Source organism: Flavobacterium melibiosi, assembly GCF_048158545.1.
In the GTDB taxonomy this organism is placed as follows: Bacteria; Bacteroidota; Bacteroidia; order Flavobacteriales; family Flavobacteriaceae; genus Flavobacterium; species Flavobacterium melibiosi.
Window position 1 is genome coordinate 1 of the sequence record NZ_JBLNKU010000012.1, and the last position, 115,343, is coordinate 115,343.

The following is a 115,343-nucleotide window of genomic DNA, read 5'->3' on the forward strand; positions in this document are numbered from 1 at the left end:
ACGAACTTCCCCCTTGCGCCTCAGTTGGTGTCCAGCTGAAAGCACCTGCAGTTGTGATACTCATTCCTGCGGCAATTGATGTTGCATCTAATGTATAGGTCAATGTTTGGGAGGGAACATCCTGATCGGTAGCCGTAGCTGTGAAAGCCAAATTAACCTGTTCGTTCACGTTTTGGCCTCCAATTGCTGTAAGTACAGGAGCTACGTTTACTTCATTAACCACAATACTGAACGTTTCGGTATCGGTAAGATTCGGTAGGTTTGCACCGTCGTCTGTAACAGTAACAGTTACCGGATACGAGCTTCCGCCTTGCGCCTCAGTTGGTGTCCAGCTGAAAGCACCTGCAGTTGTGATACTCATTCCTGCGGCAATTGATGTTGCATCTAATGTATAGGTCAGTGTTTGGGATGGAATATCCTGATCACTGGCCGTAGCGGTGAAGGCTAAATTAGCCTGTTCGTTCACGTTTTGGTCTCCGATTGCTGTAAGTACCGGAGCCACGTTTACCTCTGCAACCGCAATACTGAACGTTTCGGTATCGGTAAGGTTCGGTACTCCGCTGTCTGTAACAGTAACAGTTACCGGATACGAACTTCCCCCTTGCGCCTCAGTTGGTGTCCAGCTGAAAGCCCCTGCAGTTGTGATACTCATTCCTGCGGCAATTGATGTTGCATCTAATGTATAGGTCAGTGTTTGGGATGGAATATCCTGATCACTGGCCGTAGCGGTGAAGGCTAAATTAGCCTGTTCGTTCACGTTTTGGTCTCCGATTGCTGTAAGTACCGGAGCCACGTTTACCTCTGCAACCGCAATACTGAACGTTTCGGTATCGGTAAAACCACATGTTCCATTTTCTGTTACAGTAACGGTTACCGGATACGAACTTCCCCCTTGTGCCTCAGTTGATGTCCAGCTGAAAGCACCTGCAGTTGTGATACTCATTCCTGCAGCAATCGATGTGGCATCTAATGTATAGGTCAGTGTTTGGGATGGAATATCCTGATCACTGGCCGTAGCTGTGAAGGCTAAATTAGCCTGTTCGTTTACGTTTTGGTCTCCAATTGCTCCTAATACAGGAGCAGTACCCACAGTTAGCACTGCCGTAGTGGATGTTGAAGAAGAACATCCTCCATTAACAATTACATCATAGTTCCCTGCATCTCCAGCTACTAGTGATGCTATAGAATAAGTAGTAGTTGTTGCCCCAATTATATTAACATTATTTTTACGCCATTGATATGTTAATCCTGTCCCAGGTGCAACCACAGAAAATGTAACCGATTGTCCTACACACTTTGAACTACTCGTTGGCTGACTAGTTATTGGTGGCGCGGAAATTAATCGAATATCATCAATCCTAAAATCCGGGTTAGAACCACCATTTGAAGCAGTATTCCTGAACCTGATTCTTAAATTGGCCGCTGCTGGTAATGATTCTGTAGCCACCCGATAATACCAACCGGTAGTCCCCGATCCTGTAGGCAAAGACGTAAAAAATAATGGACTATAGATGCTTCCATTAGTACTATATTCAACTATTAATTCAGAACCATTCGACCCGGTAACACTTTTAAAGATGGCAAATGCCAATTGCACATTACTTAATCCAGCTGAACTAATATCTGCAATTTGGAAAACACTTCCACCTGATGTACCTTTCGGTAAAAAAATATTCGCATTACCTGATGCCCAAGGGTAGTCAGTACTTGTAGAAGAAGAAGAAGCATTACTTATGTTGCCACTTCCAGACATACTATAGGCGTCATTATCAAATCCATCAGCAGATTCATGTGATGCAATAGTGGTAGTGTTCGAAACATTTCCTATCGATTCATTGAAAATAATATTTGACGGGGTTCTACATACATACGTAAATCCATTTGTCAATACCGTAGAGGAAGAAGCGTTGGGACCATTCACCAGAACCGTTACAGTTCCTACAGCATGAGCTGGGATTGTAATAGTGTTTAATGTAGTGCTATTTGCTCTATTTGCGCTTACTGGAGTAGCAGTTCCAAAAGTTATGGTGTATGCACCTGAATCGAATGAAGATCCAGATCCAGCAATAGTTGCTACTGTACCACCAAGAATCGTATCTGCGTTTGGACTTACTTTATTTGCTGCATCCGTAAAGTTCACAAAAGCTTGCATAGCGCTAGTCTGCCCAGTTGCTGTTAGTAAAAAAGCAACTCCAATATGGCTTATTCTTATTAAGAACTTGTCATTATAGATATTACCATTAGAGTCGGCCACAGTAATCAAGTCATGCGGTAGTAAACAGGTCGCGGGCTTAGGAGTTTCATCAAGATGTAAGTTTACGGTTTCTCCAGGTGTCCATCCACTACCAGAAATAATCACATACTCACCAGGCGCATAATCATCTTTATCCGTGATTACAGTCGCCTGCCCAAAAGCCGCACTTGCAAAAAACAAATTTGCAATTAAAAAAACAATAGTTAAAAATCCAGATTTGCGTAGAAATGTTTTCATATTTATTGAATTAAAATAATAAAATAACGAATACTATATGCCTAACTATAAAATGTAAACCAATAGAATGAAGTTTCTATTTTTTTGATTTATCTCAATTGGAATCTTTAGAAAAAAAGTTTTTTTTAAACAAAAAAATCTTACATAACCTCTTAAAATTCATTAACTTAAATACTAAATTATACAATTAAGAATACATTAATCCAATTTTTAATACATTTCCGATTAAAGGAATAAAAAAAACTGTGAACTACATATTTTGTAATTTTCAGAGGAAATAAAAAAATTTAATTAGGAAATTTGTTGCCTTTTGAATCCCATTTTCAATTTGAATCGATGAAAATTTGGCTTAAACAGACTCCTTTTTTTTCTTTAGGAAGAAGAAGACTACCAACAAATAAATTGTAAGCATATATCACAAGAAGTGCACTTTGTTTTAAAAATATTTAGAGGAAGTCCAACCGTGCATAAGAATTCCTAAGCGGCTTATATTTCCTTGAAGTACAGAAATCCCCAGTAAACACTACCTTTACAAGTCATTTTTAAAGAGGTGACTGCTTCTCTCTACCTCTTTTATGCTAAGATAGGCCTAAAAAAAACCTGCCCAATTTAAATGGACAGGTCTACTATTTGTGAAAAAAAAAGGGATTTATTTTTTGAATTTGGAGATTCCGGTTTTTAACCAACTTTCATATTCTTCAACTCCGACATAACTTATGGTTGGTGAAGTCTCGTTTAAATTATTTCCTTCCATATCTGTTAAGACATACAACGGTTGAGTATTGGTTTTGTATTTCGAAATCATAAAATCAGTCCACTTATCACCTATGGTTTCGATTTCGGCTCCAGTAGTTTTAGAAATATGGTGTTCGCTTTTAGGTAATTCGCGTTTATCGTCTACATACAAAGAAATTAAAACAACATCATTATTCAAAATGGAAAAAATACGCTCATCAGACCAAACATTATTTTCCATTTTTCGGCAATTCACACAAGCATAACCTGTGAAATCAAGCATGATCGGTTTATTCACCGATTTAGCATAAACCAGACCTTTTTCATAATCATCGAAAACCACTAGTCCGTGTGGCCCGCTTTTGGCGCCTTCAGGTAAAATGGCCGTTTCAGCTTTACCTGAGCCTCCAAAACCCATTGGACTTTCACTATATTCCATTGGAGGAGGAAAAGCATTAATTAATTTTAATGGCGCTCCCCAAAGTCCTGGAATTAAATAAATGGTAAACGTCAAAACCAACAATCCCATCAACAATCTTCCTACTGAAATATGAGTAATAGGACTATCATGTGGTAATGTGATTTTTCCAAATAAATACAATGCCAATGTTCCAAAAACAGCAATCCAAATCGCTAAGAATACTTCTCTTTCCAATAAATGCAATTGCAAAACCAAATCAGCATTCGATAAAAATTTGAAAGCCAGGGCCAATTCCAGAAAACCCAAAACTACTTTTACGGTATTTAGCCATCCACCAGATCTTGGTAGCGAATGCAACCAGCCTGGAAACATCGCAAATAACATAAATGGTAAGGCTAAAGCCAAAGAAAATCCCAGCATTCCAATTATTGGAGCGATTCCTCCCTTAGAAGCCGCCTCAACCAGAAGTGTCCCCACAATTGGACCGGTACAGGAAAACGAGACAATTGCCAACGCCAATGCCATAAACAATATTCCTACTATTCCTCCTCTATCAGCTTGGCTGTCTACTTTATTTGCCCAGGAATTTGGCAACATAATCTCGAATGCTCCAAGAAATGAAGCAGCAAAAACAATCAATAAAACAAAGAATAGTATATTAAACCAGACATTGGTGGACAATGCATTCAGGGCATCTGCACCAAAAATCCATGTCACTAAGAATCCCAATACCACATAAATAAATATTATTGAAATACCGTAGATAATGGCATTTCTAATTCCTTTTGCTTTTGATTTACTTTGTTTGGTAAAGAAGCTTACCGTCATCGGAATCATCGGAAAAACACAAGGCGTTAGCAAAGCGGCAAATCCTGATAAAAAAGCAATGAAGAAAATAGACCATAATCCTCTTTGAGAAGCGGGCTTCGGTATTGAAATTTCTGATTTTATAGGAATAACAGTTTCTTTAACCTCCTCTTTTGATACTATTGTATCGGTTATTACAGTAGGTGTCTCTGCAACTGCAATCTTAGTTTCTGAGTTTAAAGGAATAACGAAAGTAAATTTTTTCTCCAGATTAATACATACCTCTTTACAAACCTGGTAATTCAATTCGGTTTCTATTTTTGCAATATTCGGGTTTATTATCGTAATTTCTTGTTGAATTTGCGCTTTTTTCTCAAAAAATGTTTCATTAACCTCAAAAACATCGTTGAAAGCAGTCCTCGTTTTACTTTCCTTAGCTTTGCCAACTAAGTTAAAATTTCCTTTTTGATTTTTAAAAATGATTTCCAAAGGCAATGGCCCACCATCCGGTGTAAACTGTGAGTACAAATGCCAATCATTTTCTATGACAGCATTAAAAGTAAGGATATAATTATTCTCGGATTTTTTTTCAATTTTGGTTGTCCATTTTGCAGGATCAAGAATTTGGGCATTTACGTTGGCCAAAGCCAAAAAAGCAAAAAGTATAAATAGTAATTTTCTCATTATTCTAATTGTATTTTAAGTATGTTTTGTGTTTCGTTTTCTATTCTAAAACGATTATCCTGACGAATGCCAACTATCCAAACAATTTCAGTTTTGGAACATAAAAGCCAAGTATTTTCTTTATCAATCAACGATAATTTTTCATCCTTAAATAATTTACTCACTTTTTTAGATTTACCGTCCATCCCAAAAGGATGAAAAACATCTCCTTCATTCCAATGGCGTAAAACCAAAGGAAACTGTAATTTATTGGCGTCAACAAAGATAGTTTTATTTGAAACGATACTAATGTCGGCTACTTTACAAAACGAAAGATTTAAGGGAATCTTAACTTTTTTCTGATTTTCTTCAATTAAATATTCTTTGTTTTCATCTACGAAATTTATCGGGCTTAGGATTAAGGAATCTCTGTCTTTCAACAGTCGAAACTCGGAAGAAAAAACCTGCTTACCCGATTGACTTTCTACCAAATCATAAATATCTTCCCAGGCCGAAAACTGAAACTCTTTCAACCATTGGTACAAATACGATTTATAATTGGGCAATTTTTTCAATTGGTTCAAATCAAAATAAATATTGCCTTCTTGCTTCTTGGCCACTTGCTGGTATACAATAATGGCCGCATCCTCAACCATAGCTTCCGCTTCCTGCAAATAGGTTTGCGTTTTATGAAAAGACGAAAGGAAATTTGGATTTAATTCCTTCATCATCGGAACTACATGATGCCGAATTTTATTCCGAAGATATTTATCGGATACATTACTACTGTCCTCTCGCCACTGAATAGTATTTTCTTTGGCATACGTTTCAATTTCTTGTCTGGAAAATAGTAAAAAAGGTCGAATTACTTTTTCATTTTGTTCCGGAATACCTGTTAAACCTTCTAATCCTGTTCCTCGTGTAAGATTAATAAGAAAGGTTTCTATGTTATCATCAGCATGATGCGCAGTGAGAATATAGTCGAATTTTTCCGTTTCCAATAATTCATAAAACCAATTGTAACGTAACTCTCGAGCTGCAACTTGAGTGGATAGCTTATAATCTTCCGCAAATGCTTTGGTGTCAAATTGTGTTATAAATACCTGAATATCATTTGCGACAGCATATTCCTGAACAAAATCCTGATCTCCAAAACTTTCCATACCACGAAGTTGAAAATTGCAATGTGCTATTCCTATTTTGTATTCTAATTGTTGAAATAAATGTACCATTACCATACTGTCAATTCCTCCACTTGTAGCAAGAAGTAGTTTTTTTCCGTTCAAAAATTGGAAATTATGAAGAAGATGATTTTGGAATTTCTGTAGCATTTTCAAATTTAATTAATTCATTTTTGATTTAGCTTAAAACGTCTCGCATGGCTTTGGCTTTAAGCAAACATTCCTCATACTCCTTTTCAGTAATTGACTGAGCGGTTATGGCACTTCCCACTGAAAAAGAAACGTATTGCTTTTCCTGATTGTACAAAATACTTCGGATAACCACATTGAAATCGAAATCCCCATTTGGTGTAAAATAACCGACTGCCCCACTGTACAAACCACGCTTTGTTTCTTCCTGCTCTTCGATAATTTTCATTACTGAAATTTTGGGTGCTCCAGTCATGCTTCCCATCGGAAAAGTAGTTTTAAGAACATCCACAACGGAGTACTTGCTATCCAATTTTGACGTTACCGTAGAAATCATTTGGTGCACCTGCATAAACGAATAAATTCCACATAATTCTGTTACTTCAACCGTTCCTTTTTGTGCGGTTCGAGACAAATCATTTCGGACTAAATCCGTAATCATAATATTTTCAGCTCTTTCTTTTGGATCTATAGCCAATTGCATTCTAGATTTTTCATCTTCAATTGGTTCAGAAAATCGTTTCGAAGTTCCTTTAATGGGCTGCGAAATAATTAATTTTCCTTCCTTTTTCAAATAGCGTTCCGGCGTTGCCGAAAGTAAAAAATGTTTGTTATTCTTAAAAAAAACCGCAAATGGCGGTTGAGAAATTTCGTTTAGTTTTATAAATTTTTCGATTGGATCTATAATTGCATTTTCAGCAAAAAACTCCATACAAAAATTAGCTTCGTAAATATCACCTTGATGAATGTGTTCTACTATTTTGGCCGCTTTTTCAAGATAACTTTCTCTTGAAATTCGCTGCTCAATTTTTATTTGTAAGCCCTGAATACTGAAATCTGAATACGGAGTATTTATTTCTTCAAAATCTCCCTCAACTTCATCATCACACATATTGAGATATTGAATTTCGAGCTCATTTCCTTTTAATAAAAAAAGTTTTTTAGGTTGAAAGAAAAATAAATCCGGAAAATTCAGTCCGTCAAAATTATTCGATTGTAAATCTTCTATATCATTTTTTAAATCATATGATAAATAGCCAAAAAGCCAATCTTTTGTAATTTGCTGGTATTGTTTTAAATCCTCAAAAGCATTATGATAGTCCGTTTTAATGGAAGTAAAAGCATCAACTGCAAGTATACAATCATAACTGGAATAATCTTGCGGGTAATCATTGCTATCCATAAAAATGACTTCACGGAATTGTTGGGACCAAAATAAAAGTTGCTTTTTGAACAGCTTTTGATTCGAAATTTGCTTATAAATTGAGGTTCTCAATAATTAGATATTTGTAAAATTCAAAATTACAATAAAAAATTTCCTTCAATAAGAGATTACTGTAAAAATTAACCTCTTTTTTTGTAAATTTGTAATAGTATGATGACTTATTTTTTTAATCTTTATAAATCATTCCCATCATGGCTTCAAAAATCTTCGTCAATTTAGCGGTCAAAGACCTTAAAAAATCAATTGTTTTTTTTACAAAATTAGGTTTTACTTTCAATCCGCAATTTACCGACGAGTCTGCTACTTGTATGATAATAGCAGAAAATATTTTTGCTATGTTACTTACGGAGGAACGTTTTAAAGACTTTACAAAAAAGGAAATCTGTAATGCCCACAAAAATACTGAAGTTTTACTTGCAATAGATACCGAAACTAAAGAAAAAGTAGATGAAATGGTTAAAAATGCGGTTGATGCCGGCGGCTCAATTTATATGGAGCCACAAGATGATGGGTGGATGTACGGACATAGTTTTGCCGATTTAGATGGGCATCAATGGGAAATCTTCTACATGGATGAAAGTGCTGTCCCCCAATAATAATTCTCTAATGTGTAACCAATAAAACCATATATCATGAAAATTGCAATCATTATTATTCGATCTTTACTTGGACTTCTTTTCCTTTACACCTCAATTAGCTTTTTTTTACATTTATCTCCTGAGCCGGAAACGACCGGAAACTTCAAAGCATTTAATGTAGGTTTAATGGCATCTACCTATTTGATCCCTTTAGCTAAATCCTTGGAATTTCTTTGTGGATTGTCATTTATTACTGGCCGGTATGTAACACTATCTAATCTTATCATTTTACCAGTTACTTTAAATATCTTATTGATTAATTTTTTCCTGACCCCAGAAAACATGCCAATTGCTTTGTTTGTATTTTTAGGAAACATATTTTTAATTTACAGTCATTGGGAAAACTATAAAGGTTTATTTGTGGCTAAAGGCTAAATAAACTTACCTCTTTGAAATAAAGAAACCCGCTCAATTGAACGGGTTTCTTTATTTTTAACACGAAATTTAATTATCTAATTTCAGATTCTTTAATTACACATGCAGAGCTCTATTGTCTGTAGCGGCTAATGCAGCTTCTTTTATTGCTTCTGCAAATGTTGGATGTGCGTGAGACATTCTTGAAATATCTTCAGCAGATGCTTTGAATTCCATTGCAGTCACCGCTTCAGCAATTAAATCAGCACAACGAGCTCCAATCATATGAACTCCCAACACTTCATCCGTTTTTGCATCAGCAAGAATTTTTACAAATCCATCTAAATCTCCACCAGCACGAGCACGACCTAAAGCTTTGAAAGGAAAACTTCCTGATTTAAAATCTACTCCAGCTGCTTTCAATTGCTCCTCAGTTTGTCCTACAGCAGCCACTTCTGGCCAAGTATAAACAACTCCCGGAATCAAGTTATAATCAATATGTGGTTTTTGACCTGCTAAAATTTCAGCAACCATTGCTCCTTCTTCTTCTGCTTTGTGTGCTAACATTGCTCCACGAACAACATCACCAATAGCATAGATATTAGGAACTGAAGTTTGCAAATGATCATTTACTTCAACCATTCCTCTATCCGAGATTTTCACTCCCGCTTTATCTGCATTCAATCCATCAGTATATGGACGACGTCCAACAGACACTAATGAATAATCTCCTTCAAGAGTTATCGTTTCTCCTTTTGCATTTTCAGCTTGAACTACAACACCCTCACCATTTCTTTCTACAGATTTCACTTTATGAGAAACGTAGAATTTCATACCTTGTTTCTTCAATACTTTAGTCAATTCTTTAGACAATGAAGCGTCCATTCCTGGAATAATTCTATCCAAATATTCTACAACAGAAACTTGCGCTCCTAATCGCAAATACACTTGCCCTAATTCAATCCCAATTACTCCACCACCAATAATAACTAAGTGTTTTGGAACCTCTTTAAGTTTCAACGCCTCTGTAGAAGTGATGATTCTTTCTTTATCAATTTTGATAAATGGCAAAGAAGATGGTTTTGAACCTGTAGCTATAATAATATTCTTAGCTTCGATAGTTTCAGATGTTCCATCTGCTTTTGCAACAGCAACATGTGTAGCATCAACAAACGAACCCAATCCTTCCAGAACTGTAATTTTATTTTTGTCCATTAAAAATTTCACACCACCCGAAGTTTGATCTACAACAGCTTGTTTGCGCGCAATCATTTTTTCAAGGTTCACTTTTACTTCACCAGAAACTTCAATTCCGTGATCTGCAAAATGAGCAATTTCACTATAATGATGAGAAGAAGCAAGCAATGCTTTTGAAGGAATACAACCTACATTCAGGCAAGTTCCTCCAAGAGTGGAATATTTTTCGATAATTGCTGTTTTGAAACCCAGTTGTGCACAACGAATTGCTGATACATATCCGCCTGGCCCAGAACCTATAATGACTACGTCAAATGAACTCATAGTATATTTTTTTTATTGTGTTTTTATAAAATGTCGCACAAAATTAAGGAATTAAGTTTTGTTTAAAGTTTAATTTACAAGGTTTTTTGTTATGAATTTTTAGCAATTACTATTTACATACCGTTGAATACCTACTTAAATTGGCATATATACTAAATATCAACAACGGTCGTGCTTTTCACTTCACTAATCATAAATGTACTGTGTGTACTTCCTATATGTTGTAATGTGGTGAGTTTTGTAACTAAAAATTCCCGATACGCTTCCATATCTTTTACCACTATTTTCAGGATATAATCATAATCACCACTTACATGATGGCATTCTAAAACTTCTTTGAGTTTCACCACTTCACTTTCGAACTTCGTAAGAAACTCCTTGGTATGCTGTATCAATTTGAGATGACAAAAAACAACAAATCCTTTTTCAATTTTAGAACGATTCACTAACACTACATATTTATCAATAATCCCTTCTCTTTCCAGTTTTTTGATACGCTCATAAACGGCTGTAACAGAAAGATTTAGTTTTAAAGAAAGTTCTTTGGTTGTTTTTTTACTATCCGTTTGTAATAAAAAAAGCAGTTTTTTATCGATGGCGTCTAATGTCATTTTAGATGTTTATTTGGTGAAAGGGTGTAATTTTAATTAAAAATAGAAAAAAAATCTATATAAATACTATTATTTAGATAAAAAAACCAATTTATTAGAGCATCATTGACAATAAAATCTATATAAACTTATTTTACATAAAATTATCACTTTTAGCAATGAATGATTCATTTACTTTCGGACTTTTATGTCTAACCTCTTTTTTCACTTTAATCAATCCGTTGGGTACTATGCCTATTTTCTTGACAATGACCACCGATTTGACAGAAAAAGACCGAGCCAAAACTGCAAAAAAAGCCTCATTAGTTTCTTTTATCATCATTATTTGTTTTGCATTTTCCGGACAACTTCTCTTTAAATTTTTTGGGATTTCAGTAAATAGCTTTCGAATAGTTGGTGGTGTTATCTTTTTTATGATGGGTATGGACATGCTACAGGCAAGATTAGGTTCCGTGAAAATAAAAAAAAATGAAGTTCTAAATTACGTAAACGACATATCCATAACACCACTTGCAATTCCTATGATTTGTGGTCCTGGCGCCATTACTAACGCAATTGTTTTAATGGAAGATGCTACTTCAATTTCTAAAATTTTAATTCTTTTTTCTGCCATTGCAATAGTTGTATTCATTACTTATTTGATTTTATTAAGTTCTTCGAAAATCATTAAAGTATTAGGACAAACTGGTATTAATGTAATGATGCGATTAATGGGATTAATTGTTATGGTTATTGCTGTAGAGTTTTTCTTTAGTGGATTAAAGCCAATTATAAAAGATATGTTTCAAAAATAAAAAAATAAATATTAATAATTATGAAAAATTTTAATCCCGCAGACAACATTCAGGATTTACAGTACTTTGGTGAATTTGGCGGTGTAAATCCATCGATTTCTGATTCCTCAACCTATACTTTCTTATCGGCAAAAACGATGTTCGATACTTTTGAAGGCAATATGGAAGGCTGTTATTTGTACTCGCGTCACTCCTCTCCGAGCAATTTGTACTTAGACAAAGCATTGGCAGCGATGGAAGGAACGGAAACAGCAAACGTTTCAGCATCAGGAATGGGAGCGATTACACCTACGCTATTGCAATTGTGCGGCTCGGGAGATCACATCGTTTCGAGCAGAACTATTTATGGTGGTACCTATGCTTTCTTGAAGAATTTCACACCGAGATTAGGCATTAAAACTACTTTTGTTGACATCACAAAATTAGATGTTGTAGAAGCTACCATTACTCCCGAAACCAAAGTTTTGTACTGCGAGACGGTGAGCAATCCTTTACTGGAAGTGGCTGATATTACAGGTTTGGCAAAAATTGCAAAAAAACACAATTTGAAATTAGTGGTCGATAATACTTTTTCGCCATTATCCGTCTCTCCTGCAAAATTAGGGGCAGATATTGTGATTCACAGTTTAACGAAATACATCAACGGAAGCAGCGATACGGTGGGCGGCGTAACGTGTGCTTCTCAGGAATTTATTGACAGCTTAAAAAATGTAAATAGTGGTGCCAGCATGTTATTGGGACCAACAATGGATAGTTTACGTTCTGCCAGTGTGATGAAAAACTTGCGCACACTACATATCAGAATGAAACAACACAGTCATAATGCGATGTATCTGGCGGAACGTTTCGAAAAAGACGGATTAAAAACAGTGTATCCAGGATTAGAAAGTCATCCGAGTCATGAGTTATACAAAACCATGATTAATCCAGAATATGGTTTTGGAGGAATGATGACATTGGATGTTGGAACTTTGGCGAAAGCCAACGAACTAATGGAATTAATGCAAGCAAGAAATCTGGGATATTTGGCAGTGAGTTTAGGATTTTACAAAACTCTATTTAGTGCTCCTGGAACTTCAACATCAAGTGAAATTCCTATGGAAGAACAAATAGAAATGGGATTGACGGACGGTTTAATTCGGTTTTCTATAGGTCTTGATAACGATATTGAAAGAACGTATCAAATGATGAAGAAATGTATGATAGAATTGAATGTTCTAACATCAGAATCCGTTTTAATGGAATAATTTTTTTTAGTTTTTGTTGTTTGTTAAATCCGTTTGAAAGCATATTTCGAACGGATTTTTTTTAGTTTAAAGCAAAAAAACGTCTTGATTGAACAAGACGCTTTCCTTTATAAATCTTTAAAATTAAGCTTCTTTGCTATTCAACTTACTATTGTTTCTGCTAAAGCTAAAATAAATCACCAAACCAATAAGCAACCAAATTCCAAAATAAATCCAGTTCCAAACACTTAATTCCGCCATCATGTACAAACAACAGATTAAACCTAAAAGTGGAATTAATGATAAGTTTTCTTTGAAAGACCAAACAGATAATCCTACCAAAACAATTAGAAAAATCCACATCGGAATTTTGTGTTTGAACAAATCAAAACCACTTTCGTATTTAATGGAATCTGCAATTGGTAAACCAGCTATAACATTTGAATATTTTGCATCATCTTGTTGATATTGACTCAATAAATGTTCTAAATCAGGTGTGTCAGTCGTACTGTTTTTAGCATCTATACTTACTAAATAATCATATACTTTTTGAGTTTCTTCTTTGTTTAAAGATGTAATTATATCCGCAGAATTATTGATTTGAGTTTCATTGGTAATAAAATCCATGGTCGCTTTTTTGTTATAACCAAAAGCAAACACCAATCCGATAATAATCAATACAGGCATAATAAATTTTGAATTCACATACGGTGTTTTGAACTTTCCTCTTGGAATATCTGTTTTATTTTGCAAAGCCAAAACTCCTGCACAAACCAATACAAAAGCAAATAAAGTGCCTATACTACACAAATCCGTAACCATTGTCAGATTCAAGAACAAAGCTGGAACCGCTACCACAAAACCGGTAACAATGGTAGCGTAAGAAGGTGTTTTGTATTTTGGGTGTACTTTAGAAAACCGTTTTGGCAACAATCCATCGCGACTCATACTCATCCAGATACGAGGTTGCCCCATTTGGAAAACCAACAAAACACTGGCCATAGCCACTACAGCACTTACAGCAATAATTCCCGACATCCATTTCAGGTCTAATTTTTCAAATACAAAAGCTAATGGATCTCCTACATTCAATTGGTCATAACGCACCATTCCGGTTAATACCAATGCAATGGCGATATATAAAAGTGTACATATTATAATAGCCCACATCATTCCTTTTGGTAGATCCCGTTGCGGATCTTTACATTCTTCGGCTGTAGTTGAAATAGCATCAAACCCAATATAGGCAAAAAACACAGCTGAAACTCCTTTCAAAACACCTGTTACTCCATTGGGTGCAAAAGGATCCCAATTGGCCGTATCTACATAAAACACACCAACTGCAATTACTAAAAGAACGATACATAATTTGACAACAACCATTATGTTACTGGCATTTCGGGATTCTTTCATCCCGCGATAAATCAATGCAGTAATTAAAACGATAATCAATAAAGCCGGAAGATCTGCTACAAAATGAAAGGAACCTATTACAGGTGAAGTAGTCCAGGCCAAATAGGCATCTTGAATAGCAGGACTCAAATTCTCGTATGTTTTCCCACCTTGCATTAAAGCCGTGGCATCATCAAATCCTTTTGAAGCGGTTAAATAATCCATTTGGACCCAATGCGGCAAATGAAGACCTCCACTTTCTAGTAAACCCGTAAAATAATCACTCCACGATATCGCGACCGTTATATTTCCCACCGAATACTCCATTATCAACGCCCAACCAATAATCCAAGCTATAATTTCACCAAAGGCAACATACGAATACGTATATGCACTTCCGGAAACAGGAACCATCGATGCAAATTCAGCATACGCAAAAGCTGCAAAACTACACGCTATAGCAGTAAACAAGAAAAGAAAGATTACTGCCGGGCCTCCATCAGAACTGGCTTTCCCAATCGTACTAAAAATACCTGCTCCGACAATTGCCGCGATTCCAAAAGCTGTTAAATCACGAGCCGTTAAATGTTTTCCTAAGGCATTATGTCCATCTGCATTATTTTTTTCAACCTGTTTTAAAATATCTTGTACTGTCTTCTTTCTAAATAAACTTGAAAATGCCATATTGTAGATTTTATTATTTAAAATTAATAAATTGTAATTTATAAGCCTTTATTTTACAAATAATGCAATATTTTAAAAATTCAAAAGTATAAAACAAATTGAACTAATGGGGTTTCTATAACTATTTTTTTATTTTTTTTCTAAAAAAAGTCAATATTAAATTATTAATTGTTAAAAAAGTTAAATTCATTTTTAAACGAATTAAAATAAAAAATACCAGTTTTCTAAACACTCCTATTGAATTTCATTCTACGGAATTGAATGTTATCTCAAACAACTCCTTAAAATTGTAACCGGATGAAGGGCTTTTCTATTTGTTCCATCAAAAATCTGATGACGACAACTCGTTCCCGCTGCGGCAATGACCGTTGTTGGTTCTGTTGCTCTAATTTTAGGAAACAACGTATCTTCTCCCATTTGCATACTAATTTCATAATGCTCTTTTTCATATCCAAAAGAACCTGCCATACCGCAACAACCCGAATTATAAATGGTAACCGAACTGTTTTTTGGTACATTCAACATCGCAAAAGTCGCTTCCATAGTACTCAATGACTTTTGATGACAATGTCCGTGAATTTTTATTGTTTTTTCCTCCTCAGAAAATTGCTCCGAATGAATTTTCCCCGAAGTAATCTCATTTTTGAAAAACTCTTCAATCGTAAATACATTTTTGGCTAATTTTTCAGCATTTTCTTTATCGTCAGCCAATCGAATGTATTCGTCTCTAAATGTCAATATCGCCGAAGGTTCGATTCCTATCAAGGGACAATCAGCAGTAATATAATTCGCAAAAACGGCAACATTTATATTTGCAATTGCTTTTGCTTCTTCGAGAAACCCTTTAGAAATAAAAGCTCTCCCACTTTCTTCATGATCCACCAGAATCACTTCATATCCTAATGCTGTCAATAGCTCATACGCATCGATTCCAACCGAAACATCATAGAAATTAGTAAATTCATCACAAAACAAACATACTTTTCCGTTTACAAAAGAATCACTTGGCGCTTGATTCCAATTTTTTTCGTACCATTTTCTAAACGTCTTTGGAGCTAAAAGCGGCACTTCTCTTTTTGGAGCAATTCCCATGCTTTTTTTCACCAAAGGTAAATTCACCATGAAATTAGTGAACTTCGGAGTAATACTCCCCAGACCATTCAGTTTAGCATTAAAGGCAAACACTTTATTTCGCCATGAAAATCCATTTGCTTTTTGATATTGATACAAAAACTCCGATTTTAAAGCTGCTACATCCACATTACTGGGACATTCGCTTGCACAGGCTTTGCAACTCACACACAATTCAAATACCTTATACAATTCTTCGTGATTGAACTTATTGTCTTTCTCCGAATGTGTCAAATATTCTCTCAACGCATTGGCTCTGGCACGAGTCGTATCTTTTTCATTTCGGGTAGCACGGTAACTTGGACATAAAGTCCCGCCCGCCGAAGGTAATTTTCTGCAATCGCCGGAACCATTGCATTTTTCCGCTGCACGCAAAATCCCCATACTATCCGAAAAATCCTGAATCGTTTGTATATCCGGTTCTACTCTTCCAGCCTCCACCCGAAGGTTTTCGTCCATTTTGAAAGCGTTTACAATTTTTCCCACATTCAAAATCGTATTGGGATCAAAAGCATGTTTGATTCTTTTCAACAATTCATAATTCTGGTCTCCAATCATAAAAGGCAAAAACTCGCCTCTAACAATTCCGTCTCCATGTTCCCCACTCAATGAGCCTCTATATTTTTTCACCAAAATAGCCACTTCGGTTGCAATGTTTCTAAATTGGTGCAATCCTTCTTTTGTTTTCAAATTTAAAACTGGTCGCAAGTGAATTTCTCCAGCACCGGCATGAGCATAATAAATAGCACTCTGTCCGTGACGTTCCATCATGGCGGAGAATTCGGCAATATAATTGGGCAAATCACTCAACTCAACAGCGGTATCTTCAATGGAATCGGCCGCTTTATCATCACCGACAATACTTCCTAAAAGTCCGAGACCCGCTTTTCGCAACTCATTTATTTTATCAATATCAGCTCCGTAAATTTTTGGCAAAGCATACCCGAAATTATTTCTTTCCAAATCTGCAATCAAATCATCAGCTTGTCTTTCGGCATCTTCCATACTGTTATGCGACGCCACTTCGAGCATGATAACCGCTTTTGGTTCTCCTTGAATGAAAAATCTATTTTTGGCTTGTTCTCTGTTGGTTTTGGTACAATCCAATATCGTGTCATCCATCATTTCACAGGTATACAAATGATGTTTCATAGCAGTAACTACAGCTTCTAAACTTTCCTTAATGGTATGAAAATGGGCCACTACCATAACATTATACGTTGGTGGTACATGATCCACTTTCAACGTGATTTCGGTTGTAAAAGCAAGCGTTCCTTCGCTTCCGCAAAGGAGTTTTCCTAAATTTATCGTATTTTCTGTTCCTCCAAAAAGTTCTGATTTTAATAATAAATCTATTGCGTAACCCGTATTTCGTCTGTGGATTTCAGGTTTCGGAAATTCCTTTACAATCTCTTTTTGGTTTTCTGTATTCGAAAGTTCCTCATATATAGTCTTATAAATCGAACTTTCGAGCGTGTTCCCTTTTGTTTTTTCAATGAATTCAGCAGAAGTTATTTCTTTAAATACTGCCGAAGTCCCATCACTCAAAACCGCTTTGACTTCCACTATTTTATCTCGGGTAACTCCATAGCGTATCGATGTGGTTCCCGATGAATTATTTCCCACCATTCCTCCTATCATACATCGATTTGAGGTCGAAGTATTGGGTCCAAAAAACAATCCGTGTGGTTTTAAGTACAAATTCAGTTCATCCCGAATCACTCCTGGCTGAACCGTGACCGTTTTTATTATGGAATCAAAAGCGACAATCTTGGTGAAATGTTTCGAAACATCCACAATTATTCCATTACCTACTGTTTGTCCTGCCAATGAAGTTCCGGCAGTTCTGGGCGTAATTGAAATCTTATTTTTTGCTGCAAAGCGAATAATTTTTACAATATCTTCTTCTGATTTTGGAATAGCTACAGCAAGTGGCATAATTCGATACGCTGAAGCATCTGTGGCATACACTATTTTATGGAGATCATCATATAAAAGTGTTCCTTCTAATGATTGAGATAATTGCTGTAATTGAGGCGTGATTGACATTTAGTGGAGTAAATTGCTATTATTTTCACAAATATAAATATATACCTTATTATAAATTGAAAAATCAAATAAGAAAAATTCAAAATATTCAAATCCTTTTATTGTTTGTCAGAAAGTGCACTCAAACCGATTTAGAAAAAATTGGCAAAGAAATTGCGCTAGTAAAATAAGTCAAATTTTAAAACCATTTTAACTGGTAAATTTCACTAAAAAAACTATTTTTGAATACTTTATAAACAAGACTCTAATGAAAAATTACAAGCACACCCTTTTGCTTATTACGTTCCTTTTATTTTCTTTTTGGAATGGTAACGCACAAGCATTAGCAACAAATCCAAAAAATGAATTTAGAGCCGTTTGGATTGCTACCGTGGTAAATATTGACTGGCCAAAAACCAGTACCGATAATGTTGCAAAACAAAAAGCGGATTATATTGAGATTTTAGACACCTATAAAAAACTAAACTATAATGCCGTAATTGTTCAGATTCGAAGCGTTGGTGATGCTTTTTATCCAACAAAATTGGCACCTTGGTCTCGTTTTTTAACTGGAAAAGAAGGACAAGCCCCAAAACCTTATTTTGATACACTAGCTTGGATGATTGCTGAGACTCATGCCCGTGGATTTGAGTTTCATGCCTGGTTAAATCCATATCGTGCTACAATGGATTACAATACCGCACTTTTAAGTCCGGAACATGACTATTTTAAACATCCGGACTGGATGATTAAATACGGTGGAAAATATTATTATAATCCCGCATTACCCGAAGTTCAAAAACATTTATTGACCGTTGTCGAAGAAGTAGTTCAAAATTATGACATTGATGCCATACATTTTGACGACTATTTTTATCCGTACAGAATAAAAGGAGAAGTATTTAACGATACGGATTCTTTCAAAAAATATGGAAACGGAATGAGTATAGAGGATTGGAGACGTTCGAATGTGAACACTTTTGTGAAAGATGTTTCGGTTTCGATTAAAAACATCAAACCTTGGGTACAATTTGGTATCAGCCCGTTTGGGGTTTGGAGAAATAAATCTGTGGATCCAAAAGGTTCAGAAACAGAAGCGGGACAAACTAATTATGATGATTTATTCGCTGATCCGTTAGCGTGGATGGAAAACAAATGGATTGATTACCTCGTTCCACAATTGTACTGGAGCATGGATCATCCTAAAGCTTCCTATTCAAAACTATTGCGTTGGTGGTCTGAAAATTCAACGAATACCGCAATCTACATTGGAAACGGAACTTATAAAATCAACACCGATTCTGATAAAAGATGGAATAATCCAAATGAAATCCCGAATCAAATAGACATTACAAGGTCCTACAAAAACATTCAGGGAAATGCTTTTTTTAGTGCCAAATCATTTTTAAATAAAAATCAAAGTGTAACTAAATTACTAACAGAAAACCAATACAAATACCCTGCTCTTCCTACTGTAGTGCCTAGTTCCGTAAAAAAAATGGCTATCGTACCCACCGCGAATAACATTTTATTAAACCCTATTTCATCAAGATTTAATGTCACTTATCCTTTATACAGCAAAGTGCGTTATGTTATGGTTTATGGTGCAAAATTCAATTCAAAAATTGATGTCAACGATCCTAGCCAAATTATTGATAAAATAGCATTCAAAGACAATATTGATACTGTTGAAGTTGTGATACCAACTTATAAATTAGATAAAAATACAACCTGCGCCATTACATTCATTGATTTTTATGGTAATGAAAGTGAAGCAACTTTAGTAAACTTTACGCTATAAAATTTAATCGAATATAATACGCTAAAAATGAAAACAGACAATAGACCTTGGTATTGGATTCCCGTTTTAAACTTTGCTTCCGGCTTGCCTTATGCCATAATTATTTCGGTATCGGTAATCATGTATAAAAATCTTGGAATCAACAATGAGGACATTGGAATTTATACCAGTTTACTCTATTTACCGTGGGTAATTAAACCGTTGTGGAGTCCATTTATTGATCTCTATTCGACTAAAAGAAAATGGTTTTTAAGCATGCAACTGCTGATTTCCCTTGCTTTTTTAATTGTAGGCTTAACGATTCCTTTGAGTAATTTTTTCGTTATCAGCTTAGCTATTTTTTGGGTTGCCGCATTTGCTTCAGCTTCTAATGATGTGGCCAGTGATGGATTCTATATGTTGGCTTTAGAGAAAGAGCAACAATCCTTCTTCCTTGGAATCAGAAGTACTTTTTATAGACTTTCCATGCTTACCGGAAACGGATTAATCGTAGTAATTGCCGGTTATCTGGAACAAGAATATGGTGATAAACAAAAAGCATGGTCATATACGATGGTAGTTGTAGGATTAATTATGACTGTAATTACAATTTACAATTATTTTTCGACTCCAAAAATTGAAGCAAAAAACGTAGAAACAAAAACAGAATCAGTTCCAAGTAAGAGTTTCGGAGCCGTTTTCGCTACTTTTTTTCAAAAGAAACAAATTGGTTTAGTTTTGGCTTTCATTCTATTATTCAGATTAGGGGAATCGCAACTATTAAAAATGCTGACTCCTTTTTTAATAGATCCAATTGCTGCAGGCGGAATGGGTTTAACCACACAAGATGTAGGCGTTATTTATGGAACTTTTGGTGTAATTTCACTTACGGTTGGCGGAATTTTTGGTGGGATTGTCATTTCCAGAGATGGGTTAGGAAAATGGATGCTACCTATGATTTTAGCGATGCACTTGCCCATAATAGGATTCATTTTACTGTCTCATTTTCACCCTGGCTCCGTTTTCTATATTTATGCAACGGTAATGGCGGAACAATTTGGCTATGGATTTGGTTTTGCCGCTTTCATGATGTATTTAATTTATGTGGCCGATGGGGAATCTAAAACATCCCACTACTCTATTGCAACCGGATTTATGGCTTTAGGAATGATGCTTCCGGGAATGTTGAGCGGTTATATCCAAGAATATTTGGGGTATGGAAATTTCTTTATTTGGGTGTTTTTGGCAACCATTCCAGGATTAATACTTTCCAGATTTTTAATTTTCCCAGCTACTTTTGGTAAAAAAACTGAACAAGTATAGAAGTATATAAACTTCAACCATATAAAAAAAGTAAGTTCATTTAAGTTAGTATTTTTTAGCCTTTTATATGAACTTACATTTCTTATATGGTTAAAAATTATTCTTAAACTATTTCAAAATGACATTAAAACAAAAAATAGGACAATTTTTCTTTCCTGCCGTTTTCATTAATGATACCGAAGAAAACATTCAGGCTACCGAACGATTAATTAGAGAGAACAATATAGGCGGACTTACTTTTTTTCACAGCCGAGCTAGTGCTGCGACGAATTATGAAACTAAGAAAAAAGTAGTTTTAAATGATGATAGTTTTATACGTTTAAAGGAACTCATCGTCAGGTATCAAAACTGTGCTTCCACTCCTTTATTAATGAGTATTGATGCCGAATGGGGATTAGCCATGCGCGTCGAAAAAACACCACAATATCCATATGCAATAACACTTGGCGCTTTGCCTGATAGTGAAAAACATTTGGTTTATGAAGTTGGAAAACAAATAGGTTTAGACTTAAAATCAGTTGGGATTCATTATAATTTAGCGCCGTTGGCGGACATCAATAATAATCCAAATAATCCTGTAATTGGATACCGTTCTTTTGGTCAAAACAAAGAAAAAGTAGCTGATTTTGCTCTTGAATATCTCAGAGGAATGAATGATGTCGGTATTTTAGGTTGTCTCAAACATTTTCCAGGACACGGAAATACCAATGTTGATTCGCATTTAGGATTACCAGTTTTAGAAGAAACTCTGGAAGAATTATTAGCCAATGAATTAGTCCCTTTTATAAAAGGAATCGAGAATAATGTCGATTCAATTATGATTGGCCATTTGGCAGTTCCCGCTTTGAATGATGGAAAAGACACTTCGGCAACGTTATCAAAATCCGTTATAGAAACGCTTTTGCGAAAGCAATTGGGCTATGATGGTTTAGTGATTTCGGATGCGTTGAATATGCACAGCGTTTCCAAATTATATGATAAAAAAGGACAACTGGAATGGGAAGCTTTCAATGCCGGAAATGATGTGTTATGCTTCGCCGAAAATGTTACTGAAGGCATCCAGGAGATCTTAAAAAATGCAACTCCTGAGCGAATTGAAGCCAGTTTTCAACGCATTTGGAAATGCAAACAAAAAGCAGGAATTGTGGATGGAAATCTTAGTTTACCAAACCTTTCAGGGAATGACTTCGATTTTGAAACTACTTCGAAATTAAACTTAAAAATTGCCCAAAACTGCATTACAAAAATAAAAGACAATCACAATACCGTGACCGTTTTTGATGCAAAAAACAGAGAAGATCTCGCCAAAATTAGCATTTACAAAAATACCAATAATTCATTTTTTATGAACTTATCTGCTGCCTTACCTTCACCTGAATTTAGTTATGAAACTGGAGGTGAATCCGTTCTGAATAAGTTAGAAAAAGAACTAAATAAATTCGATACGCTAGTCATTTCTTTATTTGTTCCAAAGGCAAAACCTTTAAATAATTTTGACATTGAAGATTCTGTACTTCAATTTTTAGGCAACTTATTTACCACCAAAAAATGTGTTTTGTATGTTTTTGGGAATCCTTATGCACTTCAAGTGATACCAAATCTGGAACATGCTTTAGGAATTGTAGAAATGTATCAAGATTTTACAGAATTTCAAGAAACCGCTGCCGAACAACTTTTGGAAAACACAAAATGCAAAGGAACTCTTCCTGTGGAGGTTAACTTCTTATAAGTAATAGTTTAAATCTTTTAAAAATAACATTATAGTAATTCCCTATTTTGAAATAAATATTTATAATCAAAAACTATTTCAATAGACCTTTTGTATAGACTACTTTTGCAGCATCAAAAAAATAACTAAAAAAGTAAATAATATGTCATTAGTAGGAAAAAAATTCCCAAGTATTTCAGTTGACGCCATCTCAGAAATGGGCGATAATTTAAAAATCAACATTTTTGAAGAAGCTACAAAAAACAACAAAAAAGTACTTTTGTTTTGGTATCCAAAAGATTTCACATTCGTTTGTCCAACTGAATTACATGCTTTTCAAGCCGCTTTACCTGAATTCGAAAAAAGAAATACAATTGTTATAGGAGCATCTTGCGATACCAATGAAGTACATTTCGCTTGGTTAAATACCCCAAAAAATAATGGCGGAATTGAAGGAGTTACCTACCCAATTCTTGCTGATACTAACAGAAACTTATCAAACATCTTAGGAATTCTTGATATCGAAGAAACGGGTTATAGTGAAGAAACCGATTCTATCATTATTGAAGGATCTAATGTTACTTATAGAGCTACTTACCTTATCGATGAAACTGGAAAAATTTTCCACGAAAGTGTAAACGACATGCCATTAGGTCGTAATGTAAATGAATATTTACGTATGGTTGATGCATACACGCACATTCAAGAAAAAGGTGAAGTTTGTCCTGCAAACTGGGAAGCTGGAAAAGAAGCAATGAGTGCTGACAGAAAAAGTACTGCAGAATACTTAACTTTAAACTAATTCAATAACAATGTCAATTGCAATACCAAATTTCAATTAAAATATTGAACATTGCTATTGCAATTGCATTTTGAAATTTAAAAAATATGTTAATCGAATTAACCGAAGATACGTTACAGGATTTAATTGCAAAAAACGAAAAAGTTGTAGTTCAATTTTCGGCCTCATGGTGTGGAAATTGTCGTATTATGAAACCAAAATTCAAAAAATTGGCTTCAGAAAATGAAGCAATTACTTTTGCTCTTGTTGATGCTGAAAATTTTCCTGAATCAAGAAAATTAGCTAATGTTAGTAATTTACCAACTTTTGCCACTTTTGTAAATGGTAAATTAGTAAACGAAACACAAACTAATAAACAAGAAGTGTTGATTGAGTTAGTTAACGAAATTGTTTAATGATTTCTTAGTTTAAAGTTTAAAGTTGCCTGAATTTATAAATAAGTTTAATGTTAAACTTACAGAGTATAATGCAACAGTAGTTCAAAACCTTAAACTTTTAAAACCCTTAAACCTTAAACTTAAAAAATAAGATGAAATTACCTGTAATTAAGCATTTAACGCAGTTTATAGAAGAAAATGATGAGGATTATATCATAGAAACAATTGAAGTTTTGGAAGCAATGACTGAAATTTCTTCATTGAAAGATGAAGAATTAGATGTAATTGGTGAATTAATTTCAAATATGTATGGTGCTTTAGAAGTTAATAAACTGGTAAAAACCGGAACGGATAAAAAAGAAGCTTTAAACAGTTTTATGAAACGTGTTCTAGGTTCTATCGACAAATAAATAATATTTTTAAATTCATATTTTTAAAACGCACTCCAAAACGAGTGCGTTTTTTTATGACTTTTATAAAAAAGACATTGGGTTGTACGGGTTTACTTAATGCTCCAAAATCTTAAACTTTATACCGAAGTTTCATAACTAAATCTTAAATAATTTTCATACTTTTGAACCTCATTAAAAAACAAAAATTATGGCTTCAATAACATTAGGAGGAAATCCAATAAATACTTCAGGAGAATTACCAACAGTAGGCTCAAAAATGAGTGATTTCAAATTAGTTAAAAACGATTTGTCTATTGCTTCACTAAGTGATTTTGCAGGTAAAAAATTAGTTTTAAATATTTTTCCAAGTATTGATACTGGAACATGCGCTACATCTGTTAGAAAATTTAACGAAAGCGCCAGTAAATTGGAAAACACTAATGTATTATGTATCTCAAGAGATTTACCTTTTGCTCAAAAACGATTTTGTGGTGCTGAAGGACTTGAAAATGTTATTAATTTATCTGATTTCTCAGAAGGAAGTTTTGGTAAAACTAATGGTTTAGAAATTACAAATGGTCCTTTAGCAGGATTACACTCCAGAGCTGTTATTGTAGTTGATGAAAATGGAACAATTACCCATACGGAGCAAGTTCCTGAAATCGCAGATGAGCCAAATTACGAAGCTGCATTAGCGGTACTTTAATACACTCTATGGAATTTCAAAAAGATAATGCTTTCTTTACCGGAAGATTAAAAAGTGTTTCTTATGCTTTTAAGGGCGCTCTAAAATTGATTACCACTGAACACAGCGTTATGGTACAGTTTTCAATTGGAATATTGATTACCATTGCTGGGTTTTATTTTGGAATTTCTAAAACAGAATGGCTTTTTCAGACTCTAGCCATTGGCTTGGTTATGAGCATTGAAGGTTTAAATACGGCCATTGAAAAAATAGCCGATTTTATTCATCCTAATTATCATGAAAGAATTGGGTTCATCAAAGATATTGCCGCAGGAGCTGTCTTTTTTGCTGCTTTAACAGCAATAGCAATCGGTTTAATCATATATATACCACTATTTTTGTAGGTATTATCACAATTAAGAATGGCAAAAACAACAAAAACAGCACCTTTAGATAAAAAAAAAGATTCTAAAGCTGAGGAAAATAATCCATTAAAAATCACCAAACAACACAAAATTGTTTTTGGATCTCTTTTGGTATTGTTTTCAATAGCTTTACTATTTGCGTTTATTTCCTTTTTCATTTACGGGAAACAAGATCAAAGCGCTGTTAGAGAGTTAACTGACAGGGCTGAAATAGTTCAGAATTGGTTGGGAAAATTTGGTGCATTTTTAGCTGATTTACTTATTTATAGAGGTTTTGGAATTGCCGCATTTATATTCGTACGCTTATTTTTCCTTACCGGAATATACATGATTCTTGGTATTTCTTTAGGAAAACTCAAGAATATTTGGTTTTGGGATTTATTCGTGATTATTATCTTATCCGTTTTATTTGGATTTTTTGCCACTTCAGCACCTGAATTAGGAGGAACTATTGGATATGAATTGAATCTATTCCTGCAGGATTACATTGGAAAAACAGGGACATTATTGATTTTGTTATTCGGACTTATCATCTACATAATTTTCAAAATCAAACTTTCACCAGAAAGTATTCAGTCCTTTTTTGATACTACCAAAAAAGAAATGAAAGTAGTTCCAATCGCCAATCCGCTAAATAATGGGAAAAGTGGTTATAATTTGGAAGAATTTGCTCTTGTTGAGGAAGAACTGGACGGCATTCATTTAAAAACAAATGGATCACAATTCGAAATTAACAAAGAAGCGTTGAAACCTACCATCAGCAATTCATCTGATATCAATAGAGATCCGATTGTAAAACCTCTTGCTATGGAAGTTACGCCAGTTGCAACTCCAGAAGTTATTTCGAATGTTGACGAATCTTTTGTAATAGAAACGGCTCCGGAAGAAGATATTATCGAAGAAAATTTAGCGTCTCGATTGGTTGCTGATTTTGGATTATTCGACCCAACTTTGGATTTATCCAATTATAAATTCCCTACGATTGATTTATTAAAAGAATATTCAACTGGTGGAATTACCATCAACCAAGAAGAATTAGAAGAAAATAAAAACAGAATTGTAGATACACTTCGCAATTACAAAATAGAAATTGCACAGATAAAAGCGACCGTTGGACCATCGGTTACGTTATATGAAATTGTACCGGAAGCGGGAATTCGTATTTCTAAAATCAAGAGTTTAGAAGATGATATTGCGTTGTCACTTTCGGCATTAGGAATTCGTATCATTGCTCCTATTCCAGGAAAAGGAACCATAGGAATCGAGGTTCCCAATAAGAACCCAACAATGGTTTCAATGAAAAGTGTAATTGGCTCAGCCAAATTTCAGGAAGCCGAAATGGAATTACCAATCGCTCTTGGAAAAACAATTTCGAACGAAACTTTTGTGGTTGATTTAGCTAAAATGCCTCACTTATTGATGGCTGGTGCTACTGGACAAGGAAAGTCTGTTGGATTGAATGCTGTGCTGACTTCACTTTTGTACAAAAAACATCCAGCAGAAGTTAAATTTGTTTTGGTAGATCCTAAAAAAGTAGAGTTAACACTTTTTAATAAAATAGAAAGACATTATTTAGCCAAACTTCCAGACATGGATGATGCGATCATTACGGATAATGCAAAAGTAGTCAACACGTTGAATTCACTTTGTGTGGAAATGGACAACCGTTATTCTTTGTTGAAAGATGCAATGGTGCGTAACATCAAGGAATACAATGATAAATTTAAGGCTCGAAAACTTAATCCTGAAAACGGTCACCGATTTTTACCTTATATTGTTCTTGTTGTTGATGAGTTTGCCGATTTGATTATGACTGCCGGTAAAGAAGTCGAAGTTCCTATAGCCCGTTTAGCACAACTGGCGCGAGCCATTGGAATTCACTTAATTATAGCAACACAAAGACCATCTGTGAATGTAATTACAGGTTTGATAAAAGCCAATTTCCCTGCGAGAATAGCTTTTAGAGTTACCTCAAAAATTGATTCAAGAACTATTCTGGATACTCAGGGTGCGGATCAACTGATAGGACGCGGTGATATGCTTTATACCAATGGAAATGATGTGGTACGGGTACAATGTGCCTTTATCGACACTCCCGAAGTGGAGAAAATCACTGATTTTATAGGTTCACAAAAAGCATATGCAACGGCTTATTTACTTCCTGAGTTCGTTGGGGAGGAAAGTGGCATTAATCTTGATATGGATATCTCCGACAGAGATACTTTGTTTAGAGAAGCTGCTGAAATAATTGTAAATGCTCAACAAGGTTCGGCTTCATTGCTACAAAGAAAACTAAAATTGGGTTACAACAGAGCAGGTCGATTAATTGATCAACTCGAAGCAGCTGGTATTGTAGGTCCGTTTGAAGGAAGTAAAGCACGCAGTGTAAACATCCTGGACATGAGTTCTCTTGATCAATTTTTCAACAATGAACAAAACAATTAACATCATGAAATTAGAGATTCAAAAATTAAAGAAAAACAATATGGAAAGTATAGGAAAAAAGTTGGTTTTAATCACAACTTTATTACTTTTTAGTTTTTCAATACAGGCACAAGATAAGAAAGCTAAACTCCTTTTAGATCAAGTTACAGCAAAAGTTAAAAGTTATAATACTATTGTAATTGATTTTAAATATTCTTTAAATAACAGCAGAGAAAACATCAATCAGGATAGTAAAGGAAATGTAACCATGAAAGGAAATCAGTATGTTCTTAATTTTATGGGAGTTACCAAAATTTTTGACGGAAAAAAAACCTACACTATTGTTCCAGAAGACGAGGAAATTACGATTTCTACAGTTAATGAAAAAGACGATAACGCCATTACGCCTTCAAAAATGCTAACTTTTTTTAATTCTGGTTATAAATATTCCATGGATATTGTACAGGATATAAAAGGGCGAAAAATTCAATACATCAAGCTTGTCCCTACAAATGCAAAAGACCAAAGAAAAGAGGTATTATTGGGAATTGATGTACAAACCAAACATATCTATAATTTGATTGAAATGGGTAAAAAAGGTACAAAAACGACTTTAACCGTTAATTCTTTTAAAACCAACCAACCTTTGTCAAAAAATCAATTTACATTTGCGGAAAGTAAATATCCAAATTACTACATCAACAAATTAGATTAATCTATATAGGTGAAGATTCTTGACAAATACTTATTAAAAACATTTCTGACTACATTTACTACTGTATTTGTAATACTCTTTTTCATTTTTATACTTCAGACCGTTTGGCTATTCATATCTGAATTGGCTGGTAAAGACTTAGATTTATTAATGATTGTCAAGTTTTTGGGCTTTTCGATGCCTCGTATTATTCCTTTGGTTTTACCTTTGTCTGTACTTTTATCTTCCATAATGACTTTTGGAGATTTGTCTGAAAATTATGAATTGGCTGCCATGAAATCAGCTGGGGTTTCGCTAAAAAGAGCAATGAAAAGCCTAACTGTTTTTATCGTTATACTTGGATTCATCGCCTTTCTTTTTGCCAATAATGTGATTCCTTTTGCCGAATATAAATTTATCAATTTCAGAAAAAATATTGCTCAAGCCAAACCTGCTCTGGCAATTGCCGAAGGGCAGTTTAGCGATGTTGGATTTTATAATATTAAAGTCAATAAAAAATCCGGAGAAAACGGAAATTTCCTTACCGGTATAACTATCCACAAAAAATCAAATCTAGGTGACGGCAGCAAAACGGTTATCAAGGCTAAAAATGGAGAATTAATAAGTAGCGAAGAATCCAGTATTCTACAATTAGTGTTGAATGACGGCTACTATTATGAAGACATCGTTCCAAAAAAATATGAAGAAAGAAGCAAAATGCCGTTTGCAAAAAGTTCATTCAAAAAATACATTATCAATATCGATTTATCAAAATTGAATACAGTGGATGTAAATGATGAACAGATTGCAAATACCAACACGATGCTTACTGTAAATGAATTAAATTACACATTGGATTCATTACATAAAAATTTAAAAACGGATATCATTTCGTTTTCAGAAAACATGAATCAGCGCATTGTAATTCCAAAGGATAACAAAATACAACCGCTTAAAAAAAGCAAAATTCTTCCCAATAATATATTGTCAATATATAACAACGAGCAGAAATCAAAGATTTTAGATCTTGCCGTTAGTAACCTTTCCAGTACTAAATATTCGATTGATGCCAGTAATACTGAGTTTAAAAACAAACAAAAAAATATCAACAATCATTTACTTGCATTTTATGACAAATTTGTAATTGCATATGCCTGTTTCTTGATGTTTTTTATTGGAGCCCCTTTGGGTGCCATTATCAGAAAAGGCGGATTAGGACTTCCTATAATTTTTGCGGTTTTAATTTTCATTACTTTTCACTTTATAAATACTTTCGGTAAAAGAATTGCACAGGAAGACGGCCTCTCTCCATTTTTAGGAGCGTGGATGTCCTCCTTTATTCTATCACCGTTAGCTATTCTTTTGTCATACAGAGCTACAAACGATATCGGATTAATAAATATGGATGTTATTTTAGCACCATTCCAAAAAATATATAAAAAAATATTTCCAACACCAAATTAAACACCACTCATGGTTACAAATAAAATACATCTCAATACAATAGAAGAAGCGATTGAAGATATTCGACAAGGAAAAATCATTATTGTTGTTGATGATGAAGATCGAGAAAATGAAGGTGATTTCTTGGCTGCAGCCGAAAAAGTAACACCAGAAATGATTAATTTCATGGCTACACATGGCCGTGGATTGATATGTGCACCATTAACCGAAAGTCGCTGCAAAGAATTAGGACTGCATGTAATGGTTAGTAACAATACAGACCCTATGGAAACTGCTTTTACCGTTTCGGTAGATTTAAGAGGAAATGGAGTAACAACAGGGATATCAGCAGGAGATAGAGCAAAAACTATTTTATCTTTGGTTGATTCCAAAACAAAACCACACGATTTAGCACGACCAGGACATATATTCCCTCTTATTGCTAAACAAGGAGGTGTATTAAGAAGAACTGGACATACTGAAGCTGCAATTGATTTTGCGCGTCTGGCAGGCTTTAAATCAGCGGGAGTGATTGTAGAAATCATGAACGAGGACGGTTCGATGGCACGTTTACCGCAATTGGTAAAAGTGGCTAAAAAGTTCGATTTAAAATTAGTTTCCATCGAAGATTTAGTGGCTTACAGAATGCAACATGACAGTCTGATTGTAAAAAAAGAAGATTTTGATCTGGAAACCCGTTTTGGTACATTCAGGTTACGTGCTTACCAGCAAACCACCAATAAACAAATTCATATTGCTTTAACAAAAGGAACATGGAATTTGGGCGAAGCTATTTTAACAAGAATCAATTCCTCACAAGTAAATAATGATTTATTAGGTACATTGACCAATAATGCTGACCAACAACTTGATGATATGTTTAAAGTAATTAACGAGCAAGGAAAAGGTGCCGTTATTTTTATCAATCAGGATATGCAATCGGTTAATTTACTAAGTCGTATAACCGAACTTAAATTATTACAGAGTGAAGGTGTGATGAAAGCGCCTAAAATTGTTATCGACAGTAAAGATTTTGGTATCGGTGCTCAAATATTGCACGATATTGATATTTCAAAAATAAGATTGGTATCCAATACTGAAGGGACAAAACGTGTCGGAATGATTGGTTATGGACTGGAAATAACAGAATATGTAAAGTATTAAACCTATATTTCAATTTTTTGAAAAAATAAGTTTTGTCTAAAGCATAGAAAATGAAACATTTAAAAATTACCACCAAAAATAGATGCTTTTTTTATAAAAATAGATTTGCATAACCAAAAAAGGTTCTTATATTTGCACTCGCAATCAGATAATGAAAGCGACATACTGGAGAAATGGCAGAGCGGTCGAATGCGGCAGTCTTGAAAACTGTTGACTGTTACAGGTCCGGGGGTTCGAATCCCTCTTTCTCCGCCACATAAGGTTTCAAAAGAAACTTTAAAAGTCAAAAGCCTTTAAATACTAGTATTTAAAGGCTTTTTTGTTTTTTGTAATTTGTCAAAGAACACATATATTATCAAAGCACGGTGACCCTATAGGTGACCCTATTTTTTTTTCGCTAAAAAAGAAAAAAAAGGGTCACTAAAAAAAAAGAATTCCCCGGGAATTCCTTGAAAACACTAGACTCTTTCAGAAGTTTTAAATCAATTTGATTATTAATTTAAAATCTTGAGTTATGTTAAAAGTAATTTTTTATCTCAAATCCGGTAAATTCAACAAAAATGGCGAATCTCCAATTTTTGCCCGCATCTCGTACAACAAACAATCCATTACGATGTCCACGGGTAAATCAATCTTTAAGGAAAGGTGGCAGCTTACCGGCAACCTAAGAAATGTTCTTAAACTTGAAAAAGAAAAAATCATCAAGAATGCCCTGGACCTGTTCCTTCTCACCATGGAAAAGAAATTCAATGAACTCTTTAAGATTGATTCTGATGTTTCCCTGTTATTACTAAAAGATGAGTTTAACGGTACAACTAATGCAACAGAAAATAGTGTTGGCATTGTAGAAGTTATGGAAAGACATAACAAGTTCTTCCTGAAAAAGGTCGACACTGAAGAACGATCTAAAGCTTCCTATCAAAAATATGAGCGTTCCAAAGAATTAATTATCACCTTCATGAAAAAACACTACGGTGTAGAAGACATTTCTGTAACCCAAATTACCAGTGGCTACGTTTACAATCTCGAATCCTTTCTTAAGTATGAAAGCGAGTTTAAAGGCAAGACAGGTATACAAAACAACTCAGTGGTAAAATACATGAGAATGTACAAAACGGCATGTAATTACAGCGTCCGAATGAATGTAATAGATAAGAATCCATTTGACCTTTACGATGGCAAGATACATGTGACGGACTCTATATTTCTTACCCAAGAGGAATTAAATCTAATTGAAAATAAAAAATTCTCAGTTAAGCGTCTGGAGAAGGTAAAAGATGTATTCCTGTTTAGCTGTTATACGGGCTATGCACCCGTAGACGCTGCTAATCTTACCTCAACCAATATATATCAGGACAACAATGATAATTTTTGGATAATGACCAACAGAGCAAAAACCGGAATTAGAGCAAACGTTCCCGTTCTTCCTCCTACACTTACGATAATTAATAAATATAAGAATTTACAAATTGGGTTAATCCCCCAACTATCGAATCAAAAAATGAATGCCTATCTTAAGGAAATTGCAGCCGTTTGTGGGATTGACAAACATCTAACATGGTATGTAGCAAGGCATACATTTGCAACAACGGTCACTTTAGGAAATGGAGTTAGAATAGAGAATGTTTCGGCGATGATGGGTCATACCAATATTAAGCAGACACAACATTATGCTAAAGTGTTAGATGTAAATGTAATGGAAGACATGTCAAAATTAAAGCAGAAATACAGTTGATATATCGCATTGTACACAATTCAAATAAAGTATCATAAACGCAAAAAGGATTCCGAATCGGAATCCTTTTTGCATTTAATTGCTCAAACTTGACAATATAAAATTTGAATTCGAAAATTATTTAAAAAACTGTAATCCAGCTATATCATCGAATCTTCATTGCCCATTTTCATTGAGTATTTTTTCTATTTTGGTTGCCTCATACAAATAGATATCACCAAGTTTGGTATACGGCAGTATACCCGTCTGGCGGTATTTTATGATCGTATTATTCGATAGTCCAAATATTTTCTTTAAATCCTCATTCCTATAATATCGCAGCGCCGTTTTTACATCCTGCCCTCTGATCTTACCATCTATTTTTTCTAATCGAGTATACAAAGGATCCAACAATTGCTTAATTGCCGCGAGATAGGAAAATTTATTTTCTTTAGCTTGTTTAGTCATAATGAAAAATATTTAATATAATGAGGATTGAAAATAATTTGTTTTGGAATTACAAATGAGAAAAAAACTATCTAGCAGCAACTATCTCCTTTCGTTTTTGCAATATTTCAATAATTTTATCCAAAAAATTTAGCTGTTTTTCTCTATAGGTAAATCCCTTTGATTCAGAGAATTGCTTACTAATTGTATCAATGCCAACTTGAAATCCTAAATTTCCAGTATAGGTAAAGTTTCCTTCTACAAACTGCTGCATTTTACTTCTATTTCGCTTTTCATTTTTATGGTCAAAAAATAAAATAGTCTCATCCATAAGAATATAGAAAAATTGTGCCAAATCGCTCTTATTGAAATTTGAGCTGCATTTCTCTCCTAACAAATAATTTTTAGACCAATTATTATTTTGGTAGACACGATTCTTTTCTTTTAACAATAGTTCGATACATTCCATCTTCCCATATAACGTTTCCACTGCATCGGGAAGTTCTTCAATTGTAAACTTTTTCATAGCGCTGCTGCTTTTGAAATTTGACTTCCTAAATCAGATATAGAGTGGGGAAAATAAATGATACTCCCTTGGTTTCGCTTTCGAGTTGGCTCGTACTTAATGTAGCCATATTCATTTAATTCTCGCATACATTTATAATACGTTTTAGGTGAAGAAATCTTGGCTATTTCCATAATCTCATACCTGAAAGCTTGTATTGGATTAATAAAACCCCTATCCACTCTAAACTGCAATAGCGCAACATAAATACCAATATGCGTAATGCTAATTCGGTAATCATTCTCTATTGCTTTTAAGAAATCAGATAAGGGTTTTAATATTTCCATTGTACCTACATTGAATTAGACTGCTTTTTTCTTTTTTTTGCTTCCTGTGGGACTGCAGGTCCATCTTCATCAGCACTCTGGTTTTGTCTTTTACTATCCTGTTTAACAGACTTACCTTCTCCTTCAGATTGCTTCTCCTCTTTAGACTTACGGTTGTCAATACGTTTCATAGCGCCATCGTATGTATTGATGGTTTTGAATTGAGGATTAGCTTCAATATAGTGCTTGACCTCATTGCCCTCTTTTAAGAAAGTAGCAGATTGCAAGTTTCCTTTTTTTATGGAATCCATCAGATCTTCTTTAAATTTAGGATTTTCCAGTTCCTTGATTGGATGTTTGGACAATACAATTTCAAGATCGTAACCGTAATTCTGATGGTACTGATTTAACTTAAAGTTTCCGTTAGTATCGGCTTGTTTAAAATCCATCTGCACCCAGGCATTGTAGACTTCTCCTTCTTTATTAGTAAGGTCTTTGTTTACAGATCTCCCTTCCATTAGATTATAGGCTTCCTTCATGGTAATATTGCTTCCTTTATTGATATAAAAAGTCTGCTCCAAAGATTCTTTAGAATTGTCTTTTTGTAAATCCACCTTATAGGAATTAAAGAAATACATATCACTTTCTTTTGATTTCTTGAAATTTAATGTCGCGGCAGCAGTATCGTTACCATACTGAGCATTATAATTCAAAGTAAAATTGGGTTCCTCTTTTTGCATTTTGGCTTTCAATTCACTTTCCAGTCCTTCACCGAAACCGGTGTACTTAATCTGGTCTTTTAAGTATTCAAAATTTTTCTCGTTCATGACTATTTAATTTAAATGATTAATAACTATAGTTGGTTCAAAACAGTAACCTTTACAAGCTTTTTGTTCTTCACATGTAATTCCAAATGTCTGCCTCCATTCTTTTCCATTAGCTGTATGGTTAAATATTTCTTCTCAGGAATAGTAAATTTTGGCACAGCAAAAACAAATGTATTATCTGATTTCCCGTCAATTGTAGCTACATTATTAAGAATATGAATTGGTATAATTTCGATTTCCTGCGAAGCGGTTCGTTTTACCTTTTTATTGTCTCGAATGAAAAAGCGGAGCTGGTCAACATCATAATTTATTTTAGAGTTGTTTGCTACCAATATCCTGTAATACATCACATCATTTTGGATAAAAATTCCATTTAACTGAAATTTAATAGCATACTTATTTTCTTTTTCACCCCGTACCTTTTTCTTATCATAAAAAGCTAACTTGGAATATTGCTGTAGCTCCTGCTCGTTATTGCTTTCGGATGAAAAATAAATTTCCTGTGCTTCCTGTTTTGTCTTATTCATGGAGAGATTCAATTGAGGTGATCGCTCATCATAATTTAGAACATAAGAATACAATTTACCATCAGCAGTAACCACCGTAAGATTCGTTTGAATGAACCCTTGCTGTGCTGCCTTAATCTGCAATATATTTTCAAGTCCTTTAGCTTTCTGAACGAGTACATCCTGACTGCCCCGATCTACACTTTTAATGGCATATGGAAATACAATATTTGTAGTTTTTGAATACCCAATCGCCAAAGAATCTGGCTCAATCTCCGACAAACTGTTTTTACTTATTTGCTGTGCAAATACGCCGATGGTAAAGAGTAATACATACACCATAACCAATACATTGAAGTTTTTCATAGTTAGTAATTTTTAGTTTTTAATTGGAATCCTTTTGTTTTTGTTTTTCATCACGAAGCAACACCTGATAGCCCGCCTTTACTATCACTTTAACAAGCTTCACTTTTTTACTGAGCAGCGTTTTAGCCGCCTCAATTCCTACTCCAGCTGCTTGTGCTCCCCAAGAATCATCAAGAGTCGTTACGCCGAGAGTCTGCATCGAACGGTCTGCAGATTCTTTAGCTACATCTCGGTTAATTGCTCCTGGAATATAAATTCCACTGAGGCCGTCCATATCGTAAACCGATAGGTCAACCGGGAATAAGGAGTTATCATATCGCAGGCTATTTATCTTGATAATGAGCCTTTCCCCTTTTAGTGAAGCCATTCCAAACAAAAAATTATTCTTTGGAATCTTAACTCCATTAATAAAAATAGCATGAACAAGCCTCAGTTTTACTGTCGAACCATTTACAATAGTCTGCGTTTCATGGATCACTGCAGCTACTGCATTTTGATTATAGTCTATATTTGCAGGCTCATCTAAGGAATAAAATCCATTGCCTTTGGATTGCCCATCAACAGGATTTGTTGGCGTAATTTGCAAGGAAGAAATATTATCTTCCTTTGTTTTAGTACTGATAGCGAATACCTGTCCACGCTGCGCTTCGGAAACCTTTCTCAGTTTTTCCTGTACCCTGTCAGGATGCTGAATATCCAGTATGCTTTCAAGCATCCCGCTCAGCTGCTTCAATTCAGGATCTTGAGCTTCATTCTGACCATTCATAGACTGCATCGTTTCTTCCTCCCTCTCAACATCGTCGGAACGCATTGCACTTGTACCTCCCTTTGCATAGTTATTAAAATCGGGGCTTTGTGTTGGAGATGCAATTGGCTTATTGATAGCTCTTTGAAGTGCGTCCAACTTTTCATGAACCTTTTCCTCGTTTGGATCACGATACATAGCCGAGTTTAAGCCATTACTGCCTTTTCTAGAACTGCTCTGATTATAAGAAGTACCATTGGCAATTTGTGTTGAATCTCCATGAAAAGACTGGCTGAGATAGTTTGGGTCCTTCTTGATGAGTTCCTCAAGCTTAGTAGAGTCAAGCGCTGCCTGCTCATAGTAATTCATTTTATCCAACGCAATACCTTCCTTCAGGTTCGCATCCGGAAGCTTTATATTAAATCCTTTTTTTTCAACTAACGACGCATTAGCAGCATCCATTTTTCCTCCGCCTAGTGCCCAAAACATAATAGTGACAAATGGTAGCACCAATAGCGGCATTACCAAAAGTATCTTGCGCTGTCTGAGCATTTTTGGTGATTTCATTTTCTGTTCCATGATATTAATTTTTAAATTGTGAGTGATAATAATTTTCTGCTTTTGTAAGACTGTCCAGTAAACCAGAATGATGTTGCATGATACTATCCTGTAATTTTTTCCCATTCGGGCTGCGACCCAAACTATCGATATACATGCGAAAGTCTACAATTCGTTCATATTCGATTTTACTGATAGATGCATTGACCTTAACCAATTCATTCCCAGTTTCCTTAGGATTTGCTGGTTTTGTAATCGGTATAATAGTTATAGTACTGGTTGCAGTTTGCGAAAAACTGTCCACAATCACATAAATACTATAACCGCTCGTAAACAGGGTGAAACAGATCAGAATCACAATCCAACTTTTACGTGATAAATGTGCTGTCTTAAGTTCCAGCCAGTGCGCGCATTTATATTGCAGCCGAAGATTGGCTTCATCAAATTTCTGCAATAGATTTCCCTTAAAGTAATCAGCTTTAGCGTAGTCTTTTTTATTGTTTCTTTTAAATTGGAATAGCATATCAGTAAGTTTATTATTTACGGTTTTCGGTACTCAAATCCCTATTCTCGATCGTATTCCATCGCTCAACTAAAAAGCCATGCGGGTTATTATCACTGCGGGAAACATTCCGAAGATTTCCCTCTGTTATCAGGCTGCGGTGCGCCATACTGGTAGTTCTGATAATATTTTGAGTGGCATAACATCGGAAATGGTATGGATATTTATTGATGTCAATAGTAACACTATCCACCTGTATGGTCTGACTGATGTTTCCTGAAATTATACCAGAATAATACCCGCCCTCTTTTAAATCATCATAAATCCGTTTTGCACTCTCGTCTGCGAGGTAAAGTGCCTTGGTAACATTAGTCTTTATCACTTTATCATCCGGATCAAGGGTAAAGAATAACTTGTGAAAAGTCATCACATGATCCCTTGCCTCAACCGGTATATTGTCTTTTCTGTCTGAAGCATACGCTTCTAATGCTTTACCATTAGCCAGTATATAGACCTTATCCTGCATTTGTGATACCAGACTGAAACTCTTGTAAAGGGCAAAACAGCTTATGATGATACTTCCTCCAACCACCAACATTGTAAAGCCGCGAACATGCCGAAAAGCCGTGTCAATATTTTTCATTTTGCTAAACATAATGTGTTTTTTTAGCCGTTAAGAATTGCCTTTTAATTTGTCTCCCATATAACTATCCTTGTCTTTGAAGTAAGGAGCTGAACTACCTGTTCCGGACATACTTTGAGACATACGCCCTGCAGCATTGCCCATAGCATTCACGACCATACCTGCACCGGCAGCTGCAGTGTTAACAGCCGAAGTGCTAGAGCTGCTGAAGATACTGGTCACTTTTTGACCTAAAGCCCCACCACCACCTGCGTGTACGATATAGTTAGCGACCGAGGGAACAGTAAAATACCCTACAATCCCAATAATCATAAACACTAGATATGCCATGTCAGTTTTACTAAAAAAAGTATCTCCATAATCATTGACCTGTCCGATATCAAGTTGTAGCATCTTCTCTTGTATTTTTCCTATGATACTGCCAAAAATATTGGCTACCGGAAGCCATAGGTAAATATTTATGTAGCGTGCCAACCACACAGTAAGTGTATGTTGAAAACCATCAAAAACTGATATACCGAAAACTAGCGGTCCCAAAATAGAAAGCACTACAAGCTGGAAAGTCCGAAGGGTATCAATACAAAGTGCGGCCGCTTCAAAAAGAACCATTAAAACTTCACTCATCCATTCCTTAACTGAATTACGGAAATTGAATGAAGCCTTGGACATGGCAAACTTCACATCATTTCCTATTCCTTCAAAGATGCCTTCTTTAGAAGGGTCGGCATCATCATGCGTGTACTTATACCATTCGCCCCGGTCACCGTTTCCATCTGCACCAACATACATCTTCCACGCATCTGTATCCTTAATCGCTTCTTCCTTTTGTTGAAGCAGTAGTACAATAGCCTTATTTGAACCTTCGACCATAGAGGCAGTTGCAGTAACAGTAGGTTTCATAACACCATTAATCATATCCAATACTGATGGAAAAATCATAATGCAGAATCCAATCACAAAGGGACGGAAAAGCGGATAAAAATCGATCGGTTCTGCGCTAGCAATATGCCTCCAAACCCTGGAGGCAATGTACCAGATTGCTCCAAATCCTGCGATTCCCTGCCCAACTCCCAATAGGTTGCTGCATAAAGGCATCATCTCGTCGTATAATTGATCCAGCACGCCATGCAGACTGTTCATATCGTCCGCCAAACCCTGTGCTCGGCTTGCAATAGGCAATACCATCCCCGCGGTTGCAAATAATGCAACCTTGCTCTTCTTTATCATGTCATTACGTATTTAATTTACTTTGTAGACGCTACGCATTGCATGTACATCATTGCGTTCTTTTGTTCGTTGTATCGCCAATACTGATGTATTGTTATTAAAGCTTCGCAGAAACAAGAGCTTATCTTGCATATCAGCATAAACCTTGTCAATAGCTGCGAGTCTTTCATCATCAGACATTCGCAGTTTATTAGCCGAAATGACCAAGGTCAGCTCATCCAGATTTCTTAGGCTCTGCTTAAACAGTTTAGCATAAACCTTTTCGAGATAAGCAATTTCATCCGCATTGAAATTTCCACTGTTCCTGAAACGGGTAAATGCAGTCTTGTATTCTTTTACCAAAAGCACCTGAAAATGGACAATATCACCAACCCTCCTGTAATTTCGAACCGTCGGGCTTACCTGCATCAGCGCGTCAAGGAATGTTTCATGAAGGTTAAAATTTCCTTGGGATAGCTTTTTAACAGTGTTGTAGCCTCCATTAAGAATTTCATATCCCTTTTTCATATCTTTCAGAATCTGCTTGAACTGTGCTAGCTTTTCGACATTCAATAGCAACTGCTGCATTTCCTGTGATTGCGCAGAAACTTTATGCGGGAATACCATTCCCATCAGGATAATTCCTAAAATCAGTAGCCTTTTCATGGTAAATTGTTATTAAAGCCCTGCAACGCACGGCTGGTTTTAACATCCGTAGCCTCCTTGCCTCTTGATAAGGATATCAGTCTGGTTTGATTGCTAAAATCCTCGAAAAAAGTATAACTCTCCAGCATATTTTGATACAGCACATCAATTCGCTTCATTCGCTCGTCATCTTTCATTTCAAGATTTCCCTCTGTTACTATTACAATCAGTTCCTCTAAAGTACTTTCACAATTTTCAATTAAGCGTTCTAATACTCTTTTGATATAAGCTATTTCGTCGCCGTGAAATAAATCGTTTTGTCGGACTTGTCTTATTGTGCGACTGTAATTTTGCAAAATCTTTACTTCAAGTGATATAATCTCAGCTACTCTGCTATAGTTTTTTATTTTTGGGTTAATCTTCTTTAACGAATTGAAATAATCCTCATGAAGATTAAATTCACCTCGTTTAAAATTACCTATTGTATTGAGTCCTTTTTGAGCGATGGAATATCCTTTTTGAGCGTAGCCGATATACACCTTAAGGGCAGCAACCTGCTGTATCAACATTTTTCTTTGCTTTGCCTGTGCGTAACTATTTACATTTAAAAATCCTGTAAAGAGTAGCAATAGCACTATTTTTTTCATGACTTCAGGTTTTTAATTGGGAATTCCGTAAAATTTCTTTACTGCATTCACATCTTTTTTCGTTTTTGCTCTCTGAAGGCTTAATAGTATGTTCTGCCTGTTGAACAGCGAAAGGTCATTATAGTTGGAGTCAATCTTATCCGCTGTGGCATTGATGATTTCAAGCCTTTTGGCATCGCTCATCTGCGTGGTAAAAGAGTCCAATACTAAAAAGATTTGGTCAATATTTTTCATACTTTCATTCAGTATACCTGAGTATACTTTTTGCATATAGTCTAATTCGTCCGCATTAAAATGACCGTCTTGCTGGAACAGACCCCAAGCCCTTTCGTAATCCTTCACAAGCCGTACTTGCTTTTGGGTGATATCCCTGATGCGCTGGTAATAGGTAATAATGGATTTGACTTTCATCAGTTCATCATAGTAATTTTTATACAAGTCTTTTTGCTTCTGGGTCCATTCCGATATCTCATCCAGTTTTAATTTGGAGAGGGTATTTTCTAATTTTTTCTGGGCATTCTGCAACCATATTGTTTTGTTTTGTAGCCTTTGGATCCGAAGGTCAATTGCCAATATAACTTTCTTTACGGCTTCCTTAATCAATCCAATTATTGGAAAAGCCGCAACAGTTGCTGCCGGTCTTGCAGGAGTGCTTATAAGCAATAGGCATAGCAAGCCAACCATGATTTTTTTCTTCGCTTTCATAATTGTTTATTTTAGTTTATGTTTCTTATTTCATCTTCAAGCTTGCGCACGTAAATCATTGGCTAGGGCCGCTATCCCTTTTTTGATGTCGCCATCGAATTTTTTGGCGTATGCCTGTACTTTCACTTTTTCTGTTTCTTCTGTCGTGTAGGCAAGATATTCTTCAAGGGACACTTCCGTACGATACACTTTAGACAACATCCCTCCCAATGAGATAAATACTTCCTTATATTTTTTATCAGGGTCATTCGCTTTATTTACAGACAAAACCAATGCCTTTTCCTTTTCAGTAAGTCCCAGCAATTCTTGAATTTGGTCGAATTTATTTTGGTATTTACTCTGGTCCAGCAATATTTTACAATCGCTATTATTGATGATTGCCTGCTTAACTACAGGGGATGAAATGATATCCTCTACTTCCTGTGTGACTACTATTGCCTCTCCATAGAATTTTCTAACAGTCTTAAATAAATACTTTATATATTCTGCCATACCTTCCTTAGCAATAGCTTTCCAAGCTTCTTCAATTAATATCATTTTTCGGACCCCTTTTAGCTTACGCATCTTACTGATAAAGACCTCCATAATAATGATGGTCACTACTGGAAAAAGGATAGGGTGATCCTTGATATTGTCCAATTCAAACACAATAAATCGCTCACTTAATAATTCAAGATTTTCAGTAGCATTCAGCAGATAGTCAAATTCTCCTCCCTTATAATAGGGGCGTAAAACGTATAAGAAATTATTAATATCAAAATCTTTTTCCTTCACCTTATCTCCTTCTAACACCTTGACAAAATCGCCTTTCAGGAAATCGTAAAAACTGTCAAAACAAGGAAACAGTTCTTTGTTTGCTTCGAGCTTTTCATAATACAGCTGTAAAGCATTGGATAATGCAACATATTCGCTTCGATTGTATGTTTCATTGTCTTTTTTCCACAGCGCCAACAGCAAGGTTTTTATACTCTCCTTTTTCTCTGTATCCAGACTGTCACCTTCGCTAACGTAGAAAGGATTGAAACGTATGGGATTCTTTTCATCGTAGGTAAAATAATAACCGCCCACCATATCACACAACCCTTTGTAACTATGTCCAACATCTACCAGCACAATATGAGTTCCTTGTTCGTAATAGCTTCTCACCATATGATTAGTAAAAAAGGATTTCCCGCTGCCGGAAGGCCCGAGTATAAACTTGTTCCGATTGGTACATATTCCCATTTTTATAGGTTCATCACTGATATCCACATGCACCGGTTTGCCAGTCAAACGGTCACCCAAACGTATTCCTACAGGACTTAACGACGAACGGTATCCCGTTTCCATATTCAGGAAGCATACCGCCTGTTCCGCAAACGTATCAAAGGTGTCATTCATCGGAAAGTCTGCGGCATTTCCGGGAATACCAGCCCAATAAATTTGTGCAGCTCCAACGGTTTCCTGCTTGGCAGCCGCATCCATTTGTGCCAGTGCTGAAGAAACCTTGTTTTTTATATTTTTCAGTTCTTCTTTATCCGCTGTCCATGCCAATACATTAAAATGAGCTTTTACCGGTAAACGTTGTTGGCTAATCGCTTCGTTCAGAAAATCATTGGTAGCATCCCGCGCAATTAGATTCGCCCTGCTATAGGCAGATAGTGACTGCAATCGCAATCTTTTACTTTCCAACTTCTGTAACGTTTTTTGAGCATCCTCTATGAAAATGTACTGGGTATAAATATGACTGCAGGAAAGCAACTGTCCTAAGGTGGATGCAAAGCCAATACTAAATTTAGTCTTGTCTGTCGAGTACCTATCATAGTTAATTCTGGAACCGCAAAGAGCAGGAAGGTCAGCTGCATCACCCAGGGTATAAATTTGACAATATTTATCTCCAACCTGCAAGCCATCGTTGAAAGCGATATCTTTATAAACAAAAGAGTCTTCTTTTTCAGAAAGCGAGCAGTAACGCTCTATAATACCCATTTTTCTACTATGACTTCTGAGTTCGTCATTGCCCAGACGGGTTAATTTAACAAAACCACTGTCTTCCAATATTCGTCTGAATTGCCCGGTACTATCTATAAATTCCTGACGCAATTGCGACTTTAATGTTTCTTCGGGAACTATTGAACTTCTAAGTAAATTAGAGAACAAGGAACTGGATGTTTTCCTGCCTGCTGGTTTTTTGGTCAGTAAAATATAACAAGAATGATCCAAAAAAGGACGCTCGTTAAAAAACCGCTCACTGCTTCGTGCAAGGAAACTAGTGTCCTCATTAGTGAAATCAGCTTCAAACTTGCTATCAATAAACCAGTCTTGTTTATGAAATACACTGAACTTCGGAAGTAATTTTACAGCCTTAAGCCACGCTTGGTGGAATGCTTCATATTCTTGGTCTGACAAGGTAAATATCTCCGGTAACTCCGCCTTAAATACTACTGTTACATCTCCCTGTTTAGACAGGATACAATCATGCTCCACATCCATAATCGGTAAAATATCATTTATCATTTTTTCCATCTTCATCTTTACCTGTTTTAAATTTTTGGCCAAATGCTATTTTTTTATTTTGAAAATTTTCCTGCTCTGCGTTCTAATGGCTTTGGGTATTTGTCTTTTGGCTAAAGCTTTCATCATGCCATGTTCCCCGTATTTATGGCTCATTTTATAGACTTTCATGACCAGTAATGCTCCAGAAATACCTATGATCCCAATGCAGACAAGCGATGGCAAACCAATGATATACATAAAAGAAAAAATAAATAATAGAACTATAACACCACCGCCTAAATACCATATATACTGCGCTTTAAGCCCCTTGAATTCAATACTCTGATTAATACCTTTGTTGATTTGATACACACTGTTTGTCATAGTTAGTATTTTTAAGAATTGATACTTTTAAAGATGATATAAGAAGGGGGTGGTAATAATTCAAGTGATCACTTCTTATGATTGAATCCCGACTTCCCTGAATTAAGAATACATTTCCAAAAACTCACTATCAAACGGTGAACAATCGAGAAAAATTCAAATATTTAATAAAGGGTTTATTAAGATATTGGTATCTCTAACCTAAAGAAATTCTAAATATTTTGTTATTTAGTCGAGATAATACGATGTCGAATACCTTTAAATACCGAAGAAGGATTGAATTACAGTTGCCACAACAACAAGAAAAACGCAACTTCCAAACCAGGCTGCTGCAACTTTTCCAGTATCGGGGTCTCCTGCATTCCACTTTTGATAGACCTTGACAGCACCTATCAAGCCCAAAAGGGCACCTATAGCATACATTAGTTCGGTACCCGCATCAAAATAGCTTCGCACCTGCGCATTAGCCTCGTTAATTCCGGCAAGGCCGTCTTGCGCATAAGCTTGATAATTAGCTGCCAGCACTATAAGAGCAGTAGTGGCAATTCCTTTTTTTTGTTGAGTAAATTTTTTAAAATTCGAGAGACACTTTTTCATAACACATTATTTTAAAAATTCAAATAATTAGATAAAAAAGCGGAGGTTTAGCCGCTGTCTCAATACCTCTTTCCTGTCACATAAAACCATACCGCATGAGACGGACAGGGGCATTTCCTCCGCAATGTTGTATTAGTTTTTTTCATTCCATAACCCTTCCGCTTCCTGCTGGGTTAAATGGATAGATTCGAGTTTGTCACATTCGGAGACAATCAGTTCGCTGACTGAGGAGCGAAACGGAGAATTTTTTACAGATGGATATTCAATAAGAACCAGTCCAAGATAATCTACAAATTCCTGTTGGTGCAGTTTTCTTTGAGCCGCATCTGCGACAACATTTTTCAATCTTTCTACCAGATGATCTACATCCTTAAAAGTTTGGTCGGATTCTGTTAAATACGATTGTGATAAAGTACTGTCAGGAGATTCCTGATAACTTGAATTAGACGGGATTTCGGGATAACTTCGGAATTGAAACTTCCGTTTTCCCGTTGCGATATCTTTAATCTCAGCAAAGTAAAATCGTAATCCAACAAATAAATACCAACTTACTCCTAGCAGGACAACTACAACTATATAATTGCCCCATGAAATGTTTGTAAACATACGCTCATCATTTTTATCGTTCTACATTAGTTTTTCCAACACGGATAATTGAAACGTATTCCAAATCCGGGATGTTCATCATTACAGGGCAAAGAAACAATAACCTGTATAGCTCCACAAGTCCAACTTTTTGTTGTACCCCAATTGTTCCTTTTGTACCCTTAGCAAAATCAATAGAAAAATGTATAAAAAAATGCAAAAAACCTCCAAATAGGAGGCTTAATAAACGGTATAATTAAGAGAAATTTAAAACAGGCGGTACTTTTTAATATATTACATCATTGGCTATCGAAAAAAAAATTCTGATACGTGATTTTTTTTTAATGCCTTTAAAACCTCCACTTTTACAAAGAAAACCATTTTTTCACTAATTCATCTTCTAAAGGCTGTGCCTGTTTGTGTACAAACTCATTTGCAGTTGAATTGTAATTATAGTCTAAAGCCCAAGTTTTATGGTTTTCGGCCAAGGCTTTAATTCCATCACAAACCAATTCAATTTCAGCATTTGTGGTTGTGGGATGAATGGACATTCTGATCAAACCCGGTTTTCTGATCAAATCCCCCAGCGTAATTTCATCAATTAATTTATGGGAAGTTTCCTGGTCCACATGCAGTAAAAAATGACCGTAAGTACCGGCACAACTACAACCACCGCGAGTTTGGATTCCGAATTTATCATTCAATAACTTTACACCCAAATTGAAATGTAAGTCTTCTATAAAAAAAGAAATCACTCCTAACCTGTCCCGATGCTGACCCGCAAGGATTTTAATATTTGGGATATTCTCAAGGGATTCCAAAACAATAGTAACGATTTCATGCTCCCTATTCAAAATATTTTCAATTCCCATTTGTTCCTTCAACTGAATAGCCAAAGCGGTTTTTATCACCTGAAGAAAACCGGGTGTTCCCCCGTCTTCCCTATCTTCAATATTATCGATGTATTTGTGTTGGCCCCAAGGATTTGTCCAGCTTACCGTTCCTCCTCCAGGATTATCGGGAATCAAGTTTTGATATAATTTTTTATTAAAAACTAAAACACCGGAAGTTCCTGGTCCTCCAAGAAATTTATGGGGTGAAAAGAAAATTGCATCCAAATAACTTTCGGAATCTTCGGGATGCATGTCTATTTTTACATAAGGACCTGAACAGGCAAAATCTACAAAACAAAGTCCGTTATGTTGGTGCATGATTTTAGCGACTTCATGATAAGGTGTCCTAATTCCGGTAACGTTGGAACAAGACGTTATTGAAGCAATTTTAAAATTTCTCTCTTTATATTTTTCTAATAAAACTTCGAGATTTTTTATACTAAATAATCCATCTTCAGATGAAGGAATAACGGCAACATCAGCTATCGTTTCTAACCAAGACGTCTGATTGGAATGGTGCTCCATATGCGAAATAAACACAATCGGTTTCTTTTCAGCTGGAATATTAATGAAATCCTTTAGGTTTTCTGGTATTTTTAATCCCAGAATTCGTTGAAATTTATTGACAACGCCTGTCATTCCTGTTCCATCAGTAATTAAAACATCATCGTTATTGGCATTCACATGCTGTTTAATAATATGTCTCGCCTGATGATATGCTTTAGTCATTGCTGTTCCCGAAACCGTAGTTTCAGTATGGGTATTGGCTACAAAAGGACCAAACTCATTCATCAACTTTTCCTCAATAGGACGGTACAAACGACCACTGGCGGTCCAATCCGTATAAATAATTTGTTTTTTTCCGTAAGGTGATCGAAACTCTTGGTTAATTCCTATTATATTCTGACGAAATTTTTGGAAATAAAGTTCTAATTGTGTTGGTGTTTCAATTGTAGTCATTGCAATTTAATTTAACTCAAAGGTATTATTATTTTATGAAATTGAGAATGTAGCAGCATCCGCAATCTTTACTTTTTGAATATTAGATTTTTTATCATCTTCAGAAGTGGATAAGGAATAAGGCGCTATTCAATTAATATTCTTTTATCTGCTTAATCATACGTTCTAATGTTTCAATCACGATTTTCTTGTCTCTTTCTTCTGCAACGTATGATTTACTGCGCATTGAATCATAAGAAAGGTCAACTTTGTTAGGCGTTGATAAGAAAGGCACTATTGTTTTAAAGACATGGTTCATTGATTTGGCAATGAGAATTTTTAATTCATCAGAGGCTCGCAACAGTAACGCAGTCTGGTCTGTTGAAAGTTTGCATAAAACTTTGTCGTTAGTAGTACCAATTACCGATGTTTGATTCTGTTTCTTATCCATACTTTGCAGAGGAACAACTGAAAAATGCAACTTCTTCTCTAGATACATCATTTCATGTTTAAACCAATCGCTTAAGACTGTTTTCAAATCTTGATGATGTGGGTTTAGGATTACCCCATCCTTACTATGAATCTGATTGAATTCTTTAAAATAAAATAGAAGATTTTCCATCTTGCCAGCGGCATTTTCACAACAATTTATTTTGTCTGCCACGCACTTTGTAAAATAGTTTATAAATGTCCTACTATTAAAATTCATGTAAATTAAGATCTCATCTACTGCTGAGTTGGCTCGGTCTTCATTCTGCATAACTTTTAGTAATTCTAATTCTTTGATCAATTGCTTCCTGTACAGCACTTGTCGAAATGTGACCTTTTCATTTCTTTTGGAGTTCACGAAAGAATACAAACTATCAAAAAGTATAGTAGTAACCTTTAGATTATTTATAGCAGAAGTGGAGCTGTTTTTCAATTTGTCAATTTTCTGTTTCAGTTTCTTTTTGGATACAACCAGATAGGTTGCAGGTACTCGCAGATCTAAACTTAAGTAATCTGAGAATCGAGTTTCTATAAAAGATAACAGTTCATCAAAACACGAGATTAATGTGTTTATCACTTGCTTTAAATCAAATCTTTCAAACGCAACATTATGGCTTCTTTCGATAACACTATCTAAGAAGATTATTAAGGAGGAGTGATAGTTCCCAACGATAATCTTAATTTGCTTTTCCTTATTAAGAGAAAAAACTTTGATTTTAAATTCAGATTGAATAAATGATGTTTGCTCTATTGTCTTTTCAATAATAGCCTTTGACTGGACTGTTGTTATTTCATTAACATCGGTTTTGCTAGGATTCAGGGTGAAAGTTACCAGTAAATCTAGCCATTCTAAAAGATAGGTCTGATTCATACTTCTTACTTTTATTTACTAAATAGTACTTTCGACTTATTATCAAAAGCACACTAATCAATATTGCTAGAATATTTCTAACCTATAGATTCTACGATTCAATAGATATTTAACCTTAAGCGATATTCCGATGGAGACATCGAAGTGTATTTTTTGAAAAAATTGCTAAAAAAAGAAATATTGCTAAATTGTAATTCTTCCATAATATGCAAAATGGTCAAATCTTCGTTTTGAAGTAAGATCTTTGTCTCCAAAACAAGTGCTTCTTCAATACACTGCTTGGTCGTTTTTTCAGTTACTTCCTTAACTGTTTTGGTAAGGTGACCAGTCGTAATAAACAAAGCATCAGCATAAAACTTTACACCGTGTTGTGTCTTGCAATTACTTTCTAAAATTCTAAAAAATTGCATAACAATTGTTTCTTTTCTGGTGTACCTTATTTTAATATACCGGGAGTATATGCTATATATGCTTGCTAACTCATACAGTAATAGATTAAAACTAAAGAGCACTACCTCATTTTTAAAAATGTGCTCGTTTGAACTTCTTCTTTTACTATCGATCAATTTAAATAAATCAATTAGTAGTACTGCATCTTCACTTTTAAGAGAAACCTTAGAAGGGACTTTTGTAACAAAAAATTCAAAATACCCTACATACGGTCTCCTTATACTGTTTTTAAAAATAAACGCTGAGGGAAATGACACCAAAGAAATCTGAAGTTGATCACTTCTTTTCAAAACTTTAAAAGAAGTCCTTGTTGGAATCACTATAATTTCATTTGCAGATAGATGAATCTCTGTATCTTTTGTTTTGATACATAAATAACCGAAGTTCACTATCAATATAGAAAAACAGTTCTCCTTAAATAGTTCTTGACATGAAATTTTAGATAAAATATTTTCATGAACACGGACTACCAAACCTAAAGGGCTATATTTTGAATTTTTATCTACCAAAATAATATTTTTTGCTAAAATTTTAATTTATAGAATCAATGAATGCATTACCTCTTACTTTACTTCATCTATTTTTTGCAGGATTCTGATAAAGTAATTTCGCTAACAATGCAACTGAAACAAACAATAAATTTGAAACTGTGGTTCCGAAAAACAGAAATGCCAAATTCCGTGGGTTACCACTTTTTATCTCACCATTTGTGAGATAACCAATTATTTCATCGTAGCTCAATAAGTCTACGATGAAATAAAGGCTAACTAGATTGAAGAGAATCAAAGACACTGTAAACACGTATATTATTTCCTTTTCAATCAATAGGATTCGATGCATCATCAGTCAGCTACAAGATTGTTTATCACAATCCCTGTTATAAGTGATCTGCTAATGGCAGTAAATGAATTATCGATAGCGCCACTAACTCCGCCAACACGGTTACCAACACTTGACTCCCAATCTTCATCATGGGGCGGCTGCTTATCAGAGTAGAGTGAATATCTGGCTATAGAGGACGTGGTGAGGATTATTCTCTTATCCTCGGCGCTAAAATTAGCATTGGTCATCACTGCGGATTCATACGAAATTATGGATTGATAGATCGCTCCATACTCCTCGTTTTCCCATAAAAGTGCAGCGTTCATAAAACTGGAAAGACTAATTTTTGCTGCATTTGTCATGGACGAGTTTGAAATGGCTTCCTCCAATTTAGCCTCTGGATTATTTATAATCTCTTGTATCTCTTCAAAATTATCAGACAGGTTCGGTTCTAAATTTAAAAGCGCCACATCGCTATTGCCAGCTGCGATAGCGTGAACCTGTTCGCTAATTTGTGCAATTGTACTGTATTGATAATTCCCTGCCGAATAAGTCTCCAGTAGGTCATTATGTAACTTGCCGGCGTAGTCATAAACGTTCTCCGGATTTTCAGGGGTCAAGCTTTGCACCAGGCTTGCCCATTTTTCTGATTTCTTGTCGCTTACTTTACTAACAATACTGTCAGCTGTATCAAAATTATCAGTGGTACAGGAAATAATTAGTAATGGTAAAATCACTAATCCTAATGAAATATTTTTCATGATTAAAATGTGTTAAATGGTACTGAGTACTTTTATTCGTCAGTTCATTTCACCCGGGTAAGCAGAACTTTAATCTGGCACGATACCAAATATTTTTTGCTTTTGAATTCAAGGCAAAGCTAGAAGTCGAATTTCGACCTTGCAACACATCCCCTATGGGTTTCCAAGAATTATGGTATGGATTTTCTGGAAATCCACACTCCTTTTTTATAAAAAAAACCAGCATTATCAATTGTTTATAGTACATTTGAGGTAATTTCTTTCAAAATACCCCAAGACCTTTTTGTTAGCATTGCCCTGTGCTCAAAAATGATTTTATAGAGAAAATAGTTCCCCATTTCTTATTTAACCTATGATTAAAAAATATCTATTTATACTATCTCTTTACTTAGGAAATCCAGTTTGTGCACAGCAAAATGGATTTAAAATCCCCGATACACTTCGAAGTAAGGATTATGATTATCTGTTTGAACACATAAAAGCCTTAGAAGATGGCAGTGTAAAACAATCACTGTATCTTCAATCCTTTTTACAGAAAGCTAAATCAGAAAAAAAACCGGAGCAGATCATAAACGGGTATAAAAATTATGTCCATCATTCGCCCGAAAATTTAAAACTGGTCTATGCAGACAGTATGATTTATACTGCAAAAAAATCGATGGATAATGCCTTGATTGGTTCCGCCTATCTTTCAAAGGGAATTGTATACTATGCTCAGAAAAAACATGATTATGCATTAGACAATTACCTAATTGCAAATAATTTCATTTCTAAAACCAACGATCAGTATTTAACCTACAAGGTAAAATATAGTATTGCCCATATAAAATACTATCTGGGATTTTATGATGAAGCAATAGCATTATTCAGGGAATGCATCGCTTATTTTAAAGGAGAAAATCCCAGAGCTTATTTAAATTCACTTCATTCGCTGGGGCTTTGCCACAACAGAATTGGCAATTACGGTTTATGTACAGAAACAAATGCGAAAGGTATTCTAGAAGGGAAAAGATTGGCTAATGATGAAATGAAGCACTACTTCATTCACTCGGAAGGGATTAATCAGTATTTTAAAAATAATTATGCTTCGGCTATTAAAAAAATAACCTATTCACTACCTGCTATTCACGAGAACGAAGATTTCGCAAATGAATCCGTAGGCTATTTTTATATCGGAAAAAGCTATTGGGATCTAAAGAAGCCCCAAATGGCACTGCCATATTTCATAAAAGTAGATCAGTTTTTTGAAGACAAAGGTTACATTCGTCCCGATCTTCGCGAGAATTATGAATTATTGATAAACTATTATAAATCGAAAAACAACCCAAAAAGTCAACTCCATTACATTGGAAAATTACTTAAAGCGGACAGTATCTTACATACTAAATTTAAATATCTATCCGGTAGAATTCACAAAGAGTATGATACCAAAGAATTGGTGATAGAGAAGAAAAAAATCGAAAACCTATTAGATCAGAGAAAGTATAATGACTTCATTTTTACGGGTATAATAGCTCTTTTATTTTTTTTTCTGCTATTTATTGCCTCTAGACATATCAGGAACAAGAATATGTACAGACAAAAGTTTGAGGAACTAATGAAGAAAAGTGAGGTTAAAGTTGAAGCCAAAAATAAAGTTGAAGTCAAAAATATAACTAATGGAATAGCAGAGATAAATCAAGATACTGTTGCTGCTGTGTTGAAACAATTGGAAAAGTTTGAAAAGGATAAAAAATTTCTCGAAAAAGATTTGACAGCAGCAAAGCTTACGGTAGCTTTTGGTTCAAATGCAAAATATCTTTCAAAAATAATTTACCATTACAGAGGGAAAAAATTCACAAAGTACATCAATGATCTAAAAATTGATCATATCATTTCATTATTAAAAGAGGATAAAAGAATAAGGAATTACACTAACATGGCTTTAGCCGAAGAAGCCGGTTTTAGCAGTACACAACGTTTTGCAAATGCTTTTTCTTCCAAAACGGGAATGCCTACCTCCTATTTTATTGAAGAACTCAAAAAAGTGCAGTCCAAAATTAATGTTGGAAATTCTTATACCAATTAATAGATATCTTTTGATTTAGTTTCTAGCAGTCTCCTAACTAAAAAAAATGACAATGATGCATTATGCTGTAGAAATAATAATAAAAAGCCTGTTCATTTTATAAATATCTTTATTATTCGATTAAAATTTTAAGCAAGTACAATATCAAATAATCTTTAAAGACAGTTATTCATAAATAAATCATTAAAAATCATGCGATGTAAACTCACAAACCATCATTTTTTTAGCATTATACCAAATAATACTTGCTTAATTCAGTTACCCAAGGATGATCCGGAGCTATCGATTTTAACCGGTTTGCGTAACTAACCATTCTTGGTGTGTCAAAATTTTCTTGACATATTTTTATTATAGTTGTGAGAGCAACAATTTCATAGTCACTTTCCATAATTTCATCAGCAAACTTCTCATAGAGTCTTATCGCATCAGAATGCCTTTTATCACTTCTTAATTCAGAACATTTCAAAATGGCATCTTCAGCATTAATGTATTCGTAATTATCGATTTCGTCACCCGATCCTCTGAATAATTGTTTAAAAAAATCTTTCATATTCCTGTTTAAATTATTTATAAAAATTGCCAAACTCATAAAACAAAGTAATCTCAAAACAAATGCCTTTTTAATTCTTTTCCCTTAATTTTCCATCTTCAAAACCCCTTAACTCTGTTTAGATAGAACTGAATATTCCCTATGCGCTATAAGATGGGTATGACATAAAAAATTTTTTCTTTTTTTGGAAACAGCAAGCTGATGTTAAATTGCTCAACACACAATTTTTCCTTTACGCAATTGTTCCGTAATTTTAGAAACTCTTTTAGTTTGTGTCTTATTTAGTGTAACAAATTCAATGAAAAGGACAGCAATAATTATAGCTATCACTAGGAGTATTTTCTTCACAAATAATTAATTTAGAGAATTAATTATCCGAAAGTAGGACGTCAGCTATCAATAAAAAAACTTCAGCAACAACCTTTAACAAATGAGGTAGTTTAACAACAAACTATGTTAAAATTTGGATCGTAGCAATACCAAATATCTTTAATTATTGCCATACTAGCTTAAAAAAGCAAGTGAGGCTAAGTAGATTTTGCGATATAAACTGGATCCTAAAAATTCTGATTTAAGCTCCAATAAAAAAAGTACTATCGAACGAATTACCTCCTAAAAACATCCCGAAACTGATATAACAAACGTTCTGTCAACCTTAAATCTTCAGTAACAATTTCAGCACTTCCAGACATTTCTTGCTGAAATGGAATTGTTTTATGATAAGAGGTTTCCAGTTTTTTTGGTAAAACTACATCAATCCATAAATTCCCGTCTTTATCAGGTGTTAATGATATATTCTTGATTTTACCATTCAACATTCCGTATTGACTGTCCGGAAAATTAGTTAATCGAATATTTACGGCTTGACCTACTTGTATTTTTCCAGAATTTAGCGCTGGCGCTTTCAACTTTCCAATATACCCTTTTTCTAAAGTAGGAATTACAGCAAAAATAGCATCACCCGCAGTAATAGTTTGATTGGCTGTCCAGATTTGTAAAAAAGAAACTTTACCTGTAACCGAAGATTGTAATACATATGCTAATTCCCAATCTTTTATTACTTTTTTCAACTGATAAAAAACTGGTGTTTAATGATTTTATTAAACGCCTCAATTTTAGAGTTCGAAAAAGGAATGTCTTTTTGGGCAATTAAGTGTTTGACGTCTTGGCCGGTAGTGGTTAGGAATTCTTGAACCGTACTGTTTACATTTTCCACACCGCCATCGGTGACAAAAGTCATGGGTTCTTTGTTTTTGTGTTTCAAATATGCTTGTTCCAACAAATCTCTAATGGCTTTTGGGCTGGAACTGTTTTCAATTCTATATCCTAGAATCATTTTAGAATAATGATCCATCAAAAAATGAATGTAATATTTTTTGTCATCTGCCGTTTTCAGTATCGTTACATCGGCACACCAAATTTCATTGGGTCTATAACTGGTAAGAGAGGAATATTTATTTTAGACTGTAAATTCCTTGAGGTATTGTAGCCTAATAATTTGCTATACTTGTCAAGTGGTCAAACTAAAAGAAATTTCTTTGCTGCGTAATGCCAACAAGTAAACAGAGGATTTAGACCAATGAAGATGGTCTTCATTTTCCATCTATTTTTTGATTTGAAAAATTTCCTTTTTTAATAGTTCATGCGGATATTGTTTGACACACTACAAAAAATACGAAGAGTCGCATTTATTAATAACAAGTACTTTATAATTGTGATAGGTAGCTCTGGAAATATTGAAGGCTTTTAATGCACTTTCAACGGGAACTATATCTTTTACCATTTCGACGGCATTTACCAATTTTTCTTTTTGTAGTGCCATTTGTCGTTTGATTCCTTTTACTGCGCTGATAATCTCATGATAGGTATCAGAAAGTTTGAAATAAGCTTCCATGACTTTTTTTGCATTTTTAGATTCTCCAGTCCGTTTTATGAATTCTAATTCTTCTTTTATAAAATTGGCTACTTCGCAACCGAGGTACTTGTCGGCTTATTTGTTTTGGGAATTTTGGCTTTTATGGTATTGGGCAAGTTGTCGAATAATCCGTTTCTGATATAATGTTTGACATTGGTTGAAATACGAGAAGATGAATAGATCATAAAAAAAATGCGTCATAAATTGTCTGACAATAATATAAAATTAAAAAATAGGAAACTATTTGCACCTAACACCGGTCAAAATAGAAAAACCCAATACCAAAAATTTACTCTAGCATTAGGCTTTCCTTTTTCTATTCCAAAACATCGGACACTTTTGATCACTCAACAACACTATAACATTTTCAACACAATACCTTAAATGGAACGCTTTTTTAAAAAAGAATCGTGTGAGAAGCTGTGCACTTTGTAGCGGAATCATGGCGACCTTTGCAGCGGAATATCCATAAAACACCTGAAAGTCTAAATTTTTCAGACGCTTATTATGGTTCGAAATATCAAATAAATGATCTTTATCATTTATTAAGTAAAATAAGATTGAATATTGTTAATTTTTAACTGAAGAATAATATTCTAACAACAACATAAATACTTGCAATGTTAAATATTATAACTATTAATCCTAATACATTTAACTTTTCAGGAATTTCTCCAAATATTGTTTTTTTCATTTTTTTAATGTCCTAATTCTAGCTGATTTTTTACTAAATTAAAATATTTCCCTTTTAAATTAATCAATTCATTGTGAGTACCTCTTTCAACTATCTTAGCTTTCTCGAGCACAATAATTTGATTGGCATTGATAACCGTGCTTAGACGATGCGCAACTACCAGTATCGTTTTTCCCTTAAACTGTTTTTCTATATTACTAACAATCATTTTTTCATTTTCAGTATCTAGTGAATTTGTTGCTTCATCAAAAAAAATATAATCTGGATTTTTGTAGATAGCTCTGGCAATGAGTATTCGTTGCTTTTGACCTTGACTAATACCTATTCCTTCCTGACCTATTATTGTTTCGTATTTCATTGGTAACTCTTCTATAAATGACTTTATATTTGCATTTTCAACTGCAAGAAGTAATTTATCTGGGTCATGATTTTCACTTAGGGTAATATTAAAAACAATTGAATTTGAAAATATAAAGCTATCTTGAAAAATAACACCACATCTGCTTCGCCAACTTGCATCATCAATATCTTCTATACTGGTTTTATTTAATTTAATTAATCCTTTTTGTGGGCTATAAAACTTTAATATTAACTTAATTAAGGTAGTTTTTCCACTACCACTTAAACCAACAACTGCAGTAGTACTGCCTTCTTCAATTTTAAGATTTATATCATCTAAAACATTTGTAATTCCGTTATAAGAAAAAGATAAATCTACCAATTCAATACTACCATTATTAAAGACTTTGCTTTTTGTAATACCATTAAATTCGTCAGAGATACTATTAATTTCATTTAATCTTGTTATACTCACCATTAATAACTGATAATTTAAAATACAATTTATTAATTGTGTTACGGGGGCATTTACAACTCCTATAATGAACACGATGGACATCATTGTTCCAATAGATAAGCTTTCATTTATCACCGACAATGCACAAGAAAAAGTTATTAAAAGTGAAGTAAAAAATGATATAAAGCGATAACTTTCATATCGTTGATTTAATTGAATGTTTTTAGTATTCACATTAAAAAGCTCTAGTTGGATTTTCTGCCATTCTTCTCTTTTTAGATTTTCTAAATTATTTAACTTAATTTCTTGCATACCGGTTAACAATTCAATGTTTTTACTTTGTTCTTTACCAGCCAATTTAAATTTGATTTTATCTAAAATTTTAATTCTTTCTAAGAAAATAAAAATCCAGGTCAATTGCAGAGTGTTACCTATAATAAAAATACAAAATACTGATAAACTGAAATGTAGAAGAATTAGACTAAAAATAATTAGACTAAAGAATGCAAATACACTTTTCAATAAGTCCTCTGTCAAAAATTTCTCAATTCTTTTAAGGTCTTCAATGCGTTCAAGTAAATCTCCAATAGTTTTTGAAAAGAAAAATTTAATAGGCAAATCCATCAATTTCATTAGAAAGCTAGAAACTAAACTTAAATTAATTCTTGAACTAATATTTATAAACAACCAAGATCTATAGAATTCATTAATTATTTTGCTGACAAAAAGAACTATTTGCCCAATTAGAATTAAATAAAGAAATGATATATTTTTCAACCTCACTCCTTTATCTATAATTTTTTGTGTAAAAAATGGAAAAAAAAATTCTGTAATGGATGATAATAATAGAATAATAACCAATAGATAAACCTGCTTTTTATAATCCATTAAATTTCGTAATACAAAAAGCAGACTTTTTCTTTGTTTATTTTTTTCTGTTTCGTGATGTAGTGTTAACTCTTTCCTAGGCTTTAATAAAAAAATAATCCCTTTTTGGCTATTTCCCTTCCAACCTTTTAAAAATTGTTCTTTTTTATAAATCAAACGACCAATTCCAGGATCGCTTACATATACCTTATCTTTAGTTATTTTGTATACAACAATAAAATGATTATTACCCCATAAAAATATAGCGGGTAAAATAACATTGTCCTTAATTTCATTGAAATCAATTTCTACAAATAAGTTTTCATAACCTATTTTCGAAGAAACTTTTTCTAATTCTGATAATAACAAACCTTGTCTTGTAAGATTACTTTCTATGAAGATTTGATTACTAACAGCTATATTTACACCATAATACTTACTAACTATTCTAATACAAGTTAGCCCACAATCCGAAGCATCTAATTGTTGAATAAATGGAAATTTTTTTAATTTCATAATTAAATCTGTAAACTAATAGAATCATTTTTTTAATATCATAAAACATTTGTAGATAATTCCTGTTTACTCTTTTTAAAAGATTCCAATTTTGCAATATATTTGGGTTCAGGAATAGTAGGCAGATTATCATCAATAATTTTTAAGGCATTTTCATAAGTTAATTTAGAAAGCCCAGCTCGTAATACCAGTTCTTTTGGTAGAGTATCTATGACAGAATTTTGAATATGCGTTATTAGTCTCAACAAATCGTCACAATATATTGTTGGATTATTAAAGCCATTTTTAGAACTATATCTATGTGGTAGATATCCGCCACCGCAAATTTCCTGAACTGGGCAAGCAAGACATTTTTTTGGCAGATATTTTCCTGAATTATAATAAACATCTATTAAGTCAGATTTACTTACCTCATCAATTTCATGGGTGTTAATATTTATGCCATTTTTTGTAAATGAGTCTCCACATAATTTTAAAACATCTACAGCTTCTAAACCTCCGTTTGTTTCTAGTACCAAAACATTATTTTCGCTTACTCCCAAAGAATCAATGCCTATTTTTTCACCCATTATTTCTTTGATTATCATATCAAAAAAACGTATTTTAAATTTTTGTTCATCATTAAACCATTTGTCAAAAACATCGATATACCATTGGGCAGGAGTTGTATTGCTACTAAGTATAGATTCATGACTATCATGATTTGCATCTAATAGTAAGACATCGACAGATTTTAACTCTAGACTTTTAAAATGATCGTAATATTCATCTGGATTAATATTTAGATTCATTACTGATAAAATACCTGTATTAAAATTATTGTTTTTCAATATATTCAATCCTTTTATAACATCATCATATGTACCATTTCCTTTTTTATCAACTCTATACATGTCATTTTCTTCTTTTGGCCCATCTAAGCTAATACCAACATGTACACCATGCTCCTTAAATATATCGCACCATTCATCATCTAAAAGAATTCCATTTGTTTGTACAGTGAAACTAACTTGAATATTATTTTCCTTTATTATGTCAAAATGTTTTATAAAACTCACAAAGTCTGATTTTTTCATTAGTAAAGGTTCACCGCCATGAATAATAATTCCAAGGGTGCTTAACTTCGTTTTTTGCAAATGGATAAGTATTTTTTTTACAAAATTTTTAATAGTTTTTTCTTCAATAAATTTCGGTTGTGATTTATAAGACAAGTCACCTAGATTATACATATAACAATATGAACAATTTATATTGCATCTACTGGCTACTTTTACAACAATTTTATTAATTCTCATATTTTATATTTTAATTTAAGAAATGTATTTTAAACAAAAGCAAACCGTCTAAAAATAGACGGTTTGCTCGTTTATTAAGCTTGTGTCCAAATAGCTTCGGCAAAATCAACTTTTGCCCAATTAGGAGCTTCTTTTCCCCCAGAAAATTGGGAATTAGTAACATCTAATGCAGCTTTTTTTAATACTGGATTTTCAATCAGACTAACTGAATTCTCTAATGATTTGAAATCATCATTGTTTAATTTAAATTTCATAATATAATTTATTTAATGTTAGTGACTGTTCTTTTTAAGTCGTAAAGTCAATATTGGACTGGCTTGCAAGCTTTATTTAAATAAGTTAATATCTATTTAGTTCTTTTCTCTTCTTCCTTATTACTAAATTCTCTTTTGTCATCCTTAATTGATTTACCAAATTTATAAACTGCTGAAAGTCTAATTTTTTGAGTATCCTGATAATCAAATTTTCCCTGTTGAATATTATTTATATTATTGCTAAAAGTAATTGCACTTGTTTTAAATATATCAGTGATTGTTATTGATAACTGTAATCTCTTATTCAATAGTTCTTTTTTAATCCCAGCATCAAACTTGTAATATCCTGTAGTTTTATAGCTATTAGAAACTGAAGCAGATTGGTAGGTGAAGTTTAACTCTGCTTTAAGTGTTTTTAAACTGTTAAGAGTAAAATTGTTGTAACTAGATAAATACATAGATAATCCTTCAACAACTGGAAGTGTTTGCTTTAAACTTGATCTGGTCTTAGTGTAAAAAATATTTATGCCATTGTTGCTTTGCCAACCCTTTATCTTATTAAAAGTGTAATTCTCGGAAATACCAAATCTTTTACTGGTAAAAAAATTAAAAGGTTTGGTATATTGATAATTCAGTACATCATTTGTAAAAGTAATTTGATCAATACCTTTAGTTATGTAATTAAAAAAAATTGAATGATAAAAGTCGCCCTTTACACATGATAATTCAATATTGTTACTAAAATAAGGCCTTAAATAAGGATTTCCTTCTGTATAATTGGTCGAAGTAGAGTAAATTCTAAATGGGTTCAATAGGTTATAAGAAGGCCTTTCTATCCTTCTACTATAGCTTAGTGAGAATGTGGCATCATTGTTTGTTTGATAGGTCAAATAAAAAGAAGGAAACAATTCGGTATAATTATTTTTATAACTATTCCTTAATTCAGCTAATGAACTCTTAGTTGTTGTGTTTTCTAATCTTAGCCCTAATTGAATATTCCATTTTTTTGATAATTCCTTATTTACTGAAGCATATAAGGCATTATTGTTTTCTTCATAAAAAAAGTGATTACTCTTTTCAGAATCTAAAACAAACCCATTGGAATAAATGTCATAGAATAAAGTTTCATTATCATTTTTAGTAAAAGACAATTTTCCTCCCAATGATAGATTAACCAGCTGTAAAGGCAAACTAATATCAAATTTTGATGAATAAATTTTAATAGTTTGAAAACCATCGTTAATGGCAAAAAAAGAACTATTAGGTTTTAAGTCTCCATTTTGAAAAAATGTATTAGTATTAAAATTGTTATTAACAGAATAATTATATTCAAAGTAGTCCAGATCAAACGAAATTTTCTTACCAATTGTGTCAAGTTTAGTTATTCCGTGAAAGTTTAATGAATTGGCTTTTCTATCAATATTTTTAATCGAGGATGTTACAATTGTAGAATCTAATTGATTTGAAATTTTATTATAAATCTGCGAATCATTTTTAGATTTTATATCCGATTGATTTAGTGCCCCGTTATACTCAATGCCAATAGATGTAGCAGGTGATATTTTATAATCTAAAGCGATTCTTGCACTATTACTTTTTCGAGCATTCTTTACAATGTAGTTTTCCTTCCAAGTGTATTTCTGATAAAAAATATCATATTTCTGTAAAGGAGCAATTATACCGTCAGTAAAATCAAAATTAGAAATAACCGTTAGCTTATTTTTTTGGTAATTAATACCGGCACCAATATTTTCTGTTCCATATTTTGCTTGTGTATATGATGTTTTAATATTTCCATTAAAGAAATCTTTTTTAGTTTTTTTAAGTATAATATTTATCAGACCACTATTTCCTTCAGCTTCATATTTAGCAGGAGGCGTCGTAATAGCTTCTATTTTCGATATATTTTCAGATGGAATTGACCTGAGTAAATTAGATAAATCATCTCCTGAAAGTTGAATTAATCTATCATCAATCATGACAGATACTATGGATTTTCCAACAATCGATATAGAATTCTCTCCAACTATTAAACTAGGCATCGCTTTTAGAGCATCAAATGCATCACCTCCAGAACCTACAATAGAATTCTCTACATTAAAAACCAATCTGTCAACTTTCTTTTCAATAAGTTTCTTTTTACTCATTACCACCACTTCCGCTAAATGTTGTTCATTTTTGGTAATAGTAATAGTCCCTAGATTTAAATCCTGTAGCGCATTAATTTTTTGTTTCCATAAAATGGTTCCCAGCTGTCTTATTTGCAAAAGATAATCTCCTTTTTCTGTTAATAAGGCGAATTCACCATTGATATTGGTCAATTCGCTTTTTAAAGCAATAGAATCTTTACTTAAAATAAGGACTTCTGCAAGTTCTATAGCCTTGTTTTTTTGATTGACAATTTTACCCGTTACTTTTATTTGAGAAAATAATGTAATGGGTATAAATAATAGTATTAGAATAATTAAAAAAAAACTTTTATTCACGGTTATAGTCTTATTAATACTTGTTTTTTTGTGCAATGTTGCTCTTATAAATTTCGATTTCTCATCATCTAGTTTTCCTCTAATATTATTAATGAACATAAATGTCTATGTGGCATGAATAAAAGTAAAATTACCCATGCCGAAAGTATAAAGAAGAAATGAAATAGAGATACAGCGAAAACAACCTTTAACAAATGAGGTAGTTTAACAACAATCTATGTTAAAATTTGGATCGCAGCAATACCAAATATCTTTAATTATTGCCATACTAGCTTAAAAAAGCAAGTCAGGCTAAGTAGATTTTGCGATATAAACTGGATGCTAAAAATTCTGATTTAAGCTCCAATAAAAAAAGTACTATCGAACGAATTACCTCTTAAAAACATCCCGAAACTGATATAACAAACGTTCTGTCAACCTTAAATCTTCAGTAACAATTTCAGCACTTCCAGACATTTCTTGCTGAAATGGAATTGTTTTATGATAAGAAGTTTCCAGTTTTTTTGGTAAAACTACATCAATCCATAAATTCCCGTCTTTATCGGGTGTTAATGATATATTCTTGATTTTACCATTCAACATTCCGTATTGACTGTCCGGAAAATTAGTTAATCGAATATTTACGGCTTGACCTACTTGTATTTTTCCAGAATTTAGCGCTGGCGCTTTCAATTTTCCAATATACCCTTTTTCTAAAGTAGGAATTACAGCAAAAATAGCATCACCCGCAGTAATACATTATTCTCTTCTGCATCAAACTCATTTTGAAAAAATTTAGGAGTAGGATCAAATAATAATGCAATACCTTCTTCTGTGGTTTCATCAGCATTATTCCCAATCCAAAATTTCAAAATTTCTTCAGTAGTGTATTCCATTAGTCCAAATGCTGGATCAGAAACAAAATACTGTCCTTTTTTAATTTTATATATAACAACATAGTGATTTTTATTCCAATGCAGTATAGATGGAAGAGGCACTTCTCCAAGTTTTTTTAAACTTAGTTTTACCCCTAGTGTTCTAAAACCTATCATTTCAGCGGCATCACTTATCAACAGCAGGTTACTGCCATTACGACTTGTTTCACTAAAATCTCGCAGTTCCTGAATATTTATTGTTTTGCCATAGTATTTTGCTATTATTTTTAAGCAGGTAGGACCGCAATCTTTTTTGTCGGATTGATGATAATACGGAAATTTTGTCATTAATTTACAATTATATCATCATCATAAATTGTTTTGTCATTATCTGTTTTTACAAAAACATGGTATTTACCAATTGGCAATTCAAAATTAATTTCTTTTCCTTTAGGAATCATTAAAAAGCTTTGAATTGGAATAGCCAAGTTCTTCATTAAATCAAATTCTTTAAAATCAATTATTTCAATTAAAACCTCTTTATTTTTATAGTCAGAAAATTTCGCATCCTTAATAATTGTTTTTTTGAATATTACATTCGGGAATATTATTTTTAAACTTGGTTTCAGGTTGTTAACCAAAAAATAATCAGCAGAGGATTTGACTTTTGTTGTATCATTAAAATATTTGCGTGGCAATAAGGTCAAGTCTTGTTTGGTATCTGCACAAATAACTGTTTGATTGATTGTTATTGGGTTAATTCCAGACAATTCTTTAAAATATTCTGCCATCCAGTTTTTCTTTTCGTTTTTCTTTTCTATATGGTTATGACCTACATATACAAAAATTTTAGCTTTAGGATCTTTCTCTAAAATTTTCATAATATTTTTTGCTTGACCCATTTCTCTATCACCCCCTTTATCAACGTTTTCATGTCCTGAAACAGTAAACCCTAAAGCTATTGCCTTTCTGATAAAATGAGCAAAATAAGGCTCGTCAGTATAAATTCCATTATGATAATTTGGAGTTGACTCCTTTTCATTACTTGTTATATTAAATCCTTCTAATGATAAATAATTATATCCGTTAGCTTTTAGGGTTTCTAATAATTCCATCGCAAATAATCTATGCTTAGGATAGTAATGATCTTCATTAAGCATAATAACTTGGTTTTCTTTTGCTATTTCTGCAATTTTACCAAAAACAGCATTGTCTTTGTAAACATCCTCTTTGTTAGATAAATCGACAATCAAAGAATTAAAATTTTGTTTACGTTCTTTTTCGTAACTTACAATTAAAGAATCATACAGTTTATTGTTAGACATTGAAGAATTAACCGTTGATAGGAATTGAAATTTATCATCATTACCTCCTTTCGATTTTAAAGGTGCTGTTTCCAACTTTTTACTTGCAAAAAGAGGATTGGGATGGACAGAAGGGAAATTTTTTGCAAATATGGATACAAATGACATTTTGCTTGTATTCAACGAGTCGATAGCTATTTTATTCAATAAATCAGTAACAAATATCGAAGGGGTATTATCCTTAGCCGCATTGGTTTTTACTAATCCTAATACTTTCCTTTTCCCTTTTTGTTTTTCAAAAAAGAAAGTATTGTTTACCGTATCAGACACTACAGTTTTCCTATTGTTTGGATTAATACTCGATGACGGTACATTTTTGTAGAAAAAGTAGATCTCAACGCCTTTTTCTTTGCAATCAGCAACTAAGAAAAGATCTTTTGGCGATATTTTATTGCTCTTTAATAATTGTTTAAATTCTTTTTCTTTATCAGAAGAAACTTCTCTGAATTGAACATTTTTATCAAAATCAATCCCCACTTTCAAAGAATCATTGTAAAAATAATTTCTATTGAAATAATTATTTTCAGGCAATTTACTTTTACTGGAGCTGCAAGAAATTAATAGCAACAACAGTAATAAATGAGAGAATCTATACATTATTCCAAAGGTTTTTATATGGGTCATAATTACATTTTGTTTTAGTTGAATAGAATATATCCGTTTCTTTTTCTTTAAACGGAATACTACCATCTGGACAGATATAGCGAAATTCACAATCCTTGCAGACCAAAATTTTATCTTTACTAATTGCCCAAAATTTTTTTACCTCTTCATTATCAACAACTTCATTCAAATCAGTAATGTCAATATTGCCAAAAATAGATTGATCCTCATTATGGCGTTTTATGTCCCCATTACGGTCACGAATTTTCAATGAAATTAGAATCATGTGAAAAAGAGGTAATTCCTTGCATCAACTCTTCGTCATTAATTCTTAAAACTGGCGTCTTAAAAAAATTTAACCATTCAATAACTAAATCGGTATCTCTATCGCCAGGTTTGCTTAATATGAGAATCATAAAAATGTTTTATAAAAATATTTAGGCATAGATACTATGCCTAAATATTTAAGTTAAAATAATTGTTAAATCATTTTCTTATGATTAATCTACACCATCATAATCATTACCTACTTGGCCTCTAACCGCACACCATGTTTGAGCATCTGCAGGCGCAGTACCTCCATAAATAGTATTAATCTCAACTTTTTCACATTCGAAATCTTCTAATTTTTTCACATTTTCAAAAACGAATAACGGATAATTTTTACCAAACATATAAAGAAGAAATGGAATGCGGATACCGTGAAAACAACCTTTAACAAATGAGGTAGTTTAACAACAAACTATGTTAAAATTAATGGAATATTAAATAAACCCTTGCTTAATGGCCTCTTTCACCAAACCAGTATCATCAGTCACCTCAAAAACTTTTTTCATGCGGATGATGCGCTTTTGGATAGCGCTTGTTGTAAGGTGAATAATACCCTCCAACTCTTTTATTTTAAATCCTTTTGACAAATACAAAAGGATTTGACGATTGTGATCTTCAATCATTAATTCCTTTTTCCATATTTCATTGATACAGCTTTTTACCATGGGACTCTGATATTGGTCGCCTGCTATTATCGTCATTACAGCTTGCTGCAATTTCTCCGGAGTGATATCATTTTTTATGATAAGTCCTTCAGGTCGTATTTTCTTAGCGATGTCATACACGATGATAACTTCAGTATGTGCGGTAATCATAATAATTTTACAATTGGGCATCTTTTCTCGTATCAAAATAGCTACGTCACTACCAGATAAAATAGATTTAGCCTCATAACCCGGCAAGCCTTTATCAATGATGGCTATATCAAATAGTTTTTTGGGAGAAGATTTTCTTGACAAGATTGTATAGGCTTCCTCGCAATTATACGCTTTTGTGAAAACGGGTTGACATAGTCCAAAAGGAGCTGTTAAAAGGGCATTAACATATCCCGCTACAGTCATGGGATGATCGTCTACTATAAATATATTCATGAATTAGGCTATTTAACTTTAACAAAATAGGCAGTTTTTCTGCAACAAAAGAAATTGGTTCTTCTCTAGATTGCACTCCTCTTATTTTTAGTATGATACTATGCGTTTTTCTTTTCTCATTATCGACGATAATAGCACTACTGCTAAGGAAACTTTAGGACTCTTCGAAAATTTCCCTAATTATTTTTGCGCCGGGATTGTCAAAGATAACCAAACAGCAATAAATCAAATTATAAAACTAAAACCACAGCTTGTAATAATAAGAATTCCTGTCAAATCTAATGAAAGAACTTCTCTTTTTACAACGATTAATGACTTATTTCAATACGTAGATCCTATGCCCTATTTCATCGCATTAGCTTCGGCACCAGATTATGCGCTGGAGGCAATACAATCCGGTTTTTCCGATTACACAATAGCTCCCTTACATTTGCATGAATTAGGAAAAAGCCTTTTTAAATTTGAAAAAAGAAACCCGCCAAACAATATTACAACGATTTGTATTAAATCCTATAGTGACTATCAATTTGTATCCCTACAAGACATTGCCTATTTAAAAGCAGATAACAACACTACAGATATTCAATTATACAATGGTAAAACAGTGAATGCTTATAAAACATTAAAGCATTTTGAAGATACTTTACCATTCTATTTTTTAAGGATCCATAAAAGTTATATTATTAACATTAATCATGTTTCACGCATCCATTTTAGTAAATCTAAATGTTATCTCAATTATAATGAAATCTTGCCCTTCTCACTTACCTACAGAGATAATATCGACGCCATAATCCGAAAAATCAATATTTAGTTCCTACAAACGACCTTCTTCCAGTCCATATTTAACAGATTCCATTCATTACAATATTCAAAATATAGGGTTTCACCATTTAGATTCCTCCTTAAACTACTGTACTCGACAGGTTCACTATAACCTCTTGATATTTTAAAAACAACCCCGTTTTTACTTGTTAATTTGCCCTCAACAATAATGCATCAGAAGCTTCTAAATAAATATTGAGAATGGGGAAAATCTGCTTTTAAAACAGTGTCATTCTCAATATTTCAGAACAGCTATTTCCCAGCTTTTCTTAAAAAATGGTACTCCTTTTTGGATCAGTGCCAGTTAAACAATTTTCTAATTTTTTAAACATTTTTTATGAAAAAGCTATTAATTGCTATGGGCTGCGTTGCGGCTGTAATCTTAACTTCATCCTGTACAACAGATAGTCTTGAAGGACAAGAAAACACAAATAATTCAAAAAATTATTCTACTAAACCAAATAATTCTCTTAATATTTCAAATTCTATTCTATTAGATACTGGAGGAGATGATAAAGACAAAGTTAAAGTGTAAGAATTAAAATAAGAAACCAGACAACCTGATTTAAAGATGGATTGTCTGGTTTTAATCTTTATTTTTGGTGAAATTAATAATTATTAATCCATTAAAAATTGAAAGCAAATTTAAAGATAATTGTGTTAGTGAATTTATTATTGTTTATGGGGTCATGCCAAAAAAACAAATTTAAAGTTGAGAAAAGGAAAGACATTTTAAAATTTTTACAAAAAGTTGAGAATACTTCATTGGAAAATGATGAAAGAAAGAAATACTTAGACACTTTCTTTAATAAATTACAGGTTCAACAAAACGATTCAATTACAAGAAATTTATATTTCAAAGCTGCAGTTAAGTATTATGATTTTAATTTACTTGGTACGTATCTAAATGTCACAAGAAATGTCTATCGATTATCTACTAAGGCAAAAGATAGCTCACTTATAGCAAAATCCTTTTATTATTTAGGGGATTATTATGATGAAAAAACACAATTAGATAGTGCATTTTATTACTATACAAGATCAGAAAAATTATATAGAATACTAAAAGACAATTTAAATGCTGGCAGAACAACACTATATAAATCAGGTATATTATATGATGCCGGAAACTTTACCGAAAGCGAAGTAGAGACAATAAATGCCTTAAGATTACTTAACAAAACTAATGATACACGATTAATTTACGAGAGCTATAATTTATTAGCTCTTTCGTTAAAGGAGTTGAACAATTATGAAAAATCTTTAGAATACTTTGAACTAGCACTAAAGCAGCTTAATAAGCTAGAAAGAGAGGGTTATTCTAAAGAAAGAATCTATAAATCGAAAGCATCTATCAATAACAATATGGGAAGGGTCTATGAGAAAATGGAAAATTACAAGAAAGCAATACTTTTATACAATAATGGATTACAAGCAAAAAAATTAAAACAAAATCAGCCAAAATTATATGCTATGCTACTAAACAATCTGGCATATTGTAAAATGAAATCAGGCACAAGTCAAGGAATGAAAGAGGTGTTTTTTGAATCGTTAAGAATTCGTGATAGTCTTGGTACAAAAGAAGGCATTTTATCTAGTAAAATAGCAATTGGTGAGTATTTTTTATGTAAAAAAGATACAGTTAAGGCATTAGCTTACATTAAAGAAGGATTTATTCTATCCAAAAAAATTAAAAGTAATTCCGATATTATTCTATCATTGAAATTATTAACTGAAAATGATTCCAAAAACAAAACTTTTTATTCTAATTTATACTTTAAGGTCAATGACAGTATTCAAAATATAGAAAGGCAAACCAGAAATAAATTTGCCAGAATAGCTTATGAGACTGATCAGATAGAAGAGAATAATGAAATTTTATCCAAAAGGAATACTAATATTATTATTGGATCTGGAATTATTATTCTTTTTTTAGGAGGTTTTTTCATTATATACCGTCTAAAATCAAAAAATAAAGAACTGCTTTCTATTCAGGAACAGCAAGCGGCTAACGAAAGAATATATCAGCTAATGTTAGCGCAACAATCTGAAACTGAAAAAGCGCGCAATGAGGAAAGAAACCGAATAGCCATGGAATTGCATGATGGGATAGTAAATAGCATTTTTACTACTCGTTTTAATTTAATTCAACTAGACCCCAATGCTGCCGAAAAAAAGCAGCAATTAGTGACAGAATTAGAAAAAACGGAGAACGAAATCAGAAGGGTTTCGCATGATTTAACACAAAACCTACTTTTTGAAGATAAAAGTTTACCAGAGATAATAACAACTTTAGTAGAATCCCAAAAAAACCAATATAATACAAAGTTTGACGTATCAGTGGATAAATACATTGACTGGTCATTAGTTTCAAGTAATAATAAAATACATATTTACCGCATCATACAAGAAGCTATTCAGAATATCAATAAATACTCAAAAGCAGAAAGATGTTATATAATGCTATTGAAAACCGCCGATAAAATAACCATTCGGATTTGGGATAACGGTATCGGGTTTAATCCCGAAAAAGTAAAATACGGTATTGGACTGAAAAATATAAAAGACCGAACAAAAACATTAAACGGAGAATTGAAAATTAATTCAAGTATAGACAGCGGTACAACATTAGAAATAATCTTTTAATAATTTAAGAGTGAATATTATCTACTCATCCTTTTATAAAATTGACAATGGCGTAAAAAGGCATAAACCAATTCTTATCCTATTTACGAATTAGAATAGAACAGTAGACTATACCAAAACCGTTATACAGAAATTTACAGGAATATTCAAATTGTTTCCTTCCACCCGTTCTTTTAAAAGATATATTTATCAATTCTCTTTTTATCTCATCAAATTCAAAAACAAAAAATTTATTTGATTAAGTTATAATGTTGCTACTTTATTAAATCAAGAATGGATTTAATGAAGTAGCTATTGCTAGTAAAGATAATAATTGTATATTTGTTCGTAAAATATAATTGTTCACGTTTTCGTGAACAATATAAAAAAGTGAACAAATGAATGAAAAAGAAATCATACAGTACGCTATAAATAATATCCAAAAGAACGGTACGATCAATGTGGAGTGGAAAGAACTCAACAATGACAATGCTATTGATGGAAAACTACTCCTGCACTTGAATAAACATAACATAGGACTATATGCAGAAATTAAAAAAGAACTTAGGAACATACATCTTGCTAAAATAGAAGAATTGGCTATTACAAAGAATCCTTATATTATTGTTGCGCAACGTATATTTCCAAAGATAAAGGAAGAGCTACGCAAAAGAAATATAGCCTATCTAGAAGCTAATGGTAATATATTCCTGAATAAAGATGAAATCTATCTCTATATTGATGGTAATACTCCTATTGAATTAAAAAATAAAACAACAAATAGAGCCTTTACCAAAACAGGATTAAAAGTGATTTATCAATTTCTAATCAAGGATTGTATCAACAGTACTTATCGCGAAATTGCTGAATTAACGGATACCGGAATTGGTACTTTAAATACCATATTCAATGGATTAAAAGAGGAAGGTTTTTTAATACAGCTAACCAAAAATGAACTCCAGATGGAGAACAAGAAAAAATTGCTAGATAGATGGGTAATGGAATATGAAAAGCGCCTAAAGCCAACATTAGCGATAGGAACATTTCGTTTTCTCAATAAAGACGATTTTTATAACTGGAAAGATATTCCCCTTAAAAAAGGAAAAACAATCTGGGGTGGCGAACCGGCAGGTGATCTGCTTACCAATTATTTACGTCCGGAGGAGCTTACCCTATACACCAATGAAGAAAGAAGCGATTTAATGAAAAATTACCGTCTCGTTCCGGACTTAGAAGGCAATATTAAAGTATTTAAACAGTTTTGGATAGACGAACAAGAAAGCACAAAAACCGTACATCCGCTCCTGGCCTATGCCGATTTAATGAATAAAGGAGACCGAAGATGTACAGAAACCGCACAAAAAATATACGATGAGTACTTACAAGATCAGTTTTAAACAATTACAACAACAGCCTCATATTTCTGAAATGCTTACCGCATTAGAAAAAGGATTGAATAAGTACAATATAGACTTCTATCTCGTAGGTGCCGTGGCACGCGATGTTTGGATGACTGCCATAAACGATATACCACCCAGCAGAGTTACCGGAGACATCGATTTTGCTGTTTTTATAAATGACAAAAACACCTATGCGAATCTTAGAGAATATCTCATCAATGTGGAGGGATTTATCCCTTATAAAGGCAATGGTTTTGTACTTAAATGGAAAAACATCATACAAATAGATTTAATGCCTTTTGGAGAAATTGAGGCCAAACCATCTAATATAACAGTTGAAGGAACAGGACTTACCAGTCTCAATATGCCTGGTTTCAAAGAGATATATGATTCCGGTCTTCCGGAAGCTGAACTCGAAGAAAAACACCACTTTAAATTTTGCACCTTACCCGGTATTGTACTGCTCAAATTGCTTGCCTTTCAAGAACGTCCTGAAATAAGACGCGACGATATCAAAGACATCAGTAAAATCCTAAAGCATTTTTTTGATATGTATGCCGATGAAATATATGAAAAACACAATGACCTTTTTGGAGATAAAGATATCAACCTAAATTGGATTGCTGCAAGAGTCTTAGGAAGAGACATGGGCAAAATTGCTCAATTAAACGAAGATCTTTTTCTCAGGATAAAAAAAATATTAAAGAAAAACACAATTGATATTCATTCCAGTGATATCGCCAAAATTATGGCAGAGTTTTTTCAAAATACGATTGAAGATAATGTAAAGCTGCTGGAACAGGTAAAAATTGGATATTTAGAAAATTGATAGCTTATAAATTAAAGTCGAGCAATCACTCTTAAGTCACTTATAACCAATATCACCCGGTATATTGAAATACATACCGCAAGCACTCATAAAAAAGGTGATAATTTAACAGCAAATTAGTTATATCTAATAAGCAAAATTTTATTTTTATACCCTAATTTAATAAAGCATTATCATGAAAGATCTAATCGAAAAAATCAACGCTGAATTCGAAACATTTAAAACAGAATCTGAATCACTAATTGAGAAAGGTACTAAAGCAGCCGGGCCAAGAGCTCGTAAATCAACTTTGGAACTGGAAAAACTTTTAAAAGAATTTAGAAAAGTTTCTGTAGAAGAATCAAAAAAATAAGTTCCTCTTCACCGATAGCCCTTAGGATTTTCCAGAGGGCTTTTTTGATTATCAGTTGAAATCTACACAACCCTCAACGCTAAATCTTTTCTAGCAGCTTCAAAATAAGATTACCCGTTGCCTCATTGATTTTCTCCAATGCTTCATCCACAGTAAACCATTGCGCTTTGTCTATTTCAGGAAAGCTTTTTAATGTTCCTGATTTTGGAGGCCATACGATCTCAAAAGTATTACTTACTATAGTATCCGCATTAATATCTCTTTCCAGAGCCCAAGTATAAACTACTTTGAATGTTATTTCAATCGTCACGAAGCCAAAACTTAGCATGCATTATCCATACACTATCTATGCTTTATCTATGCTTACTTGTAGTTTTCAACAACTACATGCCAAAATAATGTCATACATCCTAACAAGCATAAGTAATACCACTCAAAAATAAAAGCTAAAAAAAGAGATGAAAATTGTTTATAATAAGCCTAAATTCGCAAAAAATATTATTATAATTATTTTACTTTTAAGATACTAAATATTCCTGGATGACTCCAATAAGAAATAAAAAAGTTGAAGGCATTATTGCTGAAATTATAGACCAATATGCTTACGCCGATAAATCTGACAGACCGTGGATTATTGGGTTTAGTGGTGGAAAGGATTCTACAGTCTTACTTACCCTAGTTTGGATTGCTTTACAAAGAATTAGAGAAACATTGCCATACCCATTTCAATTGCAACGAAAAGTTTATGTAGTTTGCAATGATACCATGGTAGAAAATCCCATTATAGCTAATTACGTGGAAGATGTGCTTGCCCAAATAAGCGAATCAGCAAGAAATCAGGATTTACCCATTTTTGTACAAAAAACAACGCCAAAACTTGAAGAGACTTTTTGGATAAATGTGATTGGAAAAGGTTATCCTGTACCTAATAATTCTTTCAGATGGTGTACGGATAAATTAAAGATACGACCTACTTCTAGTTTTTTAGTTGAACAAGTTAATCAGATGGGAGAAGCTGTTGTTTTACTTGGTACCCGTTATGACGAAAGTGCTACAAGGGAACGTTCAATCAGGAAGCATGAAGTTACGGGCAAAAGATTATCTAAGCACCAAACCTCTGTCAATACCTACACTTATGCTCCGATTAAAGAGATGTTTTTGGAAGAAGTCTGGTATATAATAAATACTGTCCCATCACCATGGGGCTTTGATAACTCGATATTATTCCAGATATATTCTGATGCAAGTGCTGATGATTATGAATGTCCTACAGTAGTAGTTAATAAAGAGCATAGTTCTTGCGGACAAAGCCGATTTGGTTGCTGGACCTGTACAGTGGTTAAAAATGACAAATCGATGACCTCATTGGTCAATAATGGGCGTAATTGGATGCAGCCTTTGTTGGATTTCAGAAATCGATTAATTGAGAATAGAAATATATCCGAAAACCGCAAGGATATTAGACGTAACGGGCAAATAGCAGTTAGGGACGATGGGTCTAAGAATGGCACTTACGAAGAGCGCTACCGTTATGAAATTCTTAAAGATTTACTGACTGTTCAAAAAGAAATTCAAGAAGAAAGACCTTTTATAACATTAATCAATAATCAAGAGCTAATAGCTATCCAGGTTATTTGGAATAGAGATTTGTATTTCGACCATACAGTAGGAGAATTATACAAAGCGATATATGATAAAGATATCAGCACTAATAATATAAAGACACTTGATGATACGGAGCGTCGAATAGTAAGAGAAGTATGCAATGATAATATGGGATACTATAATTTAATAGACAATCTTATATTATTGCAGGAGACTAAGACTTTGATGATAACTAAGTATGGACTTCATAATGATGTAGAAAAGAGAATTGAATCTTTTGTTAATGAAGAAGCAAAATGAAAATAAATAAAATACATTTTAAAAATTTCAGGATTTACAAAGGAGATAATGAAATTATTTTTGCTCCGGAGGCCGCAAAAAATATCAGCATAGTTGCTGGAAAAAATGGTTTTGGTAAAACAACGTTTCTTACTTCTTTAATCTGGGTTTTCTATGGAAAGATGATGAGTGAGGTTGAGGACAAGTACAAAAAAGACATTAAAAGCGCAGGAGGATATGACAAGTTTGTAAAAACATTACTAAACAGGGATGTAAAAATACAATATGAGAATGGTGATAAAATTGCACCAATTGTATCTGTTGAAATTGAGTTAAAGGACATTTTAATTCCTTCAATACCTTGCAGATCAGTAATTCTTAATAGGACTTATGATTTAAGAACAGATGCAGAAGAACTTAAAGTATATATTGATGGACTTGAGAATGAGTTAACTAAAGAAGTTGGCTACGAAGTTTTTGTTAATGACTTTATACTTCCACGAGAAATAGCAAAATTCTTCTTTTTTGATGCAGAAAAGATTGTATCTCTTGCGGAAGCCAAATCAAAGCCTGAGCTAAGAAACCTTAGTAAGGCTTATTCAGAGGTTTTAGGTATTAAAAAGTATGAAGATCTAAAAAAGAATCTTGAAATCCTTTTAAGCAAGTTAAAGAGAAGCGGAGCCACTCCCTTGGAGCAAGATAAATTGACTGCTTTGTTAGAAGCACATGATGATCTCGAGAAATTAATTGAATTAAATACAGATAAGCAGAGCAATCTTGATAAGGAATTGGTAAACTATAAAGCTTTAAGTGACAATATTCAAGAAAAGCTAATCCGTGAAGGAAATGGAATTACGCTTGAAGAACTCCAAATAATGAAGCTTGAGCAAGATATTTTGAAAAAAGAATCTGATGAGATTAAGGCCAAGCTAAAAAAGCTTATGGACATTGCGCCAATAGTAATTGCTGGAAAAAAACTAACGGCTCTATATAATCAACTATTAATAGAGCAGGAACACCATTCAGATAATATTGATCGATTCTTTTTAGGAGACCAGCTTGTGTCATTCACAGATAAGCTATTAGAAAAATTAGATGGTTTTGGTTTTATACAAGAAGAAAAGTCCAAAGTGATTGATGCTCTCAAGCTGACTATTACTGAAAGACAAAATGGAAAGGACAAAATCGAGGATCAAAAGATTCTACTTGATTTTACTGAAGAGCAGTTCAGGAGGTTTGAAGCAGTTTATAATAATATTTTGAATACATTCTCTAATCAGTTTAATTCCGTGGTTCAGAAAGAGAAAAATAACAGAATGTACCTTTCAAGAGTATCTCAAAAGATTAAACAGGCTGAAGCTAGAAAAGACAATCATCTTGCAAAAAAGCTTAGGGAAGATAAGATTATAGCTGATGCAAAAATAGACATTATCAATGCTGAAAGAAATAAACTGATTGAAGAATTGGGAGGTTTGAAAGTACAACAAGCATCCAATAGCAAAGTATTGTCTGAAACTGAAAAGGACTTTAAGGTTGTTAAGACCGATCAAAAAAAGTATGAAGTGACAAAAACACTCTTGGTCAAGATCAATGATATTATTCAAAAGATTAAAGAAGATAAAAAATACTCTCTTCAGAAATCAATAATAATTGGACTTAAAAAGATAATGCATAAGAGTGATTTTATCCATAATGTCAGAGTCAATGTTTTGGATGATGTCATGGATATTGAATTACTTGACAAGAATGATGCTATTATTGATAAAGATTCCTTATCAAAAGGAGAGCAACAGCTTTATGCTACAGCACTTCTTAAAGCACTAGTAGACGAATCTGGAATTAGGTTCCCTGTCTTTATAGACAGTCCATTGCAAAAATTCGACAAATACCACTCAAAAAATATTATCAAAGAATTTTATCCGGCTATATCTGAGCAGGTGGTGTTATTTCCGTTATTGGAAAAAGAATTATCCGAATTGGAATACGAATACCTAAAGCCAAATGTAAATAAGGTGTTTGTCATCGAGAATAATAACGATGGTTCTCGCTTTAAATCATATGAAGTTGATAGGTTGTTTTCACATTTAAAAGAAGAGAAGAATGTTTACGCAAATTAAGACAAGTAAAGAAAATAAGGAGATAGTTACATTACTGACCCGTAGATTGGGTTTAGGTACTGAAAATGTTATCGCTAAGATTGCTTATGCCTATTCATTATCTAAAAATAGAAAACTTGATTTAAATGATATTAAAGATTTTGGAGGTAAAGAATATTCAAAAAGTGTATTGTTTGGTGATTATTATGACATATATTTAGGCCTACTTTGCGTTCATTATTCCATTTATAAGACTGATAAGGATATAGCCAAGTATATTAAGATGCATGTTGATGACGGCTTGACAATCCTAAACGACGAAATTATTAATCTTTCCAACATTGATGGTTTTGATTTTTTGACTGAAAAAATTCAAAAGGGCCTACTTGAAATTTAATTTAACTTTTAAACTAAAATGAGTTTAGATATTGCAAAAAACGTAATTGAAGGAAATCCTACCAAGACTTTCTTTATTGAAATGATTACCAGGGATATTTCTATCAGAGATGCTATTTTAGATCTTTTAGATAATTCAATAGATGGTGCCAGTAAAATTAATCCTCATAATTATGAGGGATTGTTTGTTGAAATTATAATAGATAAAGATAAATTTATTGTTAAAGATAATTGTGGTGGTTTTTCTCTTGAAACAGCAAAAAAGTATGCTTTTAGATTTGGGCGACCAGACGATGCGCCGGATACACATGGATCTGTTGGACGCTTTGGTATTGGAATGAAAAGGGCATTGTTTAAGATTGGAAAATATTTTGAAGTGGAATCTAAACATACTGAAGATCACTTTCAAGTTTCTGTAGATGTAAATACGTGGAGACATAAGAAAAAATCAATCACTACAAATGAAATTACTACGGAGGTCGAAGATTGGGATTTTAGCTATGAAGATATAACAATAGAAAGTTCTAATCTCGAAGAAAATGGAACTTATATTGAGGTTTCTCAGCTCTATGATGAAGTAAGTGAATTATTTAATGATAACGAATTTTTAACTAGTTTACGTGGTGATATCGAACGATTATTGAATTTTAGTCTGGAAAAAGGGATTAGAATTACTTTGAACGGTGAGGAATTATCTGGAAAAAACATTCAAATATTTAATGATGAGTCTACACCATATATGGCAGAAGGGGTAAAAGACAAGGTTCGGTATAAAGTTATAGGCGGATTAGGAGTAGTTGGAGATCCTTCAAAATCAGGATGGTATATATATTGTAATGATAGATTAGTACTAGAAGCAGATAAGAGTGAAATAACAGGTTGGGGTACATCTGGAATTCCTAAATGGCACATCGACCATGTTATGTTTCGAGGCATTGTCTTCCTTGATTCTGATGAAACTATAAATCTTCCTCTAACTACAACAAAAAAAGGTATAGATGCGACATCGGATATTTATAAATTCGTTCACTTTTTTATGCGGGAAGCTATGGGCAATATTATGCCATTTTTTAAATTAGTAACGAAACTTGGTAATGAAGCAAATCCATACAGAGAATTGCTCGGTGAAACAGAAAATAAAATTTCAGTAGTTGAAATGAAAAGTACTGATTTAGTCATTGCACCCCGGAAATTTGTTGCTCCAGTTGTTGATCAGGAAGCGATAGCAACAAAAAAAGAGAGTGTACGCATATCATATGATGTAAAAAAGGACTGGGCCAATGTCGCAAGAACACATTCAAAATCTAAATCTCTAAAAGAACTTGGCGAAACAACATTTGAGTATTACATTAAAATGGAAAGCTTAAATGAATAGCCCTAAATATTTAAATTACGAAACAAGGCCCGCGAAATTTACGGAACGGAAAATGCTTCTTTCCACATTTCTACGCCTGTGTAATACTTTTAAAGGGGCATATCAATATATTGGTCTTGGAGGGCTATCATTTACTGATTTTAAATTGTTCCACAAAGAATTACATATTAAAGATATGTGTAGTATTGAAGGCGGATTAAAGAAGGAAAAAGTAATATTTAATTCGCCGTATTCGTTCATAAATATTTATCACGAAATGACTTCGGAGGCTTTGACCAAAATAGATTTAACTAAAAAAACATTAGTTTGGTTAGATTATGATGGAGCATTAGATAACTATATGTTTGAGGATCTAGCTATTCTTTTCAATCGATTACCAATTGGGAGCGTATACTTAATGAGTTGCAATAAAGAGCTGAAAAGCGATGAATCAGGTGAAATCTACACGATTGAACAATTTCAGGAAAAATTTGACGGTTTAGTTCCATTTGATATTAAGGTGTCCGATTTTTCTGGAAGCGAAGATCATAGAACCATTAGAAAGCTGCTTACAAATCTTATTCAGAAAACTATAAAAGGTAGAAATAGAGCCGGTGATAATATTGCTTTTCATCAACTGTATAATATAGTTTACCAGGAAAACAGAGGTGCAAGAATGTTTACCTTCGGAGGTGTATTAACAGATAACGAAACTAAATTTGAGGATTTAAATATTTCTGATTTTGACTTTGTTTCAAACGATGATACTGTTTATAAAATTAATCTTCCTAACCTTACGGTAAAAGAAGTTGATTTGATAAATAAACATCTTGCTAATGATGAAGAAGCTGAAACATTAGCCGCAACACAAATTGTCACCGTTAATGATATAAATAAATACAAATCGGTTTACAAGTATTTGCCTAGTTTTTTTGATGTAAGATTATAATATGATTTAATAACTTTTTTAAATTCTTAAAAAATTAAATTATTAAGTTTAAATACAGGTTAATTTTTAATAAGTTACTTAAAATCAAAAAATTACATTAAAATTTAAAAATGTATTGAATTTGAAAAGGAGGAATCTAAGAAGAGCTTAATTTGCTTCCCAAGGAATCTTTCTCTCCTTACAATAAATCTCAATTTCACTATCATTTAAAAAATATTTATCACAAAAATCCTCAAGCTCTTTTTCCGAACCTTTAAAATACTTATCCGAAGCAGTCATTAATTTTTCGACTTGTTCGATAAATTTTTCGAAATCTGCATTTATGTTACAAAGTTTATCAATAGTAAAAAAATCTAATTCTTTATACTTTGCTGTAAAAAGCACCCTACTTTCATATGGATTCGATTTTAGTTCCATTATACCAATTCCAAAAGATTGATTTAGCCTTTTCATTTCTTCTAATAAAGTACTGCTAATTTCATAAGCTACTAAATATCCATAATTTGCCCAACTTGAATTTGATACGGCTTGAAAGAATGCTTTTTTCAATTCATAATCGGTATTTATTTCTTTTTTAATTTCATATGAGCTTATTTTAAAAGTATCTAAACGATTTATTGACTTTAGAAATGTTTGATTAATTGCTGATTGTAAATTAACAAACTGTATACTTACCATATCAGGATGAATCCACTTTTGATGATTGTCTTTTGAATTGGATGACTGTTCATGGTAAATAGTTTTTGAAAATGTATTTATACTTTTTAAATAGCTACTCAAAAGTGTATGGAGATCTTTTTCAAGGAAATCCTTACGATTAATTTTTTCAGGTATATATTCTATTTTATCTTTTTCTACGACAGACGCATTAATGTCTTGTTCATATTTTGTTAAAATATAAGAATAAGACCCTTTTCTAATTTTTTGTCTACGTATTCTTGAATCACCTCTCTTAACTAGTTCACCCAAGTTTGCGGAAACTATTGCAATAGGGTTCTTTGCACCAAATTCAAAATATTTTTTTTCAACTATGTAATCATGTATTTCCGTTGGATTGGCAAATCCTTTAATCTCATCTAAACTTTTTAATATTGATTCCTTAATTGTCATATTAATATTTTGGTTATAAATTTAAAAAATTACTTGTTAAATATACACAAATGTTTATCTTCGATAAAATGTTATTTAAAAAACTATTATAAATAAATTAAAATAAAGATTAAATGAATTTATCCGTTCAAGCAAAATATTTCTGGATAGCAATTGTGTGTATAGGAAGTATAGGTATATGGCTTCCTTTCTTACTTGCAGTACCATTAAAACAAAAAGTAGGTATTGATACGATAGCAATAAATCTTACTACTTTTTACATAAGTATTTATTTTTCTGGATGTATTGATTTTATGCTTAAGCAAATTGACAACATTGAACATGCTAATAGAAAATCTAACATCTTAAATATTGTTTTTTTAATAATACTGTGTTTTGGACTAATTATTACAACCATTTGGTTAAGTGTTTTGAATTATATAACTCTACCGATAATTTTGTCAGTTATCGGTTCTATCATAGCATTGAAACTTTGGTGGATTACAAATCTAGATAATCCGACTTTTGACGAGTTTATGAGAGCGGAAGCCAATAATAATCATGGACAAAACTGGGAACAAAATGGATAATCTTTTACAAAATAAAATTATTGGATTCCCAATAATACAAAATCAACAGGAATTTGTTATTGCAAAATTTACAATTTCACAGATATTTACATTTACTAAATATACTAAACGTATCTTAAACGGTTTTGACGAAAAAGGAGAACCAATTTATAATGAGGAAATTCAAAGAGAGATTGAACCTTCCCGAGTTAAAGGAATAGCAGACTTTTTAATAGAAGATCCCGAAGCCACATTTCCTACAAATATAGTTTTACATATTCCAAGAGAAGTAATCGAAAGCCAAGTAGAGCATAGCAATTTTATTGAAATTCATTTATTAAAAAAAGTTTTTGATGGAGTTAAGAATAACGGTGATGTACTAATAACCATTATTGACGGCCAACATCGTATTAAAGGGATTGAAATAGCTCTTGAAAGAATTAAAACTGAAATAGATTCTTATACAAAAATTTTGAGAACTGGGCAAAATAAAGATCTTGAAGAAAAACTAATTTCAAGAATTCAACGATTAAAAGATTTACAGAATATTGAATTGGTTGTTTCTTTCTTTATAGATAAAACGATTGAATATCAAGCTATGATATTTTCGACTATTAATAGAACTCAAAAAAGGGTTTCACAGAGTTTAGTATATGAATTGTTTGGACTTGATAAAAAGGATTCACCACAGAAAACAGCTTTACAATGTATAATAAGTCTTAATGGTCATAAAAACTCACCATTTTACAGAAGAATAAAATTTTACGGTGGCAACTATTCTATAAAAAATAGCCCGCCACTAACTCAAGCAACAATGGCTAAGTCAATAATTGGCTTAATTTCAGAAAATTTACGAGAAGCAGAAAGAGATAGGAATAAAAATAGAAAAGAATTAAACCAAAGGACGGTTGGTTCAAATATATATCTACCATTTAGAAAATACTACGCTAATAATAATGATTTTATAATTTCTGATAATTTATTCTTCTTCTTTAACGCAGTTAAAAATACTTTTAAAGACAAAAAAGGTAAATCGTTCTGGATTTTAGATAACGATATCCAAAAACCTCAAAATATATTTCAAACAACAGTTGGATATGAAGCTTTATTAAAAATTTTAGTGGATATACTTTTTAAAGAAAAAATTGCAGACAAAGCGACTGTAGTATTTTATGAAACTATTTTAAATTCAGCTAGAAATTTAAAAATTGATGATACGATGAGATATCCATTTAACAATAGAGGCAAAAAGATATTGTATTTAGATTTAAGTGTAGCAATATGGCCTCCCTCTGAATTAGATGATATTCGTTTAACACAACTTAAATCTCTCATTGAAACAAATGATTTAGAATAAAATTTTAATGATAAAAATAAAACAACTTAATCTCTACTGTAATTTAAGTAAACAAAAAAGATGCTTCAGCATCTTTTCACTTCTTTTTAAAAGCATCTGTGTCAAAAAATTTGTCTAGAGTAATTCCTAGCATATTACAAAATTTCAGGATTGTATAAATTGCGACGCCTCTTTTATTCTTTTTACTTTCCCATCTATTTATCGTTTGTCTGTCAATATCATGTGCCTTTGCAAAATCTGTCTGAGATAGACCAGTCTTTAATCGAAGGAATTCAATTCTGTCAGCAATCTTGTCTTTAAGTATAATATCTTCCTGTGTTCTTTCTGCCATGCTGCAATTTTGCGATAATCTCATAAAATACTGTAACCCACTTGGATTACAATTTTATTTGATTATATTTGATGAATTATTATATATTTGCGATACTTCTTATAAAAATATAGAAGCATTCGCTTTGAATCTCGTTCTCGAAAACTAGTAACTTTTAAACACGCGAGATGATAAGTGTAAATGCTCACGCCTAAAAGGGCGTGGGCTCACTTATTCGTGTGTAGGTATTACTAGTGCCTCGAGAACGTTTAAGCTGGGTCTGCGCTCCTTTTTTTTATATTAATTAGCACATTACTCTCTTATATTCTTAGCACGCTTCTCCATTTTTCATAGTCTCGCAGCAGTTTAACCCGCTAAAACCCGCATGCCTATGAACAAAACAAAAAAAAACACTCCTAAAAACGGCCTACGCTTAGCGTTAGCATTGGTTTTAACATAAATGACCATCAAGAAAAAGCATTTTCTTAATCGGTATTAAACTCTTATGCCATACCCCAACTAGAAACGATGATTAAAAATTTAAAAAAAACGCCTATGATTCTATAAGTGATTCCTAACTATAAACGCCTGCACCGAAAGGTCCTTTGAACACCTAGTTAATTTAATTTGAATTTGTTAATAAAGGTGCAGGTTATTTTTTAATCCTAAAACTCTTTGCCTATGATAAAATAAAAATTAGATGCCAGTGAGATTGCTTCGTCCCTCGCAATGACACTGGAAATAAAAAAAGGCCTCTAACTCGCCGGCAAGCTAAACTAGAAGAGCAGTAAAAACAAAACTTACATTTCAATTCACTAAACCAATATTATGAAAATTATTTCATTAAACAAAGGGTTGGAAGCCGATCCTGAAAATCAATTTTCCTTTTTTCAAGTCATCATTACTCCAGATTTCAATGGGTATACAACTGGTTTTATAAAATACAAAAATTGATATCATGAAATACTACAGACGAATGAAAGCTGCATTAATAGTGGCATTAATAGCACTTATATGTCTTTGGCTTTATGGTTGTGAAAGTTTTACGGGAAGTTAATAAATTTTAAAGCTGAAGACGGAACTCGAACAAAATAGCAAGAAACAAGAGCATATAACAAAGGACAAATAACAAAAAATAGATAAATCTAATTAAAATGATGCCTATGATAGAAAAATAAGTGCTTGAGAGCGAATGCTTTGCTTCGTACCTAGCAACTCCTCGCAATGACATAACAAATAAAAAAGCCCTCTAACTCCCGTCGACAAACTAGAATAGAGGACCATCGCTAACAAAACTAATGTTTCAACTAACTATACCAATATTATGAAAAATTTTTCATTTTACAAGGGTGGTTCGGCTTTTTGGTACCTGATTCTTTTTGGGTTCTCACTATCCTACACCCCAGCTCCAGCAAAAACCGTACTGAGGCAACTGCAGTCTTTACGGCAACAAACTCAAATAAGCGGCACCATTACTGATGGAACAAGCCCTTTACCCGGCGTTACAATTACCATAAAAGGTACGCCAAAAATGGTGGTTTCTGATTTCAACGGGAAATATACTATAACAGCGTCACCCAACGACATTCTCACTTTTACTTATGTTGGCTTTGCAACTGTTACAGTTCCCGTTGATGGTCAGTCCGTATTAAATATTCAAATGCAGGAAGACGAGACTTCACTGCGGGAGGTCAAAATCAATGCGGGCTACTATTCCGTAAAGGAAAGCGAACGCACCGGTAGTATTTCCAAAATCACTGCTAAGGACATCGAAAAGCAGCCCGTCACCAATATGTTGGCGGCTATGCAGGGACGCATGGCTGGTGTGAGTATTACCCAAACCACAGGAGTGGCTGGTGGCGGTTTCGAGATACAGATACGGGGACAGAACAGCCTTAGACCCGATGGAAACCGACCACTTTACATCATAAATGGGGTTCCTTATGCCAGTGACCCTGTCGGGTTTAGTGCTACAGCGTCGGTTATGCCAACTTTATCCAGTCCGCTGAATAACTTGAACCCTGGAGACATTGAAAGCATAGAAGTACTCAAAGATGCCGACGCCACCGCCATATATGGTTCGCGTGGAGCCAATGGCGTAGTATTGATTACAACTAAAAAAGGCAAGGCAGGCAAAACCACTTATACAGCCAACTACTCCCATGGTTTTGGGAAGGTGACCCGTTTTATGGATTTAATGAATACGGATCAATACCTGCAAATGCGTCGAGAGGCTTTCGCTAATGATGGATATACTAAGTACCCCGCTTCTGCTTATGAGATCAATGGTACTTGGGATCAGACCCGCACTGCCGATTGGCAAAAGACACTTACCGGAGGTACCTCTACTATCACGAATCTGCAATCTTCCGTTTCGGGTGGCAATGAGCACACACAGTTTATCATCAATGGGAATTATGGAAAGGAAACAACTGTTTTCCCCGGTAATTTTGGATATAAAAAAGGGAATGTCCGTATTAATTTAAACCATACCTCTGAAGATAAAAAGTTTGGAATTACTTTTTCGGCTGGCTATACCGTTCAGGACAATAATCAACCCTCCACCGACCTCACCACTATTTCGAGAAAACTGGCTCCGAATGCTCCAGCTCTATATGATGCTGATGGCAACCTGAACTGGGAGAACAGTACTTGGGAAAACCCATTGAGTAATTTGAACGGTAAATCACTCAGCAAAACCTATGATTTTGTGGCCAACACCATTTTATCCTATCAATTGCCCTATCATCTGGAATTGAAATCCAGTTTTGGTTTTACGGACCTGAAGCATACCGAGAGCAGTACTTTTCCATCGACTATTTATAATCCTGCCTACGGGCTGGGCAGTGAATTTTCGTCCCTTTTTACCAATACCACTTCCCGACAATCATGGATTGTGGAGCCACAAATAAATTGGCATACTACTATTGGTCAGGGTAAGATTGCGGTGTTGCTGGGAAGTACTTTTAACCAGCTCAATGGACAACAGCTTGTTTTGGCGGGTGAGGGATTTACCAGCAACAGTTTAATTTATGATTTGGCATCGGCTTCTACTGTTACCATTATGAGTAGCGGTGCTACGCAATACAAATACCATGCTTTTTTTGGTCGCGCTAATTTCAGTTGGCAAGACCGCTATTTTGTGAATATTACCGGCAGAAGAGATGGTTCTAGCCGTTTTGGACCAGGTAACAAGTTTGCGAACTTTGGTGCTGTTGGTGCTGCCTGGCTTTTTTCGAGATCCTTTATAAGTGACGGCACTGCTTCGGTTTTAAGTTTTGGCAAACTGCGCGCCAGTTATGGCACAACAGGTAGTGACCAAATTGGGGATTACCAGTATTTAGACACCTACAGCTCTTCTGGAAATCCGTATCAAGGAATCGTGGGGTTAGAACCTACGCGGCTTTTTAATCCTGATTTTGGATGGGAAAGCAATAAAAAATTTGAAGTGGCAACAGAACTCGGTTTTTTTAATGACCGTATTTTCCTGACTGTTGGTTGGTTCCGCAATACATCCTCAAGCCAGTTGGTAGGGATTCCTTTGCCCGGAACAACAGGCTTTAACAGCATACAAGCCAATCTTGATGCCAGCGTACAGAATGACGGAATTGAATTGACACTGCGAACCGTTAATTTGCAACGAAAGGATTTTGGATGGAGCAGTAATTTCAACATCAGTATTTTGAACAACAAATTGTTGCGATTTCCTGATTTAGAAAGCTCCACCTATGCCAACAAGTATGTAATTGGGTCGCCTTTGAATATCGTAAAAGTATATCATTTTACAGGACTTGACCCGGCAACAGGTGTGTATCAGTTTGAAGATTTTAATGGAGACGGGCTACTTTCTGCTAAAGACGACAAGCAATACCTGCGGGATTTGAATCCTGAGTTTTATGGAGGCCTGCAAAACCAGTTGCACTATAAAGGCGTACAGCTCGATTTCCTGTTTCAGTTTGTAAAGCAACTGAATTACAATTCAGCCTCGACCCTTGGCTTGCCTGGAAGCAGGAACAACCAAACCACTGATGTGCTGGCACGCTGGCAGAACCCAGGTGATACAGACCCTATTCAGCAATACAGTACCGGAGCGAATGCGGCGGTTGCAAATGCTTTTACTAAATACAAAGAAAGCGATGAAACGATTACTGATGCTTCTTACATCCGGTTGAAAAATATCGCCTTGAGTTATCAGCTCCCTCCTATCTGGTTAAAAGGCGTAGTGTGTAAACTCAACATTCAGGCACAAAACCTACTCACCCTGACATCCTATAGAGGAGCAGACCCCGAATTTAAAACAAGAGGGGTGCTACCGCCTTTGAAAATAGTTACTACTGGTGTCCAATTCACCTTTTAACCTTAAATTCTCTGATATGAAAAATATATTTGATAAAAGAAACACCCTTCTTTGGTTACAAAAAAAAGGAATCCATTCTCTTGCATTCGCATTAAGTGCTGCGCTATTGTTGCTGCTTTTTGCCTGTGAAAGTTTTGTGGAAACTGACCAACCGCCGTCACAACTTGCCGCTAACGGGATATTCGAAAGTCCCACGACTGCTAACGCCGCAATGATAGCTATTTATGCCCAGTTGCGCAGTTCGACGCTATTGACAGGCTCCCCCCTTGGACTTTCGAATCAGTTGGGGCATTATGCAGACGAGCTTACTTTTTACGGTGATACGGAAAACTCGACCTTTGGCTTCTATACCAATAGTTTGTTGGCTTCCGATGATGCCGTTGCCGGATTGTGGACAAGCAGTTACCATGTTATTTATAATACTAATGCGCTAATCGAAGGAGTTACTGCCTCGGCTGACCTGCCGGTTGCCACAGCAGAGCAGCTTACTGGAGAAGCGTTATTCGTAAGAGCTTTGGTTCATTTTTATCTTGTCAATTTATATGGAAACATTCCGTATATCTCCACTACCGATTACAGGCAAAATAGAGTGGTCAACCGCATGTCAGTTGCAAATGTATATGAATCGATTATTGCGGACCTGAAACTTGCCAACTCCATGCTTGGCGAAGAAGACGCAAGCGGAGAAAGAGTACAACCAAATAGATATGCGGCTCAGGCTTTACTGGCAAGAACGTACCTATATGCCGGATTATGGTCAGAGGCTTCCAATGCCGCTTCCGCTGTACTTAACAATACCACCGCTTATGCCTTACAAGACGATCTTAATTCCGCTTTTTTGAATAGCAGCCGCAGTACAATCTGGCAATTTTCACCTGCATACTCTGGCAACAGCACAGAAGAAGGCGGTCTTTTTATATTTACTGCAGGACCACCTCCTTTTACTGCTTTAAGTGATGCGCTTATGGCTGCTTTTGAACCAATGGACAAGCGCAAGGACGATTGGACAAATGCAATAACTGATGGTACCACGACTTGGTTTCATGCCAATAAATACAAGGACAATAGCAGTACTGCTTTCTCTGAGGAGTATTCTGTTATTTTTCGAATTGAAGAACAATACCTCATCCGTGGGGAAGCGCGTGCACGGGCTGGTGACTTGATTGGGGCGAAAGAAGATTTGAATGTTATCCGAAATCGGGCGGGCCTCAGTGCGACCCAAGCCGTTTCGCAACAGCAGATTTTGGATGCTATTTTGCAAGAGCGACGCGTTGAATTATTTACCGAACACGGACATCGTTTTTTTGATTTAAAGCGATACGAAAAACTCGATGAAGTTCTCGGTGGTAAAATCGGTTGGAACTCCACCGATAGATTGCTTCCCATTCCGGAAGCAGAGATACTGCTGAACCCGAATCTTTCCCCTCAAAACCCAGGCTACTAATACTCTCTCTTATGAAAAATGAAAATAGATATACGTTACTATTCGTTTACCGCTGTTTCTTCCGAATGATTGGACTATTGTTATTTTTGGTTTCCAATCTCTCCATAGGACAGATAAACGAGAAAAAGCAGTTGACTGCTGCTGACTACCCGCTATGGGGGAAAGTGACGAATACACAGCTCTCGGACAGTGGCCAGTGGCTGAGCTATAGCGCAAAATATGAATCGCAACAAGACACTTTATTTGTGCGCAATACCCGCACATTAAAAACACATGTTTTTCCCAAAGGAAAAAATGGAAAATTTAGTAAAGATGCTTTTTTTGCTTATTTTTCTGCTCCAGGCACATTAGAACTGGTCGATTTAAAAACGGATCAGGCAACTGCATTTCATAATGTGACGGACTATCTTTTTACTGCTGATGACCATTATCTTATGCTGACCGTCCGTGATGAAAAACAGCAAAAGGTCATGATCTGTGAAACCAATGGGCATTCCCTTAAAAGCATTGATAGCGTCCTTTCTTTCGCATTGAGTACAGATCAAACTATCTTGGGCATTATCACTAAAAGCAAAAAAGGGACTGCCGCGGAATTAATCTTTTTGCAGCAGCACTTCAGACAATTAAAAATGGCAGAGAGCCAGGATGAAAACTTTGAAAAAATAACGTGGAGTAAAAACGGAAAAGCGGTGAGCTTTTATGGCTCCTCTTTAGCAAATCCGTTACGTCCTACACTTTATCACTATACGATCGCCCAAAAGAAATTAGTGGTTTTTGACTCCAGCCGTGCTGAATTTCCCAAGGGAATGCACTTGTCCAATGAAGTAGCTCCGGTGACTTTGTCGGATGATGGAAAAAGAGTGTTTATGAAAATCTGTAAAAATGAGGTGGCTGTTACTGCAACTGATACTGCAATGGTTTGGAATACAACCGAGCGTCAATTGTATCCCGAGCGAAAGCAAATGGGAAATACCGTTTTTCACTCGGTATGGTGGCCGAAAACTAATCGCTATTTACAAATTACTGATGATGTATTATCCGGAATGATGCTTAATGGCAATCAAAAAGTTGCCCTTTTATTTGATTTTGGAGCGTACCACCCCCAATTCAAAGACAATAGCGATGTAACTTCCTGGCTGCTTAATCTGGATACAGGTCAAAAGCAACTTTTCCTGAAAAAGCACCCCAGTTTGGATTGTCCTATCCTTGCTTCCCCCGGCGGTGGCTATTTTAGCTATTTTAAGAATGGAAACTGGTGGGTATACAATATTGCCAAAGCCACACACACTAATGTTACCCAAAACAGGACTGTATTTTCACAGCATCCCTTTGTTGTGCAGGAAGATGCTGAGCCTTTTGGCCTTGCGGGCTGGAGTTCTAACGACGGATCACTCTTGCTTTATGACCAGTTTGATGTTTGGGAAATTACTCCCGATGGCAATACTGCCAAGCGTTTGACTAGTGGAAAGGAAAATAATCTTGTTTATAGAATAGCCCTGCAAGAGCAAGCACAACGCAGTACTTCCAATTACAGCGGTTTGACCAATGGCAGTTTCAATTGGAACGAAAACCTCGTTTTGAGGGTCCATAGAGCCGATTATACCGCCAGCGGCTACTATTTGTGGCAGCGTGCTACAGGTTTACAGCCCCTTATATTCGAAGAAAAGCAAATTAATTATTTGATGAGTTCCAAAAAAGGAAGCGCCTGTGTGTACCGCGAAGAAACCTTTGAAAAGGCCCCTGCGCTGATTTTTAAATCAGATGCTCAGGCAGTACCGAAGCTCATTTATCAAAGCAATAGCCAGCAACAAAAATATTTGTGGAGTACCGCACAAAGCATTGTCTATACCAACAGTTCCGGTATCCCTTTGCAGGGTGTACTATTTTACCCCACGGGTTATGATCCGCAAAAAAAATATCCTATGGTGGTTCATATTTATCAGAAACAGTCACAAGAATTACACTGGTATGTGTATCCTTCACTACATAATTCGGCAGGATTTAATGTTCGCAATCTAACCACGCAGGGCTATTTCGTACTGTACCCGGATATCGTCTACCAAGAAGGTCAGCCTGGGCAATCAGCAGTGGATTGTGTATTGGCAGCCACAGCTGCGGCGCTTTTGAAAGCGTCTATTTCACCTGACCGTATAGGTCTTATCGGTCATTCCTTTGGAGGGTACGAGACCAATTTCATCATCTCACACAGCAATAGATTTGCAGCTGCTGTAGCAGGGGCTGGGGTAGCGGATCTGACGAGTTTTTATTTGCAGATTAACGGCGCAACAGGTAAAGCGAATTACTGGCGTTTTGAATTCCAGCAGTTCCGAATGGGAACCTCGTTATTTGAAAACAAACAGGGCTATTTTAATAATTCACCGATACTTGATGCTGCAAATGTGAATACGCCTCTTTTGTCTTGGTCAGGAGATGCCGATCCACAGGTGCATTACTTACAAACTGTACAATTTTTTATGGCTTTAAGAAGACTGCAAAAGCCATCTACGATGTTACTCTATCCAAATGAAGGGCATGCATTAGTGGAGCGGATGAATCAGCAGCATTTAACGCAACAGATTGAAAGCTGGTTTGACCGCTATTTAAAGAAAGAGGTTCTGGTCGATTTAAAGTCACCCCCTAATTGAAGATAAACCGATGTTAATTTCTTAAAAAAAACAATGCGGTTTCTATTTTACAGAAACCGCATTGCCAGCGGGTATTTCCAAAGGTTATGATTGTTGTTACCTTTTATGGTTTGTAAACCGGAACGTTACAAGTTGTAGCCTCTGGATTAGTTTTACCAAACAATCTTACTTCTTCCGCACCGACGGTACAGAAGTCTCCAATTACATCGGAACACATGTTAGAAATATTACAAGCCGATGAAGGGCTGGTATGTGTGTATCCTTGCTTTGGAGCAAATGCTTTTGAATTTTTATTCATGGCATTTGAACTGAAAGCGCCGGTTACGGCAACTGCAATGACTGCCATTGGCAGAATCATTTTAAAAATTTCTGTTTTCATAATAATAAAATTAAAAATTGATGATCTACTCTATGAACAGGTTTTCGATCGTATCCCTGATACTGCGCAGTATAATTTTAGACAGATGGAACTCCTGTCTTTATTTTTTGAGAGTGCTTTTAAAGAGGTTGTTCAACTTGTAAATGACCAGATGTGTGCCTACGATAGCGAACAGTTGATTACCTTGAACGATAAAGCTTTTCATTTTTTCTTTCTTTATGTTGTATATAGGAAAACTAAAAAGGTAACTATTGTTGGAAAGATCATAGACATCAATAATAGTTGCCGTGCCCCATAATTCTATTGCTTCATATTTCCCAGGTAATGCTGACGCCACATACAGCAGGTTGTTGTGAACAGCTATTACTTTATTAACCACAAAAGGAGGGGCGGACATTTTTCGTTCTTTGGATCCAGGCAGGTATTTTACTTGTATTTTTGCTTTGCTGAATGTATCAATAGTTTTACCTCGACTAACAGCTGAAAGGTTTTGGTCAGTTCTTATAAACTGGTTCCGGTACTTATAGAGGTAGACGACACTACCCTTTACTTTGTCATATTTAAGCATACCATCTGTATCAAATATCCCATCGATTTGTTTTTCCAGAAGTTTCGGTTTAAAGTCCATGGTATTTTCTTTAGCAAGTTTAAACAGGCCTAAAATATTTTCTCCGGTTTCCGGTGCAAATGCACGGAAGATGACTGTGTTAGTATCTACAGGTTCTGCCAAGGTATATCTAATTCCGATTGGCGCTTGTAATTTGGCTTTCCAATGTGCTGTTTTGCCTCTATAAATACAGGGAACGGTCCCGTCAAATAAATAGAAAGAGGAATCAAGCACACGTATTTCGGCACTACGAAAAGAAAAATCGACTCGATCAAGCTGAATATTATGTTTCTTAATTGTTTTTAAAAGAGTGTCTGCTACCGTGATTTGAAAAGGGGTTGTATAATTACCGAGGTAGATTTTCCCCGGATTGGTTCCTGCAAAATAGTAAGAATTGTATTTAAGATCCAGCTGTCGCATTTCAGTTGCCGGATAATGAGGAAATCGTCTGATAAAATTGTTACGATGGTGGATAATGTCTTCCGATAGTACAAAAAGCAAAACTACAACGGCAATACTACTAACCAGTAGGGTTGGAACTGTAATAAAAATAATGTTGCGTTTTCTTGTATTGTTGGCTGTTTTGCTAGGTGTCAGCAGCAGAATACCAATAAGTGCCAGAACAACAAATACAAGATTAAAAAATAAGTGCTCGGTCCAGCCCAACTTTTCCAATATCCCGCCGCAGGAACAAGGCACAAAAGAACTGAAGTTCAAAATGATAATGATGTAGGTCGTAAATAGAACCATCAGGCTGAAAGCTGCAAAGAGTCCTGCAAGACGGTGTTTTGGAAAAATCAGAAGCAGGGCAATAAACAGTTCTGCTATCGGAACCACCCATGAAACCGCACCGGCAAAAGCACTCAATAAAGGAGATTGTCCCAATTGTACTTGAAAATTTTCAAAATCCAAAAATTTGCTAACAGCTGCATAGATAAACAATAATACATACAGCAGGCAAATCGTTTCAATAATAATACCTTTTATGTGTTGAGTAGATTTCATTTCGTAAGATGATTGATATTAGTTATGTAAAATTCTTAAAACAGAATAACATAAGTATTATCAAATCAAGATATTGGTTTATCAAATCAGGATTTTTTTATCACAGATTCTGAATATTATCCAACTGGAAACTGCCTTTCGAGGTCTGTTGGAGAATAACCAAATTTAATTTTGAAAGCTCTTGAAAAATTTGGATAGGTAGAAAAACCAGTCATAATAGCAATCGTTTTTAATGGTATTTTGGTGTGTTGTATCAGAAGTTGCGATCGCTTAAGTCTTTCATTATTATAAAATTGCTGTATAGTCGTCTTAAATAAATGCTTAAAGCCATTCTTTAATTTGTATTCATTAGTACCAAAAATGCGGGAGAGTTCTTTTAATGTTGGCATAGCCGAATCCATATGGGCCAATATATAATCATAAACCGCTTGTGTTGATTTTACATCTAAATAATTATGAATTTTCTGTTCTTCAACAGTCAAAATTTTCTTTGCTGTAGTCGGATTTTTCATTGTGTTCGCTACAATAGCAGAAAAGAAACTAATTACTATATCTGTACTTTGGTAGAGTCGTGAAATGCTACAGGTGGCTGGAATAACTAATTTTTCAATACTGACGAATTCAAATGAAATAATCGTGTAAAAGGATTCATTCTCTAGTACTTCGTTCCTTACAGTTTTCAGTAAGGGAACTGATTCTTTTGCAAGAAGTGCCGTAAAGTCCAATTCTAGAAGTTCATTGGAGGTATATCCCAAAAGAGCAGGAACATTTACACTAAAATCTTTTATAATAAATTTATTGTCTACGATGAATGTACTTTGAACTACGTACTGATAACTAAGATGGGGATTGATAAAACCGACATGGAATACAGACTCCTTCATTTCTTCTGCCATCCAATTTACCAAGACTATCAATGCTTCCAATTCATCATCAGTTCCAGTCCTTGGTATGCGGTATGCAAAATTTCCTTCCGCCATTTCCAGAAGCATTTTGCAGATTCTATTGATACGCTGTTGGTCGATTTCCTGATGCATATTCTATTAATTAAATTGTTGAAATTTTTAACCCTAGACGAAAGCTTTCAAAAATTTCAGTGCAGCTGGCTTATCACTGAATACCTTGGTTGGTACTTGAGGCTTACTGATTTTAAGATAAAATGAAATCATTAAAATTGACACGGTTTGGTGTGCCAATATACTGACGGCTTTAGTCAGAACAGAGCCATGTTGCGCCAAATAATCCCTGGCGGCTTTGTCAGAATCGGAAATGCCTCTAATGTCACATAAAACGGGATACGCTTTTTCATTTTGCATTTGAATTCTGTCTGCTACAATACGCTGCGCTGCCGCTAAATTGATGACAACGTCAGGCTTGTATTCAAAAAAAAGGATATTCTCACTAATCCAGAATACGGCAAATTCGTTTTCAAAATACTCATCCATTGTTTCTGATCTTTTATTGGGGTCTGGCAAATTAGCTATTCCTTTTCTGAGATTAGTTATCAAAAAAAGGTAAAATGTAATGGTAATCAATCATTTTATTTTAAGCATATCAATTCAGGATTTTCACATATCAAATCGGGATTATCTGCTCAGTGACTTGCATTCTCCCCTTTTAAATTCAGAACTTTAACGATTTAAAATCTAAACCGATAGATTCAAAAAACTTTAATATCAGTAACAAAAAATGGAGTACTAATGGCAAAAATAAAACACAATAATTTTATCGATACGGTAGATGAAATGTTATCCCTAGCAAAAAATGAAGGGGCTATCCATCTCTATGCTGAAGACAAAATACTAAGTGGACATACCCTTCAAATTAATGGAAAAAAGCTATTTCATTTTGCCACTACCAGTTATCTTGGACTTGAATACGATCCCAGACTAAAAGATGCTGCAATTTCTGCTATTACAAAATATGGCACACAATTTCCACTTTCTAAAACGTACATTTCTCATCCATTATATCAGGAACTGGAAACCAAAATTGAGGCTATGTATGGTGTGCCCGGAATTGTAACCAAGAACAGTACCCTCGGGCATTTCGCAGTCATACCAACTGCGATACGGGATGAAGATGGAGTGCTGCTAGATCATCAAGTACATTGGAGTGTCCAGAACGCCTGCCAGCTTTTAAAATTACGAGGGATTCCTGTCGAAATGATTCGGCACAACAATCTACAAATGTTGGAAGACAAGATAAAAGAATTGTCTTCCAAATGCAAAAAAATATGGTATATGGCCGATGGTGTTTATTCCATGTTTGGCGATTATGCCCCCATACCAGATCTACTGGTACTATGCAAAAAATACGCGCAGTTGCAACTCTATTTTGATGATGTACATGGAATGAGTTGGAAGGGAAAAAATGGTACGGGATATGTTCTTGATCTTCTAAAAAAATTACCCGAAAACATCCTGATTGTAGGCACGCTAAGCAAGACATTTGGTGCCAGCGGAGCCGTATTTATAACCTCCGATAGTAGATTACGAAATCGAATTAAGAATTTTGGAGGACCTCTTACTTTTTCAGCCCAATTGGAGCCTGCTTCGGTGGCTGCGGCATCGGCTTCAGCCGATATTCATCTTTCTCCTGAAATCACTATTTTACAGGAAGAACTGGCTCAAAAGATAGCGTATTTTAATTCGCTCATTAAGGCTACATCACTTCCCATGATAGCTCCAAATAGTTCTCCCGTTTTTTTCCTTGGAACAGCTATGCCATTGACTGCTTATCGATTAGTGCAACGCCTTTTGAACGAAGGCTATTTTGTCAATCCAGGACTATATCCGGCAGTACCCGTAAAAAATACGGGGATCCGCATTACCGTTTCCCGCAACAATCAACGAGAAGATATAAAAGGACTTGTTCAGGCTTTGGAATATCATTTTCCAAAAGCGCTTGAAGAAACTTCCAACACGCTGCAAAAAGTTTCAAGGGCATTTGGCATTCCTGAAATAACGCAGAAAAAAGAAAAATTGTTTCCGCAAACATCACTTAATTTCCAATATGAAACATCAATAAAACAAATTGATAAGGCCACTTGGAATACACTTCTGGGTGGACAAAATACATTTGATTGGGATGGACTTTGTTTTCTGGAAGATGCTTTTAAAAATTCCGCTGATGCTGAAAATAATTGGAGCTTTCACTATTATCTAATAACCGATGCAACTGATGTTCCGCTATTGGCAACTTTTTTTACCTTTGGGTTATGGAAAGACGATATGCTTGCCCCCGAGTCTGTTTCACTTCAGCTTGAAGAAAAAAGAATCCGAGACCCTTCCTACCTGACTTCAAAAGTTTTAGGCATGGGCTCGCTTTTCACGGAAGGAAATCATTGTTACATCAATAAGACAAATCCCTTGGCTGAAAATGCAGTGGTGTTACTTTTAGAACAAGTCGAAATTCTTAATCAGAGTTTAAATTCTAGTATGCTTGTTTTACGCGATTTTGACGAAGATATAGTACTGAATCGTATGTTCCACAATCAAGGCTTTATCAAAATAAACATGCCCGAAACCTGCATCATCCAAAATGTTTCTTGGAATTCTATTGACGAGTTTGCCTCTACCCTTTCCCTTCGTTCAAAAAAGCATTTTACGAAAGAGGTTTTACCTTTTGAAAAAGCATTTGATATCATCCTAAAAGAACAATTGACAGCCGACGAAATTAGGCAAGGATACAATTTATACCAGAATGTAAAAAATAATAATTATGCAGTAAATACTTTTACGTATTCGATAGATGTCTTCACAAAAATGGCGGCTAATCCCCATTGGGAGTTTATACTGCTGCATCTAAAAAATACTGAAGACTCACAAAATGAAAGTCCTCTGGTCGGGATCCTTTTCTGTTACAAAAACTTAGGTCAAACCTATGTGCCTTCCTTAATTGGTATGGACTATGCCGTTCCCAAAAAGTTCAGCTTGTACCGCCAACTTTTATTTCAGGGTATTAAACGGGCACAGGAACTGGGTTATAAAAGAATTGATTTTGGAATTACGGCCACATTTGAAAAGAAAAAATTGGGCGCCAAAGTGATTCCAAAAGTAGCCTACATTCAGGCAAAAGATAACTTTTCAATGGAATTTATGGGTACAATGCAGACCAAATAGAATGTATTCCGGTTAGAACAATAATGGCAATTTATCCTACTGTTCTTTAAGAGGAGCTAGAATATCATCCGGATTTTTTAATCCTACGATTATAAATATTATACAAAACCGCCAATCATTATTCTGAGTAACAAATTTTACAACTACTCCATAATTGACTGGCGGCTTTTTGTTTACTTCCCGCCGCCCAATGTATTGAGTTTTTCGCTTAATTCTGTAAGCCCAGCTTTCTGCAAACATTCGTCTGCTAGCACTTTTAATTCCTGTAAACTCTCCTCTGTAACACTACTTAACAATGACAACGATTTGTAATCCTCTTTAGCAGACAAACCACGCTCAATAACATGGTTTAATAACAGTACATTTTTTCGTGAAATTTTCAAATCTATTTTCACCATCTCATTCATCCCAGGCGTGCTCAATATCGTATCAAACACTTTGGCCACATCATTTGTTGTAAGCATAATTTTCACGTTTTAATTAATAATTTACTATTCCAAAGGTATAAAGCTGGTTCTAAATTATCATGGGTGAAATATACCTATGATGGGTGAGATTCATACCGCTTACTTAACTTCGCATTTGATAAAAGGGATAAAATTATAAACGCATCGTAATAGACACTTTTTTCCATTAAAGACAGTAACAAAAACCTTCCTGAAAACAGTCAGGACTTTGTCACTTTAAAAATCGAATTATTGCTTTGAAAGAGCACGCCTTCTTGAGGGAAAATTGTGGACCAAACCAGCTATTCGTTTACTTAGGATACAACAGTATAAAATTATAGGCAGTGTGCACTTTCCTTGAGTACTAAATGCAAAGACGAAAATACGCTTTGAAAAACTATAAAATTTCCATGATTATATCAGTAGTGCTTCTCAGGCTTCGAAATACCATTTTTATTATATCAGATTTTAAAAAGAAGTTATAAATGAGAAATCTGTTTTGAGCATTTTAAAAATATTGAAAAGTCTAACAGGCGTTTAAAGTATCAGGAAGATTGCCACGTTCCTGCAATCGGCAAGATGTCCGGTTGTATCACAACCGATATCTTGCTGCCTATTCACTCGGGACTCGTGGGCAGTGAAACTGAAAGAATAAAGAGTTCACAAAATATGAAATGAAGCGTAGCGAATTCACGAATACCGATAAAAACAGTTGGAATTAATGAGTAAAAAGAGAACTAATGAAAGAGCAAAACAACCGAACAAAGTGGCTTCATCTGCGCTTGACCCCTGATGAATACCAAAAAATAGTTGCAGCATTCAGCAAATCCACCTGCCGAAAACTAAGCGAATATGCCCGAAAAAATATTTTACAGAAGCCTATTGTCAATACCTATCGGAATAAATCCCTAGACGATTTTATGGCGGAAATGATGCGGCTGAGAGGAGAACTTAATTCCATTGGAAACAACTTTAATCAGGCTGTAAAAAAGCTGCATACGCTACATCAGATTATCGATTTTAAACACTGGCTGATCAGTTATGAATTGGAAAAAAAGATTCTTTTTAATAAGGTCGATGAAATAAAAAAACACATTCAAAAATTTGCGGAATCATGGTTGCAATAATCAAAACGGGACATTCCATCCATCGGATTTTGAACTACAATGAGAACAAAGTTCAGCAAGGTGTGGCCGAGTGTATTGGGGCTGGAAATTACCCCATCGATATTGAAAAAATGGTCTTTACAATGAAACTAAACCGGTTCTTGAAACAGGCTGATTTGAATGAAAATGTGAAACGAAACAGCGTGCATATTTCGCTCAATTTTGATGTGACTGAAAAGGAAATCTCAAAAGAGAAACTGATGGAAATAGCCGATACCTACATGGATAAAATTGGTTTTACCCAACAGCCCTATCTGGTGTATCAACATCATGATGCGGGACATCCTCACATTCATATCATATCCTTAAAAGTCAGAGATGATGGCAGCCGGATCGACATGCAGAATATTGGTCGGAACCAATCTGAAAAAGCTCGAAAAGAAATTGAAACAACGTATGGATTAGTTCCGGCTGAAAAGCATAAAAGAGAAAAAGAATTGGTCGCAAAACAAGTTGCTACCAGCAAAGTGGAATACGGGCGTAGTGAAACAAAACGAGCCATAACCAACGTATTGGATAAAGTACTTCAAAATTATAAATACACGAGCCTACCCGAATTAAATGCGGTACTCCAACAGTATAATGTAGTAGCGGACAAAGGAAGTGAAAATTCAAGAATTTTTCAAAATAAAGGTTTGGTTTATCGCATACTGGATGAAGGTGGCAATAAGGTCGGTGTTCCTATTAAAGCCAGTGATTTTTACAGCAAACCAACGCTAAAATTTTTAGAAGAACGATTTATTCCAAATGAAAAGGCACGAACGCCCTATAAGGTCAGAATAAAAAATGCAATTGATATTGCATTACTGGATCAGAAAAAAATGTCGATTCAGGAATTGGCAAAAATAGTAGAACTGTCCGGAATCAATATGATTTTGAGACAAAATACCGAAGGTTTACTATACGGTATCACCTATGTAGACCACCAAACAAAATGTGTTTTTAATGGAAGTGCTTTGGGAAAATTATATAGTGCAAAAGCCATTCAGGAACGCTGTGGTTTAAATGAAGTGGCACAGCAAAAAACAGCAGTTTCTAAAATTAAAAAATCACATGAAGCTACATCACAAGCAAATCCAAAAGAAGTTAGCCATTCATCAATCGATAGCAGTTCACAAAGGAATTCCAAAGTTAATTCAACCATCGAAATTGGGAAATTAGTAGGTGCACTTACCCAGTCAGAACAAGATTCCTCTTATCTGCCGAATCAACTGAAGGGGAAGAAGAAAAAGAAGAAACGAAAAGGGCAATCTGATAATCAATAAAAAAATAAAGTTATGGCTATGCAAACCGGAGAAAACGAACAGGCATTGCGGAAAATACTTGATATGACCCGACTCATCAGTATCGTAATTTTACTGATCCATTTTTATTATTACTGCTATACTGCCTTTCAACAATGGGGTTTTGTTAGTGGATTCAGTGATGAAATTTTGGGTACTATACACCGTACCGGACTATTCAGTAATTTTCATAAATCTAAAATTTTCACCTTAGGATTTTTACTAATTTCCCTGCTAGGGGCAAAAGGGCGCAAAGAGGAGAAATTGAATCAAATAACAGCTTTTACCTACATCATAACAGGTGTATTAATCTACTTTTTAAGCTATCTATCCTTGTTAGTAAAAACCGATGGCGCTACAGTAGCAATCGGTTATATCAGTAGTACCACTATCGGATTTTTACTGATACTTTCCGGAGGTACTTTACTATCCCGGATTATAAAAAACAGGTTAAACAACAAAGATATTTTCAATAAAGAAAATGAAACTTTTCCGCAAGAAGAACGATTGCTGGAAAACGAATATTCGATCAATCTTCCGGCACGCTATCATTTGAAAGATAAAGTTCGAAACAGTTGGATCAATATCATCAATCCCTTTAGAGCTTTAATGGTTTTGGGTACTCCCGGATCGGGTAAATCCTATTTTGTAATTCGGCATGTTATTACCCAACACATTCGCAAAGGGTTTACGATGTTTATTTATGATTTTAAGTTTGATGACCTTTCCAAAATTACCTATAATACTTGGTTTAAATACAAACACCTCTATCCTATTCCGCCGCAGTTTTATGTGATCAATTTTGATGACTTGGCTCGCACACACCGATGCAATCCACTGGAGCCTTCTGCTATGACAGACATCACCGATGCAGCGGAATCAGCCCGTACGATTTTACTGGGATTAAACAAAGAATGGATTAAAAGACAAGGTGACTTTTTTGTCGAATCGCCTATCAATTTTCTGACCGCTATTATCTGGTATTTGAGGAAGTATAAGGATGGACAATTCTGTACGCTACCCCATGTTATTGAACTCATGCAACTGGACTATGACAGTCTCTTTACGATATTGCGTACAGAGAAAGAAATTGAGGTACTCATTAATCCTTTTATAAATGCCTATCTCAATGATGCCATGGAACAATTGGAAGGTCAAATTGCTTCCGCTAAAATTGCGATGGCCAGACTTTCTTCTCCCCAATTGTATTATGTATTATCAGGAAATGATTTTACATTAGACATCAATAATCCAGACGAGCCAAAAATTGTCTGTATGGGGAATAATCCTCAGAAAATACAAATCTATGGTGCCGTATTATCATTGTATGTTTCTCGCTTGGTAAAGCTGGTCAATCAAAAAGGGAAACTGAAAAGTAGTCTAATATTCGATGAATTTCCAACCATCTATCTCAACAATATGGATAGCCTGATTGCTACTGCCCGAAGCAATAAGGTAGCCACTTGTTTGGGGATTCAAGACTTCAGTCAGCTTCGCAAAGATTACGGTCGTGAACAGGCCGATGTGATTATGAACATCACCGGAAACATCATTAGTGGTCAAGTAACTGGTGATACTGCCAAACAATTGTCAGAACGTTTTGGAAAAATTATGCAAGACAGGGAAAGTTTATCTATAAATAGCGGAGACACGTCCATTAGTCGCTCCAAACAATTAGAATCAGCCGTCCCTCCTTCCAAGATTTCTTCCTTAAGTTCTGGTGAATTTGTAGGCATGGTTGCCGATGATCCTAACTGTAAAATTGAATTAAAAACGTTTCATTGTGAAATAGTTAATGACCATGATGCATTAAAGAAAGAAGAGGATAATTATAAAGATATTGCCGTAATTAGGAAGATTGATACTGCAATGGTACAACGAAATTACCTGCAGGTAAAACAGGATATTCAAGAAATCATGCAATCTGAAATGGAACGTTTATTAGGTGATCCAGGACTGGCTTACTTGGTATTGAAGAAGTGAGAGATAATTTCTTAAAAAGAATTATTAATTTACTTATGGGAACTCAAAAATAAAAATTAAAACGCATATTTATATCTTGTTAACATCTTCCCAAAGATTACATTAAAAGCAAATGAACTCAAATTTCTATCTTTAGATTATGATAAAAAAGGTATAAGTTCGACATCATCGCTTTCCTGAAAAACTATAATTTGTATTGTGATACAAAGACTTTAGAACAAGCTATTTTCATCATCATGCAAGACCTACTGGGTGAAAAATCACTTTCCCAAAACATCAATTTTGTACAGTTCGCACAAATGCCGGATAACGAGGAAGAGTTAATTCATTTGTACGATTTTCAAATGTTTATAGATACTTTAAATTTAAATGATTGATTGTTTTTTTAAAATACGGAAAACTACAAGATTAAACAAAAACCAAAGTTTATTTTTGATTCTAAAGAGCTGATTATAAATATTGAGCTTAAGTCTAAAGTAAACTCCACAGTTACCTATACATTATTTGAATAGGTTATTGAATTAAAAATAATTAGTTTTACGTTTTAACCATTTTAACCACTCGCTACAATTTAATAGTAATATAAAAATAGTAATTTGGCTATTTTACATTCTTTCTTTAAAATAGACAACTTCTTTGAAAAACGAAAAATATACTCACAAAGAAATAATTACCACAGCCTTAAATATGCAGGGTGGAATATTAATGACAAATGCGGTAATCAATGAAATTATTGTTTTTATTAAAAAATAAGCCACTTAAATATGGATAGAGATATTAGAGCTAAACTTATAGAATTAGCAAGATTAAGAACTACTTGGACTTATTCACAATTAAAGGAACAACTTCAATTAAATTTGAATTTTTCAGACGCTTTTGAAAGAAAATTAATTGGTGAATGTCTTGGCGAAGTTTCCGTTTATGAATACGAAAGAGGAAGACCTGTATTAAGTTGTTTAATTACCCATCAAAACGGATTACGCGAACAAGGTGATGGTTTCTACAAATTTTGTGAAGACTTATATAGCGAGGATTGGAAAACTTTAAAAGCCAACAAAAAATGGGAAAATCAAGCAGATTGTTATGAATTTTGGTTGAAACCAGATAATTATAAAAATTTTAAAAACGATTAAAAATAATGTTAACACCATCATTAAAAAGTAAAGTAGCAACACTGTGGGACAAGTTTTGGAGTGGAGGAATTTCTAATCCACTAAATGCTATTGAACAAATAACGTATTTGCTTTTCATGAAGCAATTAGAGGAAACTGACAAACGCAAAGTGAGCAATGCTGATTTTTTGGCAGAAAAATACACTTCTGTTTTCTCTGGAAAATATTTCCCTCCTGGTGTAGATGAAAAAGACGAGAAAAATGCAATTGATAAAGAAACATTGCGCTGGAGTTATTTCACCCAATTGCCTAGTGATGAAATGTTAGTCCATGTACAAATCAAAGCATTTCCTTTTATCAAACAGCTAGATGATGAAAATTCGTTTTTCACTAAGCACATGGCAAATGCTGCTTTTTTAATTCCAAGTGGTAGAATGCTTACCGAGGCTACCAAAACTATTAATGAAATCTATAAAGAACTCGAAAAAGAAAACCGTTTTATTGATGCGCAAGGAGATTTTTATGAATACCTTTTAGATTCGTTGCGCAGTTCAGGTAAAAACGGTCAATTCAGGACACCAACTCATATTATTGAGTTAATGGCGGAATTAGTAGAACCACAATTGGGTAACAAAATTGCCGACCCAGCAAGTGGAACAGCTGGGTTTCTATTAGGGGCTTACAAATATATGATTACTCAATTTACGAGCAATACCTATAAACAACCCGATGATAATGGGTTTATAAGAGGAACTTTGGCAGACAAACTTGTAGATGACAATGCAAAAAAACTGTTGAATGAAGAAACCTTCTATGGTTTTGATATTGATCCTACCATGATACGTATTGGGTTGATGAACCTGATGATGCACGGTATCACCCAACCCAAGATTGACTACAAAGACACGTTGAGCAAAAACTACAACGAAGACAATGTATATGATATAGTCATGGCAAATCCACCATTTGCCGGCAGTATGGACAAAGGTGATTTAAACCCAACGTTTACGGTTTCTACCACAAAAAGTGAACTGTTGTTTTTAGAACGTATTTATAAAATGCTCCGAATGGGTGGAACAGCAGGTGTAGTAATTCCACAAGGGGTTTTGTTTGGTAGTGGTAACGCATTTAAAGATGTTAGAAAACTACTCTTAGACAAGTGTGAATTAAAAGCAGTTATAAGTTTACCTAGTGGGGTGTTTAAACCCTATGCTGGAGTAGCCACTGCCATGTTAATATTTACTAAAGGTGGTGAAACCAAAGATGTTTGGTTTTACGAAATGTTAGGAGATGGATGGAGTTTAGACGATAAACGATACCCCAAGTACAAACCTAATGGGGAACGTGATTTTGAAGATTTACACGTAATAATAAATGCTTACAAAAAACGAGATCCAAAAAAAGAAAGCAACCGTACCCAAAAACACTTTTTTGTGCCAAAAAATGAAATTGTAGATAATGAGTATGATTTGAGTTTGAGGAAATACAAAGAGGAAATTTATGAGGAAATAAAATATGATGAACCTAAATTTATTTTTGATCGAATAGAAACTATTGAAACTTCAATATTGAAAGGAATAAGCGCATTAAAAGAATTATTATAATGAAATTAGAATTTTTAGATAATCTTATAACTATAATTTCTGGTTATGCTTTTAAGTCAAATTTATTTAATGATATTGGCGAAGGTCTACCTTTGATAAGAGTTAGGGATGTTAATTCAAAATTTGCTGGAATATATTATTTAGGAGAATATGCCGATAATTTTGTAATAAATAATGGTGATTTACTAATTGGATTGGACGGTGATTTTAAATGTATTGAATGGAAAAATGGGAAAGCATTACTAAATCAACGAGTTTGTAAAATTATTCCAAAATCAAATTTGATTTCACGAGATTACCTTTTACACTTTTTACCTTCAGCTTTAAACGAAATTCACAGAAACACAAACTTTACTACAGTAAAACATCTTTCTGTAAAAAAAATCAAAGAAATAAAAATTCCACTTCCTGAAAAACTAGAAGACCAAATCCGTATTGCGACTATTCTAACTCAAGCTGAAACTTTAATTAAACAACGTAAAGAAAGTATCGTTTTATTGAATGAGTTTTTGAAGAGTACTTTTTTAAAGATGTTTATTTACAATAAAGAAGCAAAAAAATGGAAATTTACTGAAGTAAAAAATACTGTAGAAAAACATAAAAATGCTATAAAAGCTGGACCATTTGGTTCTTCCTTAAAAAAAGAAGTGTATGTTGAATCAGGTTATAAAATTTATGGACAAGAACAAGTTATTAAAGATGACTTAAGTTTTGGTAATTATTATATAGATTATAACTTATACAAAAAATTAGAAAGTTGTAAAATAAAAGAAGGAGATATACTGATAAGTTTGGTCGGTACATACGGTAAAATATCACTTGTTCCTAAAAATTTTGAAGAAGGAATTATAAACCCTAGATTAATGAAAATAAGCTTTGATAAACAGGTTATCAACCCTATTTTTTTTAAACAACTTTTTCAAAGTGAATATTTACTACAGCAATTGCCTAAACTATCTCGTGGAGGTACAATGGATATTATTAATGTTGGTATTGTAAAACAAATAAAAATCCCTGTTCCACCACTCAACCTCCAAAACCAATTTGCTTCCATAGTTGAAAAAGCTGAGGTTTTAAAAAGTCAGTTTAAAGAAAGTTTGAATGAGTTGGAGAACTTGTTTAGTTCATTGAGCCAAAGAGCTTTCAAAGGAGAATTAGATTTGAAGAAACTAGCTATTGAGGAAAAGGATGTTTTAATAGTTGATAATTTAGAATTACCTATTCCAATTGATAAAATCATTACGCCTCAAATGCAAGAATTTATTAAAAAAACAAACTCTTTAAGTAAAATAGTTGCATCGTCACCAGCAACTATAAAATTACCGGCCAATATAGATAAGATTTCAAAACAAATTGAGCAAATCAACAAAATGATATCTCCTTTTGAAAAGTTGCCAAAAATACCCGAAAGTCTATCTCAAGCGATGAAAACTTTCGAAAACATAAAATCAATTTCATCAACATTACAGGAAAGTAAAAAAATAGAATCTAGTAGAATTGCTTGGGAACAAGTTAACTTTCAACAAGTATCAAATTGGATAAAAAATAAATATGACGGATTTCATTTTAATAGTGAAATGCTGATTCGTTTTTTAAGTGATGACCACGTTACATTTCCAAATTATTACTCTTCAGAGGAATTAAAAACCAACCCGAAATTAAGTGAAGGGGATGATTTAAAGGCATATATATTTTCAGCATTAAATAATGAAAATCCATTTATAAAATTAGATCAGGTTTTTTATAATGCTCGTAAAGAGAATATTGAACTTGACTTACTTGAAGAAGATTATGAATTAATTAAGGATAAAGAAAAATCAGAACGTTCAGGTATTTATTTTAAAATTGTCTAATGAAAATAAAGAATGTTAAAATACTAGGAGATAACTTCAGAAGTCTTGCAGCTAATAAGCTGTATGAATTTAATACTTCATTTAGGGAAGACAGGCTTTCAACCAAAATATTTGCCGGACTAAATGGTAGTGGTAAATCAAATTTCCTCGAATTATTCTCAGAGATTTTCTATTATCTAGAGATTTTTCACTTAAATACTGTTAGTGACGAAGAAAAGAAGAGTAAAAACTTTGGATTTGAAATTGAATATTATTTACCAATGGTGAGAACAACCCCCATCGTATTGGAAAGTAATAAAGGAATTCATTTCGATATGCTAATCAGGATTGTAAAGCCGTTAGGTGATATTCCAGAATTTTCATATATGTCATTAGATGAACAAGAATTTAAAAGAGTGGATGAAATGACAGAAATGTTTTTACCCACAAAAGTTATAGCCTATACATCTGGTCAAAATGAATTATTAAGTAATCCATATTATAAATTAAAATATCATTATTTTAAGGCTTTTGAAGAAAAGAAAAAACTAAAAGAGGAGGAAGAAATTTCAGAAAATCATAGATTATTCTACCTTGATTATAATGCCAATTTTTCTATTTTCATTGCAAATATGCTTTTAGCTAATGAGGAAAAATTACAATTAGTAAAAAAAGAATTGAAAATAAATGAACTCCAATCATTTAGAATTACAATCAATACAGATGAACTATACCAAAAAGTAATTCCAGTTAGTGATAAAATTGGAGAAAATCTAAGCAAATTAAAACTTTGTTCAACAACCTGGACTGAAAAAAAGGTTGGAAAGTATAATTTGTTAATCCTTGACTATTTTATAACACCAGCAACAAAGGATGCTTTCGAACTACATTTCACTAATTCATTTAAATTGTTTACAGCTTTTTATGAATTAGAAATTTTCAATTTATATTTAGTCAATAGTAAAACAAGGAGTTTAATTCTGAACGCAAATAAAACACTGAATATTTCTGATGAAATGTCGAAACCTGATCCATCGCGAATGGTATTTCGAATAGAAAAAGTTATAATTAGTAAAATAATTGAAGAAGGAAAACCTGAAAAAAATATTTACTATAAATCATTATCAGATGGAGAGCATCAGTTTAATGAAGTAATTGGTACTGTTCTGATGATGCAAGAAGAAGGTTGTCTATTTTTAATGGACGAACCTGACACCCATTTTAATCCTATGTGGAGGGCCAAAATGATAGAAATGCTTAATAATGTTTCAGCTATCTGTCACGATGAAAATGGAAAAATAGAAAAGGTTAGAAAACATGAAATCATTGTTACTACCCATTCTCCATTTGTAATTAGTGATAGTCAAAAAGAAGATGTTTATAAATTTAGTAAAGGAGACTATGAAAAACCCGAAATACAAACTTATGGAGGTTCTGTAGGAATGATTTTGGAAACAATTTTTGAAAGAGATATTTCAATTTCTGATTACTCAAACATTGATTTAATTGAATTAAAAAAGAGTATCAAATCTTTAGCGGATATTCAAAGAGTAAAAAAAGAATTATTGAAATTTGGCGAATCAGTTGAGAAATTTGACGCTTATAGTTTTCTTCAATCCAAGGAAGAAGAATTTAAAAATAATAAGGAAGAATGATATTTAGTTACAAAGAGATTGATCATAATATTTATTTCTTCAATGAACATATTGCCTATATATTTAGACAAATGTTTCATTACAATTTATCTGTTTATGATGAATCACTTTTAGTGCATCCTGATTTCAGGGAAATTATTAACGCTGCAAGAAAAACAATACTTGAGCCTTTAAAAGAAATTATTGTTGTTTATCATAATTTACCTTTTGGTGATAAAATACAATTACAAATTGCTTTCAGTTATAATAACAGTATAGACGCCTTTACTGATATAGATATTAAACCAATAAAATTTGAAGAATTAAATATACGCATAAGTGAAAAACTTAAAAAGTTTTTTATAAATCTATGGGATGGTTATCCACAAGTCAAAAAAATGGAAAGTGATTTTGGCACAGTCAAAGATCATTATGACAAATTAATAGATGAAGATAATTGTGAAGCTTTGATTTGTCCTTTTTGTGGTATTGAAACCTTTGAACCTTCAGAGGGAAAATATAGAGAGGCTTATGATCATATGGTAGCTAAAGCAACTTATCCTTTTGTCTCAGTAAATTTTAAATTACTATTTCCAGCTTGCTTTAAATGTAATTCCAATGAAAAAAGAAGTACAGACACTCTAGTAAAAGATGACGGAACAAGAAGAGCAGTATACTACCCTTATGATTCCACAATTACACATGATAATTTAGAAATAAAAATTGTTCCACTAGAGAATTATGATGCCCAAAATTTAGCAACATTACTTCGTAATATTAAATGGCAATTTGAATTAAAAAGAAATGGCAATCCTGATGAGAGATTAGATTCTTGGAATGAAATATATGGAATTAAAAGAAAATATTTTGAACGCCTAAACAGACTTGAAAAAGAATGGTTTTATGAATTACAATCAAAATTTAAAGATTCTATTGAATTAAGCCAAACGTTTAAAGACTTTGAGGAAAAATTCATGAAGTCAGCAAAATATCAGATTTTGATTTCAGGTATGGGAATAATCAAATATTCTTATTTTAATTTTCTCTTTTCTACAGTTGGTTTTGAAAAGAAGTTGAATGAAAGTATATCCTAATTAAAAGTATAATAATTCCTTATCCCCATTCATAATATAATAAAAACAATGAATAATAAAACTATAAAATCAAAGACATTATCACTTACTGAAATTTTCAATAATGGATTGAATTGTTTTGAAATTCCAGATTACCAAAGAGCTTATTCTTGGGAAACAACACAACGAGAAGATTTATTAGAAGATTTAGAAAATATTCTAACTTTAAATAATTACAAGCATTTTACTGGAACTATAGTTGCTCAAGAAACAGAAAGCAAGGAGAATTTCATATATTATAATATTGTAGATGGTCAACAACGATTAACTTCAATAATAATTTTACTTTCAGTTCTAGCACAAGCTGGATATCTGGATGAAAATACTACAAAAGAAATTTATAATAATTATTTGTTCAAAGGAAAAGAAACCGGTAATACTATAAGGCTCTTTAAACTTAATGGAGAATTAGACAAATACTTTTTCAGAAAACTAGAGCAATGGGATTATTATTCTGAAGAACACGCTACCAAAGCACATACAAACATTAATAATGCATTTATTGAATTTAAAAAATGGCTGGATAAAAATATAATTACCAATCCGGATTTTCCAAAAGAAATATATTCAGTTATAATAGGGAAAATTGTTTTCCTATTTCATGTTCCTGAAACAAGTGCTGAAGTTGGATTAATGTTTGAAGTAATTAACAATAGAGGTAAAAAATTAAGTGAACTGGAAAAAATCAAAAATTACCTAATTTACTATGCGGAAAAATCAGGTTACCAAGATATTAAAGTGGCGGTTGATAATTATTGGGGTAAAATCTTGTTTAACCTAAATGCGTGTCATCAAACATCTAATGATCATGAAAATACTTTTTTAAGATATACTTGGATTGTATTTGAACAAACCAATAAAAGTGAGAGTTATCATGTATATAACAATCTTAAATATAGGTTTCCAGCAAATAAAAATTCAAATTGGCAACGACTTAAATTATATATTGAGTTTATTGCTGAATCTGCAGAAACCTACAATAAAATACTCACTAGAAATTTAATCTCACTTCCAAAAGAGAGGAAAATTATTGAGCAGATATTTTTTCAAGCATCAACAGCTTCAATTCTTCCTTTATTACTTTCTGTGTATTCCAAAATAAAAGATAGTGCCATTAGATTAGATATTTTATCTGCCATTGAAAAATTAAATTTCAGATACTATGGCTGCGGTATTGCGAATAGATCTGACAGTGGAAATGGCCATTTATTTTGGTTAGCACATGTTTTTTTTAATGAATATGGTACTGGCAATATTACTAATAAATGGTTAAAGCAGGAAATAAAAGGGTTTATTAAAAGAGAATGTGGAGATGAAAGTATTGTTAAAGCTTTAACGTTGGATAAAGAGGAATCTGGGGGATATTATAGTTGGAACAATTTAAAGTACTTTTTAGCAAATTACGAGGAAAGCATAGCAGTACAAAGTGGTGAATTAGAGGATTTTACCAGATTTTTACTTTCACAAGATTCTGATAATAAAAATGCTAATTTTGAGAAAGAGCATATTATTGCTACAAACGAATGTTCTGCTATAATAGAATATGATGATATAAATAAAAGAAGATTAGGGAATTTTGTATTATTACGACCAAGTATTAATAAATCAATTAAAGATGCTCCATTATATGATAAATTAATAGAATACAAAGGAAATAGTCATAAATACTTAACACCACGTTCATTGTCAGAATTGGAAATTTTATATGGCACAGAAAATGTAAACAAAAAAGAAACTGTATATAAGAGTAATTTTGTAATTCAATTTCTTGATAAAAGAGAAGAAAAGCTAATCAATTTTGCTTTAGAAAGATGGGGTTTTGATAATTCCAAAAAAGTTAAATTGGATTCATTGACTAACGATACTAAAGTATATAAATTCGAGGTTCTTGAGTAAATAATATATTTAATATCATCTAATTTTTAAAAAATAGTAATATTACTAAATTGAGGTTAAAGGGATCGAAATTAAAATAGAATTGAAAATGAATCGTCCAATTAAGTTATGCTAGAGCAAACATATCAGAACTTGCCTGAGAGTTAGGAGTGATAGAGAAGATCTATGAAATTTCAAGACACTTTAAAGACAAAAGAATGATGCGACAGAAAGTAGTTCCTTTTGATTTATCAAATTCAAAAGGCGAGGTCTCCTGACTATGACTATATCTCATGGCATTAATACTTAATCTTCAAATCGTTAATATCCCTTTTCAGCTCCAAAAACATATCCTTCACACTTACTGTTTCAGAGATTTCAACCTTTCTGTCACTTCTCCCAATATTACACTCATATTCCCAAATCTCAAGAATGTCAGAAACCTTGACTTCATAAACGGGATAAAAACTATTGTCTGATTCCACAAACAGTATATTTTTTTTGTTTTTATTCAAGCGTTTATAAACCATGCCTTCGCTTTTGGTAATCAGTATATAAGTCCTGCCATCCTTCACGTCTCCTAGCCTTTCTACATAACGTCCTACAATGATGGAACCATCTTCATGTGGTGGCATGGAATCTCCTTCCACCGGAAACCCTCTGTGCTTTCCCGGCCCCAAAAAGGGCAATGAAATTTGCTGCAGACTTTCAATATATTCCGGATCGGCATAGCCATTCAAATACCCGGCTTTTACTTTTTGCGTAACGACTTCAATTAAATTATCACCGGCTCTATCTACAGTGATCGGCAATACCAATCTGTTATTTTCCAATTGCAACAAATCATCTAATGGTATTTTTCGAACATCCACAGATAGCAACAGATCTATACTAATGTGGTAATAATGCGCTATTTTCTTCAGTATCTCGTACGGTGCTTCCGAAGTCCCGTCTTCATATTTGACATACCTACCCCTGGTTATCGCTAACGACTCCGCCAGCTTTTCCTGCGAAATTTTCTGTTTTACCCTAAGGTTCCTGATGTTGTCGGAAAATAAAGACATAGCTATTTTGTTATAATTTGTAACAACAAATATAATAAAATTTGTTACAATCTGTACTAATTTTGTAAAGTATAAAAAGGAGAGGAACATGGAAAGAGCAATTGTACACATGGATTTAGATACGTTTTTTGTGTCTTGTGAAAGACTAGGCAATTCAAAACTGGAGGGAATACCATTGATTATTGGTGGCGGGGATCGCGGTGTAGTGGCTTCTTGTTCCTATGAAGCCCGTACTTTCGGAGTGCGTTCTGCCATGCCTATTAAAATGGCACTCCGCCTCTGCCCGCAAGCTAAAGTGATGAAAGGCGATATAGAATTGTATTCCAAATTATCGCATGACGTAACTGAAGTGATCCAAGAAAAAGCACCAATTGTGGAAAAGGCCAGCATTGATGAGTTTTACCTCGATATTACCGGAATGGATAAATTCTATGGGGGCTACAAATGGACCAACGAACTGGCACAATCCGTTACCAATGAAACAGGACTACCAATAAGCTTTGCTTTATCGATAAATAAAACCGTTTCCAAAATTGGTACCGGCGAAGCCAAACCAAAAGGAAATCTGGAAATACCGGAGCATAAAGTACGCTCTTTCTTAAATCCGCTTTCCATTCAAAAAATACCCATGGTGGGTGATGTAACGTTTCAACTATTATCCCGAATTGGAATCCGTACGATTCAGACCCTTTCAGAAATGCCTGCCGAAGTATTACAACGGATGATTGGCAAGAACGGCATCGAAATATGGAAGAAAGCAAACGGTATTGATAATAATCCGGTGGAACCCTATACGGAACGGAAATCCATATCAACGGAACATACTTTTAGTCAGGATACCATTGACATTCCAAAATTGAAATCGATACTGATTGGAATGGTGGAAAAATTAGCTTTTCAGTTGCGCTCAGAAGAATGGCTTACTTCAACTGTAGTCATTAAAATAAGATATTCCAATTTTGATACGGAAACCAAACAATGCAAAGTACCCTATACCTCAGCCGATCACATGCTGACTAAAACTGTTACCGACTTATTTGATAAAGTTTACCAGCGTCGCATGCGACTCCGTTTAATAGGGATCCGTTTTAGTGGGTTGGTTCGGGGAACCTATCAAATCAATTTATTTGAGGACACCGAAGAAATGCTATCACTATACCAAGCCATGGACAAAATGAAAAGCCGTTATGGTTTTGATGCCGTAATGCGGTGTGCCGGAGCAACGTTTAAGCCCAACAACAAAGCAGAAATTTTAAAACGTAAATTATAATCCAATGTACCTCAACTGTCATTCTTTTCATTCCCTGCGTTACGGCACCATCCCGCTCACCGAATTGGTACAGCAGGCTGTTATTTGTGGGGTAAAAACTATGGCGCTGACCGATATTAATACGGTCACCGGTATTTATGATTTTATAAAAGCATGTAACGAGGTTGGGATAAAACCATTGGTTGGCATAGAATTTCGCTGCAACCATCAATTGCGTTATATCGGCTTGGCCAAAAATGCCGATGGGCTCGCCGAAATGAACCGCTTTCTGACCAAACATAATTTTGAGGGTACTTCCTTGTCATTCGCAGCACCTGATTTTAAAGAAGTAGTCATTATTTATCCTTTCGAAAATAGGCCAGCGGTATTAAAAGACTATGAATATATAGGTATTGCTCCTGATCAGCTTCCCAAATTGTTTCTCCCGCAATGGAACACATGGCTTCACAAAATGGTGATTTTGCAATCCGTCACCTTTCGGACTAAAAGAGAATTCAATCTGCATAAAATCCTGAGAGCTATTGATACCAATGTTATCTTGTCCAAATTGACTTTGGATGATTATTGCAAGACGTCCGAAGTAATGATTCCTTTGGAGGAATTGTTGGTGAAATTTGAGGAGTATCCGCAAATCATTGCAAACACGCAAAAACTGATGGATCAGTGTCATTTTGAATTCGACTTTAAAACACCCAAAAACAAAAAGTACTATTCCGGAAGTCGGGAAAGTGACATGCAGCTTTTGACCAAGTTGGCTCAGGAAGGAGTATTCAAAAAGTACGGTGCCGATAATCCGCAAGCAACAGCAAGAGTGGAAAAAGAATTAAAGGTGATTGATCAATTGGAATTCAGCGGCTATTTCCTGATTACATGGGATATCATTCAATACAGCACAAGTCAAGGATTTTTACACATCGGTCGGGGCAGCGGTGCCAACAGTATTGTAAGTTACTGCCTAGGCATCACGGACATCTGCCCTATTGAACTGGATTTATATTTTGAACGCTTCCTCAATGTGAACCGCAAGAGCCCTCCCGATTTTGACATTGACTGGTCCTGGAAAGAACGCGATACCATTCTCCGATATATTTTTGATAAATACGGTGCAGACTATGTCGCTTTTTGTGGTACCAATGTGGAATTTAAATACCGCTCCATATTCAGGGAAGTGGGTAAAGTGTTTGGGCTGCCCAAAGAGGAATTGGATCTATTGGCTAAAAACCCCATGCAGTTGCATGATAAAAATCAAATCGTAAAATTAGTTCAGGAATACGGGATGTTGCTCGAAAAATACCCCAATCAACGAAGCATGCATTCCTGTGGCATTTTGATTTCAGAAGAACCCATTACGAATTATACGCCACTGGAAATGCCCCCGAAAGGTTTTCCAATCGTTTTGTTCGACATGCACATTGCCGAGGATATCGGCTTTGAAAAATTTGACATCCTGAGCCAGCGAGGTATTGGTCATATCGATGACAGTGTGAAATTGATTGAGAAAAATCAGGGAATTAAAGTCGATATCCGAGATACTTCTTTATCAAAAAATGAAGCGAAAGCCAATACCTTTCTAAGCCATGGAAAAACAATTGGATGTTTTTACATCGAAAGCCCGGCCATGCGCGGATTATTGCGCCGCCTCAAATGCGATAACTACAAAACCCTTGTAGCTGCCTCATCTATTATCCGCCCGGGTGTCGCCCAATCCGGTATGATGAAAGAATACATTTTCCGACACAACCATCC

Annotated in this window: 99 protein-coding genes, 1 tRNA gene and 1 pseudogene (1 of these 101 running past the window's edge); 49 read left to right on the forward strand and 52 right to left on the reverse strand. The window is 34.0% G+C overall.

The window, feature by feature from the left end; all coding sequences use genetic code 11:
• From ACM55F_RS14005 to ACM55F_RS14020, 4 genes are all read right to left on the reverse strand, one after another.
• On the reverse strand, positions 1-2,491 hold a 2,491-nt coding region (locus ACM55F_RS14005), incomplete at its 3' end, for a putative Ig domain-containing protein (protein WP_416854432.1).
• Between the two features lie 649 nt (positions 2,492-3,140).
• The gene (locus ACM55F_RS14010; protein ID WP_416854433.1) at positions 3,141-5,138 is read right to left on the reverse strand and encodes a protein-disulfide reductase DsbD family protein; all 1,998 of its coding nucleotides are present in this window, start codon (positions 5,136-5,138) and stop codon (positions 3,141-3,143) included.
• On the reverse strand, positions 5,138-6,448 hold the full coding sequence (gene tilS, locus ACM55F_RS14015) for a tRNA lysidine(34) synthetase TilS (RefSeq protein ID WP_416854434.1): 1,311 nt from the start codon (positions 6,446-6,448) through the stop codon (positions 5,138-5,140). The genes ACM55F_RS14010 and tilS overlap by 1 nt, the downstream gene beginning before the upstream one ends.
• 28 nt (positions 6,449-6,476) lie before the next feature.
• Positions 6,477-7,763 (reverse strand): anthranilate synthase component I family protein, encoded by a 1,287-nt coding sequence (locus tag ACM55F_RS14020; RefSeq protein WP_416854435.1) that lies wholly within the window; start codon positions 7,761-7,763, stop codon positions 6,477-6,479.
• 140 nt (positions 7,764-7,903) lie between these two features.
• On the opposite strand from ACM55F_RS14020, the gene ACM55F_RS14025 reads away from it, so the two are divergent.
• Entirely contained in the window at positions 7,904-8,308 is a 405-nt protein-coding gene (locus ACM55F_RS14025; RefSeq protein WP_416854436.1) for a VOC family protein, read from the forward strand.
• Between the two features lie 36 nt (positions 8,309-8,344).
• On the forward strand, positions 8,345-8,725 hold the full coding sequence (locus ACM55F_RS14030) for a DoxX family membrane protein (RefSeq protein ID WP_416854437.1): 381 nt from the start codon (positions 8,345-8,347) through the stop codon (positions 8,723-8,725).
• A 96-nt stretch (positions 8,726-8,821) separates the two neighbouring features.
• Here ACM55F_RS14030 and lpdA read toward each other — a convergent pair whose 3' ends face one another.
• Entirely contained in the window at positions 8,822-10,225 is a 1,404-nt protein-coding gene (lpdA, locus tag ACM55F_RS14035) for a dihydrolipoyl dehydrogenase (protein ID WP_039107801.1), read from the reverse strand.
• 152 nt (positions 10,226-10,377) lie between these two features.
• Positions 10,378-10,836, reverse strand: coding sequence for an Lrp/AsnC family transcriptional regulator (locus ACM55F_RS14040; RefSeq protein WP_416854438.1), 459 nt, complete (start codon positions 10,834-10,836; stop codon positions 10,378-10,380).
• Positions 10,837-10,994: 158 nt separating this feature from the next.
• Here ACM55F_RS14040 and ACM55F_RS14045 point away from each other — a divergent pair, with 158 nt between their 5' ends.
• A complete protein-coding gene (locus tag ACM55F_RS14045; RefSeq protein ID WP_416854439.1) occupies positions 10,995-11,630 on the forward strand; it encodes a MarC family protein in 636 nt (211 codons plus the stop codon).
• Between the two features lie 20 nt (positions 11,631-11,650).
• Positions 11,651-12,877 carry an aminotransferase class I/II-fold pyridoxal phosphate-dependent enzyme gene (locus ACM55F_RS14050; protein WP_416854440.1) on the forward strand — a complete coding sequence of 409 codons (1,227 nt, stop codon included), beginning with the start codon at positions 11,651-11,653 and terminating at the stop codon, positions 12,875-12,877.
• 123 nt (positions 12,878-13,000) lie between these two features.
• On the opposite strand, the gene ACM55F_RS14055 is transcribed toward ACM55F_RS14050, so the two are convergent.
• Both ACM55F_RS14055 and ACM55F_RS14060 read right to left on the reverse strand, forming a co-directional pair.
• Positions 13,001-14,932 (reverse strand): amino acid permease, encoded by a 1,932-nt coding sequence (locus ACM55F_RS14055; RefSeq protein ID WP_416854441.1) that lies wholly within the window; start codon positions 14,930-14,932, stop codon positions 13,001-13,003.
• 264 nt (positions 14,933-15,196) lie between these two features.
• A complete protein-coding gene (locus ACM55F_RS14060) occupies positions 15,197-18,112 on the reverse strand; it encodes an FAD-binding and (Fe-S)-binding domain-containing protein (RefSeq protein WP_416854442.1) in 2,916 nt (971 codons plus the stop codon).
• 247 nt (positions 18,113-18,359) lie between these two features.
• Here ACM55F_RS14060 and ACM55F_RS14065 point away from each other — a divergent pair, with 247 nt between their 5' ends.
• The 14 genes from ACM55F_RS14065 (at position 18,360) to ACM55F_RS14130 (ending at position 33,043) form a co-directional block, all read left to right on the forward strand.
• Entirely contained in the window at positions 18,360-19,892 is a 1,533-nt protein-coding gene (locus ACM55F_RS14065; protein WP_416854443.1) for a glycoside hydrolase family 10-like protein, read from the forward strand.
• A 27-nt stretch (positions 19,893-19,919) separates the two neighbouring features.
• Entirely contained in the window at positions 19,920-21,194 is a 1,275-nt protein-coding gene (locus tag ACM55F_RS14070; RefSeq protein ID WP_416854444.1) for an AmpG family muropeptide MFS transporter, read from the forward strand.
• Positions 21,195-21,312: 118 nt separating this feature from the next.
• Positions 21,313-22,923 (forward strand): glycoside hydrolase family 3 protein, encoded by a 1,611-nt coding sequence (locus tag ACM55F_RS14075; RefSeq protein ID WP_416854445.1) that lies wholly within the window; start codon positions 21,313-21,315, stop codon positions 22,921-22,923.
• A gap of 142 nt (positions 22,924-23,065) precedes the next feature.
• Positions 23,066-23,704, forward strand: a complete 639-nt coding sequence (locus ACM55F_RS14080) for a peroxiredoxin (RefSeq protein WP_039107817.1) — start codon at positions 23,066-23,068, stop codon at positions 23,702-23,704.
• A gap of 86 nt (positions 23,705-23,790) precedes the next feature.
• Positions 23,791-24,099 carry a thioredoxin family protein gene (locus ACM55F_RS14085; RefSeq protein ID WP_416854446.1) on the forward strand — a complete coding sequence of 103 codons (309 nt, stop codon included), beginning with the start codon at positions 23,791-23,793 and terminating at the stop codon, positions 24,097-24,099.
• A 134-nt stretch (positions 24,100-24,233) separates the two neighbouring features.
• Complete coding sequence (locus tag ACM55F_RS14090) at positions 24,234-24,491, forward strand: DUF6952 family protein (RefSeq protein WP_113637306.1); 258 nt, start codon at positions 24,234-24,236, stop codon at positions 24,489-24,491.
• Between the two features lie 190 nt (positions 24,492-24,681).
• Positions 24,682-25,179, forward strand: a complete 498-nt coding sequence (gene tpx / locus ACM55F_RS14095) for a thiol peroxidase (protein ID WP_416854447.1) — start codon at positions 24,682-24,684, stop codon at positions 25,177-25,179.
• An 8-nt stretch (positions 25,180-25,187) separates the two neighbouring features.
• Positions 25,188-25,562, forward strand: a complete 375-nt coding sequence (locus ACM55F_RS14100; protein ID WP_416854448.1) for a diacylglycerol kinase family protein — start codon at positions 25,188-25,190, stop codon at positions 25,560-25,562.
• Positions 25,563-25,580: 18 nt separating this feature from the next.
• Positions 25,581-28,028 carry a DNA translocase FtsK gene (locus ACM55F_RS14105; protein ID WP_416854449.1) on the forward strand — a complete coding sequence of 816 codons (2,448 nt, stop codon included), beginning with the start codon at positions 25,581-25,583 and terminating at the stop codon, positions 28,026-28,028.
• A 4-nt stretch (positions 28,029-28,032) separates the two neighbouring features.
• Positions 28,033-28,722, forward strand: coding sequence for an outer membrane lipoprotein periplasmic chaperone LolA1 (gene lolA1 / locus ACM55F_RS14110; protein ID WP_416854450.1), 690 nt, complete (start codon positions 28,033-28,035; stop codon positions 28,720-28,722).
• A 9-nt stretch (positions 28,723-28,731) separates the two neighbouring features.
• Positions 28,732-30,165, forward strand: coding sequence for an LptF/LptG family permease (locus tag ACM55F_RS14115; RefSeq protein WP_416854451.1), 1,434 nt, complete (start codon positions 28,732-28,734; stop codon positions 30,163-30,165).
• A 9-nt stretch (positions 30,166-30,174) separates the two neighbouring features.
• Entirely contained in the window at positions 30,175-31,308 is a 1,134-nt protein-coding gene (ribB, locus tag ACM55F_RS14120; RefSeq protein WP_416854452.1) for a 3,4-dihydroxy-2-butanone-4-phosphate synthase, read from the forward strand.
• A 167-nt stretch (positions 31,309-31,475) separates the two neighbouring features.
• Positions 31,476-31,563, forward strand: a tRNA-Ser gene (locus tag ACM55F_RS14125).
• A gap of 259 nt (positions 31,564-31,822) precedes the next feature.
• Positions 31,823-33,043 (forward strand): site-specific integrase, encoded by a 1,221-nt coding sequence (locus ACM55F_RS14130; protein WP_416854453.1) that lies wholly within the window; start codon positions 31,823-31,825, stop codon positions 33,041-33,043.
• A gap of 156 nt (positions 33,044-33,199) precedes the next feature.
• Here ACM55F_RS14130 and ACM55F_RS14135 read toward each other — a convergent pair whose 3' ends face one another.
• From ACM55F_RS14135 to ACM55F_RS14230, 20 genes are all read right to left on the reverse strand, one after another.
• Positions 33,200-33,490, reverse strand: a complete 291-nt coding sequence (locus ACM55F_RS14135) for a helix-turn-helix domain-containing protein (protein WP_416854454.1) — start codon at positions 33,488-33,490, stop codon at positions 33,200-33,202.
• A 67-nt stretch (positions 33,491-33,557) separates the two neighbouring features.
• Complete coding sequence (locus tag ACM55F_RS14140) at positions 33,558-33,995, reverse strand: hypothetical protein (RefSeq protein ID WP_416854456.1); 438 nt, start codon at positions 33,993-33,995, stop codon at positions 33,558-33,560.
• On the reverse strand, positions 33,992-34,321 hold the full coding sequence (locus ACM55F_RS14145) for a hypothetical protein (RefSeq protein WP_416854457.1): 330 nt from the start codon (positions 34,319-34,321) through the stop codon (positions 33,992-33,994). Before ACM55F_RS14145 ends, ACM55F_RS14140 begins: the two co-directional genes overlap by 4 nt.
• 5 nt (positions 34,322-34,326) lie before the next feature.
• Positions 34,327-35,127: a hypothetical protein gene (locus ACM55F_RS14150; protein ID WP_416854458.1), complete on the reverse strand. Its 801-nt coding sequence runs from the start codon at positions 35,125-35,127 to the stop codon at positions 34,327-34,329.
• Positions 35,128-35,153: 26 nt separating this feature from the next.
• Positions 35,154-35,999, reverse strand: a complete 846-nt coding sequence (gene traN / locus ACM55F_RS14155) for a conjugative transposon protein TraN (RefSeq protein WP_416854459.1) — start codon at positions 35,997-35,999, stop codon at positions 35,154-35,156.
• 19 nt (positions 36,000-36,018) lie between these two features.
• The gene (gene traM, locus ACM55F_RS14160; RefSeq protein ID WP_416854460.1) at positions 36,019-37,323 is read right to left on the reverse strand and encodes a conjugative transposon protein TraM; all 1,305 of its coding nucleotides are present in this window, start codon (positions 37,321-37,323) and stop codon (positions 36,019-36,021) included.
• A gap of 4 nt (positions 37,324-37,327) precedes the next feature.
• On the reverse strand, positions 37,328-37,825 hold the full coding sequence (locus tag ACM55F_RS14165; protein ID WP_416854461.1) for a hypothetical protein: 498 nt from the start codon (positions 37,823-37,825) through the stop codon (positions 37,328-37,330).
• Positions 37,826-37,838: 13 nt separating this feature from the next.
• The gene (gene traK / locus ACM55F_RS14170; RefSeq protein WP_416854462.1) at positions 37,839-38,447 is read right to left on the reverse strand and encodes a conjugative transposon protein TraK; all 609 of its coding nucleotides are present in this window, start codon (positions 38,445-38,447) and stop codon (positions 37,839-37,841) included.
• 30 nt (positions 38,448-38,477) lie between these two features.
• Positions 38,478-39,674, reverse strand: a complete 1,197-nt coding sequence (gene traJ / locus ACM55F_RS14175; RefSeq protein ID WP_416854463.1) for a conjugative transposon protein TraJ — start codon at positions 39,672-39,674, stop codon at positions 38,478-38,480.
• Positions 39,675-39,686: 12 nt separating this feature from the next.
• On the reverse strand, positions 39,687-40,319 hold the full coding sequence (locus ACM55F_RS14180) for a TerB family tellurite resistance protein (protein WP_416854464.1): 633 nt from the start codon (positions 40,317-40,319) through the stop codon (positions 39,687-39,689).
• Positions 40,316-40,945 (reverse strand): hypothetical protein, encoded by a 630-nt coding sequence (locus tag ACM55F_RS14185; RefSeq protein WP_416854466.1) that lies wholly within the window; start codon positions 40,943-40,945, stop codon positions 40,316-40,318. The genes ACM55F_RS14180 and ACM55F_RS14185 overlap by 4 nt, the downstream gene beginning before the upstream one ends.
• A gap of 12 nt (positions 40,946-40,957) precedes the next feature.
• The gene (locus ACM55F_RS14190; RefSeq protein WP_416854467.1) at positions 40,958-41,650 is read right to left on the reverse strand and encodes a conjugal transfer protein TraI; all 693 of its coding nucleotides are present in this window, start codon (positions 41,648-41,650) and stop codon (positions 40,958-40,960) included.
• 36 nt (positions 41,651-41,686) lie between these two features.
• On the reverse strand, positions 41,687-44,161 hold the full coding sequence (locus ACM55F_RS14195) for a TraG family conjugative transposon ATPase (RefSeq protein WP_465245388.1): 2,475 nt from the start codon (positions 44,159-44,161) through the stop codon (positions 41,687-41,689).
• Positions 44,162-44,191: 30 nt separating this feature from the next.
• The gene (locus ACM55F_RS14200) at positions 44,192-44,509 is read right to left on the reverse strand and encodes a DUF4133 domain-containing protein (protein ID WP_416854468.1); all 318 of its coding nucleotides are present in this window, start codon (positions 44,507-44,509) and stop codon (positions 44,192-44,194) included.
• 258 nt (positions 44,510-44,767) lie between these two features.
• On the reverse strand, positions 44,768-45,106 hold the full coding sequence (locus ACM55F_RS14205) for a DUF4134 domain-containing protein (protein WP_416854469.1): 339 nt from the start codon (positions 45,104-45,106) through the stop codon (positions 44,768-44,770).
• A 132-nt stretch (positions 45,107-45,238) separates the two neighbouring features.
• Positions 45,239-45,712, reverse strand: a complete 474-nt coding sequence (locus tag ACM55F_RS14210) for a hypothetical protein (RefSeq protein ID WP_416854470.1) — start codon at positions 45,710-45,712, stop codon at positions 45,239-45,241.
• Positions 45,713-46,056: 344 nt separating this feature from the next.
• Complete coding sequence (locus ACM55F_RS14215) at positions 46,057-47,544, reverse strand: aminotransferase class V-fold PLP-dependent enzyme (RefSeq protein ID WP_416854472.1); 1,488 nt, start codon at positions 47,542-47,544, stop codon at positions 46,057-46,059.
• Positions 47,545-47,677: 133 nt separating this feature from the next.
• Positions 47,678-48,883, reverse strand: a complete 1,206-nt coding sequence (locus ACM55F_RS14220; protein WP_416854474.1) for a hypothetical protein — start codon at positions 48,881-48,883, stop codon at positions 47,678-47,680.
• Positions 48,884-48,981: 98 nt separating this feature from the next.
• On the reverse strand, positions 48,982-49,842 hold the full coding sequence (locus tag ACM55F_RS14225; protein WP_416854475.1) for a helix-turn-helix domain-containing protein: 861 nt from the start codon (positions 49,840-49,842) through the stop codon (positions 48,982-48,984).
• A 333-nt stretch (positions 49,843-50,175) separates the two neighbouring features.
• The gene (locus ACM55F_RS14230; protein ID WP_416854477.1) at positions 50,176-50,916 is read right to left on the reverse strand and encodes a hypothetical protein; all 741 of its coding nucleotides are present in this window, start codon (positions 50,914-50,916) and stop codon (positions 50,176-50,178) included.
• Positions 50,917-51,268: 352 nt separating this feature from the next.
• On the opposite strand from ACM55F_RS14230, the gene ACM55F_RS14235 reads away from it, so the two are divergent.
• Positions 51,269-52,984 carry an AraC family transcriptional regulator gene (locus ACM55F_RS14235; protein WP_416854479.1) on the forward strand — a complete coding sequence of 572 codons (1,716 nt, stop codon included), beginning with the start codon at positions 51,269-51,271 and terminating at the stop codon, positions 52,982-52,984.
• 229 nt (positions 52,985-53,213) lie between these two features.
• On the opposite strand, the gene ACM55F_RS14240 is transcribed toward ACM55F_RS14235, so the two are convergent.
• From ACM55F_RS14240 to ACM55F_RS14310, 15 genes and pseudogenes are all read right to left on the reverse strand, one after another.
• Positions 53,214-53,534 carry a hypothetical protein gene (locus ACM55F_RS14240; RefSeq protein WP_416854480.1) on the reverse strand — a complete coding sequence of 107 codons (321 nt, stop codon included), beginning with the start codon at positions 53,532-53,534 and terminating at the stop codon, positions 53,214-53,216.
• Between the two features lie 605 nt (positions 53,535-54,139).
• Positions 54,140-54,604 carry an HlyD family secretion protein gene (locus ACM55F_RS14245; protein ID WP_416854481.1) on the reverse strand — a complete coding sequence of 155 codons (465 nt, stop codon included), beginning with the start codon at positions 54,602-54,604 and terminating at the stop codon, positions 54,140-54,142.
• A pseudogene (locus ACM55F_RS14250) lies at positions 54,601-54,957 on the reverse strand (DDE-type integrase/transposase/recombinase); the annotation flags it as partial. The gene ACM55F_RS14245 and the pseudogene ACM55F_RS14250, both read right to left, overlap by 4 nt.
• A 240-nt stretch (positions 54,958-55,197) precedes the next feature.
• Complete coding sequence (locus ACM55F_RS14255) at positions 55,198-55,428, reverse strand: hypothetical protein (protein WP_416854482.1); 231 nt, start codon at positions 55,426-55,428, stop codon at positions 55,198-55,200.
• A gap of 719 nt (positions 55,429-56,147) precedes the next feature.
• On the reverse strand, positions 56,148-58,322 hold the full coding sequence (locus tag ACM55F_RS14260; RefSeq protein WP_416854483.1) for a peptidase domain-containing ABC transporter: 2,175 nt from the start codon (positions 58,320-58,322) through the stop codon (positions 56,148-56,150).
• A gap of 38 nt (positions 58,323-58,360) precedes the next feature.
• On the reverse strand, positions 58,361-59,617 hold the full coding sequence (locus ACM55F_RS14265) for a radical SAM protein (RefSeq protein ID WP_416854484.1): 1,257 nt from the start codon (positions 59,615-59,617) through the stop codon (positions 58,361-58,363).
• Positions 59,618-59,691: 74 nt separating this feature from the next.
• Entirely contained in the window at positions 59,692-59,871 is a 180-nt protein-coding gene (locus tag ACM55F_RS14270; RefSeq protein WP_416854485.1) for a hypothetical protein, read from the reverse strand.
• Positions 59,872-59,963: 92 nt separating this feature from the next.
• Complete coding sequence (locus tag ACM55F_RS14275; protein ID WP_416854486.1) at positions 59,964-62,456, reverse strand: TonB-dependent receptor domain-containing protein; 2,493 nt, start codon at positions 62,454-62,456, stop codon at positions 59,964-59,966.
• 270 nt (positions 62,457-62,726) lie between these two features.
• Positions 62,727-63,029, reverse strand: a complete 303-nt coding sequence (locus ACM55F_RS14280) for an HlyD family secretion protein (RefSeq protein ID WP_465245389.1) — start codon at positions 63,027-63,029, stop codon at positions 62,727-62,729.
• 32 nt (positions 63,030-63,061) lie between these two features.
• Entirely contained in the window at positions 63,062-63,559 is a 498-nt protein-coding gene (locus ACM55F_RS14285) for a cysteine peptidase family C39 domain-containing protein (RefSeq protein WP_416854488.1), read from the reverse strand.
• Entirely contained in the window at positions 63,559-65,199 is a 1,641-nt protein-coding gene (locus tag ACM55F_RS14290) for a hypothetical protein (RefSeq protein WP_416854489.1), read from the reverse strand. Before ACM55F_RS14290 ends, ACM55F_RS14285 begins: the two co-directional genes overlap by 1 nt.
• On the reverse strand, positions 65,165-65,464 hold the full coding sequence (locus tag ACM55F_RS14295; RefSeq protein WP_416854490.1) for a hypothetical protein: 300 nt from the start codon (positions 65,462-65,464) through the stop codon (positions 65,165-65,167). The genes ACM55F_RS14290 and ACM55F_RS14295 overlap by 35 nt, the downstream gene beginning before the upstream one ends.
• Positions 65,436-65,594: a hypothetical protein gene (locus ACM55F_RS14300; protein ID WP_416854491.1), complete on the reverse strand. Its 159-nt coding sequence runs from the start codon at positions 65,592-65,594 to the stop codon at positions 65,436-65,438. Before ACM55F_RS14300 ends, ACM55F_RS14295 begins: the two co-directional genes overlap by 29 nt.
• An 84-nt stretch (positions 65,595-65,678) precedes the next feature.
• Positions 65,679-65,852, reverse strand: a complete 174-nt coding sequence (locus ACM55F_RS14305) for a hypothetical protein (protein WP_416854492.1) — start codon at positions 65,850-65,852, stop codon at positions 65,679-65,681.
• A gap of 90 nt (positions 65,853-65,942) precedes the next feature.
• On the reverse strand, positions 65,943-66,599 hold the full coding sequence (locus ACM55F_RS14310) for a response regulator (RefSeq protein ID WP_416854493.1): 657 nt from the start codon (positions 66,597-66,599) through the stop codon (positions 65,943-65,945).
• A gap of 100 nt (positions 66,600-66,699) precedes the next feature.
• On the opposite strand from ACM55F_RS14310, the gene ACM55F_RS14315 reads away from it, so the two are divergent.
• From ACM55F_RS14315 to ACM55F_RS14340, 6 genes are all read left to right on the forward strand, one after another.
• Positions 66,700-67,413: a LytR/AlgR family response regulator transcription factor gene (locus ACM55F_RS14315; protein ID WP_416854494.1), complete on the forward strand. Its 714-nt coding sequence runs from the start codon at positions 66,700-66,702 to the stop codon at positions 67,411-67,413.
• A gap of 348 nt (positions 67,414-67,761) precedes the next feature.
• Complete coding sequence (locus ACM55F_RS14320; RefSeq protein WP_416854495.1) at positions 67,762-67,959, forward strand: hypothetical protein; 198 nt, start codon at positions 67,762-67,764, stop codon at positions 67,957-67,959.
• Between the two features lie 98 nt (positions 67,960-68,057).
• Positions 68,058-70,070: a tetratricopeptide repeat-containing sensor histidine kinase gene (locus ACM55F_RS14325; protein ID WP_416854496.1), complete on the forward strand. Its 2,013-nt coding sequence runs from the start codon at positions 68,058-68,060 to the stop codon at positions 70,068-70,070.
• 377 nt (positions 70,071-70,447) lie between these two features.
• The gene (locus ACM55F_RS14330; RefSeq protein WP_416854497.1) at positions 70,448-71,446 is read left to right on the forward strand and encodes a type IV toxin-antitoxin system AbiEi family antitoxin; all 999 of its coding nucleotides are present in this window, start codon (positions 70,448-70,450) and stop codon (positions 71,444-71,446) included.
• Positions 71,421-72,278 (forward strand): hypothetical protein, encoded by an 858-nt coding sequence (locus ACM55F_RS14335; protein ID WP_416854498.1) that lies wholly within the window; start codon positions 71,421-71,423, stop codon positions 72,276-72,278. Before ACM55F_RS14330 ends, ACM55F_RS14335 begins: the two co-directional genes overlap by 26 nt.
• A 175-nt stretch (positions 72,279-72,453) precedes the next feature.
• Positions 72,454-72,630, forward strand: coding sequence for a histone H1 (locus ACM55F_RS14340; protein WP_416854499.1), 177 nt, complete (start codon positions 72,454-72,456; stop codon positions 72,628-72,630).
• Positions 72,631-72,709: 79 nt separating this feature from the next.
• On the opposite strand, the gene ACM55F_RS14345 is transcribed toward ACM55F_RS14340, so the two are convergent.
• Positions 72,710-72,940, reverse strand: coding sequence for an NUDIX hydrolase (locus ACM55F_RS14345; RefSeq protein ID WP_416854500.1), 231 nt, complete (start codon positions 72,938-72,940; stop codon positions 72,710-72,712).
• 230 nt (positions 72,941-73,170) lie between these two features.
• Here ACM55F_RS14345 and dndC point away from each other — a divergent pair, with 230 nt between their 5' ends.
• From dndC to ACM55F_RS14370, 5 genes are read left to right on the forward strand one after another with little or no spacing between them, the layout of a single operon-like run.
• A complete protein-coding gene (gene dndC / locus ACM55F_RS14350) occupies positions 73,171-74,535 on the forward strand; it encodes a DNA phosphorothioation system sulfurtransferase DndC (RefSeq protein ID WP_416854501.1) in 1,365 nt (454 codons plus the stop codon).
• Entirely contained in the window at positions 74,532-76,631 is a 2,100-nt protein-coding gene (locus ACM55F_RS14355; protein ID WP_416854502.1) for an AAA family ATPase, read from the forward strand. Before dndC ends, ACM55F_RS14355 begins: the two co-directional genes overlap by 4 nt.
• On the forward strand, positions 76,615-77,007 hold the full coding sequence (locus ACM55F_RS14360) for a DndE family protein (RefSeq protein ID WP_416854503.1): 393 nt from the start codon (positions 76,615-76,617) through the stop codon (positions 77,005-77,007). Before ACM55F_RS14355 ends, ACM55F_RS14360 begins: the two co-directional genes overlap by 17 nt.
• A gap of 18 nt (positions 77,008-77,025) precedes the next feature.
• A complete protein-coding gene (locus tag ACM55F_RS14365) occupies positions 77,026-78,381 on the forward strand; it encodes an ATP-binding protein (protein WP_416854504.1) in 1,356 nt (451 codons plus the stop codon).
• The gene (locus ACM55F_RS14370; RefSeq protein WP_416854505.1) at positions 78,374-79,309 is read left to right on the forward strand and encodes an O-methyltransferase; all 936 of its coding nucleotides are present in this window, start codon (positions 78,374-78,376) and stop codon (positions 79,307-79,309) included. Before ACM55F_RS14365 ends, ACM55F_RS14370 begins: the two co-directional genes overlap by 8 nt.
• A gap of 147 nt (positions 79,310-79,456) precedes the next feature.
• On the opposite strand, the gene ACM55F_RS14375 is transcribed toward ACM55F_RS14370, so the two are convergent.
• A complete protein-coding gene (locus tag ACM55F_RS14375) occupies positions 79,457-80,419 on the reverse strand; it encodes a hypothetical protein (RefSeq protein WP_416854506.1) in 963 nt (320 codons plus the stop codon).
• Positions 80,420-80,532: 113 nt separating this feature from the next.
• Here ACM55F_RS14375 and ACM55F_RS14380 point away from each other — a divergent pair, with 113 nt between their 5' ends.
• Positions 80,533-80,988 carry a hypothetical protein gene (locus ACM55F_RS14380; protein ID WP_416854507.1) on the forward strand — a complete coding sequence of 152 codons (456 nt, stop codon included), beginning with the start codon at positions 80,533-80,535 and terminating at the stop codon, positions 80,986-80,988.
• Positions 80,981-82,324, forward strand: a complete 1,344-nt coding sequence (locus ACM55F_RS14385) for a DGQHR domain-containing protein (RefSeq protein ID WP_416854508.1) — start codon at positions 80,981-80,983, stop codon at positions 82,322-82,324. The genes ACM55F_RS14380 and ACM55F_RS14385 overlap by 8 nt, the downstream gene beginning before the upstream one ends.
• Positions 82,325-82,400: 76 nt before the next feature.
• Here the strand turns inward: ACM55F_RS14385 and ACM55F_RS14390 are convergent, their stop codons facing one another.
• On the reverse strand, positions 82,401-82,655 hold the full coding sequence (locus ACM55F_RS14390; protein WP_416854509.1) for a helix-turn-helix transcriptional regulator: 255 nt from the start codon (positions 82,653-82,655) through the stop codon (positions 82,401-82,403).
• A gap of 807 nt (positions 82,656-83,462) precedes the next feature.
• On the opposite strand from ACM55F_RS14390, the gene ACM55F_RS14395 reads away from it, so the two are divergent.
• The 4 genes from ACM55F_RS14395 (at position 83,463) to ACM55F_RS14410 (ending at position 91,080) form a co-directional block, all read left to right on the forward strand.
• On the forward strand, positions 83,463-83,588 hold the full coding sequence (locus ACM55F_RS14395) for a hypothetical protein (RefSeq protein WP_416854510.1): 126 nt from the start codon (positions 83,463-83,465) through the stop codon (positions 83,586-83,588).
• Between the two features lie 370 nt (positions 83,589-83,958).
• The gene (locus ACM55F_RS14400; protein WP_416854511.1) at positions 83,959-86,991 is read left to right on the forward strand and encodes a SusC/RagA family TonB-linked outer membrane protein; all 3,033 of its coding nucleotides are present in this window, start codon (positions 83,959-83,961) and stop codon (positions 86,989-86,991) included.
• Between the two features lie 16 nt (positions 86,992-87,007).
• On the forward strand, positions 87,008-88,435 hold the full coding sequence (locus tag ACM55F_RS14405) for a RagB/SusD family nutrient uptake outer membrane protein (RefSeq protein ID WP_416854513.1): 1,428 nt from the start codon (positions 87,008-87,010) through the stop codon (positions 88,433-88,435).
• A gap of 11 nt (positions 88,436-88,446) precedes the next feature.
• Complete coding sequence (locus ACM55F_RS14410) at positions 88,447-91,080, forward strand: alpha/beta hydrolase family protein (RefSeq protein WP_416854514.1); 2,634 nt, start codon at positions 88,447-88,449, stop codon at positions 91,078-91,080.
• 103 nt (positions 91,081-91,183) lie between these two features.
• On the opposite strand, the gene ACM55F_RS14415 is transcribed toward ACM55F_RS14410, so the two are convergent.
• The 4 genes from ACM55F_RS14415 to ACM55F_RS14430 all read right to left on the reverse strand — a co-directional run bounded on the left by ACM55F_RS14415 (position 91,184) and on the right by ACM55F_RS14430 (position 94,579).
• Positions 91,184-91,459 carry a DUF6520 family protein gene (locus ACM55F_RS14415; RefSeq protein ID WP_416854515.1) on the reverse strand — a complete coding sequence of 92 codons (276 nt, stop codon included), beginning with the start codon at positions 91,457-91,459 and terminating at the stop codon, positions 91,184-91,186.
• Between the two features lie 100 nt (positions 91,460-91,559).
• The gene (locus ACM55F_RS14420) at positions 91,560-93,071 is read right to left on the reverse strand and encodes a MauE/DoxX family redox-associated membrane protein (protein WP_416854516.1); all 1,512 of its coding nucleotides are present in this window, start codon (positions 93,069-93,071) and stop codon (positions 91,560-91,562) included.
• A gap of 116 nt (positions 93,072-93,187) precedes the next feature.
• The gene (locus ACM55F_RS14425; RefSeq protein ID WP_416854517.1) at positions 93,188-94,108 is read right to left on the reverse strand and encodes a helix-turn-helix domain-containing protein; all 921 of its coding nucleotides are present in this window, start codon (positions 94,106-94,108) and stop codon (positions 93,188-93,190) included.
• 33 nt (positions 94,109-94,141) lie between these two features.
• Positions 94,142-94,579 (reverse strand): DUF7793 family protein, encoded by a 438-nt coding sequence (locus ACM55F_RS14430; protein WP_416854518.1) that lies wholly within the window; start codon positions 94,577-94,579, stop codon positions 94,142-94,144.
• Between the two features lie 192 nt (positions 94,580-94,771).
• On the opposite strand from ACM55F_RS14430, the gene ACM55F_RS14435 reads away from it, so the two are divergent.
• Positions 94,772-97,195: an aminotransferase class I/II-fold pyridoxal phosphate-dependent enzyme gene (locus ACM55F_RS14435; protein WP_416854519.1), complete on the forward strand. Its 2,424-nt coding sequence runs from the start codon at positions 94,772-94,774 to the stop codon at positions 97,193-97,195.
• A 173-nt stretch (positions 97,196-97,368) separates the two neighbouring features.
• On the opposite strand, the gene ACM55F_RS14440 is transcribed toward ACM55F_RS14435, so the two are convergent.
• Positions 97,369-97,659 carry a hypothetical protein gene (locus ACM55F_RS14440; protein WP_416854520.1) on the reverse strand — a complete coding sequence of 97 codons (291 nt, stop codon included), beginning with the start codon at positions 97,657-97,659 and terminating at the stop codon, positions 97,369-97,371.
• A gap of 722 nt (positions 97,660-98,381) precedes the next feature.
• Between ACM55F_RS14440 and ACM55F_RS14445 the strand changes: the two genes are divergently transcribed.
• From ACM55F_RS14445 to ACM55F_RS14490, 10 genes are all read left to right on the forward strand, one after another.
• Complete coding sequence (locus tag ACM55F_RS14445) at positions 98,382-98,768, forward strand: plasmid mobilization protein (RefSeq protein ID WP_416854521.1); 387 nt, start codon at positions 98,382-98,384, stop codon at positions 98,766-98,768.
• Positions 98,756-100,072 (forward strand): relaxase/mobilization nuclease domain-containing protein, encoded by a 1,317-nt coding sequence (locus ACM55F_RS14450; RefSeq protein ID WP_416854522.1) that lies wholly within the window; start codon positions 98,756-98,758, stop codon positions 100,070-100,072. The genes ACM55F_RS14445 and ACM55F_RS14450 overlap by 13 nt, the downstream gene beginning before the upstream one ends.
• Before the next feature lie 18 nt (positions 100,073-100,090).
• Positions 100,091-102,073, forward strand: coding sequence for a conjugal transfer protein MobC (gene mobC, locus ACM55F_RS14455; protein WP_416854557.1), 1,983 nt, complete (start codon positions 100,091-100,093; stop codon positions 102,071-102,073).
• 191 nt (positions 102,074-102,264) lie between these two features.
• Positions 102,265-102,450 (forward strand): hypothetical protein, encoded by a 186-nt coding sequence (locus tag ACM55F_RS14460; RefSeq protein ID WP_416854523.1) that lies wholly within the window; start codon positions 102,265-102,267, stop codon positions 102,448-102,450.
• 387 nt (positions 102,451-102,837) lie between these two features.
• Positions 102,838-103,206 carry a hypothetical protein gene (locus tag ACM55F_RS14465; protein ID WP_416854524.1) on the forward strand — a complete coding sequence of 123 codons (369 nt, stop codon included), beginning with the start codon at positions 102,838-102,840 and terminating at the stop codon, positions 103,204-103,206.
• Between the two features lie 5 nt (positions 103,207-103,211).
• The gene (locus tag ACM55F_RS14470) at positions 103,212-104,789 is read left to right on the forward strand and encodes a class I SAM-dependent DNA methyltransferase (protein ID WP_416854525.1); all 1,578 of its coding nucleotides are present in this window, start codon (positions 103,212-103,214) and stop codon (positions 104,787-104,789) included.
• On the forward strand, positions 104,789-106,642 hold the full coding sequence (locus ACM55F_RS14475) for a restriction endonuclease subunit S (protein WP_416854526.1): 1,854 nt from the start codon (positions 104,789-104,791) through the stop codon (positions 106,640-106,642). The genes ACM55F_RS14470 and ACM55F_RS14475 overlap by 1 nt, the downstream gene beginning before the upstream one ends.
• On the forward strand, positions 106,642-108,276 hold the full coding sequence (locus tag ACM55F_RS14480; protein ID WP_416854527.1) for a restriction system-associated AAA family ATPase: 1,635 nt from the start codon (positions 106,642-106,644) through the stop codon (positions 108,274-108,276). Before ACM55F_RS14475 ends, ACM55F_RS14480 begins: the two co-directional genes overlap by 1 nt.
• Positions 108,273-109,349 carry a hypothetical protein gene (locus ACM55F_RS14485; RefSeq protein WP_416854528.1) on the forward strand — a complete coding sequence of 359 codons (1,077 nt, stop codon included), beginning with the start codon at positions 108,273-108,275 and terminating at the stop codon, positions 109,347-109,349. The genes ACM55F_RS14480 and ACM55F_RS14485 overlap by 4 nt, the downstream gene beginning before the upstream one ends.
• Positions 109,350-109,397: 48 nt before the next feature.
• Complete coding sequence (locus ACM55F_RS14490) at positions 109,398-111,284, forward strand: DUF262 domain-containing protein (protein ID WP_416854529.1); 1,887 nt, start codon at positions 109,398-109,400, stop codon at positions 111,282-111,284.
• A gap of 278 nt (positions 111,285-111,562) precedes the next feature.
• Here ACM55F_RS14490 and ACM55F_RS14495 read toward each other — a convergent pair whose 3' ends face one another.
• Positions 111,563-112,327, reverse strand: coding sequence for an XRE family transcriptional regulator (locus ACM55F_RS14495; RefSeq protein WP_416854559.1), 765 nt, complete (start codon positions 112,325-112,327; stop codon positions 111,563-111,565).
• Between the two features lie 88 nt (positions 112,328-112,415).
• On the opposite strand from ACM55F_RS14495, the gene dinB reads away from it, so the two are divergent.
• Positions 112,416-113,597 carry a DNA polymerase IV gene (dinB, locus tag ACM55F_RS14500; protein ID WP_416854530.1) on the forward strand — a complete coding sequence of 394 codons (1,182 nt, stop codon included), beginning with the start codon at positions 112,416-112,418 and terminating at the stop codon, positions 113,595-113,597.
• 4 nt (positions 113,598-113,601) lie between these two features.
• Positions 113,602-115,343, forward strand: partial view of a DNA polymerase III subunit alpha gene (locus tag ACM55F_RS14505; protein ID WP_416854531.1) — the 5' portion only. The gene runs 1,336 nt beyond the window's last position; the window shows 1,742 of its 3,078 coding nt (coding positions 1-1,742); its start codon is at positions 113,602-113,604; the stop codon falls past the right edge of the window.

What these genes read in the sequence shown, in the direction of transcription:
- ACM55F_RS14045 (WP_416854439.1), top strand. Translation starts at nt 10,995, where the DNA reads ATGAATGATTCATTTACTTTCGGACTTTTATGTCTAACCTCTTTTTTC.
- ACM55F_RS14195 (WP_465245388.1), bottom strand. Translation starts at nt 44,161, where the DNA reads ATGAAGATGGAAAAAATGATAAATGATATTTTACCGATTATGGATGTG.
- ACM55F_RS14320 (WP_416854495.1), top strand. Translation starts at nt 67,762, where the DNA reads ATGAAAAAGCTATTAATTGCTATGGGCTGCGTTGCGGCTGTAATCTTA.
- ACM55F_RS14135 (WP_416854454.1), bottom strand. Translation starts at nt 33,490, where the DNA reads ATGACTAAACAAGCTAAAGAAAATAAATTTTCCTATCTCGCGGCAATT.
- ACM55F_RS14275 (WP_416854486.1), bottom strand. Translation starts at nt 62,456, where the DNA reads ATGTTCATTAATAATATTAGAGGAAAACTAGATGATGAGAAATCGAAA.
- mobC (WP_416854557.1), top strand. Translation starts at nt 100,091, where the DNA reads ATGCAAACCGGAGAAAACGAACAGGCATTGCGGAAAATACTTGATATG.
- ACM55F_RS14105 (WP_416854449.1), top strand. Translation starts at nt 25,581, where the DNA reads ATGGCAAAAACAACAAAAACAGCACCTTTAGATAAAAAAAAAGATTCT.
- ACM55F_RS14230 (WP_416854477.1), bottom strand. Translation starts at nt 50,916, where the DNA reads ATGAAAAATATTTCATTAGGATTAGTGATTTTACCATTACTAATTATT.
- ACM55F_RS14335 (WP_416854498.1), top strand. Translation starts at nt 71,421, where the DNA reads ATGAGTACTTACAAGATCAGTTTTAAACAATTACAACAACAGCCTCAT.
- ACM55F_RS14040 (WP_416854438.1), bottom strand. Translation starts at nt 10,836, where the DNA reads ATGACATTAGACGCCATCGATAAAAAACTGCTTTTTTTATTACAAACG.
- ACM55F_RS14305 (WP_416854492.1), bottom strand. Translation starts at nt 65,852, where the DNA reads ATGTTTGGTAAAAATTATCCGTTATTCGTTTTTGAAAATGTGAAAAAA.
- ACM55F_RS14465 (WP_416854524.1), top strand. Translation starts at nt 102,838, where the DNA reads ATGGATAGAGATATTAGAGCTAAACTTATAGAATTAGCAAGATTAAGA.
- ACM55F_RS14055 (WP_416854441.1), bottom strand. Translation starts at nt 14,932, where the DNA reads ATGGCATTTTCAAGTTTATTTAGAAAGAAGACAGTACAAGATATTTTA.
- ACM55F_RS14495 (WP_416854559.1), bottom strand. Translation starts at nt 112,327, where the DNA reads ATGTCTTTATTTTCCGACAACATCAGGAACCTTAGGGTAAAACAGAAA.
- ACM55F_RS14130 (WP_416854453.1), top strand. Translation starts at nt 31,823, where the DNA reads ATGTTAAAAGTAATTTTTTATCTCAAATCCGGTAAATTCAACAAAAAT.
- ACM55F_RS14435 (WP_416854519.1), top strand. Translation starts at nt 94,772, where the DNA reads ATGGCAAAAATAAAACACAATAATTTTATCGATACGGTAGATGAAATG.
- ACM55F_RS14085 (WP_416854446.1), top strand. Translation starts at nt 23,791, where the DNA reads ATGTTAATCGAATTAACCGAAGATACGTTACAGGATTTAATTGCAAAA.
- ACM55F_RS14080 (WP_039107817.1), top strand. Translation starts at nt 23,066, where the DNA reads ATGTCATTAGTAGGAAAAAAATTCCCAAGTATTTCAGTTGACGCCATC.
- ACM55F_RS14440 (WP_416854520.1), bottom strand. Translation starts at nt 97,659, where the DNA reads ATGCTTACAACAAATGATGTGGCCAAAGTGTTTGATACGATATTGAGC.
- lolA1 (WP_416854450.1), top strand. Translation starts at nt 28,033, where the DNA reads ATGAAATTAGAGATTCAAAAATTAAAGAAAAACAATATGGAAAGTATA.
- ACM55F_RS14380 (WP_416854507.1), top strand. Translation starts at nt 80,533, where the DNA reads ATGAATTTATCCGTTCAAGCAAAATATTTCTGGATAGCAATTGTGTGT.
- ribB (WP_416854452.1), top strand. Translation starts at nt 30,175, where the DNA reads ATGGTTACAAATAAAATACATCTCAATACAATAGAAGAAGCGATTGAA.
- ACM55F_RS14210 (WP_416854470.1), bottom strand. Translation starts at nt 45,712, where the DNA reads ATGTTTACAAACATTTCATGGGGCAATTATATAGTTGTAGTTGTCCTG.
- ACM55F_RS14010 (WP_416854433.1), bottom strand. Translation starts at nt 5,138, where the DNA reads ATGAGAAAATTACTATTTATACTTTTTGCTTTTTTGGCTTTGGCCAAC.
- ACM55F_RS14030 (WP_416854437.1), top strand. Translation starts at nt 8,345, where the DNA reads ATGAAAATTGCAATCATTATTATTCGATCTTTACTTGGACTTCTTTTC.
- lpdA (WP_039107801.1), bottom strand. Translation starts at nt 10,225, where the DNA reads ATGAGTTCATTTGACGTAGTCATTATAGGTTCTGGGCCAGGCGGATAT.
- ACM55F_RS14490 (WP_416854529.1), top strand. Translation starts at nt 109,398, where the DNA reads ATGAATAATAAAACTATAAAATCAAAGACATTATCACTTACTGAAATT.
- tpx (WP_416854447.1), top strand. Translation starts at nt 24,682, where the DNA reads ATGGCTTCAATAACATTAGGAGGAAATCCAATAAATACTTCAGGAGAA.
- ACM55F_RS14240 (WP_416854480.1), bottom strand. Translation starts at nt 53,534, where the DNA reads ATGAAAGATTTTTTTAAACAATTATTCAGAGGATCGGGTGACGAAATC.
- ACM55F_RS14365 (WP_416854504.1), top strand. Translation starts at nt 77,026, where the DNA reads ATGAGTTTAGATATTGCAAAAAACGTAATTGAAGGAAATCCTACCAAG.
- ACM55F_RS14185 (WP_416854466.1), bottom strand. Translation starts at nt 40,945, where the DNA reads ATGAAAAAAATAGTGCTATTGCTACTCTTTACAGGATTTTTAAATGTA.
- ACM55F_RS14050 (WP_416854440.1), top strand. Translation starts at nt 11,651, where the DNA reads ATGAAAAATTTTAATCCCGCAGACAACATTCAGGATTTACAGTACTTT.
- traN (WP_416854459.1), bottom strand. Translation starts at nt 35,999, where the DNA reads ATGAAAAACTTCAATGTATTGGTTATGGTGTATGTATTACTCTTTACC.
- ACM55F_RS14285 (WP_416854488.1), bottom strand. Translation starts at nt 63,559, where the DNA reads ATGACAAAATTTCCGTATTATCATCAATCCGACAAAAAAGATTGCGGT.
- ACM55F_RS14235 (WP_416854479.1), top strand. Translation starts at nt 51,269, where the DNA reads ATGATTAAAAAATATCTATTTATACTATCTCTTTACTTAGGAAATCCA.
- traJ (WP_416854463.1), bottom strand. Translation starts at nt 39,674, where the DNA reads ATGATAAAGAAGAGCAAGGTTGCATTATTTGCAACCGCGGGGATGGTA.
- ACM55F_RS14265 (WP_416854484.1), bottom strand. Translation starts at nt 59,617, where the DNA reads ATGAGAATTAATAAAATTGTTGTAAAAGTAGCCAGTAGATGCAATATA.
- ACM55F_RS14260 (WP_416854483.1), bottom strand. Translation starts at nt 58,322, where the DNA reads ATGAAATTAAAAAAATTTCCATTTATTCAACAATTAGATGCTTCGGAT.
- ACM55F_RS14480 (WP_416854527.1), top strand. Translation starts at nt 106,642, where the DNA reads ATGAAAATAAAGAATGTTAAAATACTAGGAGATAACTTCAGAAGTCTT.
- ACM55F_RS14200 (WP_416854468.1), bottom strand. Translation starts at nt 44,509, where the DNA reads ATGACAAACAGTGTGTATCAAATCAACAAAGGTATTAATCAGAGTATT.
- dinB (WP_416854530.1), top strand. Translation starts at nt 112,416, where the DNA reads ATGGAAAGAGCAATTGTACACATGGATTTAGATACGTTTTTTGTGTCT.
- ACM55F_RS14485 (WP_416854528.1), top strand. Translation starts at nt 108,273, where the DNA reads ATGATATTTAGTTACAAAGAGATTGATCATAATATTTATTTCTTCAAT.
- ACM55F_RS14355 (WP_416854502.1), top strand. Translation starts at nt 74,532, where the DNA reads ATGAAAATAAATAAAATACATTTTAAAAATTTCAGGATTTACAAAGGA.
- ACM55F_RS14375 (WP_416854506.1), bottom strand. Translation starts at nt 80,419, where the DNA reads ATGACAATTAAGGAATCAATATTAAAAAGTTTAGATGAGATTAAAGGA.
- ACM55F_RS14070 (WP_416854444.1), top strand. Translation starts at nt 19,920, where the DNA reads ATGAAAACAGACAATAGACCTTGGTATTGGATTCCCGTTTTAAACTTT.
- ACM55F_RS14315 (WP_416854494.1), top strand. Translation starts at nt 66,700, where the DNA reads ATGCGTTTTTCTTTTCTCATTATCGACGATAATAGCACTACTGCTAAG.
- ACM55F_RS14295 (WP_416854490.1), bottom strand. Translation starts at nt 65,464, where the DNA reads ATGATTCTAATTTCATTGAAAATTCGTGACCGTAATGGGGACATAAAA.
- ACM55F_RS14425 (WP_416854517.1), bottom strand. Translation starts at nt 94,108, where the DNA reads ATGCATCAGGAAATCGACCAACAGCGTATCAATAGAATCTGCAAAATG.
- ACM55F_RS14100 (WP_416854448.1), top strand. Translation starts at nt 25,188, where the DNA reads ATGGAATTTCAAAAAGATAATGCTTTCTTTACCGGAAGATTAAAAAGT.
- tilS (WP_416854434.1), bottom strand. Translation starts at nt 6,448, where the DNA reads ATGCTACAGAAATTCCAAAATCATCTTCTTCATAATTTCCAATTTTTG.
- ACM55F_RS14450 (WP_416854522.1), top strand. Translation starts at nt 98,756, where the DNA reads ATGGTTGCAATAATCAAAACGGGACATTCCATCCATCGGATTTTGAAC.
- ACM55F_RS14090 (WP_113637306.1), top strand. Translation starts at nt 24,234, where the DNA reads ATGAAATTACCTGTAATTAAGCATTTAACGCAGTTTATAGAAGAAAAT.
- dndC (WP_416854501.1), top strand. Translation starts at nt 73,171, where the DNA reads ATGACTCCAATAAGAAATAAAAAAGTTGAAGGCATTATTGCTGAAATT.
- ACM55F_RS14370 (WP_416854505.1), top strand. Translation starts at nt 78,374, where the DNA reads ATGAATAGCCCTAAATATTTAAATTACGAAACAAGGCCCGCGAAATTT.
- ACM55F_RS14330 (WP_416854497.1), top strand. Translation starts at nt 70,448, where the DNA reads ATGAATGAAAAAGAAATCATACAGTACGCTATAAATAATATCCAAAAG.
- ACM55F_RS14475 (WP_416854526.1), top strand. Translation starts at nt 104,789, where the DNA reads ATGAAATTAGAATTTTTAGATAATCTTATAACTATAATTTCTGGTTAT.
- ACM55F_RS14400 (WP_416854511.1), top strand. Translation starts at nt 83,959, where the DNA reads ATGAAAAATTTTTCATTTTACAAGGGTGGTTCGGCTTTTTGGTACCTG.
- ACM55F_RS14145 (WP_416854457.1), bottom strand. Translation starts at nt 34,321, where the DNA reads ATGGAAATATTAAAACCCTTATCTGATTTCTTAAAAGCAATAGAGAAT.
- ACM55F_RS14180 (WP_416854464.1), bottom strand. Translation starts at nt 40,319, where the DNA reads ATGAAAAGGCTACTGATTTTAGGAATTATCCTGATGGGAATGGTATTC.
- ACM55F_RS14165 (WP_416854461.1), bottom strand. Translation starts at nt 37,825, where the DNA reads ATGCTATTCCAATTTAAAAGAAACAATAAAAAAGACTACGCTAAAGCT.
- ACM55F_RS14220 (WP_416854474.1), bottom strand. Translation starts at nt 48,883, where the DNA reads ATGAATCAGACCTATCTTTTAGAATGGCTAGATTTACTGGTAACTTTC.
- ACM55F_RS14360 (WP_416854503.1), top strand. Translation starts at nt 76,615, where the DNA reads ATGTTTACGCAAATTAAGACAAGTAAAGAAAATAAGGAGATAGTTACA.
- ACM55F_RS14415 (WP_416854515.1), bottom strand. Translation starts at nt 91,459, where the DNA reads ATGAAAACAGAAATTTTTAAAATGATTCTGCCAATGGCAGTCATTGCA.
- ACM55F_RS14190 (WP_416854467.1), bottom strand. Translation starts at nt 41,650, where the DNA reads ATGAAAGCGAAGAAAAAAATCATGGTTGGCTTGCTATGCCTATTGCTT.
- ACM55F_RS14310 (WP_416854493.1), bottom strand. Translation starts at nt 66,599, where the DNA reads ATGAATATATTTATAGTAGACGATCATCCCATGACTGTAGCGGGATAT.
- ACM55F_RS14255 (WP_416854482.1), bottom strand. Translation starts at nt 55,428, where the DNA reads ATGGAAGCTTATTTCAAACTTTCTGATACCTATCATGAGATTATCAGC.
- ACM55F_RS14025 (WP_416854436.1), top strand. Translation starts at nt 7,904, where the DNA reads ATGGCTTCAAAAATCTTCGTCAATTTAGCGGTCAAAGACCTTAAAAAA.
- ACM55F_RS14270 (WP_416854485.1), bottom strand. Translation starts at nt 59,871, where the DNA reads ATGAAATTTAAATTAAACAATGATGATTTCAAATCATTAGAGAATTCA.
- ACM55F_RS14470 (WP_416854525.1), top strand. Translation starts at nt 103,212, where the DNA reads ATGTTAACACCATCATTAAAAAGTAAAGTAGCAACACTGTGGGACAAG.
- traM (WP_416854460.1), bottom strand. Translation starts at nt 37,323, where the DNA reads ATGGAACAGAAAATGAAATCACCAAAAATGCTCAGACAGCGCAAGATA.
- ACM55F_RS14060 (WP_416854442.1), bottom strand. Translation starts at nt 18,112, where the DNA reads ATGTCAATCACGCCTCAATTACAGCAATTATCTCAATCATTAGAAGGA.
- ACM55F_RS14410 (WP_416854514.1), top strand. Translation starts at nt 88,447, where the DNA reads ATGAAAAATGAAAATAGATATACGTTACTATTCGTTTACCGCTGTTTC.
- ACM55F_RS14420 (WP_416854516.1), bottom strand. Translation starts at nt 93,071, where the DNA reads ATGAAATCTACTCAACACATAAAAGGTATTATTATTGAAACGATTTGC.
- ACM55F_RS14445 (WP_416854521.1), top strand. Translation starts at nt 98,382, where the DNA reads ATGAAAGAGCAAAACAACCGAACAAAGTGGCTTCATCTGCGCTTGACC.
- traK (WP_416854462.1), bottom strand. Translation starts at nt 38,447, where the DNA reads ATGAAAAATATTGACACGGCTTTTCGGCATGTTCGCGGCTTTACAATG.
- ACM55F_RS14385 (WP_416854508.1), top strand. Translation starts at nt 80,981, where the DNA reads ATGGATAATCTTTTACAAAATAAAATTATTGGATTCCCAATAATACAA.
- ACM55F_RS14340 (WP_416854499.1), top strand. Translation starts at nt 72,454, where the DNA reads ATGAAAGATCTAATCGAAAAAATCAACGCTGAATTCGAAACATTTAAA.
- ACM55F_RS14300 (WP_416854491.1), bottom strand. Translation starts at nt 65,594, where the DNA reads ATGATTCTCATATTAAGCAAACCTGGCGATAGAGATACCGATTTAGTT.
- ACM55F_RS14395 (WP_416854510.1), top strand. Translation starts at nt 83,463, where the DNA reads ATGAAAATTATTTCATTAAACAAAGGGTTGGAAGCCGATCCTGAAAAT.
- ACM55F_RS14150 (WP_416854458.1), bottom strand. Translation starts at nt 35,127, where the DNA reads ATGAACGAGAAAAATTTTGAATACTTAAAAGACCAGATTAAGTACACC.
- ACM55F_RS14215 (WP_416854472.1), bottom strand. Translation starts at nt 47,544, where the DNA reads ATGACTACAATTGAAACACCAACACAATTAGAACTTTATTTCCAAAAA.
- ACM55F_RS14065 (WP_416854443.1), top strand. Translation starts at nt 18,360, where the DNA reads ATGAAAAATTACAAGCACACCCTTTTGCTTATTACGTTCCTTTTATTT.
- ACM55F_RS14290 (WP_416854489.1), bottom strand. Translation starts at nt 65,199, where the DNA reads ATGACCCATATAAAAACCTTTGGAATAATGTATAGATTCTCTCATTTA.
- ACM55F_RS14140 (WP_416854456.1), bottom strand. Translation starts at nt 33,995, where the DNA reads ATGAAAAAGTTTACAATTGAAGAACTTCCCGATGCAGTGGAAACGTTA.
- ACM55F_RS14390 (WP_416854509.1), bottom strand. Translation starts at nt 82,655, where the DNA reads ATGGCAGAAAGAACACAGGAAGATATTATACTTAAAGACAAGATTGCT.
- ACM55F_RS14205 (WP_416854469.1), bottom strand. Translation starts at nt 45,106, where the DNA reads ATGAAAAAGTGTCTCTCGAATTTTAAAAAATTTACTCAACAAAAAAAA.
- ACM55F_RS14075 (WP_416854445.1), top strand. Translation starts at nt 21,313, where the DNA reads ATGACATTAAAACAAAAAATAGGACAATTTTTCTTTCCTGCCGTTTTC.
- ACM55F_RS14405 (WP_416854513.1), top strand. Translation starts at nt 87,008, where the DNA reads ATGAAAAATATATTTGATAAAAGAAACACCCTTCTTTGGTTACAAAAA.